At 42.2% G+C, this 115,343-nt stretch carries 100 protein-coding genes, 2 tRNA genes, 1 other RNA gene, 27 pseudogenes and 2 riboswitches (1 of these 132 running past the window's edge); of the genes and pseudogenes, 106 read left to right on the forward strand and 24 right to left on the reverse strand.

Annotated features, from left to right (window positions below; genetic code table 11):
- Positions 1 to 43: 43 nt before the first annotated feature.
- The 4 genes from MFLO_RS04205 to MFLO_RS04220 all read right to left on the reverse strand — a co-directional run bounded on the left by MFLO_RS04205 (position 44) and on the right by MFLO_RS04220 (position 3,314).
- Positions 44 to 1,012 (reverse strand): glycosyltransferase, encoded by a 969-nt coding sequence (locus MFLO_RS04205; protein WP_036096618.1) that lies wholly within the window; start codon positions 1,010 to 1,012, stop codon positions 44 to 46.
- Positions 990 to 1,187, reverse strand: a complete 198-nt coding sequence (locus MFLO_RS04210; protein WP_036096620.1) for a hypothetical protein — start codon at positions 1,185 to 1,187, stop codon at positions 990 to 992. Before MFLO_RS04210 ends, MFLO_RS04205 begins: the two co-directional genes overlap by 23 nt.
- Positions 1,188 to 1,498: 311 nt before the next feature.
- Entirely contained in the window at positions 1,499 to 2,494 is a 996-nt protein-coding gene (locus tag MFLO_RS04215; RefSeq protein WP_036096622.1) for an NAD(P)/FAD-dependent oxidoreductase, read from the reverse strand.
- Positions 2,472 to 3,314, reverse strand: coding sequence for an ABC transporter ATP-binding protein (locus MFLO_RS04220; protein WP_036096624.1), 843 nt, complete (start codon positions 3,312 to 3,314; stop codon positions 2,472 to 2,474). The genes MFLO_RS04215 and MFLO_RS04220 overlap by 23 nt, the downstream gene beginning before the upstream one ends.
- Positions 3,315 to 3,632: 318 nt before the next feature.
- On the opposite strand from MFLO_RS04220, the gene fur reads away from it, so the two are divergent.
- From fur to MFLO_RS04280, 12 genes and pseudogenes are all read left to right on the forward strand, one after another.
- A complete protein-coding gene (fur, locus tag MFLO_RS04225) occupies positions 3,633 to 4,085 on the forward strand; it encodes a ferric iron uptake transcriptional regulator (RefSeq protein WP_036096625.1) in 453 nt (150 codons plus the stop codon).
- Positions 4,086 to 4,267: 182 nt separating this feature from the next.
- Positions 4,268 to 5,158 carry a site-specific tyrosine recombinase XerD gene (gene xerD / locus MFLO_RS04230; RefSeq protein ID WP_036096627.1) on the forward strand — a complete coding sequence of 297 codons (891 nt, stop codon included), beginning with the start codon at positions 4,268 to 4,270 and terminating at the stop codon, positions 5,156 to 5,158.
- A gap of 28 nt (positions 5,159 to 5,186) precedes the next feature.
- Positions 5,187 to 6,371: a phosphopentomutase gene (deoB, locus tag MFLO_RS04235; RefSeq protein ID WP_036096629.1), complete on the forward strand. Its 1,185-nt coding sequence runs from the start codon at positions 5,187 to 5,189 to the stop codon at positions 6,369 to 6,371.
- Positions 6,372 to 6,390: 19 nt separating this feature from the next.
- Positions 6,391 to 7,209, forward strand: coding sequence for a purine-nucleoside phosphorylase (locus MFLO_RS04240; RefSeq protein ID WP_036096630.1), 819 nt, complete (start codon positions 6,391 to 6,393; stop codon positions 7,207 to 7,209).
- A gap of 212 nt (positions 7,210 to 7,421) precedes the next feature.
- A complete protein-coding gene (gene lysA / locus MFLO_RS04245) occupies positions 7,422 to 8,735 on the forward strand; it encodes a diaminopimelate decarboxylase (protein WP_036096631.1) in 1,314 nt (437 codons plus the stop codon).
- A gap of 15 nt (positions 8,736 to 8,750) precedes the next feature.
- Complete coding sequence (locus MFLO_RS04250) at positions 8,751 to 9,500, forward strand: segregation/condensation protein A (protein WP_036096633.1); 750 nt, start codon at positions 8,751 to 8,753, stop codon at positions 9,498 to 9,500.
- Positions 9,487 to 10,071: an SMC-Scp complex subunit ScpB gene (gene scpB / locus MFLO_RS04255; protein ID WP_036096636.1), complete on the forward strand. Its 585-nt coding sequence runs from the start codon at positions 9,487 to 9,489 to the stop codon at positions 10,069 to 10,071. The genes MFLO_RS04250 and scpB overlap by 14 nt, the downstream gene beginning before the upstream one ends.
- Positions 10,071 to 10,808 carry a pseudouridine synthase gene (locus tag MFLO_RS04260; protein WP_036096637.1) on the forward strand — a complete coding sequence of 246 codons (738 nt, stop codon included), beginning with the start codon at positions 10,071 to 10,073 and terminating at the stop codon, positions 10,806 to 10,808. Before scpB ends, MFLO_RS04260 begins: the two co-directional genes overlap by 1 nt.
- A gap of 211 nt (positions 10,809 to 11,019) precedes the next feature.
- Positions 11,020 to 11,737: pseudogene (locus tag MFLO_RS04265) on the forward strand (response regulator transcription factor).
- A 99-nt stretch (positions 11,738 to 11,836) separates the two neighbouring features.
- Positions 11,837 to 13,623: pseudogene (locus MFLO_RS04270) on the forward strand (ATP-binding protein).
- 17 nt (positions 13,624 to 13,640) lie between these two features.
- Positions 13,641 to 14,165, forward strand: a complete 525-nt coding sequence (locus tag MFLO_RS04275) for an acyl-CoA thioesterase (RefSeq protein ID WP_036096639.1) — start codon at positions 13,641 to 13,643, stop codon at positions 14,163 to 14,165.
- Positions 14,166 to 14,253: 88 nt separating this feature from the next.
- Positions 14,254 to 14,374: riboswitch (FMN riboswitch) on the forward strand.
- 180 nt (positions 14,375 to 14,554) lie between these two features.
- Positions 14,555 to 15,154, forward strand: a complete 600-nt coding sequence (locus MFLO_RS04280; RefSeq protein WP_149022967.1) for an ECF transporter S component — start codon at positions 14,555 to 14,557, stop codon at positions 15,152 to 15,154.
- Positions 15,155 to 15,178: 24 nt separating this feature from the next.
- Here MFLO_RS04280 and MFLO_RS04285 read toward each other — a convergent pair whose 3' ends face one another.
- Positions 15,179 to 15,427 (reverse strand): ferredoxin, encoded by a 249-nt coding sequence (locus tag MFLO_RS04285; protein WP_036096640.1) that lies wholly within the window; start codon positions 15,425 to 15,427, stop codon positions 15,179 to 15,181.
- A 128-nt stretch (positions 15,428 to 15,555) separates the two neighbouring features.
- On the opposite strand from MFLO_RS04285, the gene MFLO_RS15675 reads away from it, so the two are divergent.
- The 26 genes and pseudogenes from MFLO_RS15675 to MFLO_RS04415 all read left to right on the forward strand — a co-directional run bounded on the left by MFLO_RS15675 (position 15,556) and on the right by MFLO_RS04415 (position 37,814).
- On the forward strand, positions 15,556 to 15,921 hold the full coding sequence (locus MFLO_RS15675; protein ID WP_051993512.1) for a YpbB family protein: 366 nt from the start codon (positions 15,556 to 15,558) through the stop codon (positions 15,919 to 15,921).
- Positions 15,922 to 15,991: 70 nt separating this feature from the next.
- Complete coding sequence (locus tag MFLO_RS14575; RefSeq protein ID WP_206538311.1) at positions 15,992 to 16,552, forward strand: helix-turn-helix domain-containing protein; 561 nt, start codon at positions 15,992 to 15,994, stop codon at positions 16,550 to 16,552.
- On the forward strand, positions 16,549 to 17,961 hold the full coding sequence (locus tag MFLO_RS04295) for a RecQ family ATP-dependent DNA helicase (RefSeq protein ID WP_036096641.1): 1,413 nt from the start codon (positions 16,549 to 16,551) through the stop codon (positions 17,959 to 17,961). The genes MFLO_RS14575 and MFLO_RS04295 overlap by 4 nt, the downstream gene beginning before the upstream one ends.
- Positions 17,962 to 18,094: 133 nt before the next feature.
- Positions 18,095 to 18,865: a LysM peptidoglycan-binding domain-containing protein gene (locus MFLO_RS04300; protein ID WP_036096643.1), complete on the forward strand. Its 771-nt coding sequence runs from the start codon at positions 18,095 to 18,097 to the stop codon at positions 18,863 to 18,865.
- Positions 18,866 to 18,942: 77 nt separating this feature from the next.
- Positions 18,943 to 19,908 (forward strand): asparaginase, encoded by a 966-nt coding sequence (locus MFLO_RS04305; RefSeq protein ID WP_036096644.1) that lies wholly within the window; start codon positions 18,943 to 18,945, stop codon positions 19,906 to 19,908.
- 23 nt (positions 19,909 to 19,931) lie between these two features.
- Positions 19,932 to 20,621 (forward strand): (d)CMP kinase, encoded by a 690-nt coding sequence (gene cmk, locus MFLO_RS04310; protein ID WP_036096646.1) that lies wholly within the window; start codon positions 19,932 to 19,934, stop codon positions 20,619 to 20,621.
- A gap of 274 nt (positions 20,622 to 20,895) precedes the next feature.
- Positions 20,896 to 22,047: a 30S ribosomal protein S1 gene (gene rpsA / locus MFLO_RS04315; RefSeq protein WP_036096648.1), complete on the forward strand. Its 1,152-nt coding sequence runs from the start codon at positions 20,896 to 20,898 to the stop codon at positions 22,045 to 22,047.
- Positions 22,048 to 22,208: 161 nt separating this feature from the next.
- Positions 22,209 to 22,280 (forward strand) — tRNA-Glu (locus tag MFLO_RS04320).
- A gap of 4 nt (positions 22,281 to 22,284) precedes the next feature.
- Positions 22,285 to 22,357, forward strand: a tRNA-Asp gene (locus MFLO_RS04325).
- 135 nt (positions 22,358 to 22,492) lie between these two features.
- Positions 22,493 to 23,059, forward strand: coding sequence for a GTP cyclohydrolase I FolE (gene folE / locus MFLO_RS04330; RefSeq protein WP_036096651.1), 567 nt, complete (start codon positions 22,493 to 22,495; stop codon positions 23,057 to 23,059).
- Between the two features lie 84 nt (positions 23,060 to 23,143).
- Positions 23,144 to 23,912, forward strand: a pseudogene (locus MFLO_RS04335) (heptaprenyl diphosphate synthase component 1).
- A gap of 25 nt (positions 23,913 to 23,937) precedes the next feature.
- A complete protein-coding gene (locus MFLO_RS04340) occupies positions 23,938 to 24,660 on the forward strand; it encodes a demethylmenaquinone methyltransferase (RefSeq protein WP_036096653.1) in 723 nt (240 codons plus the stop codon).
- Positions 24,650 to 25,618, forward strand: coding sequence for a heptaprenyl diphosphate synthase component II (gene hepT / locus MFLO_RS04345; RefSeq protein WP_036096655.1), 969 nt, complete (start codon positions 24,650 to 24,652; stop codon positions 25,616 to 25,618). The genes MFLO_RS04340 and hepT overlap by 11 nt, the downstream gene beginning before the upstream one ends.
- A gap of 12 nt (positions 25,619 to 25,630) precedes the next feature.
- The gene (gene ndk, locus MFLO_RS04350) at positions 25,631 to 26,074 is read left to right on the forward strand and encodes a nucleoside-diphosphate kinase (protein WP_036096657.1); all 444 of its coding nucleotides are present in this window, start codon (positions 25,631 to 25,633) and stop codon (positions 26,072 to 26,074) included.
- Positions 26,075 to 26,205: 131 nt separating this feature from the next.
- The gene (aroC, locus tag MFLO_RS04355) at positions 26,206 to 27,372 is read left to right on the forward strand and encodes a chorismate synthase (RefSeq protein ID WP_036096659.1); all 1,167 of its coding nucleotides are present in this window, start codon (positions 26,206 to 26,208) and stop codon (positions 27,370 to 27,372) included.
- A gap of 2 nt (positions 27,373 to 27,374) precedes the next feature.
- Positions 27,375 to 28,472: pseudogene (gene aroB / locus MFLO_RS04365) on the forward strand (3-dehydroquinate synthase).
- Entirely contained in the window at positions 28,469 to 28,849 is a 381-nt protein-coding gene (gene aroH, locus MFLO_RS04370) for a chorismate mutase (protein WP_036096663.1), read from the forward strand. The pseudogene aroB and the gene aroH overlap by 4 nt, the downstream one beginning before the upstream one ends.
- Positions 28,846 to 29,930 (forward strand): annotated as a pseudogene (hisC, locus tag MFLO_RS04375) (histidinol-phosphate transaminase). The gene aroH and the pseudogene hisC overlap by 4 nt, the downstream one beginning before the upstream one ends.
- 14 nt (positions 29,931 to 29,944) lie before the next feature.
- Positions 29,945 to 31,048, forward strand: a complete 1,104-nt coding sequence (locus MFLO_RS04380; protein ID WP_036096665.1) for a prephenate dehydrogenase — start codon at positions 29,945 to 29,947, stop codon at positions 31,046 to 31,048.
- Between the two features lie 12 nt (positions 31,049 to 31,060).
- Complete coding sequence (gene aroA / locus MFLO_RS04385) at positions 31,061 to 32,347, forward strand: 3-phosphoshikimate 1-carboxyvinyltransferase (protein WP_036096666.1); 1,287 nt, start codon at positions 31,061 to 31,063, stop codon at positions 32,345 to 32,347.
- Between the two features lie 74 nt (positions 32,348 to 32,421).
- Positions 32,422 to 33,677, forward strand: a pseudogene (locus tag MFLO_RS04390) (tetratricopeptide repeat protein).
- A 27-nt stretch (positions 33,678 to 33,704) separates the two neighbouring features.
- Positions 33,705 to 34,298: a ReoY family proteolytic degradation factor gene (locus tag MFLO_RS04395; RefSeq protein WP_077913161.1), complete on the forward strand. Its 594-nt coding sequence runs from the start codon at positions 33,705 to 33,707 to the stop codon at positions 34,296 to 34,298.
- Between the two features lie 11 nt (positions 34,299 to 34,309).
- A pseudogene (gene lhaT, locus MFLO_RS04400) lies at positions 34,310 to 34,914 on the forward strand (lipoprotein heptaprenylglyceryl N-acetyltransferase LhaT).
- Positions 34,915 to 35,035: 121 nt separating this feature from the next.
- Positions 35,036 to 35,719, forward strand: coding sequence for a zinc metallopeptidase (locus tag MFLO_RS04405; RefSeq protein ID WP_036096668.1), 684 nt, complete (start codon positions 35,036 to 35,038; stop codon positions 35,717 to 35,719).
- Positions 35,720 to 35,784: 65 nt separating this feature from the next.
- Positions 35,785 to 37,057, forward strand: a pseudogene (locus tag MFLO_RS04410) (BaiN/RdsA family NAD(P)/FAD-dependent oxidoreductase).
- 22 nt (positions 37,058 to 37,079) lie between these two features.
- Positions 37,080 to 37,814, forward strand: a complete 735-nt coding sequence (locus MFLO_RS04415; protein ID WP_036096669.1) for a class I SAM-dependent methyltransferase — start codon at positions 37,080 to 37,082, stop codon at positions 37,812 to 37,814.
- Positions 37,815 to 37,831: 17 nt separating this feature from the next.
- On the opposite strand, the gene MFLO_RS04420 is transcribed toward MFLO_RS04415, so the two are convergent.
- The 6 genes from MFLO_RS04420 to MFLO_RS04440 all read right to left on the reverse strand — a co-directional run bounded on the left by MFLO_RS04420 (position 37,832) and on the right by MFLO_RS04440 (position 42,864).
- On the reverse strand, positions 37,832 to 38,842 hold the full coding sequence (locus MFLO_RS04420; protein ID WP_036096671.1) for a serine hydrolase domain-containing protein: 1,011 nt from the start codon (positions 38,840 to 38,842) through the stop codon (positions 37,832 to 37,834).
- A 62-nt stretch (positions 38,843 to 38,904) separates the two neighbouring features.
- Positions 38,905 to 39,552 carry an EAL domain-containing protein gene (locus tag MFLO_RS04425; protein ID WP_051993514.1) on the reverse strand — a complete coding sequence of 216 codons (648 nt, stop codon included), beginning with the start codon at positions 39,550 to 39,552 and terminating at the stop codon, positions 38,905 to 38,907.
- On the reverse strand, positions 39,553 to 39,741 hold the full coding sequence (locus tag MFLO_RS14580) for a hypothetical protein (RefSeq protein ID WP_051993515.1): 189 nt from the start codon (positions 39,739 to 39,741) through the stop codon (positions 39,553 to 39,555).
- Between the two features lie 19 nt (positions 39,742 to 39,760).
- Complete coding sequence (locus MFLO_RS04430; protein WP_051993516.1) at positions 39,761 to 40,564, reverse strand: hypothetical protein; 804 nt, start codon at positions 40,562 to 40,564, stop codon at positions 39,761 to 39,763.
- Positions 40,557 to 41,714, reverse strand: a complete 1,158-nt coding sequence (locus MFLO_RS04435; protein WP_036096674.1) for a GGDEF domain-containing protein — start codon at positions 41,712 to 41,714, stop codon at positions 40,557 to 40,559. The genes MFLO_RS04430 and MFLO_RS04435 overlap by 8 nt, the downstream gene beginning before the upstream one ends.
- A gap of 22 nt (positions 41,715 to 41,736) precedes the next feature.
- A complete protein-coding gene (locus MFLO_RS04440; protein WP_036096676.1) occupies positions 41,737 to 42,864 on the reverse strand; it encodes a GGDEF domain-containing protein in 1,128 nt (375 codons plus the stop codon).
- 158 nt (positions 42,865 to 43,022) lie between these two features.
- Here MFLO_RS04440 and MFLO_RS04445 point away from each other — a divergent pair, with 158 nt between their 5' ends.
- Together MFLO_RS04445 and MFLO_RS04450 are read left to right on the forward strand one after the other, a co-directional pair.
- Entirely contained in the window at positions 43,023 to 43,691 is a 669-nt protein-coding gene (locus MFLO_RS04445) for a uracil-DNA glycosylase (protein ID WP_036096678.1), read from the forward strand.
- Positions 43,688 to 44,791 carry an NAD(P)/FAD-dependent oxidoreductase gene (locus MFLO_RS04450; protein WP_036096680.1) on the forward strand — a complete coding sequence of 368 codons (1,104 nt, stop codon included), beginning with the start codon at positions 43,688 to 43,690 and terminating at the stop codon, positions 44,789 to 44,791. Before MFLO_RS04445 ends, MFLO_RS04450 begins: the two co-directional genes overlap by 4 nt.
- Here the strand turns inward: MFLO_RS04450 and MFLO_RS04455 are convergent.
- Positions 44,784 to 45,650 carry a YitT family protein gene (locus MFLO_RS04455; RefSeq protein ID WP_036096681.1) on the reverse strand — a complete coding sequence of 289 codons (867 nt, stop codon included), beginning with the start codon at positions 45,648 to 45,650 and terminating at the stop codon, positions 44,784 to 44,786. The genes MFLO_RS04450 and MFLO_RS04455 overlap by 8 nt on opposite strands.
- A gap of 109 nt (positions 45,651 to 45,759) precedes the next feature.
- Here MFLO_RS04455 and MFLO_RS04460 point away from each other — a divergent pair, with 109 nt between their 5' ends.
- From MFLO_RS04460 to MFLO_RS04485, 6 genes are all read left to right on the forward strand, one after another.
- On the forward strand, positions 45,760 to 46,095 hold the full coding sequence (locus tag MFLO_RS04460; RefSeq protein ID WP_036096684.1) for a nucleotide pyrophosphohydrolase: 336 nt from the start codon (positions 45,760 to 45,762) through the stop codon (positions 46,093 to 46,095).
- A complete protein-coding gene (gene dapB, locus MFLO_RS04465; protein ID WP_149022971.1) occupies positions 46,095 to 46,883 on the forward strand; it encodes a 4-hydroxy-tetrahydrodipicolinate reductase in 789 nt (262 codons plus the stop codon). Before MFLO_RS04460 ends, dapB begins: the two co-directional genes overlap by 1 nt.
- A 10-nt stretch (positions 46,884 to 46,893) precedes the next feature.
- Complete coding sequence (locus tag MFLO_RS04470; RefSeq protein WP_036096686.1) at positions 46,894 to 48,072, forward strand: CCA tRNA nucleotidyltransferase; 1,179 nt, start codon at positions 46,894 to 46,896, stop codon at positions 48,070 to 48,072.
- Positions 48,059 to 49,036 carry a biotin--[acetyl-CoA-carboxylase] ligase gene (locus MFLO_RS04475; RefSeq protein WP_036096687.1) on the forward strand — a complete coding sequence of 326 codons (978 nt, stop codon included), beginning with the start codon at positions 48,059 to 48,061 and terminating at the stop codon, positions 49,034 to 49,036. Before MFLO_RS04470 ends, MFLO_RS04475 begins: the two co-directional genes overlap by 14 nt.
- 138 nt (positions 49,037 to 49,174) lie before the next feature.
- Positions 49,175 to 49,648: a thioredoxin family protein gene (locus tag MFLO_RS04480; protein WP_036096688.1), complete on the forward strand. Its 474-nt coding sequence runs from the start codon at positions 49,175 to 49,177 to the stop codon at positions 49,646 to 49,648.
- 129 nt (positions 49,649 to 49,777) lie between these two features.
- Positions 49,778 to 50,032, forward strand: a complete 255-nt coding sequence (locus MFLO_RS04485; protein WP_036096689.1) for a hypothetical protein — start codon at positions 49,778 to 49,780, stop codon at positions 50,030 to 50,032.
- A gap of 459 nt (positions 50,033 to 50,491) precedes the next feature.
- Here MFLO_RS04485 and MFLO_RS04490 read toward each other — a convergent pair whose 3' ends face one another.
- Complete coding sequence (locus MFLO_RS04490) at positions 50,492 to 50,941, reverse strand: hypothetical protein (RefSeq protein ID WP_036096690.1); 450 nt, start codon at positions 50,939 to 50,941, stop codon at positions 50,492 to 50,494.
- Between the two features lie 82 nt (positions 50,942 to 51,023).
- On the opposite strand from MFLO_RS04490, the gene MFLO_RS04495 reads away from it, so the two are divergent.
- From MFLO_RS04495 to MFLO_RS04545, 12 genes and pseudogenes are all read left to right on the forward strand, one after another.
- Positions 51,024 to 51,455, forward strand: a complete 432-nt coding sequence (locus tag MFLO_RS04495) for an HTH domain-containing protein (protein WP_036096691.1) — start codon at positions 51,024 to 51,026, stop codon at positions 51,453 to 51,455.
- A 136-nt stretch (positions 51,456 to 51,591) separates the two neighbouring features.
- Entirely contained in the window at positions 51,592 to 51,756 is a 165-nt protein-coding gene (locus MFLO_RS15020; protein ID WP_277619762.1) for a lipase family protein, read from the forward strand.
- Positions 51,757 to 52,374: 618 nt separating this feature from the next.
- A complete protein-coding gene (panB, locus tag MFLO_RS04500; protein WP_036096692.1) occupies positions 52,375 to 53,211 on the forward strand; it encodes a 3-methyl-2-oxobutanoate hydroxymethyltransferase in 837 nt (278 codons plus the stop codon).
- 2 nt (positions 53,212 to 53,213) lie between these two features.
- A pseudogene (panC, locus tag MFLO_RS04505) lies at positions 53,214 to 54,070 on the forward strand (pantoate--beta-alanine ligase).
- Positions 54,063 to 54,449, forward strand: a complete 387-nt coding sequence (gene panD / locus MFLO_RS04510; RefSeq protein WP_036096693.1) for an aspartate 1-decarboxylase — start codon at positions 54,063 to 54,065, stop codon at positions 54,447 to 54,449. The pseudogene panC and the gene panD overlap by 8 nt, the downstream one beginning before the upstream one ends.
- A 38-nt stretch (positions 54,450 to 54,487) precedes the next feature.
- A complete protein-coding gene (gene dinG, locus MFLO_RS04515; protein WP_036096694.1) occupies positions 54,488 to 57,277 on the forward strand; it encodes an ATP-dependent DNA helicase DinG in 2,790 nt (929 codons plus the stop codon).
- A gap of 108 nt (positions 57,278 to 57,385) precedes the next feature.
- Positions 57,386 to 57,889 carry a cell wall elongation regulator TseB-like domain-containing protein gene (locus tag MFLO_RS04520; RefSeq protein ID WP_036096695.1) on the forward strand — a complete coding sequence of 168 codons (504 nt, stop codon included), beginning with the start codon at positions 57,386 to 57,388 and terminating at the stop codon, positions 57,887 to 57,889.
- A gap of 27 nt (positions 57,890 to 57,916) precedes the next feature.
- Positions 57,917 to 59,102, forward strand: a pseudogene (locus tag MFLO_RS04525) (pyridoxal phosphate-dependent aminotransferase).
- Positions 59,103 to 59,114: 12 nt separating this feature from the next.
- A complete protein-coding gene (asnS, locus tag MFLO_RS04530; protein ID WP_036096696.1) occupies positions 59,115 to 60,407 on the forward strand; it encodes an asparagine--tRNA ligase in 1,293 nt (430 codons plus the stop codon).
- A gap of 121 nt (positions 60,408 to 60,528) precedes the next feature.
- A pseudogene (locus MFLO_RS04535) lies at positions 60,529 to 61,246 on the forward strand (DnaD domain protein).
- A gap of 9 nt (positions 61,247 to 61,255) precedes the next feature.
- Positions 61,256 to 61,916, forward strand: a pseudogene (gene nth / locus MFLO_RS04540) (endonuclease III).
- Positions 61,909 to 62,407, forward strand: a pseudogene (locus MFLO_RS04545) (YpoC family protein). The pseudogenes nth and MFLO_RS04545 overlap by 8 nt, the downstream one beginning before the upstream one ends.
- Positions 62,408 to 62,445: 38 nt before the next feature.
- Here the strand turns inward: MFLO_RS04545 and MFLO_RS04550 are convergent.
- A pseudogene (locus MFLO_RS04550) lies at positions 62,446 to 65,066 on the reverse strand (transglycosylase domain-containing protein).
- Between the two features lie 27 nt (positions 65,067 to 65,093).
- Positions 65,094 to 65,697, reverse strand: a pseudogene (gene recU, locus MFLO_RS04555) (Holliday junction resolvase RecU).
- A gap of 237 nt (positions 65,698 to 65,934) precedes the next feature.
- Between recU and MFLO_RS04560 the strand changes: the two are divergent.
- The 10 genes and pseudogenes from MFLO_RS04560 (at position 65,935) to MFLO_RS04600 (ending at position 74,099) form a co-directional block, all read left to right on the forward strand.
- Positions 65,935 to 66,295 (forward strand): annotated as a pseudogene (locus MFLO_RS04560) (YppE family protein).
- Positions 66,292 to 66,840 (forward strand): SLOG family protein, encoded by a 549-nt coding sequence (locus tag MFLO_RS04565; RefSeq protein WP_036096698.1) that lies wholly within the window; start codon positions 66,292 to 66,294, stop codon positions 66,838 to 66,840. The pseudogene MFLO_RS04560 and the gene MFLO_RS04565 overlap by 4 nt, the downstream one beginning before the upstream one ends.
- 110 nt (positions 66,841 to 66,950) lie before the next feature.
- Positions 66,951 to 67,292 carry a cell division regulator GpsB gene (gene gpsB, locus MFLO_RS04570; RefSeq protein ID WP_036096699.1) on the forward strand — a complete coding sequence of 114 codons (342 nt, stop codon included), beginning with the start codon at positions 66,951 to 66,953 and terminating at the stop codon, positions 67,290 to 67,292.
- 54 nt (positions 67,293 to 67,346) lie between these two features.
- An RNA gene (rnpB, locus tag MFLO_RS15025) (RNase P RNA component class B) lies at positions 67,347 to 67,720 on the forward strand.
- A 122-nt stretch (positions 67,721 to 67,842) separates the two neighbouring features.
- A pseudogene (locus MFLO_RS04575) lies at positions 67,843 to 68,977 on the forward strand (THUMP domain-containing class I SAM-dependent RNA methyltransferase).
- Between the two features lie 14 nt (positions 68,978 to 68,991).
- A complete protein-coding gene (locus MFLO_RS04580) occupies positions 68,992 to 70,503 on the forward strand; it encodes a carboxypeptidase M32 (RefSeq protein WP_036096700.1) in 1,512 nt (503 codons plus the stop codon).
- A gap of 49 nt (positions 70,504 to 70,552) precedes the next feature.
- Positions 70,553 to 70,654: riboswitch (purine riboswitch) on the forward strand.
- Between the two features lie 86 nt (positions 70,655 to 70,740).
- On the forward strand, positions 70,741 to 71,319 hold the full coding sequence (locus MFLO_RS04585; RefSeq protein ID WP_036096701.1) for a xanthine phosphoribosyltransferase: 579 nt from the start codon (positions 70,741 to 70,743) through the stop codon (positions 71,317 to 71,319).
- A 3-nt stretch (positions 71,320 to 71,322) separates the two neighbouring features.
- A complete protein-coding gene (locus MFLO_RS04590; protein ID WP_036096702.1) occupies positions 71,323 to 72,633 on the forward strand; it encodes a nucleobase:cation symporter-2 family protein in 1,311 nt (436 codons plus the stop codon).
- Between the two features lie 147 nt (positions 72,634 to 72,780).
- Positions 72,781 to 73,050 (forward strand): 30S ribosomal protein S14, encoded by a 270-nt coding sequence (rpsN, locus tag MFLO_RS04595; RefSeq protein ID WP_036096703.1) that lies wholly within the window; start codon positions 72,781 to 72,783, stop codon positions 73,048 to 73,050.
- A 173-nt stretch (positions 73,051 to 73,223) separates the two neighbouring features.
- The gene (locus tag MFLO_RS04600; protein ID WP_036096704.1) at positions 73,224 to 74,099 is read left to right on the forward strand and encodes a 5'-3' exonuclease; all 876 of its coding nucleotides are present in this window, start codon (positions 73,224 to 73,226) and stop codon (positions 74,097 to 74,099) included.
- Between the two features lie 199 nt (positions 74,100 to 74,298).
- Here the strand turns inward: MFLO_RS04600 and MFLO_RS04605 are convergent, their stop codons facing one another.
- Both MFLO_RS04605 and cspD read right to left on the reverse strand, forming a co-directional pair.
- Positions 74,299 to 74,703 carry a ribonuclease HI family protein gene (locus tag MFLO_RS04605; RefSeq protein ID WP_036096705.1) on the reverse strand — a complete coding sequence of 135 codons (405 nt, stop codon included), beginning with the start codon at positions 74,701 to 74,703 and terminating at the stop codon, positions 74,299 to 74,301.
- An 84-nt stretch (positions 74,704 to 74,787) separates the two neighbouring features.
- Positions 74,788 to 74,988 carry a cold-shock protein CspD gene (gene cspD / locus MFLO_RS04610; RefSeq protein WP_036096707.1) on the reverse strand — a complete coding sequence of 67 codons (201 nt, stop codon included), beginning with the start codon at positions 74,986 to 74,988 and terminating at the stop codon, positions 74,788 to 74,790.
- A gap of 364 nt (positions 74,989 to 75,352) precedes the next feature.
- Here cspD and mntR point away from each other — a divergent pair, with 364 nt between their 5' ends.
- The 10 genes and pseudogenes from mntR (at position 75,353) to MFLO_RS04655 (ending at position 85,288) form a co-directional block, all read left to right on the forward strand.
- Positions 75,353 to 75,784 (forward strand): transcriptional regulator MntR, encoded by a 432-nt coding sequence (mntR, locus tag MFLO_RS04615; protein WP_036096808.1) that lies wholly within the window; start codon positions 75,353 to 75,355, stop codon positions 75,782 to 75,784.
- 169 nt (positions 75,785 to 75,953) lie between these two features.
- The gene (locus tag MFLO_RS04620; RefSeq protein WP_036096810.1) at positions 75,954 to 77,636 is read left to right on the forward strand and encodes a formate--tetrahydrofolate ligase; all 1,683 of its coding nucleotides are present in this window, start codon (positions 75,954 to 75,956) and stop codon (positions 77,634 to 77,636) included.
- Positions 77,637 to 77,756: 120 nt separating this feature from the next.
- Positions 77,757 to 79,640 (forward strand): ABC-F family ATP-binding cassette domain-containing protein, encoded by a 1,884-nt coding sequence (locus tag MFLO_RS04625; RefSeq protein ID WP_036096708.1) that lies wholly within the window; start codon positions 77,757 to 77,759, stop codon positions 79,638 to 79,640.
- Positions 79,641 to 79,655: 15 nt separating this feature from the next.
- A complete protein-coding gene (locus MFLO_RS04630; protein ID WP_036096709.1) occupies positions 79,656 to 80,600 on the forward strand; it encodes a thymidylate synthase in 945 nt (314 codons plus the stop codon).
- 14 nt (positions 80,601 to 80,614) lie between these two features.
- Complete coding sequence (locus MFLO_RS04635) at positions 80,615 to 81,103, forward strand: dihydrofolate reductase (RefSeq protein WP_036096711.1); 489 nt, start codon at positions 80,615 to 80,617, stop codon at positions 81,101 to 81,103.
- Between the two features lie 14 nt (positions 81,104 to 81,117).
- On the forward strand, positions 81,118 to 81,360 hold the full coding sequence (locus MFLO_RS16280; RefSeq protein WP_241433542.1) for a putative RNA methyltransferase: 243 nt from the start codon (positions 81,118 to 81,120) through the stop codon (positions 81,358 to 81,360).
- Positions 81,320 to 81,988, forward strand: a complete 669-nt coding sequence (locus MFLO_RS04640) for a methyltransferase domain-containing protein (protein WP_241433543.1) — start codon at positions 81,320 to 81,322, stop codon at positions 81,986 to 81,988. The genes MFLO_RS16280 and MFLO_RS04640 overlap by 41 nt, the downstream gene beginning before the upstream one ends.
- Before the next feature lie 44 nt (positions 81,989 to 82,032).
- Complete coding sequence (locus MFLO_RS04645; RefSeq protein WP_036096713.1) at positions 82,033 to 83,523, forward strand: phosphohexomutase domain-containing protein; 1,491 nt, start codon at positions 82,033 to 82,035, stop codon at positions 83,521 to 83,523.
- Between the two features lie 113 nt (positions 83,524 to 83,636).
- Positions 83,637 to 84,254 (forward strand): DedA family protein, encoded by a 618-nt coding sequence (locus MFLO_RS04650; RefSeq protein ID WP_036096714.1) that lies wholly within the window; start codon positions 83,637 to 83,639, stop codon positions 84,252 to 84,254.
- A 64-nt stretch (positions 84,255 to 84,318) separates the two neighbouring features.
- Positions 84,319 to 85,288 (forward strand): annotated as a pseudogene (locus MFLO_RS04655) (aromatic acid exporter family protein).
- A 32-nt stretch (positions 85,289 to 85,320) separates the two neighbouring features.
- On the opposite strand, the gene MFLO_RS04660 reads toward MFLO_RS04655, so the two are convergent.
- From MFLO_RS04660 to trhA, 5 genes and pseudogenes are all read right to left on the reverse strand, one after another.
- A complete protein-coding gene (locus tag MFLO_RS04660) occupies positions 85,321 to 86,694 on the reverse strand; it encodes an L-cystine transporter (protein WP_036096716.1) in 1,374 nt (457 codons plus the stop codon).
- Positions 86,695 to 86,866: 172 nt separating this feature from the next.
- Positions 86,867 to 89,505, reverse strand: a pseudogene (ppdK, locus tag MFLO_RS04665) (pyruvate, phosphate dikinase).
- Between the two features lie 24 nt (positions 89,506 to 89,529).
- Positions 89,530 to 90,339, reverse strand: coding sequence for a pyruvate, water dikinase regulatory protein (locus MFLO_RS04670; RefSeq protein ID WP_036096717.1), 810 nt, complete (start codon positions 90,337 to 90,339; stop codon positions 89,530 to 89,532).
- A gap of 13 nt (positions 90,340 to 90,352) precedes the next feature.
- A pseudogene (ccpN, locus tag MFLO_RS04675) lies at positions 90,353 to 90,974 on the reverse strand (transcriptional regulator CcpN).
- Between the two features lie 510 nt (positions 90,975 to 91,484).
- A complete protein-coding gene (trhA, locus tag MFLO_RS04685; protein ID WP_036096723.1) occupies positions 91,485 to 92,117 on the reverse strand; it encodes a PAQR family membrane homeostasis protein TrhA in 633 nt (210 codons plus the stop codon).
- A 126-nt stretch (positions 92,118 to 92,243) separates the two neighbouring features.
- Between trhA and MFLO_RS04690 the strand changes: the two are divergent.
- From MFLO_RS04690 to MFLO_RS04775, 19 genes and pseudogenes are all read left to right on the forward strand, one after another.
- A pseudogene (locus MFLO_RS04690) lies at positions 92,244 to 93,105 on the forward strand (DegV family protein).
- A gap of 40 nt (positions 93,106 to 93,145) precedes the next feature.
- A pseudogene (locus MFLO_RS04695) lies at positions 93,146 to 93,917 on the forward strand (SGNH/GDSL hydrolase family protein).
- A 15-nt stretch (positions 93,918 to 93,932) separates the two neighbouring features.
- Positions 93,933 to 94,571 (forward strand): YpmS family protein, encoded by a 639-nt coding sequence (locus tag MFLO_RS04700; protein WP_036096725.1) that lies wholly within the window; start codon positions 93,933 to 93,935, stop codon positions 94,569 to 94,571.
- A gap of 31 nt (positions 94,572 to 94,602) precedes the next feature.
- Positions 94,603 to 95,136 (forward strand): peptide-methionine (S)-S-oxide reductase MsrA, encoded by a 534-nt coding sequence (gene msrA / locus MFLO_RS04705; RefSeq protein ID WP_036096727.1) that lies wholly within the window; start codon positions 94,603 to 94,605, stop codon positions 95,134 to 95,136.
- A 6-nt stretch (positions 95,137 to 95,142) separates the two neighbouring features.
- Positions 95,143 to 95,580, forward strand: coding sequence for a peptide-methionine (R)-S-oxide reductase MsrB (msrB, locus tag MFLO_RS04710; protein ID WP_036096729.1), 438 nt, complete (start codon positions 95,143 to 95,145; stop codon positions 95,578 to 95,580).
- Positions 95,581 to 95,641: 61 nt separating this feature from the next.
- Positions 95,642 to 96,544, forward strand: coding sequence for a Gfo/Idh/MocA family protein (locus MFLO_RS04715; protein WP_036096730.1), 903 nt, complete (start codon positions 95,642 to 95,644; stop codon positions 96,542 to 96,544).
- Between the two features lie 71 nt (positions 96,545 to 96,615).
- The gene (locus MFLO_RS04720; RefSeq protein WP_036096731.1) at positions 96,616 to 96,846 is read left to right on the forward strand and encodes a YozE family protein; all 231 of its coding nucleotides are present in this window, start codon (positions 96,616 to 96,618) and stop codon (positions 96,844 to 96,846) included.
- A gap of 20 nt (positions 96,847 to 96,866) precedes the next feature.
- Positions 96,867 to 97,565, forward strand: a complete 699-nt coding sequence (deoD, locus tag MFLO_RS04725) for a purine-nucleoside phosphorylase (RefSeq protein WP_036096732.1) — start codon at positions 96,867 to 96,869, stop codon at positions 97,563 to 97,565.
- Positions 97,566 to 97,600: 35 nt separating this feature from the next.
- The gene (locus tag MFLO_RS04730) at positions 97,601 to 98,419 is read left to right on the forward strand and encodes a M15 family metallopeptidase (protein ID WP_036096733.1); all 819 of its coding nucleotides are present in this window, start codon (positions 97,601 to 97,603) and stop codon (positions 98,417 to 98,419) included.
- 494 nt (positions 98,420 to 98,913) lie between these two features.
- On the forward strand, positions 98,914 to 99,204 hold the full coding sequence (locus MFLO_RS04735; RefSeq protein ID WP_036096734.1) for a TIGR04197 family type VII secretion effector: 291 nt from the start codon (positions 98,914 to 98,916) through the stop codon (positions 99,202 to 99,204).
- Positions 99,201 to 99,554 (forward strand): DUF3958 family protein, encoded by a 354-nt coding sequence (locus tag MFLO_RS04740; protein ID WP_036096735.1) that lies wholly within the window; start codon positions 99,201 to 99,203, stop codon positions 99,552 to 99,554. Before MFLO_RS04735 ends, MFLO_RS04740 begins: the two co-directional genes overlap by 4 nt.
- Positions 99,551 to 100,846: a T7SS effector LXG polymorphic toxin gene (locus tag MFLO_RS14585; protein WP_051993517.1), complete on the forward strand. Its 1,296-nt coding sequence runs from the start codon at positions 99,551 to 99,553 to the stop codon at positions 100,844 to 100,846. Before MFLO_RS04740 ends, MFLO_RS14585 begins: the two co-directional genes overlap by 4 nt.
- The gene (locus MFLO_RS04750) at positions 100,847 to 101,518 is read left to right on the forward strand and encodes a hypothetical protein (protein ID WP_051993518.1); all 672 of its coding nucleotides are present in this window, start codon (positions 100,847 to 100,849) and stop codon (positions 101,516 to 101,518) included. It begins immediately after the preceding gene.
- A 63-nt stretch (positions 101,519 to 101,581) separates the two neighbouring features.
- Complete coding sequence (locus tag MFLO_RS04755) at positions 101,582 to 101,905, forward strand: DUF4176 domain-containing protein (protein ID WP_036096737.1); 324 nt, start codon at positions 101,582 to 101,584, stop codon at positions 101,903 to 101,905.
- A 291-nt stretch (positions 101,906 to 102,196) separates the two neighbouring features.
- A complete protein-coding gene (locus MFLO_RS04760) occupies positions 102,197 to 102,442 on the forward strand; it encodes a metal-sensitive transcriptional regulator (RefSeq protein ID WP_036096739.1) in 246 nt (81 codons plus the stop codon).
- A 149-nt stretch (positions 102,443 to 102,591) separates the two neighbouring features.
- Positions 102,592 to 104,083 (forward strand): annotated as a pseudogene (locus tag MFLO_RS04765) (lmo1851 family serine protease).
- A gap of 22 nt (positions 104,084 to 104,105) precedes the next feature.
- Positions 104,106 to 104,516, forward strand: a complete 411-nt coding sequence (locus tag MFLO_RS04770) for a MarR family winged helix-turn-helix transcriptional regulator (RefSeq protein WP_036096741.1) — start codon at positions 104,106 to 104,108, stop codon at positions 104,514 to 104,516.
- A 225-nt stretch (positions 104,517 to 104,741) separates the two neighbouring features.
- Complete coding sequence (locus tag MFLO_RS15550; protein WP_156065829.1) at positions 104,742 to 104,894, forward strand: hypothetical protein; 153 nt, start codon at positions 104,742 to 104,744, stop codon at positions 104,892 to 104,894.
- A gap of 152 nt (positions 104,895 to 105,046) precedes the next feature.
- A complete protein-coding gene (locus tag MFLO_RS04775) occupies positions 105,047 to 105,556 on the forward strand; it encodes a dihydrofolate reductase family protein (protein ID WP_036096813.1) in 510 nt (169 codons plus the stop codon).
- 39 nt (positions 105,557 to 105,595) lie between these two features.
- On the opposite strand, the pseudogene MFLO_RS04780 reads toward MFLO_RS04775, so the two are convergent.
- Positions 105,596 to 106,946, reverse strand: a pseudogene (locus tag MFLO_RS04780) (MATE family efflux transporter).
- A gap of 152 nt (positions 106,947 to 107,098) precedes the next feature.
- On the opposite strand from MFLO_RS04780, the pseudogene MFLO_RS04785 reads away from it, so the two are divergent.
- From MFLO_RS04785 to MFLO_RS04795, 3 genes and pseudogenes are all read left to right on the forward strand, one after another.
- Positions 107,099 to 108,390, forward strand: a pseudogene (locus MFLO_RS04785) (NCS2 family permease).
- 61 nt (positions 108,391 to 108,451) lie between these two features.
- Complete coding sequence (gene lspA / locus MFLO_RS04790) at positions 108,452 to 108,922, forward strand: signal peptidase II (protein WP_036096742.1); 471 nt, start codon at positions 108,452 to 108,454, stop codon at positions 108,920 to 108,922.
- Positions 108,919 to 109,829 (forward strand): annotated as a pseudogene (locus MFLO_RS04795) (RluA family pseudouridine synthase). Before lspA ends, MFLO_RS04795 begins: the two are co-directional and overlap by 4 nt.
- On the opposite strand, the gene MFLO_RS16290 reads toward MFLO_RS04795, so the two are convergent.
- On the reverse strand, positions 109,813 to 110,040 hold the full coding sequence (locus tag MFLO_RS16290; protein WP_036096815.1) for a hypothetical protein: 228 nt from the start codon (positions 110,038 to 110,040) through the stop codon (positions 109,813 to 109,815). The pseudogene MFLO_RS04795 and the gene MFLO_RS16290 overlap by 17 nt on opposite strands.
- A gap of 214 nt (positions 110,041 to 110,254) precedes the next feature.
- Here MFLO_RS16290 and MFLO_RS04805 point away from each other — a divergent pair, with 214 nt between their 5' ends.
- The 6 genes and pseudogenes from MFLO_RS04805 to MFLO_RS04830 form a co-directional block, all read left to right on the forward strand.
- Entirely contained in the window at positions 110,255 to 111,190 is a 936-nt protein-coding gene (locus MFLO_RS04805) for an ABC transporter ATP-binding protein (RefSeq protein ID WP_036096743.1), read from the forward strand.
- Positions 111,183 to 111,953 (forward strand): ABC transporter permease, encoded by a 771-nt coding sequence (locus MFLO_RS04810; RefSeq protein WP_036096744.1) that lies wholly within the window; start codon positions 111,183 to 111,185, stop codon positions 111,951 to 111,953. The genes MFLO_RS04805 and MFLO_RS04810 overlap by 8 nt, the downstream gene beginning before the upstream one ends.
- A 316-nt stretch (positions 111,954 to 112,269) precedes the next feature.
- Positions 112,270 to 112,818, forward strand: a complete 549-nt coding sequence (gene pyrR, locus MFLO_RS04815; RefSeq protein ID WP_036096746.1) for a bifunctional pyr operon transcriptional regulator/uracil phosphoribosyltransferase PyrR — start codon at positions 112,270 to 112,272, stop codon at positions 112,816 to 112,818.
- 148 nt (positions 112,819 to 112,966) lie between these two features.
- A complete protein-coding gene (locus tag MFLO_RS04820) occupies positions 112,967 to 114,241 on the forward strand; it encodes a solute carrier family 23 protein (protein WP_036096747.1) in 1,275 nt (424 codons plus the stop codon).
- Positions 114,242 to 114,325: 84 nt separating this feature from the next.
- A complete protein-coding gene (locus MFLO_RS04825) occupies positions 114,326 to 115,243 on the forward strand; it encodes an aspartate carbamoyltransferase catalytic subunit (RefSeq protein WP_036096748.1) in 918 nt (305 codons plus the stop codon).
- A pseudogene (locus tag MFLO_RS04830) lies at positions 115,230 to 115,343 on the forward strand (dihydroorotase); it runs 1,162 nt beyond the window's last position. The gene MFLO_RS04825 and the pseudogene MFLO_RS04830 overlap by 14 nt, the downstream one beginning before the upstream one ends.

Here is a 115,343-nt window from a genome sequence, read left to right on the forward strand (position 1 = left end):
TTAAATAAACCCCCGGCGTGTATATGTAAGCGGGGGGTGTTTTTTATTCTGCATTAATTGCCGCAAGTTCTTCTTTACTAATAATTTGCCAATCAAAGTTTTTAGCTTCTTGGACAAGTTTTTCGTAGTTGATCGGCTGGTTTGGAAAAGCTAGAATTTTTTCAGCGATGGAACTGCTGATGGCTTCGTCTGTATCATTATCGACAAGACCATCATCACTCAAGTTTGCTTCAATGATACCTGGGAGTTTTGTTCCGATTACATAGGCACCGGAAACTTTAGCTTCATTTACAACGCAAGGGAAGCCTTCTGATTTACTTGGTAAAAGAAGGATATCCGATTTGCCTAGTTCACTTGATACTTGTTCAGGAGAGACGCGACCAAGTAGTTTAGCCTGAGGGATTCCTTCAAGGTTTGCTGCGATTTCGCCACGGAGTTTTCCGTCTCCCATGATGATAAATTCAAAATCTGGATTTTTTGAAATAACTTTCTTGATAATATCTGGCAACAAGTAAGCGCGCTTAATATCAATCAAGTTGCCGACGAAGGCAATGCGCTTCTTTTTCTTTTCAGCAGGGTCAAAATGGAAATTTTTAGCGGTAATTCCATTTGAGAAAACTCGAATATTTTCGGCATTCGGAGCTAATTTTTGAACGGCTTTCTTTAAGTCTTGACTGACACAGATAATTTCATCAGCAAGTTCGATTCCGTGTAAAATGTCACTGCGGTAGGTCTCGTTATTTTTTGTCATCACATAAATATCTGAACCGTGAAAAATTTGCACATATTTCAGCTCGGGTCTTTTCATTTTCAAGCGTGCTGCAATTGGAAGGTTAGCCCCCCAGTGGCAAATCACCCGCTTCATATCTGGTGTCTCTGCCGAAATTTCCTTGGCAATTCTATCGTACTTCTTTTCTGATCCGGCCAAGTGATCAAGCGGACCTCGCTTTAAATAAATGTCTTTTACTGGTGCGCCGTTAATACTTTTTTCAGCGAGCGGTTTTTTTTTCATTTCTGCTTTTACGCATCATTTTTTTTAGAAACTTAAAGAAATCAGAATCAACATATTTAATATTATAAATGACATCATCGTGATCGACTTGATATTGTAAACGATTGTAAACGGACATTGAAACACCGCCGGTACTTGGATCAGCAATATTGACAATGAAAATATTTTGAGCCATCTTTTTTCACCTTTCTTTTTGTATATTAGATAGGCGGGTAAGAAAAATTGGTTTATCCAGTTGCGAAATGTTAATTTAATCACAAATAAGAATGAAAAACCATTCTTTTTCCATTGTTTAACCTGTGGGTAAGCAGTGAAAATACCCTTCCTAATTCCACTATATAAAAAAACAGAAAGACTGTCAATTCCACTTAAATTGGCATTTAAACACACTTTTTACCACTTTTATACATTGCGGAAAGGGAAGGGGAACTAATTTGACAAGGTAAAAAAAAACAGCCTCAAGCGAGACTGTTTTTTAGTGAAATTTTACATAAAATGTTCATGGTGCGTACTGACCATCGCTTCGGGAGCAGCTCCGGGTTCTAAATGCTGTTTCGCACTGTTTACAGCAATCGCCGCTTCATGTAATCCAGCAGCGATAATGCGAATCTTGCGCGGATAACAAGCGGTATCGCCGCATGCATAAACGCCAGGAATGTTTGTCTGCATCAGTTCATCAACTGCGATACCCCATTCTTCGGTTTGAAGTCCCCAATTTGTGGCAAAGCTAAAATCAACTTCTACGCCGTGACTAATAAAGAGTGCTTCACAGTCCAGTTGTTTCTGCTGGTTAGAAGTTTTGCAGCAAACTGTGATTTTTTCCAAGTCATTTTCTTCATTTAAAGCCGTAATTTCATGATGGAGGTGTACAGTGATTTCTGAATCCATCAGTTCTTTCGCGCGCTCTTCATATCCCTTGAAACTTTCGCCGCGGTAGATTAAATCCACTTGTGCGGCCGTTTGGTTGAGTGTAAAAGCCGCATCAATCGCCGCATCGCCGCCGCCTGAAACGACCACTTTTTTGCCTCGAAATTTTTCGATATCGCTCAAATGATAGTGAATCGCAGGTTTATGCTTTTCAGCGTGGTCTGCTTCGAGCGGGGCAACTTTATAGGTTCCATTCCCACAAGCAATTACAACCGTTTTTGAAAAATGCTGTTCACCGTTTTCGGTTGTTAAAACAAAAGTTCCGTCGTGCAAATTTGTAAGTCCAACCACACGGTTCCCAAGTACAAATTTAGGTTGAAAGGTTTCGGCTTGACGTTTGAAGTTTTGTACAAGTTCGGCACCGCTGATTTCGGCAATACCCCCAATATCATGAATCAGCTTTTCCGGGTAGAAATAACGAATTTTTCCGCCAACGCCCGGTTCGGCATCAATCACTTTTGTTTTCATTGAACGCAGTCCGCTGTAAAAGGCTGTATAAAGACCGATAGGACCAGCACCGATAATTGTCATATCATATAGAGAGGACGTTTGCATAATCAAGCCCCCTGACAACATCTTTAATCTCACAACCGCTACATGTTTCGTACGGGATGCAAATCGGAACTCCAGAACGCGGATCAATCAAGATATCCGCTTTTACATTAAAGACTTCTTCGAGCATTGGTGCTGTCATCACATCTTGCGGTACTCCGCTTGCTGCGACTTTACCGTCTTTAATCGCAATCATATGAGAAGCGTAGCGCGAGGCGTGGTTAAGATCATGAACGACCATGACGATGGTTTTTTGTTCGGTTTGATTGAGTTCTTTTAAAATGTTCATCACATCAAGCTGATGGGTCATATCAAGAAAAGTTGTAGGTTCGTCAAGAAAAAGAATTTCAGTGTCTTGCGCGAGTGCCATGGCAATCCAAGCACGTTGTCTTTGGCCGCCAGATAGATGATCAAGCGGACGCTCTTTTAGATCGGTCAAACTTGTCATTTTTAATGCCCAATCAATGATTTCTGTATCTTGTGCAGAAACGGTCTTAAAGCCAGTTTGATGTGGACTTCGTCCGTATCGGATGAGTTCAGCGACTGTTAATCCTTCTGGGGCTTCTGGATTTTGCGGTAAAATCGCAAGTTCTTTTGCAATTTGTTTGGTCGGCTCTTGATGGATTTTTTTACCATCTAAAATGACGGCTCCTTGTTTAGGCTTGATCAGGCGAGCCATTGTTTTTAAAATGGTTGACTTGCCGGAACCATTAGCTCCAACAAGGGCAGTGATTTCTCCTTTAGGGATTTCTATATTGAGCGAATCAACAATGATTCGTTTGTCATAAGCAATTTGTAAATTTTCAGTATAAAGTCGTTCCATTTACATCACTCCAACTTTTAAATAGTGATAATCATTCTCAACACTTTAAGTATAGACATTTTATCAAGAAGATTCAAGAAAATTTTTATGAGAATTGCGAAAGAAATGAGAATAATTATAAACTAGGAAAGAAAGATGAGTAATTGATAATCACTATAGACAGCTAAGGGAATTTATGGTATCTTTTTAAACATAGTAATCAGAACGAAGTAAGCTGTTTTTTAGCGATTGAAATAAAGATTTAGTATGATTTCTTAATTAGAATGATTTTAAAATGGAAAAGTTGAAATGAGAATAAAGAGCAAGGAGGTTCAGGAGATGGAAGGAAGAATCAGCCGGATCAAGGCTCAGTTACATGATGCAAGCTATAAATTAACTCCTCAACGAGAAGCGACCGTTCGCGTTCTCCTCGAAAATGAGAAGGATCATTTGAGTGCGGAAGAAGTGTTTATGCGTGTAAAAGAAATTGCACCGGATACAGGTCTTGCGACGGTTTACCGAACACTTGAACTTTTAACGGAATTACGGGTTGTCGATAAAATCAGTTTTGGCGATGGAGTTTCGCGTTTTGATTTACGCAAGGAAGGAGCGAAACATTTTCATCATCACTTGGTTTGCCTTGAATGTGGCTCTGTTGAAGAAATTCAAGAAGATCTTTTGGAAGATGTGGAGAAAATTGTGGAAGCCAAATGGCATTTTCTCGTGAAAGATCATCGCTTGACGTTTCAGGGGATTTGTTCAAACTGCCGTACAAACGGCAAGAAAAACTAGAATGGGGACAGCACCGGCGGAACCGCCGGTGCTTTTTTGCTGCGCTGATTTACAAGGGGAAATAGGGTGGAAGGAAGCGAGCTTCGGCTGTTTCTTTTTTTACAAAAAAATGTGGCTTTAGTTAAAAGTTCAATACGTTTCGGTTTCGTGTTAAAATGGAAAAGCAGGAGGCGAGGACATGGATGAATGGATTGAAGATTTTTTTGCATTTTTTAACGGTTGAGCGCGGTTTAGCATCGAATACTCTTACTGCCTATAAGCGTGATCTTCACTTCTTTATGTTGTATTTAAAGGAAGAAGAAGGTATAGACGATCCGGCAAAGGTGACGCGTCAGGAAATTGTTTCGTTCATGAATTACGCGCGTGAAGCTGGAAAATCGCCGCGAACGATTGCCCGCTACATCGCTTCACTCCGTTCCTTTTTTCACTTTTTGCTGCATGATGGCAAAGTGGCAAAAGATCCGATGATTCAAATTGAAACGCCGAAACAGCGTCAAAGCTTGCCGAAGGTGTTAAACTATCAGGACGTTGAAAAACTGCTTGATGCGCCGGATCTTGGGACGATGTTTGGTGTGCGCGATAAAGCAATGCTTGAAGTGCTTTATGCGACTGGGCTGCGTGTTTCGGAGCTCGTCCATTTAAAGCTTGATGACTTGCATCTCAACATGGGATTTATTCAAACGATCGGAAAGGGAAATAAAGAACGTATTATTCCTCTTGGTAAAACGGCAGTAGCCGCTCTAGAAGGGTACTTAGAATCTGCCCGACCTAAGTTTGCAAATCAGAAAGCACGGACTGATTTTGTGTTTTTGAATCATCACGGCAAGGGGCTTACGCGCCAAGGGTTTTGGAAAAATTTAAAACAACTGACGATGAAAGCGGGAATTACAAAACCGATTACACCTCATACGCTGAGGCATTCGTTTGCCACACATTTACTTGAAAATGGTGCAGATTTGCGTTCAGTTCAAGAACTTCTGGGACATGCTGATATTTCAACCACCCAAATATATACACATGTGACAAAGGCACGGCTTAAGGATGTTTATAAGCAGTATCATCCGCGTGCGTAATAAAAAGTGAAGAAAGGCGATGGGATTAATGGCAGAACAATTTAAGCGAATCCACGTTGTAGTTATGGATTCAGTTGGGATCGGGGAAGCTCCCGATGCAGCGGAATTTGGCGATTTTAATGTTGATACTTTTGGACATATCGCTGAAAAAATGAATGGTCTTAAAATGCCGGAAATGGGCAAGCTAGGTCTTTCAAATATTGAACCGGTTTTAGGTGTCGAAAAAGCAGAGCATCCGAAAGCGTATTATACAAAAATGCAGGAAGCTTCTCGCGGCAAAGATACGATGACGGGTCACTGGGAAATTATGGGGCTTTATATTGACACGCCATTCCGTGTTTTTCCAGATGGTTTTCCGGATGAACTCATTCAGCAAATTGAAGAGAAGACTGGGCGGAAAGTGATTGGAAATAAACCGGCGAGTGGAACAGAGATTATGGATGAACTCGGCGAAGAACAAATGAAAACGGGGGCATTAATTGTCTATACGTCAGCAGATTCTGTGCTGCAAATTGCAGCACATGAAGATATTATTCCGCTCGAGGAACTCTATGAAATTTGCGAATTTTGCCGTGAGATTACACTCGATGATCCTTATATGCTCGGACGCATTATTGCACGGCCTTTTGTTGGCGAACCGGGTGCATTTAAGCGCACGCCTAACCGACATGATTATGCGCTTAAACCGTTTCATCCAACGGTGATGAATGCACTTCAAGATGGCGACAGAGATGTGATTGCAATTGGTAAAATTTCTGATATTTTTGATGGCGAAGGTGTGACGGAATCGATTCGGACAACGTCGAATATGGACGGGATGGACCAGCTTGTGAATGTACTGAAAAAAGAGTTTCACGGGATGAGTTTTCTTAATTTAGTGGATTTTGATGCGCTTTATGGGCATAGAAGAGATCCGGAAGGCTACGGCCGGGCGCTTGAAGAATTTGATGCGCGTTTGCCGGAAGTGTATCAAAATATGAATGAAGATGATTTACTCATTATCACGGCTGATCATGGTAATGATCCAACATATAGTGGGACAGACCATACGCGCGAATATGTTCCGCTTTTAGTCTATTCGAAGAAATTTGCAGATGGCGGAAAAGAACTTCCACTAAGAAAAACTTTTGCTGATTTAGGAGCTACGGTGGCGGAAAACTTTGGTGTGAAGATGCCTGAATACGGTACAAGCTTTTTAAACGATTTAAAATGAGAGATGGGAGTTTTTTCGAATGAGCATGGAGAAAGTAAATCAAGCAGTTGCTAAGATTAAAGAAAGTTATGGGGGTATGCCAAAGATTGGATTGATTCTTGGTTCGGGACTTGGCGTTTTGGCGGATGAAATTAAAAATCCAATCAAACTCTCTTATGAAGACGTACCACATTTTCCGGTTTCTACGGTTTCGGGGCATGCCGGTCAATTTGTTTTCGGCGAATTAGAACAAAAAGAAGTTGTCGCCATGCAAGGTCGCTTTCATTTTTATGAAGGCTATTCGATGCAAGATGTGACCTTCCCTATTCGTGTGATGAAACAGCTTGGAGTAGAAACACTGATTGTGACAAATGCAGCAGGCGGCGTGAATGAACTGTTTCACGCTGGTGATTTAATGCTAATTTCAGACCATATCAATTTTACGGGAAACAATCCGTTGATCGGCAAGAACGAAGATACATTCGGACCACGCTTTCCTGATATGTCAGAAGCTTATAATCTGGAACTTAGGGAAATGGCGCGTAAAATTGCGCAAGACTTGGAGATTGAAATCTGTGAAGGGGTTTACGCCGGCTTTAGTGGTCCAACGTACGAAACGCCGGCTGAAATTCGGATGATGCGGACGCTCGGCGCAGATGCTGTTGGAATGTCGACAGTGCCTGAGGTGATTGTTGCAAATCATGCAGGCATGCGCGTACTTGGAATTTCTTGTATTACAAATATGGCGGCGGGAATTCTTGATCAGCCGCTTTCGCATGATGAAGTGATTGAAACAACAGATCGTGTTCAGCAAACTTTCCTTACCTATGTGCGTGACATCATTCGAAAAATAAAATAAATGTTTGGAGCCGTCTTTTTAATCTTTGGATTGAAGGGACGGTTTTTTTCTTTTTTGATAGCCTGTAAAACGAGACTTTTGCCACTTCTTTTGCTTAGGTTTTTGGCTTTTCGCTCAGATAGTTATTGTTTCGCGATAGTGCTTTATGCTACTATAGTAAAGAAACTTTAAGCGCGAGTAGCGTAATTTAATGGACAAAGGTGGGGACAAGGTTGGCATTTGAACAATTTGGAACAATGAATGTAAATGAAGTTGGACATCTCGAAATCGGAGGGGTGGACACGCTTAAACTTGTCGAGCAGTATGGCACTCCCCTTTATGTGTATGATGTGGCATTGATACGCGAACGAGCTCGCGGCTTTAAAGAGACGTTTGCTGAACTTGGTGTAGCGGCGCAAGTTGCCTATGCAAGTAAAGCTTTCTCAGCGCTTGCGATTTATCAGTTGATGGCAGAGGAAGGTCTCTCACTTGATGTGGTATCCGGAGGCGAGCTGTATACGGCGATTCAAGCTGGCTTCCCGGCTGAGCGAATTCATTTTCACGGGAACAATAAAACGGCTGATGAAATTGAGCTTGCCCTTGATTATAAGATTGGCTGTATTGTGCTCGATAATTTTCATGAAATCGCGCTTTTGAAAGAGATGCTTCATGAAAAGAAAATGAAAACAGCGGTGCTTGTTCGGGTTACGCCCGGAATCGAAGCGCATACGCACGACTATATTTTGACGGGGCAGGATGACTCGAAATTTGGATTTGGGCTGACAAATGGGCAAGCTGAGGCGGCAATTCGAGAAGTACTTGCGGCAGACGATGTGTTTGATTTGATTGGGCTACATTGTCATATTGGATCGCAAATTTTTGAAACAACGGGTTTCATCATGGCTGCTCACCGGATTATGGAACAGCTTGTCTTGTTCCGCGATTTGTTCGGTTTTGAATCGAAGGTGCTTAATCTTGGTGGCGGTTTTGGTGTCAGATATACGGCAGAGGATGAGCCGCTTGCACCGGAAGAGTACGTGAAAGAAATTGTTGCAGAAGTGAAAAATATGGCACAAGCAAACGGGCTTGATGTTCCGGAAATTTGGATTGAACCAGGGCGTTCGCTTGTCGGCGAAGCAGGTACTACGCTATATCGGATCGGGTCGCGCAAAGAGGTTCCAGGCGTGCGCGATTATGTAGCGGTCGATGGAGGTATGAGCGACAATATTCGGCCGGCACTTTACGAAGCACATTATGACGCGGTTCTTGCTAGTGAACCAAACGGAGAAGCTGAGGAGACGGTTGCGATTGCAGGGAAATGCTGTGAATCAGGCGATATGCTGATTTGGGATTTGCCGCTACCGAAATCAGAGAGCGGTGATGTGTTGGCGGTTTTCTGTACGGGAGCATATGGTTATGCGATGGCGAGCAATTACAATCGAATTCCAAGACCGCCTGTTGTCTTTGTTGAAAATGGAGAAAGCAAGCTTGTTGTCGCGCGAGAATCGTATGCGGATTTGATTCGCAATGATTTGCCGCTCTGGTAAGGTGGATGAATGACGATGGAAATGAAATTAAAGGTAGAAGCTTTTGAAGGGCCGCTCGATTTGCTGCTTCATTTGATCGGTAAGCTCGAAGTCGATATTTATGATATTCCGGTTGCGGAAATTACGGAACAATATATGGAATACATTCATAAAATGCAGATTTTAGAACTGGATGTGGCGAGCGAATATTTGGTGATGGCTGCTACTCTGCTTGCGATTAAAAGCAAAATGTTGCTTCCAAAGCAAGAACTTGAAGAGGATTTCGATGAATTTGATCCAGATCTTGATCCGCGCGATGAGCTTGTTATTAGGCTGATGGAATATAAGCGATATAAGGAAGCGGCGCGCGAGTTGAAGGATAAGGAAAATGAGCGCGGGTTTTATTTCAGCAAAGCCCCAATGGATCTTTCGGAATATGAGGAAGATGCGCCTCGCGGGGAACTTGATGTCAGTTTGAATGATATGCTCGGAGCTTTTAATAAGCTTTTACGACGCAAAAAGCTGAACAAGCCGCTACATACGCGAATTACGACGCAGGAAATTTCGATTGATGCGCGGATGGATGAAGTGATGGCACGTCTTGAAAGGGCTGAAACGAAAATAAAATTCGACGAGCTATTTGAGGAGCATACCAAAGAAGAACTCGTTGTTACTTTTCTCGCGCTTTTAGAACTTATGAAACGGGAACTTGTTGCGGTTGAGCAGGAATCGAGCTTTGCGGAGCTTTATGTGAAAGGTAGAGGGAAGAAACGTGAACAAAAATGAACAGCTCGGCGTGCTTGAAAGTCTACTTTTTGCAGCCGGAGATGAAGGTCTTTCAACGAAACAGCTGACCGAAGTTATGGAAATTACATATATTGAAGCACTGAACTTGCTAGAGTCGCTAAGTGAGGAATATGAGCAAAATCAAGCACGCGGTTTGGTTCTGCTTGAACTGGCTGGTGCTTTTCAGCTCGCGACAAAAAAAGAACACGCAGCTTATCTGAGAAAATTGGTGGAATCGCCGCGAATTACGTCGCTTTCGCAGGCCTCGCTTGAAACGCTTGCGATCATTGCGTATAAGCAGCCAATCACCCGAATGGAAGTAGATGAAGTTCGCGGTGTTCAAACGGACGGCCCAATCAGGACGCTTGTTGCAAGAGGGCTCGTGGCTGATCAAGGTCGGGCAGAGGGTGCAGGTCGAGCCAAGCTCTATGTGACGACGAATGAGTTTTTGGATGCGTTTGGGCTGAAAAGTTTGGATGATCTTCCAAAGCTTCAAGAGCCGGGTGAAGATGAGGTACAAGATGAACTGGACTTGTTTTTTGATAAGTTCAATCGAATGGAGGAAGAATAATGGAGAGACTCCAAAAAGTAATAGCGAATGCTGGCATTGCTTCAAGGCGAAAAGCAGAACAAATGATACTTGACGGTAAAGTAAAGGTAAATGGTGAGCTTGTCACAGAACTTGGGGTTAAAGTCAGTGATTCTGATCACGTAGAAGTAGAAGGCGTGGAGCTGACAAAGGAAATTAAGCGCTACTTTTTGTTTTATAAGCCGCGCGGTGTTGTTTCGGCGGTAACAGATGATAAAGGACGGCGCGTTGTAACTGATTTCTTCGTCGATATTCCGGAACGATTATATCCGGTAGGGCGCTTAGATTATGAAACATCTGGGCTTTTGCTTATGACAAATGATGGGGAATTTGCCAATTTATTGATGCACCCGCGCCATAATATCGAAAAGCGCTACATTGCACGCGTGAAGGGTATCCCAGAAAAAGATAAACTGCAAAAACTTGCATATGGTGTTGTGATTGATGGAAGAAAAACAGCAAAAGCTAAAGTGAAAATGCGCTCGTTTGACAAGGTGAAGCAAAAAGCCATCGTCGAAGTTGTCATTCATGAAGGTCGCAATCGTCAAGTGAGGAAAATGTTTGAGAGTATTGGACATCCAGTTCAAAAACTGTCACGCGAAGCTTATGCGTTTCTTGATTTGCGCGGTCTTAATGCCGGTGAAAGACGTGAACTTAGTCATCATGAAGTCAGACAACTGAAATCGCTTGCGAAGTTCGGTCAAAATCCGCATGTGTGATAAAAGTTTAACAAACAGCAAAGTTTCTGATAGCTTGTTTTAATAAAAACATGTATAATTTAGGTTAGAAGTATTTTATTGACTGAAAATCAACTGTCCGAAAGTATGTGGGTGCTTTGGATGAAATTATGATGTTGGCGTTTTTTGAGCTTTTTTCAAATATTCGCCGTTCAGTATAAAATGAAAAAGAGAATTTGGGGGATGAGTACTTATGAGTGAGCAGATAAAAGTGCTTGTTGTTGATGATGAGGACCGAATTCGCCGCCTGTTAAAGATGTACCTCGAACGGGAGAATTTCCGTATTGATGAGGCGAGCGACGGTGATGAAGCTCTTCAAATGGCACTGAACAACAATTATGAAGTCATTCTTCTTGATCTGATGATGCCTGGAAAAGATGGAATTGAAGTATGCCGCGAATTACGCGAATATAAATCAACTCCGGTTGTCATGCTGACTGCTAAAGGAGAAGAAGCCAATCGGGTTCAAGGATTTGAAGTTGGAGCAGATGACTATATCGTAAAGCCGTTTAGTCCGCGTGAAGTTGTGTTGCGTGTGAAGGCGGTGCTTCGACGTGCCAAAAAAAACTGACCCTGGTGTTGTTACATCGGTGCCAGGAGATATTATTAATTTCCCTCATTTAAGTATCGATAATGAAGCGCATCGTGTTATTGTTGATGGTACTGAGGTGAATTTAACACCAAAAGAATATGATTTGCTGTATTATTTAGCTAAATCACCGGATAAGGTTTTTGACCGCGAGTCGCTGTTAAAAGAAGTGTGGCGTTATGAGTTCTTTGGAGATTTGCGTACGATTGATACGCATGTGAAGCGGTTAAGAGAAAAGCTTTTGGATATCTCAGAAGATGCTGCTAAAATGATCGTAACCGTTTGGGGTTTAGGCTATAAATTTGAAATTCCAGAAGACTGAAGCTAAATAAAAAATGAGCAGGTTGTAAAGATTGCGTTTTGTCAATTTCTACAAAAAACCTGTTCATTTTTAGGTTGGAGAAAAGGGAGGCGTATAGTGATGAAAATCTGGAACAGCATTGTTGGGAAAATTTGGAGTACAACCATCCTGCTTCTCATTGGCGTGCTTGTCATTTGCGGTTTCCTTGTGGCAGTTATATATGAAAAGAACAACTTGACTGAAATTGAAAATGAGTTAAAGGAAAATACTAATAAAATCATTGATATCATGAAAGAAAATGATGAGCTGATCAAGGAAGGAAGTGCGAGTCAAGATTCACTTGCTCTTCTTGATAATACAATGGGTGTTATTATTGCTCAAAATGGTGTCAGTATTTATGCGAAAGAATCACGTGATCGTGTTTCTAAAAGTTCAATTGATCGTCTTACTAAAAATAAAAAATTGAATGAAGCACTTGAACAATCACCGGATTTGCTGATGAAATATGATTTTGAAGAAAATCCCGAAAGCCTGCCAATCGAACTTTATGCGAAAACATTCAAGCTTGACAATGGTGAAACGGGTGTAGTTTATCTATATAAATCTTTTCATGATATTTTGAATATCACAAAAAAAGCAACACGAACCCTTGTCTTTGCTGGAATTGGAGCAATTTTAGTGACTTCGCTCTTGTCTTTCATTTTTTCTTCACGCATGGCGTTTCCGCTACGTGAGATGAAAAAAAATTGCGGTAGCTGTTTCGCGAGGAAATTTTGATAATCGTGTTCCAAGCTATACGCATGATGAGATCGGAGATTTAGGTCTTGCCTTTAATGATATGGCTCAGCAGCTCAAATATAACATCAGTGCATTAAGGCAAGAAAAAGAACAGCTCTCAAATATCCTTGTCGGGATGGCTGACGGGGTTGTAAAATTTAATATTGATAAAACGATTATTCTCAGCAATCCGCCAGCCGAAGAATTTTTACATAACTGGTTCTTTTCGCAGGAAAATGAAGAAAAAGTATTAATTCCGGAGAAACTAAATGACATGCTGGATGAAATACTTAAAACACGCGAGGAGACGGTCGGTGAAATTACGTTTGGCGGACAAACGTATGTTGCGATTTTAACGCTACTATACAATGGTGATAATATTCGTAGTATTGTAACGGTTATTCGCGATATGACTGAGGAAAAACGTCTTGAAAAGATGAAGAGTGATTTTGTCAGCAATATTTCGCACGAACTTCGTACGCCGATTTCAATGCTTCAGGGCTATAGTGAAGCCATTATTGACGGTGTGGCTCAAACCGAAGACGAGATACGAGAATTTGCACAAATCATTTATGAAGAATCTTTGAGAATTGGGCGTCTTGTGAATGACATGCTTGATCTCGCTCGAATGGAAGCAGGGTTCACGCAACTCGATAAGAAAGAAACGGAAGTCTTGCCGTTTATCAGCAAAGTTGTGTCTAATTTCGAGGTGCTTGCGAAAGAGAACAATGTTGAATTGCGTGTTGAAGCCGATGATCCAGAGATCACGTATGTCTTTGATACAGATCGGATGGAGCAAGTATTGATCAACTTGATCATGAATGCAATTCGCCATACTGGAAAAGTTGGCTTTGATGGTGTTGTTACTGTTAGAGAACATGCTGATTTTGCCAATAATCAGCTTTTGATTGTTGTTAGCGACAACGGGAGTGGTATTCCAGAAGAAGATATTCCATATTTGTTCGAACGGTTCTATAAAGCAGATAAGGCGCGAACACGTGGTAAAGCTGGAACTGGGATTGGGCTTGCGATCGTTTAAAAATATTGTAGATGCCCATAACGGAAAAATTACGGTAGAAAGCACGGTAGGGAAAGGTTCATCTTTCATCATCAGCCTGCCATTATTTTAAACTAGGGGGAGTTAGGATTGACAGAACGGACACAAAAATTTTGCAAAGAATCACTTGTGATTAAAACAAGCCGGGTTTTCCCGCAAGATACAAATAATCATAATACACTTTTTGGTGGAAAATTGATGACTTATATTGATGATACGGCTTCGATCAGCGCATCGCGTCATTGCCGCGTTGGAATTGTTACAGCTTCAACGGATTCAGTAGACTTTTTACAGCCGATAAAAAACGATCATTCAGTTTGCCTTGAGTCGTATGTGGCAGCGGTTGGTCGGACGTCGATGGAGATTTTCGTAAAAGTAATTTCGGAAAACTTGATGACAGGCGAGCGCTATCTTGCGGCGACTTCATTTCTTACGTTTGTTGCGATTGGGGAAGACGGTCGGCCGGTGGAGGTGCCGGAAGTTGTGCCGGAAAGTGAGGAAGAAAAGATGATTCATGCAGGGGCAGTAAGTCGAGCTGCTGCGCGGAAAGAACGGCTGAAGGCAAGTCGTGACCTCGCGGGTTCCTTGAAAACAGAGATTCCTTGGTTATTTTAAAGAAAAAATTCTTGATTAATCCCGTTTTCATGTTAAAATTAATATTGTGTTCATGCTTATTGTGAGTGGGAACACAAAAAATCATATTGTTCATCTTCGGGGCAGGGTGTAATTCCCGACCGGTGGTATAGTCCACGATCTGCTTTTTAGCAGTTGACTCTGGTGCAATTCCAGGACCGACAGTATAGTCTGGATGGGAGAGGATGTTGACGGCTTTTTTTAGCTTGTCTGCTTTAGTGTGTCATGTACGCTGTAGCTTTTTTGCTCAGCTTGTATAGAGATTCACAAACCTCTCTAATAGTTTTTAATTAGAGAGGTTTTTTCATATGGCAGATTGCTTTTGAGGTTGTCGAACTTTCTTTTTAGATGAACCAAAAGGAGAGTTAAAAGTGAAGAGTTATTCTTTAAAGGCGTTTGTAAGTATTGCGGTATTTGGAACAGTGGCATTTATTATTATGCTTCTTCAATTTCCGCTACTTCCGAGTGCACCGTTTCTAAAGCTGGATTTTAGTGATATCCCAGCACTTATCGGTGGTTTAATGTTTGGACCACTTGCGATTATTTTGATTGAATTGATCAAAAATATTTTGGAGTTTATTGTATCAGGCAGTCCAGTTGGTATTCCAGTTGGTGAAATAACCAATTTCCTATCGGGACTCTGCTATACACTTCCGATTTATTATTTATTCCGCTTTGTTCGCGGCACAAAAGGTTTTTTGGCTTCAGCGGCTCTCGGCACTCTGTTGATGACAATCGCGATGTCGCTTTTCAATTATTTTATACTCTTGCCGTTTTATGTAAAGCTTGGCGGACTTCCTGCTGAAACTGATATTCTTGCACTCGTTACGGCGGCAATTATTCCGTTTAACTTATTAAAAGGTGTGGTTGTTAGTGCTGGTTTTATGTTGCTCTATGCACCGATGAAAAATTTTATTGCAAAAAATCGTTCGAAAAAGGAACAAGCAAAATATGAAAAAAAAGCACCGTGAGGTACACAGTGCTTAAATCTCGATTTAAGAATGTTGATGCGGATCGCCATTGAATGGTCGGTCCGCTATTTTTATGGAAAGTGAAGGGCAATTCCATTCTGCTTCAAGCGCATTTTCTTCTTCTGAATCTGGAATCGCTTTGTTTCCTTGGTTGTCATCAAGCAGTGTGTAGGCAACACCTTCTGTATTGTAATCGTAAAGGTTTGGAGCATGAAGTGCGCAAGCCCCGCAAGCAATACAAGTTTCTTGATCAACGATCGTAAATTTCGCCAAGCTCATCCTTCCTTTCCAATTTCGCTACTTAGGAGTATATCACTTTTTTGAAAAATACGGAACCGTATGAAATAGGTGTAGAACGGGTGTTTCTATGATATGATAGCTCTAGGACTGAGGTGAAGCGGATGGATTTGCTAGATCAATACATACTCGCGCTGGTAAAGGGATTTAGCCGCCCGCGCAAACCGGCTTTCTTATATACTGTGATGACTGGAAAACGGATCGGACAAGCAGTAACAGATATCCATTTGGCTCGACTTGATGAGTTATTTGGCTTGACTCCTTTTTTAAAGCAAGATATCTTCTTTGCGCGAATGAAACAATTGGTTGATGAAGGCGCGATCGAACTTCGAGACGGAGAAATATATACATTACGACAAATTGAAACGGAATTCTTTGAGCAGGGCGGCTGGAATGGCTTCATGCTACAAGATCGTCCGCTTATTTTTTTTTCAAAATCTGTTACTTGCTGTTCAAGTAGTAAGCAATAAGCATCATCAAAAAAAGCATTACTTGCCAGTTGTGCGGGATAAGAAAGCGCAATTTTGGATTAAAAAGTGGTTGTTAGCATGCAAAGGGCAGCCGAACCTGAACGAACAGTTGTATTTAGAGCTTGAAAGATGGCTTTCTAGTCACGCGATTATGAAGCCAGAACTCTATACGGATCGGTTTTCCGGCGGCAAGCTGATCGGAGAAACAAGCGAACAAATTGCTGAGCGGCTTGAACTGAGGCGAATGGATGCATATTTTGAATCGTTATATGGCTTGCACTTACTGTTTGCCGAGATGGAACATTATCCGGTAATGAAGCTTTTGATGCCAAAATTAGAAGCGCTATTGACTCTTTCTGGCAAGAAAACTTTTCGGCTCTTTAAAAACGGTTATTCTTTTGAGGAAGTGCAAAAGCTAAGGCGTTTGAAAAAAAGCACGATCGAGGATCATTTTGTGGAAATTAAAGCGACATTTGGAAATGAACGGGTGCCAGGACTCCCAAGTGCGAAAGTGATTGCGCATATATCTGAAGGGAATTACACGAGTTTGAAGGAGATTAAAGATGCGTTTCCAGAACTAAGTTACTATCAAATTCGACTTGCCGTTGTTTCAGGAGGTGATGCGGATTGAATTTGGAAGCAGAATTGAAACGCTATCTCGGCTTTGAAACATTTCGAAGCGGTCAAAAAGAAGTGATTGAAACAGTACTTTCCGGTGAAGATGTTTTTGCAATGCTACCGACTGGAATGGGGAAAACAGTTTGCTACCAGCTTTCAGGATACTTGCTTGATGGGCTGGTTGTCATCGTTTCGCCGCTACTCAGTTTGATGCAGGATCAAGTGGAACGAATGCGGGCACAAGGTGAAAAAAGAGTTGCTGCACTCAATAGCTTTCTTTCTGTAGAAGAAAAAAATACGATATTAGCTAATCTTGGGTCTTACAAATTTATTTTTCTTTCACCTGAAATGCTTGCAAGTGAGGCTGTTCGAGCGACTTTTTTACGTGAAAAAATTGGACTTTTTGTAATTGATGAAGCTCATTGTATCTCACAGTGGGGGCACGATTTCCGACCGGATTATTTGTTTTTGGGTGAATTTCGCGCACTTGCTCGTTATCCACGGACAATGGTTCTTACGGCGACAGCGACAAAGCGGGTTCGAGCGGATATTTTGAAGCAGCTCGAACTTCAAGAAATTAAGGAAATTATTTACTCGGTAAACCGTCCTAATATCGAGTTTTTTGTTAAAAAATTTGCTTCTAGATGCGAAAAAGAAGCGGGACTAGATCGATTGGTTGAACAGCTTGAAGCGCCGGGAATTATTTATTTTTCCAGCAAGCGGCTTGCAGAAGAAACAGCTGGACGGCTTCGCCGCGAAGGAAAACGAAAAGCGGCGCATTATCACGGTGATATGGAACCACTCGACCGGATACTCATTCAAGAGCAGTTTGTTGCTGGACAGCTTGATTTAATTTGTGCAACAAGTGCGTTTGGGATGGGAATTGATAAGGCAAATATCCGTTTTGTCATTCATTATCACATGCCGGCGGATCTTGAAGCGTATATGCAGGAAATCGGTCGAGCGGGTAGAGATGGAGAAAAAAGTGCGGCTATTCTGCTCTATGCAACGGGTGATGAGATGCTACAGCGTCAATTGGCTGACCGAGATCTTCCAGATCCTAAGCTGCTCAAACTCCCTGAAGAATTGCGTGATACGCTTCCAGACAGCGAAAAGCGTTTTCTTAGTTATTTTTTACGATCTAGGCTTACGGAAGCGGAAATCGAAAAGAAAATCGAGGAACGTTCGCTTATTAAAAAAGAGAATTTAACAGCTTTTGAAGGCTTTATTCATGCTTCTGATTGTAGGAGAAGCTATGTCATGCGCTATTTTGGCGAAGAAGATTTTTCAGAAACGGGCGGAGAATGCTGCTGTGATAATGACGGCGCAAAGCTTGTACACTTTGAAAGAAAGCCTGATACGGAAGCGGTTCAGGAGACATTTAACTATTTGGAGCGGCTTCGTTATTTGCTTTTAGAATGATTTTTTTTTAGTAATCTTGTGCTTATTGTTGTTCTGGGCAGGGTTTGCGGTTATAATTATTGCAGGGATATTTCAATTGTATGTTAATATCAAGATATTGGTGAAAGAGTTTTGTTTTAAGGAGGATTTATGCATGGCTAGGAAAAAGCGCAATAATAAAGAAGATTTCACGTCGTCTGATGAATACGATCACGACTTTTATAATTCTGAAGATGAATTTAATGATGAACCGCCGATGCTCTCGCGGTCAGATAGCAGAAAAGCAAAGAAAACAGGTATTTTCAGATATCCGCTTTTGAATATATTGATTATTTTCTTTTTGCTTATTCCGATTATCAGTGTCATTGTTTTTGTAGCGGTTCAGAATTCAGCTGAGCCAGCAAACCAAGTCAAAGAGGAAGAAAATGTGTCTGTTGACAGCAATTCAAAGGCAAAACAAGCTGCGAAGGAAAAAGAGGAAGAAGAAAAGGCTGCAAAAGAGAAAGCGGCTAAAGAAAAAGAAGAAGCGGAAAAAGCTGCTGCAGAAAAAGCAAAGGCCGAGGAAGAGCAAAAAGCGAAAGATGCGGAAGCTGCTAAGCAAGCTGAAGCAGAAAAAGCTGCTGCAGAAAAAGCTGCTGCAGAAAAAGCCGAACAAGAACGAGTTGCTGCTGAAAAGGCCGCTCAAGAGAAGGCTGCTGCAGAAAAAGCTGCACAAGAAAAACAAGCAGCTGAAGCGGCGAAAAAGCAGGCTGAGGCGGCTCAAGCTTCAAGCCATACTGTACAATCAGGTGAAACGCTTTACCGAATTGCTGCTAATGCTTATGGCGAATCGAATGCTACGGCTGGTGTACAAAAAATCAAGCAGGCAAATGGGCTTTCGTCGGACAGTGTTCCGGTAGGTACAGTACTTAAAATTCCTAAATAAAACTAAAAAGAATGAGCGAACCGAGGAAAAATTTTCCCCAAAGTGTTCGTTCTTTTTATGGAAAAGGGGAGAGAATCATGGCAAAAAAAGTAGCCCTTGTAACAACGGGTGGAACGATTGCTAGTAGAAAAACTGCTTCTGGAAAACTTGCTTCCGGCGAACTGACAGGCGAGGAGCTTGTGGAAATTTGTGGACTTCCGCCGGAAATTGAAGTGGATATTTTTTCGACGTTTCAGCTTCCCTCCATGCATATTACAAGGGAGCATTTAATCGACTTGCAGCAGCTGATCATGAAAATTTTTGAAGATGCTTCTTATGACGGTGTTGTGGTCACGCATGGTACAGATTCGCTTGAAGAGACTTCCTACTTTCTTGATCTTGCGGTGACTGATGAACGTCCTGTTGTTTTAACTGGTTCACAGCGCGGCCCTGAGGAAATGGGGACGGATGCTTATATTAACATCCGTCATGCCATTCATACGGCTTCGGCGCCGCTTCTTCGAAATGCTGGAACGGTAGTTGTATTTAATGAACGGATATTTGCAGCACGTTATGTAAAAAAAGTGCATGCATCGAACATTCAAGGTTTTAGTGCATTTGGATTCGGCTATTTGGGTATCATTGATAATGATCAAGTTTTTATTTATCAGCGGCCAGTTGAACATGATTGTTTTGAGGTCAAGCATCCGCTCCCTGATGTTGCAATTATCAAGTGTTATCTTGATGCAGATGGCTATTTAATTGATACGCTCATTGAACGAGGTGTTGGCGGGATAATTTTGGAAGGCGTTGGTCGCGGTCAAGTTGCTCCAAAGATGATGCCTGCCATTTCGCGTGCATTAGAGCAGAGTATTCCGGTTGTGATTACGACTAGTGCAGAAGAGGGCAATGTTTATACGACATATGATTATTTAGGTAGTACGTATGACTTATATAACCGTGGTGTTATTTTAGGAAAAGATTATGATAGTAAAAAAGCAAGAATTCGTTTAATGGTTTTACTTGCAGCCGGTGTTGATGCAACACAGGCTAATTTTGACTGATAGAGAAGGGAAACTGAAAATTCATGAGGAAAAAAATTTCAATTGCGATTGATGGTCCGGCTGCGGCTGGGAAAAGTACGGTAGCAAAAATTGTAGCGAGTAAATTGCATTTTATTTATATTGATACGGGGGCAATGTATCGTGCGGCAACATACTTGGCGTATCAAGCTGGCATTTCGTATGAAAATGAAGCTGCTATTCTAGAGATTTTAAAATCAAAAACGATTCGGTTTGAACCAGGGGAAACTCAACAAGTATTGATAGATGATGAAAATGTAACAGAAATCATTCGGACAAGCGAAATTACGAATCATGTTTCGGTGGTTTCGGCGCATCCAGCAATTCGTGAAGAGCTGCAAAAACGGCAACAGAATTTTGCGGCTTCAGGCGGTATCGTAATGGATGGTCGTGATATTGGAACGGCAGTGTTACCGCAAGCAGAACTCAAAATTTTTCTACTTGCAAGTGTCAGCGAACGGGCGGAACGTCGCTACAAGGAAAATAAAGCAAAAGGCTATGATGTCAATCTTGAACAGCTGAAAAAAGAAATTGAAGAACGAGACCATCTAGATTATACGCGCGAACATTCACCACTGAAAAAGGCTGATGATGCGATTACGGTCGATACAACAAGTATGACAATTCAAGAAGTGGCTACAAAAATTCTTGATTTGGCAAATGAAACAATTGAGCAAAATGAAAAGGGCTTGTAAACTAATTTACAGCCTCTTTTCTTTTGGCGAAAAAACTTGACAAATCTGCTGTTTTGTAGGATGTTAGAAGAGAGATTTTTTCTGATTCAGAGGAATAATCTTTTAGGATTTTCTTGCAAAAATTCAATCTGACGAACGTTTTTTTTATAGGGATTGCTAGACTCCAGAATGTCGAGATGCTAAATCTATTGTCATGAAGATTGTTAGAAGCGTAAACTTCGTTTGCGGTTACAGAAAGTCCTAAATTCGAGAAACGAATTGAGGAGGGCTACGCATGTCTGATGAATTAAACAATGTGGAAGTTAGAAATTTTGAAGAAGGAGACAAAGTCACTGGTACGGTTACAAGCGTAGAAGATAAACAAGTCTACGTCGGAATTCCTGACAGCAAACTTGATGGAGTTGTTCCGATCAGCGAACTGTCCAATGTCCATGTGGAAAAAGCTTCTGATGTAGTGAGCGTTGGCGATACACTTGATCTTGTCGTTACAAAAGTGGAAGACGATGTTCTTGTGCTTTCGAAGCGTAAAGTAGATGCACTAAAAGCGACAGACGATATCAAAGCGAAATTCGATTCGGGTGAAGTTTTTGATGCGGTTGTAAGCGACGTAGTTAAAGGTGGTCTTGTAGTAGACCTTGGGGTTCGAGCATTTGTTCCGGCGTCACTTGTAGAAGATCACTTTGTTGAGGATTTCTCTGATTACAAAGGAAAAACGCTAGCATTTAAAGTAGTGGAATTTGAACCAGAGAAAAATCGGGTAATCTTAAGTCACCGTGCAATTGTTGAAGCAGAAAAAGAAGGCAAGAAAAAAGAAATTTTGGCAAATATTAAAGAAGGCGATGTACTGGAAGGCACAGTAGAACGTCTTGCAAGTTTTGGTGCATTCGTTGATCTTGGCGGTGTAGACGGACTTGTTCATATTTCGCAAATTTCTTATGAACATATTGCAACACCAGGAGATGTTCTTTCGGAAGGCGATAAAGTCAATGTTAAAGTAATTGGTGTTGATCCTGAAAACGAACGGATCTCGCTTTCTATTAAGGAAACTCAACCAGGGCCTTGGGACAATATTTCTGAGAAAGCACAAGTTGGAGCAGTTCTTAAAGGTAAAGTTATGAGACTAGTGACGTTTGGTGCATTCGTTGAAGTTTTCCCAGGTGTTGAAGGACTTGTTCACATTTCGCAAATTTCGCATCAACATATCGGCACACCGAATGAAGTTCTAAAAGAAGGACAAGAAGTTGAAGTGAAAGTACTTGATGTGAATGAAGATGAAAAACGCTTGTCTTTAAGTATCAAAGCTCTCCAAGAAGAGCCAGCTACAGAAGTTGATTATGAGTTACCAGAAGAAAGCACAGGTTTCCAAATGGGTGATCTAATCGGTGACAAGTTAAAAAATATTCAAAATGATAACGATGATAAATAAAGATTGTAAATGAGAGTCTCTTTTAATGAGAGACTCTTTTTTATGCAAAAAATAAACAGTAAAGAAAACCGTTGACACGGCTAAAGATTATGTTATAATAATAAAAGTAAACGAAAATCTTGTGAAAAAATATACTTTTTTTTTGAATTTTTATACACCATGGCCCGTTGGTCAAGCGGTTAAGACACCGCCCTTTCACGGCGGTAACACGGGTTCGAATCCCGTACGGGTCACTTAGGTTCCGTGGTGTAGGGGTTAACATGCCTGCCTGTCACGCAGGAGATCGCGGGTTCAAATCCCGTCGGAACCGTTTTAATCTCGTCATTTATGACGGGATTTTTTTGTTGACAAAATTGTGAGGAGTCAAGACGGTAACCGTTTACCTAAGCTGGTCAACTATGATAAGATAAACAAATAGAAATAAAGCATAAAAAGGGGTAGGACAATGACTGAAATGAATAAAGAAAAAATTGCAGATGCCGTAAGAATGATCCTTGAAGCAGTTGGCGAAGATCCTGATAGAGAGGGATTGCTTGATACGCCGATGCGCGTTGCACGGATGTATGAAGAAATTTTCGCTGGTTTAAAAAAAGATCCGTCCGTTCATTTTAACAAAGTGTTTGAAGAACAGCATGATGAGCTAGTTCTTGTAAAAGATATCCGCTTTTCATCGGTTTGCGAGCATCATCTTGTTCCGTTTTTTGGTGTAGCTCATGTGGCTTATTTACCGCAAAATGGTCGTGTTGCCGGACTCAGCAAACTGGCTCGTGTAGTGGATGACGTTAGTAAGCGTCCCCAACTGCAAGAAAGAATTACGACAACAGTTGCTGAGATTATGATGGATAAGCTTGATCCGCTTGGTGTGATGGTTATTCTTGAAGCAGAACATATGTGCATGACAATCCGTGGAGTAAATAAACCTGGAACGAAAACGGTCACAAGTGCTGTACGCGGGGCATTTCGAAAAGACGATAAATTGAGAAGCGAAGTTCTCTCATTGATCAAACATTAATAAAAGGCGTATCTGCTGTAGTTTCCAAGTGAATTTATGCTATAATGTTAGTTATGGATTATTGTTTTTAAAGGGGAAATTAAAATGACTTATCAAGGGAGCCTCACACAACTGAAGGAAGTGGAAAGATTGGTTCATGACCGGACAGCCTATCAATTTTTAAAAGAAAATTTTTATGGTCCAGAAACTGACAAAGACCAAATGCTCTGGCTGCATGAATCGATTCGCGGCTCGCAACTTGCTGAGACAGATAAGTATCGGATTATTACTGCGACATTGTATGTGATTCTTGCACATGATACTCATGAGCAAATTGATGAGTTGGGCGATACTAGACAGCTTTCGTTAAAAGAAAGAGAGCTGACAGTTCTAGCCGGGGATTATTACAGTGCCCTTTACTACCGAACGATGGCTGAGCTTGGGATGATCGATTTACTTGGAGCCTTACAGCGTGGTGTGCAAAAAATGAACACGGCTAAAACGAATATATATCAACTGCATGTCTTAACTGATGCAGAATATCTCTCTGAACTGACGGCTGCTTCTTCTGCGATTTTTGCAGAGTTTGCTCGTTATTTTGGAAAAGAAGAATCATTTCTTGTACTTGCAGAAAAAACATTACTGCTTAAACGGTTGCAAGAAGAACAAGCATTTTATGAATCTTATCATTTATCTACCTTGAAACGCGCTTACGAGCATGGCTTTTTTGCGAAGGAAAGTGCTGCTGCGTTTGAAGATTGGTTAACGAATATTATCGACACAGTAAAACATGAAATAAAAGATTTAAAAAACGACTTGTGAATCTCTATCGTCTGTGCTTGATTTACGTTTACAAGAAATGCTTGCGCGCTGATTTCGGAAAGGGGCTTTTTGAACAGATGGAAACAGAAAAAGAAGAAAAAGTACATAAGGTCTTCGAAAAGATCTCGCCTGAGTATGATCGAATGAACAGCTTGATCAGTTTTAAACTGCATGTACACTGGCGAAAACAAACGATGGACTTGATGCGTGTCAAACAGGGAGCAAAAGTATTAGATGTCTGTTGTGGAACGGCAGATTGGACGATTCTGTCGGCACAAGAAGTCGGTTCAGATGGGCACGTGACGGGTCTTGATTTTAGTCATAACATGCTTCAAATTGGAGCAGATAAGGTTGAAAAATCTGGTCTCACTAATATTGAACTGCTTCAAGGCAACGCTATGGAGTTGCCTTTTCCAGATAATAGTTTTGATTATGTGACAATCGGATTCGGACTTCGAAATGTTCCTGATTACTTGCAGGTTTTATCAGAAATGCACCGAGTTTTGAAGCCTGGCGGACAAGCAGTTTGCTTGGATACAAGCCAACCGAATGTTCCTGTTTGGCGGCCTTTTTTCAACACCTATTTTCGTTATATAATGCCGCTATTCGGTAAAATTTTTGCGAAAAGTTATGATGAATATAGCTGGTTGCAAGAGTCGACGCGTCATTTCCCAGGAATGGGAGCCCTTTCCGACTTGTTCTACGAAGCTGGATTTTCTTATGTGCGCTATATTTCACACAGTGGCGGAGCAAGCGCTACGCATTTTGGCTATAAAAAGGTGGCAGAAGATGAAATTTAATTTTTTGTATCCTTCGGTTCAAAAGGATATTGATAAAATCGAAAATGAACTTAAAATAGCTGTTTCAGAAGCTGATGCTGAGACGACTTCTGAATCTGCATTGCACTTACTTACGGCTGGTGGAAAACGGATTAGACCGATGTTTGTCTGCTTAACAGCAAGACTCGGAAATACTCCTAATTTTTCGGCTGCTCAAGATGCTGCTGTAGCGATCGAATTGATTCATATGGCTTCGATTGTGCACGATGATGTAGTAGATGATGCAGAGCTTCGTCGTGGCAGACCGACTATTAAAGCAATTTGGGGAAACCATATTGCCATGTATACTGGTGATTTCTTATTTGCGAAATCACTTGAGTATATGACAAGGATAAAAAATGAAAAAGCACATTTGCTGCTTTCACGGGTAACGGTGGAGCTTGCAGTCGGAGAGATTGAGCAAATTAAGGATAAATATGACTTTGATCAAAGTGTCCGCGCCTACTTGCGGCGAATCAAGCGAAAAACAGCACTGCTGATTGCAGCAAGCTGTGGACTTGGTGGAATCATTGCTGAACTTCCAGAAAAGCTTGATGATAAACTTTATTTGTTCGGGTATTATGTTGGGATGGCTTTTCAAATTACGGATGATATTCTCGATTTTTCCAAGGATGAAAAAAAAATCGGAAAACCGGCAGGAGAAGATTTAAGTCAAGGAAATGTGACATTACCCGTGTTTTTTGCAATGCAAGACCCGCTGCTTCGTAAGCGAATCAGACGAGTCACTGAGGAAACGCCAAAAGAAGAAATGAATCACCTTGTAGAAGCAATTCGAACCAGCGGAGCAATTGAGAAATCAGAGCAAGTTGCGACGAATTACTTAAATAAAGCAGCAAGTATTTTAGATGAATTTGGCAACCAAAAAGAAGTAAAGCCGCTTCGACAAATCATCAAAATGCTTGATAAGCGAGATTACTAAGGGGGAAGAAAGATGGAAAGAACTTATGTCATGGTGAAACCCGATGGAGTAGCGCGGGGATTGACCGGAAAAATTGTAACGCGTTTTGAAGAAAAAGGGTTGAATCTAGTTGCAGCTAAGCTGCTTCAAATTGATTTGGCACTTGCAGAAGAACATTACAAAGAACATGCTTCTAAACCATTTTTTAAAGACTTAATCAGCTTTATTACTTCGGGACCTGTTTTTGCAATGGTTCTCGAGGGCGACGATGCAATTTCGATCGCACGCAAGATGATGGGAGCAACCAATCCGCTTGAAGCCGTACCGGGTACTATTCGAGCAGATTTTGGGATGCACACAAATCACAATATTATTCATGGTTCAGATAGCCCTGCTGCTGCTGAACGGGAAATTGGTCTGTTTTTTAAATCCGATGAGCTTCTGACTTCTAAACGAGCAGATGCAGATTGGCTGTAAACTGTCTTCGCATAGAAGACAGTTTTTTTTATAGCGTAAAAAGAAAAGGTTGTTTCGGCTAGGGGCTTATGTTAAGATAGTACACATACACTTTAAAGCGCTAAATTAGATAGATAAAGGAGTCGAAAAAAATGAGATACTTAACTGCCGGAGAATCACACGGACCGGGACTTACACTGATTGTTGAAGGACTTCCAGCGGGAATGCCGCTTTTAGCAGAAGATATTAACGTAGAATTGAAGCGTCGGCAAGGCGGGTATGGGCGAGGCGCGCGAATGAAAATTGAAAAGGACCGGGCGCTATTTACGGCTGGAGTAAGGCACGGAAAGACACTTGGATCGCCGCTTGCCCTTTTTGTTGAAAACAAAGATTATAAACACTGGGAAACAGTTATGAGTGCAGAGCCTGTTCCTGAAAAAAATGAAGCCTCACGACGGGTTTCTCGGCCAAGGCCTGGTCATGCCGATCTTGTTGGCGGAATGAAATACGGCCATCGGGATATGCGCAATGTGTTGGAGCGTTCCAGCGCACGTGAGACAACGGTTCGTGTGGCAGCGGGGGCAATTGCGAAAAAGCTGCTCGCTGAACTCGGCATTGAAGTAGCGGGTCATGTTCTTGAAATCGGTGGTGTTCGTGCTGATATTAAACGGGACTATACGGTCGCAGAAATTCAGAAGATCGCAAATGAATCACCAGTTCGGGCATTAGATGCTGATGTGGAGCAAGCAATGATGGATAAAATTGATGATACGAAAAAGAAAGGCGACACGATTGGCGGAGTGGTTGAAGTCGTTGTCGGCGGCGTGCCGGCAGGTCTTGGCAGCTATGTGCAGTGGGATAAGAAGCTGGATGCGAAGATTGCCCGTGCGATTGTGAGTATCAATGCGTTTAAGGGCGCCGAGTTTGGCGTCGGTTTTGAGGCGGCACGGAAATACGGTAGCGAAGTGATGGATGAGATACTATATTCAAAAGAGGAAGGCTATACGCGTCGGACGAATAATCTCGGCGGTTTTGAAGGTGGAATGACAAACGGAATGCCGATTGTGGTTCGCGGTGTAATGAAGCCGATTCCGACGCTTTATAAGCCACTTCAAAGTGTCGATATTGATACGAAAGAAGCCTTTAATGCAAGCGTGGAACGGTCAGACAGTTCAGCGGTTCCTGCTGCAAGTGTGGTAGCTGAGAATGTGGTGGCTTGGGAAGTGGCAACGGCGATTTTGGAAAAATACCAAAGTGACCGGTTTGATCTTTTGAAGGAGTTTGTCGAAGCAGACCGAGAACGAATGAAGGAGTTTTAAGTATGCATGAAATGACCATCCAAACGGCAAGTAAAACTTATCCGGTTTTTATCGGGACTGATTTGTTAGTCGAAATGAAGCAACAGCTTACGTCAAAACTGAATCGTTATTCAAAGCTCTTTATTATAACCGATCAACATGTGGCATCGCTTTATCAAAGCCACATTGAAGCGCTTTTAAGCAAGTTTTCCAATCTTTCTTTTTTTTGTTGCGCCAAATGGGGAAGATGCCAAAACATTTGCGGTTTACGAAGATGCAATGACGAAAGCGATCGAAGCGAATCTTGACCGAAAATCTGCATTGCTTGCTTTTGGCGGCGGTGTGATCGGGGATCTTGGTGGATTTATTGCGGCGACTTACATGCGTGGCATCGCTTTTTATCAGTTTCCGACGACTGTGCTTGCTCATGATAGCGCGGTTGGCGGGAAAGTGGCGATCAATCATCCGCTTGGAAAAAATATGGTCGGATGCTTTTATCAGCCGGAAGCGGTCATTTATGATACTTCTTTTTTTTAAAACGCTACCTGAGCGGGAAATGCGCTCTGGGTTTGCTGAACTGATCAAACATGGCTTAATCAGTGATGGAGGGCTGTTCGATTTGTTACGGGAGAATTTTTCGAAGCAAGCAGCACTTTCCGGTGAAGCGTTACCTGAGTTTCTTGCAAAAGGAATTAAGGTAAAAGCCGATATTGTGGCGCAAGATGAAACGGAGCAGGGGGTTCGCGCTTTTCTCAACTTCGGCCATACTTTTGGTCATGCTCTCGAAGCTTTTGGCGGGTTTAAACGATTTTTACACGGGGAAGCGATTATTTTTGGAATGATTTATGCCTTGATTTTAAGTGAACGTGAAATGGGCTTGAAATTTGATCTTGCTTCATTTTCGGCTTGGCTTTCTGATCTTGGCTACGAAACCACGCTCCCGGATGATGTCACTTTTGAAGAAATCTATTCGCGGATGTTACACGATAAAAAAAACGACTTTCGGCGAAGTAAAATTCGTTCTTCTCAGTGAAATCGGAGTGTGCGAACTTCGGCCGGTAAGTCGTGAAAAACTTGAGCAAGCGTTTCACATTTTTCGAAAAGGAGAGGAAGCGGTTTGAGAGCAATTCGCGGAGCTACAACGGTAGAAACCAATCGTGCTGCTGAAATTTATGCGGCAACTAAGGAAGTATTTGAAACGATTTTACAGGAAAATAATCTGAGCGATCCGGAAAATCTGGTTTCGGTCATTATAACGGTAACCGAGGATTTGACGGCGGCTTTCCCGGCGCGTGCGATTCGCGAAATGGACGGTTTTGAGCTTGTTCCAGTGATGGGAATGCAGGAAATCAATGTGCCCGGTGCACCGGAAAAATGTATTCGTTTGATGGTGCAGACGAATCTTGAGAGTGCACTTAAAGACATTCGGCATGTGTATTTGAATGGCGCAAAACGACTGCGTCCAGATCTTGCGGTTAAAGGAGAGGACACACCATGAAGTGGAAAAAGAATCTGGATGGTCTTATGTCGTATCAGCCGGAAAGCGCGAAGAACAAGTGAAGCGGGAACTTGGTCTCGAAAAAATTACGAAATTATCTTCCAATGAAAATCCATATGGCGCTTCACCGCGCGTTAAAAAACAGGCTGAAGCGTTTCGCGTTCAAATGGAACTTTATCCAGACGGCTATGCAACAGAGCTGAGAAGCAAAGTAGCGGCGTTTTATCAGCTACGCGAGGAAGAACTGATTTTTACGTCCGGGGTTGATGAGTTGATCGGTTTGGTTGCAAGAGCGATTCTTGGGCCGGAGGTAAATACGGTCATGGCGACGCCGAGTTTTGTCCAGTATCGCCACAACGCTCGTATTGAAGGGGCAGAGGTTCGCGAGGTCGCGCTACTTGAAAACGGAGACCATGATCTTTCGGAAATGCTTGCTGCGGTTGATGAAAATACGGCAGTGGTTTGGCTTTGCAGTCCCAATAATCCGACTGGAAATTTGCTTACACTTGAAGCTGTTGAAGCGTTTGTGAAACAAATTCCAAGTGAATGTCTGGTTGTTTTAGATGAGGCGTATATCGAATATGTTGATCCGGTCCCTGAACCGCATGAAAACTGGATTCGGACGTATCCGAATGTGATGATCACACGAACGTTCAGCAAAATTTATGGGCTTGCAGGAGCGAGGGTAGGCTACGGAATGGCCGATCCTTCGATTATCAAACAGCTTGAGATTGTACGTTCGCCGTTTAATACGTCGGTTTTCGGACAACTATTGGCAGGTGCAGCGCTTTCGGATCAAGCGTTTGTTGCGGAATGCCGCAAGCTGAACCGGGCAGGCATTGCGCAGTATGCCGAGTTTGCGGACAAGTTTCCTCAAGTGAAACTTTATCCCTCACAAGGCAACTTTGTGCTGCTAGATCTTGCTAAACCTTCTGCTGAAACTTTTGAGTTTTTGGAGAAAAACGGCTATATTGTACGTCCTGGAGCCGGTCTCGGTTTTCCGGAAGCTGTGCGTATCACAGTGGGGCGCAAAGAAGAAAATCAAGAGGTAATCCGTCTGCTTGAGGCGTTCTTACAGTAAGGAGTGAATCAGGATTGAAAGGAAATGTCATTATTGTCGGGCTTGGCTTGATCGGCGGGTCGATTGCGCTTTCGATTAAGGAGCAGCATCCTGATGCGCATATTATTGGAATTGATGTCTCTTATCGGACGCTTGAAGTTGGGCTTTCGCGCGGAATTATTGATGAAATTGGTGAAAGTCTATTGATTGAAGCGAAACGCGCGGATTTGCTGATTTTTTGCTGTCCTGTGAAGGAAACGGAAGAATTGATTGGGCATTTGGCAAAATTGAAGTTAAAACCAGAATTGATTGTGACGGATACAGGAAGTACCAAAGCAGAAATTATGCAGTGTGCCAAGGTGCTTTCAGATCGAGGGATTACCTTTATTGGCGGTCATCCGATGGCCGGATCGCATAAAAGCGGTGTTGAAGCTGCGAAGCGTCTTTTGTTTGAAAATGCCTATTATTTGTTTACTCCGCAAAAAACAGAACGTAAAGCGCGCGTAGAGAAACTGAAGCAGTGGCTTCTCGGAACAAATGCGAAATTTTTAGTGCTGTCGCCGGAAGAACATGATGAAATAACCGGAATGCTTAGTCATTTGCCGCATGTTGTGGCAGCAGCTCTTGTTCGGCAGACGGAAGATTTTACGAAAGTGCATCCGGCTGCTTTTCAGCTTGCTGCTGGAGGATTTCGCGATATTACACGGATTGCTTCATCAGACCCGCGGATGTGGACGGATATTTCAATCAGTAATAAAGCGGTGCTCGCAGATCAGCTTAGAAACTGGCGTGCCGCAATGGATGAGGCACTTACGCTGATTGAAATGGGTGAAAAAGAAGCGCTCTATTCGTTTTTCGATGAAGCAAAGGAATTTCGCGATACGCTTCCAGTGCATCGCGGAGCTATTCCGGCATTTTATGATTTATTTGTGGATGTACCGGATTACTCGGGGGTAATCTCGGAAGTAACGGGATATCTTGCGAAATGGGAGATCAGCTTGACCAATTTGAAAATCCTTGAAACACGTGAAGATATTTTTGGGGTGCTGCAAATTTCGTTTCAAACTGCTGATGACAGAAAGCGTGCTAAAACATGTATTGAGGAACAAAGCGGCTATTTATGCTATTACGAGGAATAGGAGACTGGCGATATGAAACTTTTAACTGCTCAAACGGGCTTATTAGGTACGATTGAAGTGCCCGGAGATAAATCAATCTCGCATCGTAGTATTATGTTCGGGGCACTGGCGGAAGGAACGACGACGATCCGCCATTTTTTGCGTGCAGAGGATTGTCTGAGTACGATTGCGGTTTTTCGAAAGCTTGGTGTAGAGATTGAAGAAACGACTGAAAAAATTATTGTTCACGGAACTGGATTCGCTGGATTGAAGCAACCGGATACGGTTCTTGATGTGGGCAATTCTGGGACGACCATTCGTCTTTTGATGGGGATTCTTGCTGGAGCTGATTTTGATGCTACGTTAACGGGAGATGCTTCGATTGTTAAACGTCCGATGAACCGAGTGATTATGCCGCTAAGGGAAATGGGGGCTGTTTATGATACGGCTCGTGATGCCGGATTTGCACCGATTAAGCTCACGGGAGGAAATAAAATTCAACCGGTGGAATATGTGATGCCTGTTGCAAGTGCTCAAGTAAAAAGTGCGATTTTATTTGCGGCACTACAGGCGGAAGGTGAAACGGTGATTCATGAAAAGGAAAAAACTCGCAATCATACAGAGGAAATGATCCGAATGTTTGGCGGTGAAATTAGCGAGGATGGGCTTGTGGTCCGTGTCAGCGGTAAGCAGAAGTTTCACGGACAGGATGTTATTGTGCCTGGAGATATTTCTTCGGCTGCCTTTTTCATGGTGGCGGGACTCATTGTACCAGATTCGGAAGTTGAGCTCGTGAATGTAGGGCTGAATGAGACGCGGACGGGGATATTAGATGTGATCGCAGCGATGAACGGGGCTGTTGAGGTTGATATGGCGCAGTTTTCCGGAACCGTTCGTGTGAAAACTTCGGAGCTTACGGGAACAGTGATCGAGGGGGATATTATTCCGCGGCTGATTGATGAACTACCGATTATTGCGTTGCTCGCGACGCAAGCGGAGGGAACGACGGTTATTCGCAATGCGGAAGAGCTGAAGGTGAAGGAAACGAACCGGATTGATGCGGTTGCTTTTGAACTGAGCAAGATGGGTGCAGATATTACGCCAACTGAAGACGGGCTTATCATTCGCGGAAAAACGCCGCTTCACGGAGCGAAAGTGACAAGTTACGGGGACCACCGTATCGGCATGATGCTACAAATTGCGGCTTTGCTTGTTGAAGAAGGTGAAGTGGAACTCGATCAAGCGGAAGCGGTTGCTGTTTCTTACCCGCATTTTTTTGAAGATTTAACTAAGCTTCTACCAAAAAATAAACAGGCTTAAAGTTTCTTTTATTTGCTTACGGCTTGATTTTTGTTATAATGGTTGTCATTATGTGACGAATGAGGGATGACTCTTTGGAAAATGCAGAACAAATGCTGCATGCGCTCGAACATGAGGACATGGAGCAAGCAAGAAATTTTTTTGATGCAGTGGTTGCAGGGGATTCCCCTGAAGAACAATTTTTCTTAGCGGAACAATTATTCAGTTTAGGATTTTTAGATGAAGCAGAAGATTTATATGAGCTCCTACTTGCGGCATTCCCAAATGAAGGGGAGCTACTTGTTCGGATTGCAGAAGTGGTCATTGAAAAAGATGATCTCGATAGTGCATCTGATTATTTGGAGAAGGTACGTAAAACCGATGAAGCTTATCTTGAAAGTTTAATGGTTTTAGCAGATCTTTATCAAATGCAGGGATTATTTGAAGTGACGGAACAAAAACTCTTAGAAGCAAAAGAGCTTGCTCCAAACGAGCCGATTGTTGACTTTGCTCTTGGGGAATATTATTTGTCACAAGCTCGTTTTGCATCTGCCGTCCAGAGCTATCAAGCTGTGCTTGATGCTGGTGTAAACAACCTCCAAGAAGGTACCATTTCAGTCTACGAACGAATTGCAGAAGCTCTAAGTGCTAGTGGTGCTTTTGAAAACGCGATTCCCTACTATGAAAAAGCACTCGAGCAAAATGAGTCGCTTGATACATTGTTTGGCCTCGGTTTAACTGCCTTTCAAGCAAAGGAATATACAACATCCATTCACGCATTTAACCACTTGAAAGAACACGACCCAAGTTATACAACACTTTATCCTTATTTGGCAAACAGCTATGAAGAAAATGGGCAAGAAGAAGAAGCACTTAAAGTACTTGAAGAGGGACTTAAGCAAGATGAATTTAATAAGGAACTCTTTTTCAGCGCCGGTAAGCTTGCGAAGCAGCTAGGTCGAACGGCCGATGCCGAAAATTTCTTCAGACAAGCGCTAGTGCTTGACCCAGAATATATTGATGCTGTTCTTGAACTGAATAAACTCTTGCTTCAAAAAGAAGATTATGAGGGACTAATTGAGATTTTTGAAGCGCTCAGCGAGGATTTAGTCACAGAGCCGCAAATTTTTTGGGACTTAAGTGTTGCATATCAGGAAACAGAACAATATAATAAAGCAAAAGAAAATTTTGAAACGGCCTATCCTCATTTTTAAAAAACAACCCGACTTTTTTACGTGAATACGGTTTGTTTTTACGTGAAGAAGGGGATGTTCAGGCTATCACGATTTTGAAAGACTACCTTTCTTTCGAACCAGGGGATGACGACATTCGAAGTTTACTTGATTTTTAATGAAATTTCGGAAGGAGTGATTTTGTTATGAAAGCGCCTATTTCAGTAGATGAAAAGAAAGAATTTATTCGTTGGTTGTTGAATACACATCAAATGAAAATGCGGGAAGCTATGTGGGTCCTGAATTATATTGCCGGGCATGATCAAATCATGAAATATGTACATTTTGTGGATGATCTAGAAGGTCGCTCGCGCGGACTCGTTCTTTCTGCACACGGAGTCGATAACGAACCATTCCGATTTTTTAAAGGTAACATTACAACGTCAGATCCAGAAAAAGCTTTCCATGATATCCGTTTGAACTGGGACGATAACCTCTATATAGAATTACATTTTAAAGAAGCCATTAGTTCTCCAGAATACGCGCTCGTGCGAGAAGAAAGTTTATCACAAGACCTTAAAATCGGCGATGAAGAAATGCTATTAGCTGAAAAGTTTTTAGATCAAATGATAAGCGATTTTGAACTTGAGGTATTGAAACGTGAAATCGATGAAGTACTCGATAACAGAGATCCAAAAAACCTTTTTAAAATTGTCTGCTTTGCTTCAAGACAAGACAGTTCAATAATGAAGTTTAAGCTGGGAGATGCCAAAGTGCGCTTCCAGCTTAAAAATGTTTAGGGGGGAAAAGGGTGTATCAATTACTTTCAAACCGCAGCTTTCTGCGGTTGCTTTTTGTTGTCAATCTTTTAGGTGCAATTTATGGTTATATCTGGTACATACCGCAACTGCAAATTACGGAGGCTCGATTTTGGTTGTTTGTACCAGATAGTCCGACTGCCATTTTTGTTTTTTCGTATTTGTACTTGCTGCTTTTTTAGCGCGAAAGCATTGGCCGCTAATGGAAGCACTGGCTTTTGTCTGTCTCGTTAAATACGGGATTTGGGCAGTAGGGATGAATATTTTTTTGATGATTGATCAAGGAAGCATTATGCTTACGAGCTTGATGCTACTTACAAGCCATGGTTTAATGGCTGTTGAGGCAATACTATATGCGCCGTTTTATCGTTTTCAGATGCGGCACTTTATGATTGCTGCTGTTTGGATATTACATAATGATATGATTGATTATTTATTCGGTCAGATGCCAATTTACATGGGGCTTGAGCGATTCTTGCCTGTTATCGGTTATGTCACGTTTTGGCTCTCGATTGCGGTACTAGCACTCGTCTATCAAAAAGTTTTGAAGAAAGATCGGTTAAAGCTTGATTTGTTTGAGCCGTACAGCCGGAAATAAGTTTACATTAGAATTTTCTCATCTTAGGCTTTTCCGATTGAGAGTTTGTGCAACATCCTTTATAATTAAAACTAATTACAGTTAGGAAAATTGATTCGTTAATAGGAGGAAGTTGATAAGAATGTCTTTAGGCATGTATATTCTTTATTTTGTGATTGTAGCAGCCATTCCGCTCTGGGCGCAGTTCCGTGTTAAAGCAACGTATTCGCAGTATTCGAAAGTTGCTGTTAGAAGTGGCATGACGGGCGCTGAAGTGGCAAGAATGATTTTGGATCGCAACGGTCTTTCAAATGTGCCAGTTAATCCAACATCTGGTGTGCTGAGCGATCACTATGACCCAAGTAAAAAAGCCGTATTTCTATCGGAAGCAAACTTCCATGAAGCTTCGATTGCAGCAGCAGCCGTAGCCGCGCATGAAGTTGGCCATGCGATTCAAGATAAGGAAGACTATGCGTTTATGCGTTTTCGTTCTGCCCTTGTACCGGTCACGATGTTCAGCTCAAACATTTCGTGGATTTTTCTCATCATCGGAATGATTGCTACAATTCCAAGTTTGATGCTTGTTGGGATTGTATTAATGGCAGTCGGAGTACTTTTCCAGATTATTACGCTACCGGTCGAATTTGATGCGAGTAAGCGTGCAATGGTGCAGCTTGAAAATGGCGGATTTCTTGCTTCAACAGAAGTTCCGCAAGCGAAAAAAGTGCTAAGTGCAGCTGCGATGACTTATGTGGCAGCGATGGCAGTAGCCGTACTTGAACTTTTACGTCTCTTGTTGATTTTTACCAACATGAACCGAAACTAATTTTAAAAACCTGAGAGGCAATCTCAGGTTTTTTCTTGAGAAAAATGATAAAAAGGGGTTAAATAATGAACTTTGATGTAATTGTAATTGGTGGAGGGCCGTCTGGACTGATGGCTGCAATTTCTGCTGCCGAAGGGAATAAGACGGTATTACTGGTCGAAAAGGGACCAAAGCTTGGACGTAAATTAATTCTATCTGGCGGCGGGAGATGCAACGTAACCAATCGCCGTCCTGTTGATGAAATCATTCAGCATATCCCTGGCAATGGACGTTTTTTATACAGCGCTTTTCATCAATTTGACAATGAAGATATTATTTCGTTTTTTGAAAAGCTTGGCGTGGCACTAAAAGAAGAAGATCATGGTCGGATGTTTCCCGTTTCAAATAGTGCGCGTTCAGTTGCAGATGCGATGATTACACGGATGGAGAAGCTTGGTGTGACGGTTTATATGAAAACGGCGGTGAAACAGGTTCGTTATCAGAATGGGGCGGTTGCGGGAATTACCTTGTCGGATGGGCAGGAAATTGCTGCGAAAGCAGTCATTGTGGCTGTGGGCGGGAAATCGGTACCGCGGACGGGGTCAACTGGAGATGGTTATGCTTGGGCTGAAAAGGCTGGGCATACGATTACGGAATTATATCCTACTGAAGTGCCGCTCACTTCTGCAGAGCCTTTTATTCGCGACAAGCGACTCCAAGGAACATCGCTTCGAAACATAGCGCTCTCAGTGCTGAATCAAAAGAAAAAAGTGATTATTACGCATCAAATGGATATGATTTTTACGCATTTTGGAGTTTCAGGTCCGGCGGCACTCAGGTGCAGTATGTTTGTCGGACGCGAATTAAAAAAAGCAAATGAAGTGACGATGCAGCTTGATTTATTCCCTGAGGAAACAAATGCGAGTATAAGAGAACAGGTCGCAAATTTACTCAAGGAAAATCCAAAGAAGGCGCTGAAAAATGCACTTAGCGTTCTTTTACAAGAAAAAATGCTAGTGTTTTTATTAGAACAAGCAGAACTTTCGCCGGATGATAGTTGTAATCAAGTCAGTCCGAAAAAAAATCGAACAGTTTTGTGAGTTGCTGAAAAATTTCACGTTTATGGTTAATGGTACGCTAGACTTTGAAAAGGCATTTGTGACTGGCGGCGGCGTTTCAATCAAGGAAATTATGCCAAAAGAGATGCAGTCAAAACTGATGCCGGGGTTATTTTTCTGCGGAGAAATTCTTGACATTAACGGCTATACGGGCGGCTATAATATTACCTGTGCGCTTGTAACTGGACATACGGCGGGTGAGAATGCTGCACAATATGCGAAAATGATAAATCAAGCGTAAAAGCGGAATGGAGATGAAAAATATGGTTGAAAACCGATATGATGATGCGGATTTTTTTGAGAAGTACAGTCAAATGGATCGTAGTGTGAAGGGACTTGACGGGGCCGGTGAATGGCAAACACTGCAAACGATGCTGCCTGATTTTAGCGGAAAAGAAGTGCTTGACCTTGGATGCGGGTTCGGCTGGCATTGTATCTATGCGGCTGAACATGGTGCAAAGTCTGTGGTAGGTGTAGATATTTCAGAAAAAATGCTCGAACAAGCTCGCGCAAAGACAGAGTTTGACAATATTCATTATGTGAAGTCGAGCATTGAAGCGGCCGAGTTTAACGACAATCAGTTTGATAGCGTCATTAGTTCGCTGGCACTGCATTATGTGGAGTCTTTTGAACAAATAACCAAAAAGGTTCGCCGGATGCTTAAGCCGGGTGGAAAATTTGTGTTTTCGGTCGAGCACCCAGTTTTTACTGCGGAAGGAAGTGGGGACTGGATTTATGATGCGCGTCATGAGATTGATCACTTTCCAGTCGATCATTACTTTTTTGAAGGCAAACGGACGCCGCATTTTCTTGGCGAGGAAGTCGTGAAGTATCATAAGACGCTTACAACCTATTTGAACGGGCTTTTGCAAAATGGATTCCGGATTGACAGTTTAGCGGAGCCGATTCCCCCGGAAAATATGATGGAGATTCCTGGCATGAAAGATGAACTGCGCCGCCCGATGATGCTGATTATTGCGGCGACAAATGAAAAATAACTGGCGCACCGCGCCAGTTATTTTTTGTAGATTTCGGCTATAAATGTATCAACAATGTGTTCGCGAGCCTCAAGAAATGGCTGATTGTTCCGCGTCGGATGAATTCGGTTTGTAAGGACAATTAAGCCGGCTTTTTTTTCTGTATCAAGAACGATAAAAGTACCAGTAAAGCCGGTATGATAGAGCGCATAATGGTCACTCGATTTCCTAAGATCAAAACCAATGCCACGATCGCGATTTAAATTTTTCGTGTAATTGTGGCTTAAAGCTGCTAAACTATGCGACTGAAATAAAGGTGCACCATCTTGAAATAATAAGGCATGTGCGTATTTCATTAAATCAGAAAGTGGTGCAAACAAACCGGCATGCCCCGTATTTCCAAGTGCAATATAGGCCTTATGATCATGAACAATTCCGTTAATAAGACCGCGCTTTTCGGTCAGTTCTATCGGAATCGTATATGCTGGGTTAGCCGCATAAAAAGAGCTGCTGTTCATTTCAAGCGGTAACAAAATATTGGCACGGATTTGTGTTTCAAATGGCTGATCTTCTAATTCTTCGATGATGTAACCCAGCAAAAGAAAGTTGATATCCGAATACTCAACTACTTCGTTTCGCGGGCAAACAGGTTCTGCTGAAAAAACATAACGTCTTACGTCTTCCGGCTGTTCAATCGGAAATCCGGGAATGTTTTTTTGTAAACCGGAGCTGTGCGTCACAAGATCCAATAGTGTAATTTCCGGATAGTTAAAGTCGGGCAAATAGCGAGCTACAGGATCAGACCACTCAAACAAATTTTGTTCATGAAGTTGAACAAGACGCGTCGCTGTTCCGATCACTTTTGTCAGTGAGGCAATATCGTAAATATGTGAATCAGACTTTACAAGCGGTGTTTCTTCCGGTTGCCAAGTTTTCAAACCGAAACTGTCACTTTCTTGTTGTTCTTCCGTCAAAATAGCGTAGCTTACGCCGGGAACATGCTGCTGTTCCACCAAACGATGCAGAAGTTTTTTTGTGTCTTGAAACATCTTTCCAGCTCCATTCTTCCTAATTTTTAAAGTAATAGCCTTGTGCGTAGCGAACCCCTAGTTTAATTAAGTAGTCGAGCTGTTTTTTTTTCTTCAACCCCTTCGACGATTAATGTCTTGTTTTTATGGCGCACGAAGTGGAATAAATTGATAAGAACAAGTTGTTTGCCTTTCAACCTAGTAATATCTTCTAGAAATGCCGCATCCGTTTTGACGAAATCAGCCGGCTGGGTGAGGATACGCGAAACATCGGCGTACCCGCTACCAAAATCGTCAATAGCAAATTGTGTATCAAGCTCGGCACTCAGTTGTGCCGTTTTCGGTCTCAGCTCCGTGAGGATTTCCGGATTTAGTTCGGACGTTTCTAGAAATTCGAAGACGACTTTTCGTTTTGTTGTCCGAATTAAATCAGCAATTTTAGAAAAACTGTCTAGGAATGTGCGGTAAGAAAGGTTGACGAATAAATAAGTGTCTGGATCGAATGAGAACGCTTGAAAAGCGTTCTTTAAAGTTTGAATTTCAAAGTCCGCTGTCAGTTCATAATCACTGCACTCAGCGATGAAGGAACCAATAGAAGGCTGATTCTTTCCACTAAGTCGTGTGAGCGATTCATAACCGTAAATGGTTCTATTTTGGATATCGACAATTGGCTCAAATATAGTATGAAATTGGTTGGAAAAAATAATTTCTTCAATTTCCTGTTTTTTCATTTATTCCATCTTCTTTCTTGCCAACACGAGCTCCTTGTGGATATAGTCGAAGAAATGTGTGGTTGTGGCATCATCGGTCCGCATGGTATTTAATAATTCTAAGGCAGCTGCTTCTTTTTTGGGATTCTCAGTCAAACGGTAATAGTCGACTAGAAGCGCATAAACCGCAGTAGATTCTGTCTCATTCATCTTCTGTCTTGTTTCCCGATTATACCGAGCGTAAACATGTCCCGATTGCTCCCATTGTTCGGATAGAAACTGATCGAATTTCGGATTTTTCCCCCCCCGTTAATAGAAAAAATTGATTTGCAATCAGCATCTGATCAATCATATTCACTTCTGTTCCCGTTGTTTCATAGTGTTTGTTTTGGTAAATCTCTGCAAAAAAAGGCGCGGCTGGAACATTTTTTAGCGGGTCGAAATCAGTCTTGGCAAATCCGGCTTGCTTCATTGCCTTTACTTTATAATAGCTTAAATGCAAGGTTTTTGCTTGTTGTTTCGTATCAAAATCGAAAAAGTCTACCGGTCCATTTCTATTTGTACCGTATTTTTTTTCGGCAGCAATCAAACGATCGGCAAAGTCAGCGTAGTCTGGATATGAAAAATTACGGCTTGCTTCAACTAAAGCTTGATAAATCCTAAGGTCGTCAATAAATGCTCCCACATGGACGTTAGCCCCTTTTTCCCACTTAATAAAAATTTTGCTACCATCCTCAACAGCAAGCTCACGTTCAAGGGCTTGATATAGTTTGTGGAAGCGAGCACTATCATTTACGAGCACTAGGTATTCCATGTAAAGACCCACACTTTCTGAAAGATAGTGCGGATTCTTTACACCTTGATAATCAATGATCAGACCATCTTTTGCAAGATAATGCTTGTCAATATAAGCTGAGACAGCGGTTTCGCGCGGTTGCTTTTTTTCAGGTGCCGCCTCGTTTTCTTTAGCGCAAGCGGCTATTCCGAAAAAAATCATCAAAGCGGTAAAGCACAAACCCATCTTCTTAATCATCAAAATTCCCCTTTTCTAAGAGCTGTCCTGCTGAAACTTGATTTCTCCCTTTTTCTTTTGATTGATAAAGCAGCAAGTCAGCCGTTTCATAAAGATTTTCTTTTGTTGCAAAAAGCTGTTTTCTAGCGTGATACAAACTTGAAACGCCAATGGATACGGAGACGCTATGCTTTTTCGGTTGATGAGGAAAAACAGACTGATAGACTTCGCGGCAAAGGCTTTCGGCAATTTGTTCGGCTTTTTTGTCAGAAACTCCTGGCAATAGGACAGCAAATTCTTCACCGCCAACTCGGGCAATAACCGCTCCGCTTGGCAAGGTGTGGTTTCTGAGCAACATACCAAATTCAGCGAGCACCAAGTTACCGGCTTGATGACCATATTCATCATTGATCGTTTTGAAATGATCAATATCTAACAACAGCAAGCTGAGATTTTCCTTAAGTAAAACAGCGCGATCAAAAGCGCGTGCATAACGATTATCAAAGTAGCGAGCGTTTTTCAACCGCGTGAGCTGATCATTTGTAGCGGTGTCTTTTAATTCAACCAATGCTTCATTACTTTGGCGAATGTAACTTGCGGCAAAGAAAATAACCACGCTTGAGAAAAAGAATGTCCACGCATAGAAGATACCTTCTTTAGCTGAGAGAACTCTATGGGTATTAAAATTGGTAAAGTAGTACAAGGAGAGAGCTGGAAGCGCACAAATAATGATGAAAAAGTATTTTTTTAAAGCGCTGATTTTAAAATGCGCGACAATCATACAAATGGTATAAAAGGCGGCAAGAATCATAATGTAGCGAATGTCAGATAAGTAGGAATTCCCGATAATAAGCCGACCGATCACAATCACGATGAAAGAAGTGGAGACGGCGATTCTCCCGAAGAAGACGGAGGTGACGAGCAAAATGTTCATCCGCAAATTAATGTAAATCACTGCATTATGGGTAATTTCACCGCGATAAATGAAAAATACGCCCCAAAGTCCGTAATATAAGCCGACGCAAAGAGCAAGAATATGACGTTTGCGGGGAATTTCGATCCAATTTGGCTTGCGTTCGCGAATTAAACGAAAAAGCAGGCCATGAATAAAGAGTACGGCTAAAAAGCTCGCAACACTGTCTACATAGGGATCGGCATGGCTGAAGTTCATCTTCAATACTCCTTTAACTGAATTAGTAAAGCGGTTTTTTCATAACGCGATTGCGTCCGGCATTTTTGGCTGCATAAAGGGCTTGATCGGCAAAACTTTGCATCTGATCGCTGTTTTGGATGTGCTCCTGATCAATCGATGCAATTCCAGCGGAGATGGTAATTGTAAGTTCTTTTTGACCAAAATGAAATACATGTTGCTCGACTTGGATACGAAATGCTTCTGCAAATTCGATAGCCTCATATTCGGACGTTTTTGGAAGTAAAATCGCAAATTCTTCGCCACCGATTCGAGCGAGAAAAGTATTCTTCGGAAAAGCATGTTCGCGAAGCATGCTGCCAAGGGTGCTTAAAACGTGATTGCCGGCTTGGTGTCCGAATGAATCATTGATTTGTTTGAACCAATCGATGTCGAACAAGATTAAACTTAGCGGTTGTTCTTTATGCTTCGCTTTTTTAACGAGCTGGGTGAAGCGTGTTTCAAAATAACGGTAGTTTGCTAGATCGGTCAAAGGGTCATGCAAGCTGAAATACCTAAGCTCTTGGATTTGTTTGTTCGCAGCCGTGACAAAACGAGCAGCTTGGTAAAGAATAAAACTCGATAAAAAGGAAACGGCAAAAATAATGATCCATTGTAAGCCGGAACGCCAATCCAGCGGAATCATCATTTTATGAGGCAAATAATAAAGCATAAATGGTACAATACTTAAGTTACAAAGAATAAATTTTTGAAACTCGCGAATTTTCAGTGCAGCGAGTTCTGTTACAACGAAATAAAAAGCGATCAAGAAAAATGCGTAAATCAGTTGTTCGGAATAGTTTTGGGTAATTAAAATCTTTCCGGATGCGATGATCAATGTCGCAATCAATGTTGCTCCTCTACCACCGAATAGAGCTGTAATTAATAGAATATTGATGATCATATCCGTATAAATACCAAAATCATATCCGCGTAAACCGCGAATAATGAAATACACCCCTAAAAGTCCGTAATAACTGCCTAAAGCATAATGTACGAGCCTCTGCTTGTTTGGTTGAGTAAACCAAGTCGGCCTTTTTTCGCGAAGAAAGCGCAGCGCGATCCCATGCAGAAATAAGGCGTATAAAAAAATCGCCAAGCTCGACCAAAGTGAATCAATAATATTCCACATCGTTAAGCTTCCTTTTGTCATTTGGTTCAAAATTACGGTAAAATGGGAATTGGATTTCTGGATGTGGAATCAAGTTAAACCGTAATTTAGTTAACATATTCCCCCTCATTATCACAAATGGTGGGTGGATTGTCAACAACAGAAAAGAGTGATAACGCTTGACCGAACACGAATATTTACAAACACCGAAACCGCTGATTAAACTTGTAGAAAAGCGAAGTGAAGGCTTTAAGCTGGAAGGGTTTGTTCCGGGACAAGGGAAGAAACAATCTCAAATTATGTTTGTCGGAGAAGCCCCAGGCGAAACAGAGATTCATAATTTCATTCCGTTCAGCGGCCGAGCAGGAGATGAACTGATGAAGTTTATGGCGATTGCCGGACTAACACGCGAAGATGTGTATATAACGAGTTCAGTACGAAGCAGACCTTACCGCTGGGGTGAGAAAAAGGATCGTAAAACCGGCGAGCTGATCAAACGGCGCTATAATCGCGCGCCGAATCAAGCGGAGATTTATGCACAAGCTCCGATTTTAGATTTTGAAATGAAGGCGATTCAGCCCAAATTAATCGTCACGCTAGGTAATATTGGACTAAGACGTTTGCTTGGAAAAAATTTTACGGTATCTGAGATTCATGGTGAATTGCTGCAGCAACCAATCCAGCAGCTTGCTTCGCTTGATGAAAACCGTTTTGTGCTATCGGAGAAAAACTATACGATTATCCCGACTTTTCATCCGGCAAGTATTTTCTATAATCGTAAATTGTTGCCGCTGATTGAAGCAGATTTCAAGGCAGTCGGAGCTTATAAAAAGGAGTATTTAACATGAGATACGTAGTAGTAGGAACTGGAATCGTCGGAGCGAGTGCTGCTTATCATTTGGCGAAAGCCGGCCATCATGTCACGATGATTGATCGAAAGGATGCGGGCCAAGCAACCGAACATGCCGCAGGAATTATTTGCCCGTGGATATCGAAGCGACGCAACAAAGTTTGGTATGAGCTTGCAAAGGAAAGTGCAAAATTTTACCCAGAGATTGATAAAGAGCTTGCCGCGTTGGGATTTTCATCCGGTTACGAGCAAGTGGGTACACTTTGCCTCAGAAAGCCCGGTAAAAGCCTTGACAGTTTGTATGATCTCGCGGTTGAAAGAAGCATCGAGGCACCTGAAATAGGAAAAATCGAAAAGCTTTCGCCGCATGAAGTGAAAGAACGGTTCCCGTTTGCAAGTCCTGATTACGGAGCCGTATTTTTAAGCGGCGGGGGAAAGAGCAAAGGTGCGCTAATCCGCGATGCACTACTTCAAGGAGCCGCATTTTACGGAGGCAAATTTGTTCATGCAAGTGCATCACTCGATTCAGCAGGCCGTCTGTTTGCAGACGGCAAAGAAGTAGCGTATGACAAACTTGTATTAGCCGCTGGAGCGTGGCTTCGCGAGTTGCTTTCCGGTTATGGGTATGAGGCTGATTTGCTGGCACAAAAAGGACAGCTACTCACACTCGAGTTTGACGGTTTAGAAATGAACGACTGGCCGGTTGTATTGCCTCCAGCATCAAAAGCGATCGTTCCATTTGCCGAAGGACGCTTGCTTCTCGGTGCTACTCATGAGAAAGAAGCTGAGTTTGATCTTGTTCCGACAGAGGCCGCGCGCCGAGAAATCTTGGATGAGCTTGGCGAATTTATCCAACTTGACCGCGCGCCAAAGCGAGAAAAACTTTCGGTTGGAACGAGACCTTATACGCCAGATTTCACTCCATTTATCGGAACTTTACCGTCTGGAAACATCTTTCTTGCAAACGGACTTGGTGCCTCAGGTCTCACTACAGGTCCATTTGTCGGCAAGCTGCTCGCAGAACTCGCAGCAGGAGATGTGCTTTCGTTTGATATTAGCGGTTATGATCCAGCTCTTTATTTGAAAAAACTTAACTGAGCGGGTTTTTGTTTTCATCAAGCGTAAATCCTTCTCCCATGACATCATGGACAACGCTGACAGATACAAAAGCATGTGGATCAATCGCTTCAATAATCTGTTTCAGTTGAATAATTTCATTTTTAGCCACAACAATGTAAAGCACATCTTGATCGAGCTTTGAAAAGCCGCCGCGACCTTCCAAGATGGTTACACCGCGGTTCATTGCAAGCATAACTTGACTGGCAATTTTATCATTTTCAGCTGAAATAATCATCGCGCCTCTTGCAGCATAAGCACCTTCTTGAACGAAATCAATCACACGAGCTGCGATAAACACAGCAACGAGCGTGTACATGACTTGACGAATATCAAGATAGGAAATCGATGCAGTGAGGACGAGGGCATCAAAGACAAACAGCGTACGCCCCATGCTGATTCCCTTTTTATAGTGCAGCAGTTTGGCGATAATGTCGCTGCCGCCGGTTGTCCCACCAAAACGGAAAACAATCCCTAGTCCGATTCCAGTAAAGCATCCGGCAAAAAGTGTGACAAGCAACAAATCGGAATGTAGATCTAGCCCAAACGGAATTCGCTGGAAAATCCAGAGAAAAAGCGATAAGCTTAGTGTGCCGATTCCGGTATAAATGAAAGCTCGACTTCCAAGCACACGCCAACCAATCAAAAACAGCGGAGCATTCAGTAAAATATTGGAGTAAGCAGGGTCGAATTGGAAGAAGTGCAGCAAAATCAATGTAACTCCTGTTAGTCCTCCTTCTCCAAGTCCGTTTTGAATATTAAAATTAACAAGCCCAAACGCATAAATTGCAGTTCCAAGCATGATGAAAAAAATATTTTTAAATCGAAGGGTTGTTCGCATTGTCATTCTCCTTTCAAATTTTAAAATAGACGTTTTTCATCGGAATTATGTATAATAAGTGAAGAACATCATTACGAAGCTAGTGTATCATAAAATAGGAGGAGATAGCGTGGCAAAGACAATTCAAGAGATGCAAAAAGAAGTTGACGACCACATCAGCCAGTTTAAAGAGGGATATTTTTCACCGCTTGCGATGATGGCACGGGTAACAGAAGAAACCGGCGAGCTTGCACGCGAAATTAACCACTATTACGGTGAAAAACCGAAAAAAACAAGTGAAGGCGAGAAATCGCTTGAAGAGGAGCTTGGCGATTGTCTGTTCGTGCTCACTTGTATGGCGAATTCATTACATATTGATATGGAACAAGCGCATGACCGCGTGATGGAAAAATTTAAAACACGAGACAAAGATCGCTGGACTAAAAAGGAGGAAGAAACAAAATGATAAAAGTAGCCGTTTCAGGATTTAAAGGCAAGATGGGGCATGAAGTCGTTCGAACCGTTCTGCGCGAGGAAGATATGGAGCTTGTGTCCGTACTTGATCATCAGCCAAGCGAAAAGAATATCAACGAACTTCCTGAATTTACCGAACTTGATGTGCCGGTATACAGCGATTTACAAGCACTTTTAGTAGAAACTACGCCGGATGCAGTGGTTGATTTCACAGTACCCGCTTCAGCTTATTCAAATACCAAGACGATTATTGAAAATGGAGCCCGAGCGATTGTTGGCACGACCGGGTTTACGGCGGAACAAATTCGTGAGCTGACGGCTCTTTCTGAGGAAAAACAAGTCGGCAGCTTAATTGCTCCGAATTTTGCAGTAGGTGCCGTTTTGATGATGCAATTTGCAGAAAAGGCAGCGGCATACTTTCCAAATGTTGAAATCATTGAACTGCATCATGATCAAAAGCTGGATGCGCCAAGTGGAACGGCAGTAAAAACTGCTGAAATGATTTCGCATACTCGTCAAAAAATCAAACAGGGTCGCGAAGATGAAACAGAATCAATCAAAGGAGCTCGCGGAGCTGACTTTGAAGGGATGCGCATCCACAGCGTACGCCTTCCAGGCTTAATTGCCCATCAAGAAGTTTTGTTTGGAGCAGAAGGTCAAGGGCTTACGATTCGCCATGATTCATACGATCGAATCTCCTTCATGTCCGGTGTTGCGCTTGCGATCCGAAAAACAGCAGAAGTAGACAAACTTATTTATGGACTTGAAAACATATTGTAGGAGATAACGAATGGAATTAATTTTTAAAGAAGCGCTTCCGGTACTTGAAACATTAGAGAGCGGCGGATTTGAAGCGTACTTTGTCGGTGGTGCTGTACGTGATCATTTGCTTGGTCGTCCAGTGAATGATGTGGATATCGCAACAAGCGCTTTTCCAGAAGAAGTAAAGGGGTTGTTTCACAAAACCTATGATACCGGTATTAAGCACGGCACGGTAACGGTTAGAAACGGCGAAGAAATGTATGAAGTAACAACCTTTCGAACAGAAGGCAAATACGAAGACTTTAGACGTCCGAGTGAAGTTACCTTTGTCAGATCGCTTGATGAAGACTTGCTACGACGTGACTTTACGATGAATGCAATCGCAATGGATCGTCTCGGCAAGCTGCATGATCCCTTTCACGGCGAAGCATCCATCCATGCGCGTGAAATTAAAGCAGTTGGAGATGCGAGAGAACGGTTCCATGAGGATGCGCTTAGAATGATGCGAGCCGTTCGCTTCCTCAGCCAGCTTGAATTTACGCTTGAAGCGGAAACAAAGGCAGCATTAGCCTCTGAAATTGAGCTTTTGCGTCATACGGCCGTCGAACGCATTGCCGTCGAATGGGTCAAGATTTTGCGCGGCAGGGGCCGCGCAAAAGCGCTTGATCTGGCGCTTGAAGTCAAAATGGAGCGCTATTTGCCAGGACTTTCAGATGAAGCGAGTGCTTTGGAAAAATTGAAGCAGTATTCATTCTCGGCAGATCCTAGTGATGCTGAGGTTTGGCTTGGACTGCTTCTTGCGGTTCAACCGGATTCGGTGCGCAAGTTTTTACGTGGATTCAAACAATCGAATCAGCTGATCAAAGAGCTCGAAGGAGCTTATCAACTGATTGAGACAAAAACAAAATGGACGCCGTGGACGCTTTATATGGCCGGGGAGACGGGAATTCGACTTACGGAAATTGGGCGAAAACTGCTTTACGGGTCAAATGGTTTGGATGAAGCACTTTGCGCGTATCGCAAGCTTCCGATTCACAGCCGGTCGGAACTTGCGGTTGACGGTAGCTTTTTGATGACTTATTACAACAAAGCGGGTGGTTCGTGGCTGCGCGATTTGCTACTTGAAATTGAACAGCTGGTCGTTTCGGGCGAGCTTGAAAATAAGCAGGATACGATCAGGGGGTGGCTGCAAAATGGCAAACGATAATCGGGCGAAGCTGCTTGAGCTTTTCTCGGCATATCCAGGAGACTTCGTTTCGGGGCAGAAAATTGCAGATACATTAGGGCTTTCACGTGCAGCGGTTTGGAAACATATGGACAGCTTGCGCAAAGAGGGCTTTCAAATTGATGCGGTTAGAAACAAAGGCTACAGATTAGGGGGACGTGGCGCGCCTTATTCAAAAGACAGTTTGTTACTTGGTCTTGACACGAAGTTTGTCGGGAAATCGCTTTACTTCTATGATGAGGTCGAATCGACGCAAACGACGGCTTTTCAAAAAGCAAATGATGGTGCGGCAGACGGGACGGTCATTGTAGCAGACGCGCAAAGTATGGGAAAAGCGAGACTAAGACGTGTTTGGACATCAACCCGAGGCGAAGGGATTTTTTCGAGCACGATCTTAAAACCGCAAATTCCGATTATCGATGTTCCTCAGTTTACGTTTATTGCCTCGGTGGCGGTGGCGGAATCTGTTCGGAAGATAACGGGGCTCGAGCCGCGAATTAAATGGCCGAATGATGTTTATATCGGAACGCGCAAAATTTGCGGAATTTTAACGGAAATGCAAGCTGAGGCCGAGACGATTCACGCTGTGATCATCGGAATTGGTATTAATGTGAATCAAGCTTCGTTCGAGGAGGAGCTAGAGGATAAGGCAACGTCGCTTCGGATTGAAGCAGGACGGGAATTTTCCCGGACGGAATTGCTTCAAGAACTGCTTCGGCAAATTGAGCGTTTTTATTTGATCTATAATGAAGAAGGGTTTACGCCTATTAAGCTTCTTTGGGAGGCACAGGCGATTCCGTTTTCACAACGGATTACGGTTCGGACGCTTCAAGGTACGATTCATGGGCGTGCAGAAGGAATTTCAGATAGCGGCGTGCTTTTTGTTCGAGATGAAGCGGGTGAACTTCATTCGGTTTATTCAGCGGATATCGAATTTGAAAATTAGCCGAGTAAAATTGTCTTTTAGCAAGAAATCGGGTGTAAAACGCGCGGAATGATGCTTGGAATGGTGTGGAAAATTTAAAAATCGCCATTTTCAATCATAACGGTTTTTAGGTATAATCGAGAAACGAGGAGGATGACGATGAAAAAAAGAACGGCAATTTTGATTTTCACTTGTTTGATGCTAGGTTTGCTTGCGGCGTGCGGAGCGGGAAATAGCAAAACGACAGGTGATTCAGATACAAAAGAAGAAAAGACGAAACAAGAGGCAAAAAGCTTTCTACGGACGATCAGTACAGATGATTTTAAGTCTAAACTTGCGGACGGGAAGACAGAAATTATTTATGTTGGGCGCCCAAGTTGTGTGGATTGTCAGGAATTTCAACCGCTTTTAAAGCAGGTTTTGCAGGAAGAAAAAATTACGAAGTTGGATTATTACAACACGGATGAAGCAAGTAAAAAGAATCGAAAAGCGATGATTGCAATGCTTAAAAAAATGAAAGTCGATTCAGTGCCGACGCTTGTGGCGCTAAAGGCGGGCAAGGTTGAGTCGGTCTTTCTCGGAAATGATAAAAAAACAGATCTGAAAAATTGGCTTTCACAACAAATGAATTAAAACAAGGATGTTTTCGAGTCAAATTTGCTTCTTTGTTAATAAAATTCGATATTTCGTCACATTTTGGCACGAAATGAAGTGATAAAATGAAGGGGAGATGGATTTTTATTATTAAGGGAGATGAATTGAATGATGGAGCCGTATATGCGAAAAAAAGACCGCATGGCGCTCGCTCGTAAAACGTTAGAAGAACTTTTAAAGCAAGACCCCAACGAAGCCAAAGCGTTTTGGGCGATTGTCAAGCAAAGCGAGAGGTTAGTGGATGATCTAGCTTCGGAAATGTTGCACGCTACTGGAAGAAAGAAAAAGAAATTAAAGAAAGCAAGTGAAGAATTGATCACGGATCAGCAAGTCATCCCGTTCCCTCAGAAAAAAATGCACTGATGCTGATATTGCACCAGTGCTAGACTCTTGCAAAACGACAATCCCTGAATGGAAAATAACGGGATTGTCGTTTTTAATTGTCATAATAAAAGTATCGAAAGGGAAAGACATTTTAAAAAACAGCAAAAGAAGATTGTATTGCTTGGCAAACCGCTTGAAACAAAAAACTAGCATCTAATTCAATGGAGTCCTAGTTTTATATTTAAAAATAGACTGTTAAAATAATAAATAGCATCATAGCTCATAAAAAAAGCATGCCTATTCAAAGCATGCTTTTGGAAAAGTGTTTTCTTCTATTGTATTCTAGTTAACATTTAGTAGTAACTACCTGTCTAACTTGTTCTATCCACTTATCAATGTAATATGCGATAACGTTATAGTATAGATATAATGGACTCTACAAATAGATAAGAAGGAAAAGACTCGAGCACAAAAAATGAAATGAATTTTTCTTGGTTTTTAATTTCTCCATTGAATTCTGGAAAGTCCTAAGGATCTTCCGATTGGCAAAGCTTTCCCATCTAAGGTAGCTGCATAAAGATTTTTAAGCATTGGCGATTTAATACTTCCTCGGAGTCCTTTTACAAATACTCTTTGCATAGACCCATGCCATAAATCGGTAATCGTAATAGAACCTGAGAAGCCGGTTACTCGATATGGAGGAATAGGGGCTATTTTCCAAGAAATTGTTTGAGTTTTATTTGTAACAGATAAAGTTTGATTTGCAACTTTGACGGCACGAGCCGTTGCTGCTCGTGTATTTTTTTGCTGGTTCCCGTTTTCAATACCAATATAACTTGTAGACGAGTTTACATCACCATCACCTGCCGCTGAAGCATTTTCATAAAGTCCGAAATTACCCAGTGAAACAAGCAACGCCACTACTAACATCAACAAATTTTTTTTCATTTGATCTCCACCTTTATGTATGTTATTTTTGAATAGATCATAGTGAGTGTAGCATGAAAAGAAATAGGTAGGAAGTGATTTTTTGGATTACATAGAAATTTCAGATCAAAATCTGACAGACTTTATTGAAATTTTGGAAAAAATTTTTTCTTTTTCAGATCAAGACTTTCACTCATTATTTGGTATGAAAACAGAAAGCTTGAAAACTTTATCTCTAGGAAGTGATGACTATGCTCCCATTTATAATAGACTAGCGTCACTTGTGTTACCATTTACAAATGATATATCTGCGGATGAGAGACTAGAGGGACTGATTGATCGTTTACATACAGGTTTGAAGGTCCCATATAATATTATTGCAAAGTTTGCTGATGTTAAAGAATCCGAATTACAAAAATTTATAAATGGTCAATTTGGTGTTTTGTTGGATAGTAAAAAATTTGAAGTATATTCTAGGCTAAATACTCTTTATAACATTTTAACCGACCCTAATAATTTTAACTTAAAAGTATAAGGTCTGATTTTAAAACGGTGTGGCGCTAAAACGTGGGGAAACTATATCGTTTTAAAAAATAATAAAAGTCTAGAATTTATAATTTCTAGACTTTTTTAGTGCCAACGGAAGAATACAGATTTTTAGAAAGGACTATATTTTTACTGGTCATAGCCTGGGCGGCGCGCTTGCACTTTTTGTGGCGGTGCAGCTGAAGAAAAAAGCCGTGACCTACGCTACAGCGAATCCGTATCGATTACTTTCAAAAGCACAACAAGCAGATATGAAAAACGGCGAGTTTGCAGGAGTTAACACCAAGTGAACGAATTCGTTTAAGACATGCAGAACGAGACCTGATCAAGCAGGCACAAAAAGTCGAGTTAAAATCTGCGGTCAATCAAGGAGCGAATCATATAGAAGCTCACTTGACAAACAAAATGAGAAACATTTAGAAGAAATATGCCGAAGTACAAGAAAAATTACATACCCTACAAAGACAATTAAAGGATGTCTTTGACTCTGTGACAGGTGATGCGGTGCAAGAGAAGGTAGCGACCACACATGCGCGGGATATCAAGCAGAGGCAAGAGGATTTATATGTTGTGGTATGGTGAGCGATGATGGGCTTTAAAACGGATAGATGAAGGAAAGCATTTTTTCCTCTTCTTTATATTCGAATTGTTCTTTCTATTTGCGAGGAAATCAAGCGTAACCAGAAAATTATGCTCGATTTTTCCACTTTTTTGTTACATGCTAACATCGGTATTTTATCGGTGTTTTTCTTTTGGCTAGAAAACTTTATAGCACGGCGGATATATGATAAACTTACAATCAGAGCCGAATAAATGATCGTATTCGCTTGCGAAACGATACGTTTCGGCTGGGAAAAATTATTTTTTGCCGTGATTCAGTTAGGAACATGGACGAAAGGATGACAAACATGAAAAAACCAGTTGATTTTTTTGAAATGAAAGCAAATGGTGAGAAGATTACGATGATTACTGCTTATGATTATCCTTCTGCTAAAAATGTGGAAAATGCGGGTGCCGACATGATTCTGGTAGGGGATTCGCTTGGAATGGTTGTACTTGGCTATGATTCTACAGTGCCCGTTACGCTTGGCGATATGATCCATCATACGAAAGCGGTAAAACGTGGCGCACCGGATACTTTTATAGTGGCGGATATGCCTTTTATGACTTACCACGGCGAGCTTGATGAAACGATCCAAAATGCACGCGAGCTGATTCAAGCAAGCGGCGCACATGCGGTTAAACTGGAAGGTGCTGGTGATGTGGCTAAAAAGATTGCAGCGCTATCTAAAGCAGGCGCACCGGTTGTCGCTCATCTTGGGCTTACCCCCCAAAGTATTGGTTTGACTGGCAGTTACAAAGTACGGGCAAAATCAAATGAAGAAGCGAAGCAGTTAATCGAAGATGCGAAGGCTGTTGAGGAAGCCGGCGCAATTGCGCTTGTACTTGAAGCGATTCCAAAACAGCTTGCTGAGGAAGTAACAAAGCAGTTATCTATTCCGACAATTGGAATCGGCGCAGGTGCAAAAACGGACGGACAGGTACTTGTTTATCACGATATTATCGGTTATGGAATCACGCGCCGTGCGAAGTTTGTTAAAGCTTACGCGGATGTCGATCCTATCATTGTTCCAGCGCTTTCTGAGTATGTTTCCGAAGTGAAATCAGCGACTTTTCCAGACGATGCCCATTCGTTCACGATGAAAGAAGAAGAGCTGCGAGGTCTTTACGGAGGTGAAAACTGAGTATGCAAGTCGTTCGAACGAAAAAAGCATTAAAAGAAGCGTTAAAAAGCGCAAAAAACGGCTCGGTTGGTTTTGTGCCGACGATGGGATTTCTGCATGATGGCCATTTTGCATTGATGAAAGAAGCACGTTCTGAAAATGATTTTCTGGTGACAAGTATTTTTGTCAATCCGACACAGTTTGGTCCTGGCGAAGACTTTGATGCTATCCACGCGATGAAGCAAGCGATATTCGTTTAAGCGAACAAGCGGGCGTTGATTTGCTATTCATGCCGGATGCCGCTGAAATTTACCCTGCGAAGCCGAGTGTTTCGTTGCATGTTGAAAAAGCAGTCGATCGTTTGGATGGGAAGGCGCGGCCAGGACATTTTGACGGAGTCGTAACGGTGCTACTCAAATTATTTTCACTTGTCGAACCTGACCGGGCATACTTTGGACAAAAAGATGCTCAGCAAGTGGCGGTTGTTCAAAATTTCGTATCCGATTTTTTTCTGCCGCTTGAAATTCGAGTAGTTGAAACCGTTCGAGAAAGAGACGGCCTTGCAAAGAGCAGCCGCAATGTCAATCTCAGTCCGACAGAGCGCGAAATCGCACCACGAATTCATCAAGCCTTGCTTAACGGCCGAAGAGCGATCGAAACTGGCACTGCCGCAAATGAAGCAGAAGTGCTTGTGATTGTTCAGGAGACGCTACGCGATACTGCTCAGCAAATCGACTATTTAGAACTGCTCAGCTATCCAAATTTTGAGCCGGTTGTGGATTTTACGAAACCGATGATACTTGCTATCGCCGTTCAGTTTGAAAAAGCACGCTTGATTGATAATGAAATTATCGAAGGGAGTGCTAAACGAGATGCTTAGAACGATGATGCATGCGAAAATTCACCGAGCAACTGTGACGGAAGCCAATTTAAATTATGTCGGCAGCATTACGATAGATACTTTGCTGCTGGAGGCAACTGGACTGCTTGCCAATGAACGCGTACAAATTGTGAATAATAACAACGGTGCGCGATTTGAGACCTATATCATCGAAGGAAAGCGCGGTAGCGGCATGATTTGTGTGAATGGGGCAGCGGCAAGACTAGCTGCACCTGGTGATATAGTAATTATTATGGGGTACGCGTTGATGGATTCAAAGGAAGCGGCAGCGCTTGTTCCAAAGGTTATCGTGCTTGGCGCCGAAAATGAAATTGAAGAACGGCTCTATATAGAGAAGCCGCAGACGAAGTTAGATTAAGCGCTTAGGCGGATTGGATTTTTAGGAAGGTGAATGTAGTGAAAAGAAAACCAAAAAGATATTTGATTGTTGATCTTGAAACAACGGGAAACCAAGCGGCACGCGATGATCGGATTATTCAATTTGCAGCCGTGCTCGTTGAGGATAAACAAATCGTGCAACGTTTTTCTACATTCATCAATCCACTGAAAGCCATTCCGCCTTTTATTCGGGAACTTACGGGAATTGAAGCGAAAGATGTGGCAGATGCACCACTATTTGAAGATGTCGCAGATACGATTTATGCGCTTCTTGAAGGAACCATTTTTGTGGCGCACAATGTCCAGTTCGATTGGACTTTTCTGCAAAAAGAAATGCGTCGGGTCGGACTGACGCCGCCTCGTATCCCGTTACTTGATACAGTTGAACTGGCGCGGATTTTATACCCAGAGGTTGATAGTTATAAGCTTCAAGATTTGGGTGATGAGTTCGAGCTTCAACACGATAATCCACACCAAGCTGACAGCGACGCAGAAGTGACGGCGCTGCTTTTTATTCAGTTGCTTGAGAAGATTGAACGTTTGCCGCTTGCGCTGATCGAGAAGCTAGTCGCAGTTTCTGCACCGCTTAAAAATCATTTACCGACGCTTTTCTTTGAAATGGAAATGAAAAAAACACAGCTTAAAGAAGCGCTTTCGGATGATCTGATATTGCACCGTGGACTCGTTATTCGGAAGAAAGTTTTGCCTCCGCATCGCAGTCAATCAAATGAAAAGACAGCTGGATTTCCTAAGGAAGAAAGCGGTAAGCTCGCTTTGTTTGAGCGCGCAGGTGCACCGCTAAGGGCGCGTAGCGGTCAATTTGAGATGATGAACGTGGTTAATCAAGCGATGCATGAGAAAAAGCATGCCTTGATTGAGGCCGGGACAGGGATCGGCAAATCGCTCGGGTATTTTTTACCGGCGGTTTATTTTGCTAAAGAAAGTTCGGGTCCGGTTGTCATTAGTACATATACCAATGTGCTTCAAACGCAGCTTTTTGAAAAGGATGTGCCACTAGCAAGGATTCTTTCCGGCTTTGATGTTAAAGCTGAGCTGCTAAAGGGGCGCGATCATTACTTAAATCTTTTTAAATTTGAACAGTTGCTTTCTGAAACAGATACGCAATACGATGTTGTTGTGACGAAGCTGAAACTGCTTGTTTGGCTCTCTGAAACGGAGACAGGCGATATTGACGAAGTGAATCTTTCAAGCGGCGGGGCGCTGTTTTGGAATCGGCTGAAGCATACGGGCTGGTATCTTTCGGAAGAACAAGATCCTTGGCTGGAACACGATTTTTATCGTTTCAGTCTTCTGAAAGCGAAGCGAGCTGATTTATTAATTGTTAATCATGCACTGCTTTTAGCGGATCATTTTAATGAGCGCAAGATTTTACCGGATTACTCTGTTGCGGTGATTGATGAAGCCCATCATTTTGCGGAAAGTGCACGTGAAAAGAAAAGCTTTATTTTATCGTATCGCAAGGTAAAATACTTTTTAAATCAACTGGGTTCGCTGGATAAATATTCGCTTTTAAGCCGGCTTGCTTTTGTCTTTCCAAATGAGGATAATGTATTCGATTTAAGTATTGCACAAGTCAATTTAAGTGAAGCGGTGGAAAACTTTTTTGCTGAACTGCACAGTTTGTTAAGCAAAACACGGAAGGCGGATACGAAACTGATTTTGATTCAAAACCGTGAACAGGTGCATTTTACTGAATCGCTCAGTTATGCGGCTGATAATGTCGCCATTTTATTCCGCGAAGTGGAGCGGCACTTGACGAAGCTACTCGAAAAAGCCAAACATGAAGCCCCGCTTAAGGAAGCGGAATCAGCGTTTATCGAAGAAGTATATTCGTTTTTACTCGATTGGAAGAAAATGACCCGAGAATTTGATTTGCTGCAGGATGAATCAGATGAGATGATGACGATTACGCTTGAATCGGATAAAAATCACCATGTGGCAAGTCTCAAATTGATCGGCTCCTATATGACGCCGGAAGAAGTCCTTCGGAACCAGTTTTTTTCCAAAAAGGAAAGTGTTATTCTTACGTCAGCTACGCTCACTGTAAACGGCAGTTTTGCTTATTTGAAAAATGAGCTTGGTCTTACGGACGAGGACTTGATTGAAGCGCAAATTCCGTCGCCATTTCACTACAATGATCAAGCACGGATCTTAATTCCGAACGATATGCCGCAGATAAAAGGGACACCAGTGCAGGAATACACGAAAGTACTGGCGGATTATTTAACGGATATGCTGCAAATAACTGCTGGGAAAATGTTGATTTTGTTTACATCAAATGAAATGCTGCGTCTTACGAACAGCTATTTGAAAGGGCGAGACGAGCTGGCTGAGTTCATGATTCTCGCTCAGGGGATATCAAGCGGAAGTGTGAACCGGTTGACAAAGCAGTTTCGTCAGTTTGACAAAGCAGTTTTACTTGGAACGACTAGTTTTTGGGAAGGAATTGATATTCCAGGCGAAGCGCTGAGCTGTCTTGTGATTGTTCGCCTTCCGTTTGCTCCACCGGATGACCCGTATACGAAAGCACAGATCGAACTCCATAAAATGCGTGGTGAAAATGCGTTTCAAGCTTTTTCATTGCCGCAAGCAGTTCTGCGATTTAAACAAGGATTTGGTCGTTTAATTCGCCGAGAAACGGATCGGGGACTTGTCGTTGTGTTCGATAACCGTGTGGATACAACGGTTTTCGGGCAAACTTTTTTGAACTCGATTCCGCCTGTTCCAGAGATCAAAGGAAACAAACCGCTTCTGCTCGAAGAAATGCAAGATTTTTTTTGGCAGTGATCAGGAATAATGCTTCAAAAAAGCTGGACAAATTGCTATAATAAGAACATGTTTAGCATTCTTCAGCCGAATGTTCGGTAATTTGAAGAGAGAAATGAGAGGAATAACGTGCGAAAAAAGAGAAGACTAAGGATTTTTCCGATCATCTTAATCGTAGTTGTCTTACTCTTGATCGTTTTTGGTTCGGGACTTATGTTTCTAAATAGTGCCGAAAAGCCGCTTAAGACAACAGAAGAGACAGCACTTGCCCGCATTAAAGGTAACGTTGATTTAAAGAAGAAAGACCAGTTTTATCTCTATAACGGTGTAAAGGAAACGTATTACGTCCTAACTGGAGAAAACAGCAGTGGGAAAAAAATCATCGTTTGGGTACCAAAGAAAAAATCAGGCGAGGTGCTCGTTAAATACGCTTCTGATGGTATTTCTGAGCAAAAGGCGCGTTCAATTGTTCAAGCGGATAAAAAACCGGCTAAGATTTTAAATGCGACGCTTGGAATGGAAGATGGCATTCCGCTTTGGGAAGTCAGCTACTTGGATAAAAACGACAAACTGGGTTACTATGACATGTCATTTGGCGAAGGTGAATGGCTGCGCCAAATCGAGAATCTATAAGAGTTAGAAAAACTGGAGGAGAGAAAAATGAACAGGCCTGTATCAAAGCGCGTGAATGAAGTAGCGCCGTCGCCAACTCTATTTATCACTGCAAAGGCAAAAAAAAATGAAGCAGGAAGGCATTGACGTCATTGGCCTTGGTGCTGGAGAGCCGGATTTTAATACGCCGGAAAACATTATTCAAGCTGCGTACCGTTCGATGGAAGAAGGATTTACGAAGTATACTCCGTCAAGTGGGATTATAGAGTTGAAGGATGCCATTACGGACAAGCTTAAACGGGATCAGGCGCTCGATTATTCCGCCGATCAAATTTTTGTTGGAACCGGGGCTAAGCATGTTCTTTATTCGATTTTCCAAACGATTATTGACCCAGGTGACGAAGTCATCATCCCCGTTCCTTACTGGGTAACGTATCCTGAACAAGTTAAACTTGCAGAAGGACAACCTGTTTTTGTTGATACGAGTTTCGAACAGGATTTTAAACTTTTACCGGCAGATCTTGAAAAAGCGATTACAGAAAAAACGAAAGCCATTGTACTTAACTCACCGAATAACCCAACAGGGATTAGCTATTCGGCTCTGGAATTAAAGGCACTCGGCGAAGTGGCGATCAAACATGATTTGTGGATTGTTTCTGATGAAATCTATGAAAAGCTCTATTACGGCGATAAAGCAGACCTTGTTTCTGTTGCAAGTTTTGGACCGGAATTCTATGAACGAACGATTGTCGTAAATGGAGTTTCGAAAGCATATTCAATGACGGGATGGCGAATCGGATACGCCGCTGGGCCGAAAGATGTAATTGCCGGGATGGGAAAACTAGCGGATCATATGACAAGCAATCCTACTGCTAATGCGCAGTATGCTGCGCTTGAGGCTTATACAGGAAGTCAAGCGATTCCTGAAAGTATGTATCAAGCCTTTGCTGAACGGATGAATCGTTTTTATCCACAGCTCGAACAAATTCCGGGCTTCAAACCGAAAAAGCCGGACGGCGCCTTTTATTTTTTCATCGAAGCAAAGGAAGCTGCGGCTTTAAAAGGTTACGCATCAGTTGACGATTTTGTCGCCGCGCTATTAAATGAAGCGCTCGTCGCTGTTATTCCAGGTTCAGGCTTTGGGATGCCTGATTACATTCGGCTGTCTTATGCGACGGATCCGGAATTGTTCCAAACTGCATTAAATCGAATTCAAGCTTTTATGACGAAGTAGGGAGTGTAGACGTTGAAAATTACGATTAACCAAGCAAAAGATTATGTAAATCAAGAAGTCACGATTGGGGTGTGGCTTGCGAATAAACGCTCAAGCGGAAAGATTGCTTTCCTGCAAATGCGTGACGGTACAGCATTCATGCAAGGCGTTGTTGTGAAAGCTGAAGTAGAAGAAGAAATTTTCCAACTGGCTAAAGGCTTGACACAAGAAACAAGTTTTTATGTAACCGGCACGATCCATGAAGATGCACGTTCACCATTTGGCTATGAAATGGCCGTCAAATCAATTGAAGTCATCTCCGAGGCTCATGATTATCCGATTACACCAAAAGAACATGGAACGGAATTCCTGATGGATCACCGTCACCTGTGGTTGCGTTCAAACCGCCAACATGCGATTATCAAAGTGCGGAATGAAATTATTCGCGCGACTTATGAATTCTTTAACCGTGAAGGGTTCATCAAAGTTGACCCGCCGATTTTGACAGGCAGTGCGCCAGAAGGAACGACTGAACTGTTCCATACAAAATATTTTGATGAAGATGCGTACCTTTCGCAAAGTGGTCAGTTGTATATGGAAGCGGCTGCGATGGCATTTGGAAAAGTCTTTTCATTTGGACCGACTTTCCGTGCCGAAAAGTCGAAAACGCGCCGTCACTTGATCGAGTTTTGGATGATCGAGCCGGAAATGGCTTTTTACAAGTTAAATGACAGCCTTGAAGTCCAAGAAAATTATGTAGCGTTCCTTGTGAAATCTGTTTTGGACAATTGTGCGCTAGAACTTGAACGCCTTGGCCGCGATACAACGGTACTTGAACGAATGACAGCACCATTTCCGCGAATCACCTACACAGATGCTATCGAACTGTTGAAAGAAAAAGGGTTTGATGATATTGAATGGGGCGAAGACTTTGGTGCTCCGCATGAAACTGCGATTGCGGACAGTTTTGATAAACCGGTTTTCATTACACATTATCCAAAAGGAATTAAACCATTCTATATGCCGGAAGATCCCGAAAATAAAGATGTTGTTTTATGTGCCGATTTAATCGCACCAGAAGGTTACGGCGAAATTATCGGCGGTTCGGAACGTATCCATGATCTTGCCGTACTTTTAGAGCGGATTAAAGAGTTTGGACTAGATGAAGAAGCTTATAGCTGGTATATTGATCTTGCTCGTTACGGATCAGTACCGCATTCTGGATTCGGACTTGGCCTTGAACGTACAGTTGCTTGGCTTACAGGAGCAGAACATGTGCGCGAAACCATTCCGTTCCCACGTCTTTTAAACCGTCTTTACCCTTAAAATAAAAAAAGCGGGTGTCAATTTAAGACATCCGCTTTTTTTGTTGCCAAAATTTCATTTTCAGCTTCATTTTCTTATTATTCCTTCCTCTCTATGCTATAATTTGAAAGAGGTGTTTAGGATGAATCAAAATTTACTGAGTGAATGGCTGACTGAGGGGACAGTGTCGTTACCGCAAGTAGTCGTAAAAAATTATGCGGCGCTTCAAATGAATGAACAAGAGCTTGTCTTAGTTCTTCAAATTGAATCGTTTCGTGTTTCGGGTAATCGTTTTCCGAGTATTGCCGAACTAGCAGAACGAATGAACTTTGAGCAAACGGCTGTGATGCGTCTAATCGAGTCTTTAACACAAAAAGGGATTTTAGCGATTGAACAGCATCAAGAAAATCGGGTTTTGACAGAGCGATTCTCGCTCGCTCCGCTATACCACAAACTTCAAGCCTACTTTGAAAATCAAACACTGACAGAAAAAGTCCGTCAAGGTGAAGAAGAAGGCATTCATATTTATCGTTTATTTGAGTCTGAATTTGGCCGCCCGCTTTCACCACTTGAAGCAGAAATGATATCCGGCTGGCTTGATCACGATCATTTTCCTCCTGAACTTGTCCGTGAAGCCTTAAAAGAGGCTGTAATTGCACAAAAAAAAGAATTTCCGCTATATAGATCGAATTTTGCTCAACTGGAAAGACAAGCAAGTAAAAACGGTTGAAGATGCCAAACGGGTAGCATCCGACTTTCACCAAAATAGCCGAACGGGGCATTCCAGCACACCAAAAGAAATTAAAAAGAGTAAAAATTCAATTCCGCTATATGATTGGCTGGAAAACAGAAAAGGATGAAGAAAACAGATGCTGAGTAAAAAACAAACGATTTTCTGTATTCAAGAAATGAAAAAAAATGTTTCCAAATGCACACTGCGAGCTAGTGCATAAAAATACTTTTGAACTCTTGATTGCCGTCGTACTTTCTGCCCAGTGCACCGATGTGCTGGTTAATAAAGTCACAGCCTCGCTATTTGAAAAATATCATACACCAGAAGACTATCTGAGTGTTCCGCTGGCTGAACTGGAAGATGACATTCGTTCAATCGGACTTTACCGCAACAAAGCTAAAAATATCCAAGGCTTGTCTAAGCGGTTGATTGAAGAGTTTGATGGTCAAGTACCGCAAACACATGCAGAGCTTGAAAGTCTTCCGGGGGTCGGTCGAAAGACTGCTAACGTTGTGTTATCTGTTGGTTTCGGAGTGCCTGCCATTGCTGTTGATACACATGTCGAGCGTGTATCGAAACGTCTTGCGATATGCAGATGGAAAGATTCAGTTCAAGAAGTGGAAGAGACACTGAAACGCAAACTTCCAGAGGAGATGTGGTCGGAGGCGCACCATGACTTAATCTTTTTCGGCAGATATCACTGTAAGGCACGCAAACCGGAATGTGCCACATGTCCGCTACTTTTCCTTTGCCGAGAAGGGAAGAAACAAGCGAAAGCGAGAGGATTTGATGGTTAAATTTCAATATGTAAATCAGCTGGAACATCAAGCTTTTCCAGCACCACACGTGGAAATCAGCGAGTTAGATCGTGAATCAATTTTCGTGAGTGGACTACCATTTTGGCAGGAACAGCTTTTTTATAGTGAAAACGGGGGAGTTAAGCCTTGGGAAACGAATGCTGCTAAAGCCTGCCGCAAGCTGTCCAAACACATGACAGCAATACTTGAAAATTTGGATGCCGTGCTGAGAGCTCATGAGAAACCTAATCCTGCACTTGTAAAAGATGCGCTTGGAATCTTTCTTTCTGTACTGTTTTGGAGCAATGGACGTCCTGTTGAACTTAATCGGCTGGAAGAAGCAATCAATGAACTTGAAGCAAAACCGTTAAATTGCTATGATCGGTTGAGCTACGCGCTTAAGCGAGGTAACACTTTTTTTGGGATTTCGCGGGTTGAATGAGTTAATGCTCGAACAGCGTAAGCTTATTGCCAAAAATGGAACAGTATAAAAAAAACGACTGGGATTTGTTTCCCAGTCGTTTTTTTATTAAGGTTGATTTTGGCGGGTTGCTGATTGGTTAGCTGTGTTTGAATTCGTTCCTGAGCTTCCCTCATTTTGCTGTGTACCGCCGCCATTATTTCCATTGCTGTTATTATTTCCATCGTTGTTCTCACTACCAGAAGCGTTACCGTTACTTGTATCTTGCGGAATCCTTACGCTTGTTGAAACTGCTGAACTCGTTTTACCATCTTTTATAGCGGCAACTGAAATCGTCGTTACAGAACCAGGTGAACCGCCGGCAACAGTAATACTTGTCGATGTGACAGTTGAGGTTTGTCCATTGATTGTTACTTGATAGCCAGTTGCTCCACTAACAGCTCCCCAACTTGCATTAATTTGTTTCGAGTTCGGATCATAGTTGGCACTTAATCCACCAGGTGCAGTTAATTGATTTGCTTCTTCTTGTTTCTTTTTCTCTTCTTCTTGTTTTTTCTTTTCTTCTTCTAATCGTTTTTGTTCGGCAGCTTTTTCTTGATCAAGTTCCGCTTGTGTTTTTGTATCTGTTTCCGTGTCTTCGCTTGCAGAGCTACTGCTTGAACCACCAGTACGGCTTGGAACAGTTCCAGAAATGAAGAGTTCATTTGAAATCATTGAACCTGGTGTTCCAGATGCGGCCACTGTTGGAGGATTAGATCCTCTCAGAATAGGAACAGAAACTACATTACTTGGTTTTTTAAAGTCAGCCGTATCTTTACCTTCAGAAACATGAGCCATTAACTTGCTGAACATGCGCTGTGAAATTTTTTGTTCACTTGAAGAAAGGTAGTTCTTAATGCTGTCATAACCTGTCCAAACTGCAATCGTATAGTCTGTCGTATAGCCGGCAAACCATGCATCACGAGCCGCACCTTTGGGATAGTTGTATTTATTTTGTGCGTTTTCATCAAAGTTTGTTGTACCCGTTTTCCCAGCAGCTGGAACACCAGGAACAGCTGCACTTGTACCAGTACCCATTGAAAGAACATCTTTTAATACATCAGAAATCATGTAAGCTGTCGATTCTTTCATCGCTGTTTCACTTTCAGGCTCCATGTCCATCGTTGTATCGCCATCGGAAAGTACAATTTTGGTTACTGCATGCGGTTTGTTATAAACACCTTCGTTGCCAAAAGCTGCATACGCACCAGCCATTTGCAGCGGGTTAGATTCATTCGCCCCGATCGAGTAAGACTCATAAAATTCCTTGTAGTCAAATCCGAGCTTATTCGTAAAGGTCTTCGCTTTGTCAAGTCCAACAGATTGAAGTGTTTTCAGCGCTGGAATATTTCGCGACATGTATAGCGCTTGACGAACCGTGAGCGAGCCTTTATAGCTCAGATCCCAGTTATTGATTTCGTTACCGCCAGAATAGCTGTACGGCGCATCATTTAAGACTTGCGCAGTTGACCAGTTCAGATATTCGAAAGCAGGACCGTAATCAGCGATTGGTTTCATGGTTGATCCGACTTGACGTTTAAGCTGTGTCGCATAGTTATATCCGCGTGTGACATTTTCTTTTTGATTACGCGAACCGCCAATAGCTTCAATGCGACCATTTTTCGTATCTTGAAGTACGATACCCGCTTGCATTAAATCATCCGAAAACTGAACGATATCATTTGAACTCAGCATTTGTTCCGTGTATTTTTGTGCATCTTGATCAAGTGCTGTATAAATCGTAAGCCCATCACGATACACATCGTATTCTTTTGGAATCTCGCTTAATACTTGCGATACGTAGGCATCATATTTGTATGTCTTATCTTCGCGGTCAGCGGTTGAACGAAGTCCAGATGCAACTTTTACTGCTTTCGCTTCATTCATTTGGGATTGTGTGATTTTCCCGTTTTTATACATATTATTAAGCACGATATCACGGCGTTTTTTTTGCAAGATCTGGATGGTCATATGGATTGTAATTATTTGGACTTTGCGGCATTCCGGCAAGAAGAGCCGTTTCTGCCAAGTTCAAATCCTTAAGATTTTTGCCGAAATAATGTTCAGATGCGGTTTCCATGCCGTGAACGCGATCTGACATGTAGACTTTATTGACATAAATCTCAATGATGTCATGCTTGCTGTATTTTTCTTCAAGTTGCAAGGCTAAGTATGCTTCTTGAGCTTTTCTTCCAAGCGTCTTATTTTTGTAGTCGAGATACGACATTTTAATGATTTGCTGCGATAGCGTACTCGCTCCCTCAGCTCCAAAACCATCTTTCACGTTTGCAATTACTGCTCCACCAAGACGAATCGGATCGAGTCCGTCGTGTTCATAAAAACGTGCGTCTTCCGTTGAGAGAATAGCATCCTCAAGTGACTTTGGAATATCTTTGTATTCGATGTAGTCGCGTCTTTCTGTACCGATTTCTGCAAAGACTTTACCGTCTTTATCGAGTAGTTTAGACGAAAGCGGATCGCGTAGTTTCGCATCCGATAGGGTTGGTGCATCTTTTGCATAAGCATAAAAGACCGTTGCACCAGCAGCAATTCCAAAGAAAGCACAGAAGAGTGCGACAAAGAAAATAATTTTCAGCACTTTTTTTCCAGTTACTTTTCCTGGCTTTTTTGGGGGGAGTCCCAGATTTTTGGCTGCGGTATTCAGATCTTGTTTGCATTTGTTCTGCCATTAAAAATTCTCTCCTTTAAAAGTTCGATTAAAAACACTTTTGGTCGATAATCGCCAAAAAGTCTAATCGAGGATTTAGACCATAAGGAATCTGGTCAGAGTATTGTCTGATTTCGTCAACTGTAATGGATTTTCGTCCGCCTGAAAGCATCCGCTCCCAAAATGGAAGAAAAGCATCGAACATCGTTAAGTATACTTCACCGAGCACACTAAATGAAGTGATGATAAAAGCAACACCGTCTTGATTTCTGACTTGTTTCATGTGCTCTATTTGATGCGGATGAAAATTGCTAAGCGGAAAAGCCGTTTTGTTTTTGGTTTCCTTTGCTTCAAAATCCAAATACTTTCCCTTGTAAACTCCATTATAGTCAGTCGTTGAAGGCTTTTTAAAGTACGCTTCTTTAATGGTTGCATTGCTTCGTTTCGGATAATCGACACGAACAATTTGAACCGGCGTAGGTTTTTTATGAATAACAGCGAGTTCGCGAGCCAAATAGTAGGCATTTGTATCGTTAATGTCATCTTCAAGCGACATTCCGCGATTACCGAACTCGGGTTTTTGAGACGCTTTTTTCTGCGGCTTTTGCCCAGTTAAGTGATTTTTTTTTACCGTTTGGATAGCCGATTGCCATAAGCTCACCTCTTTTGCCTCTCAAATTTCAAATGAAACCATTATTCATTATAACAAAATTCCCTTAAAATGATAGTAAATTTTCCTTTTTCTTAAACATTCAGCCTTTAGAAACGAGAACATACTATCGGTTTATTTTATCATACTTTCGTGACAAATCGAGCAAAAGCATGTCAATATCGCTTTTTCGAGCAGTATGATATGCTTACTAAAGAGAAAATAAAGGGGAAGTCAAAAGATGAAAGATTTAAAAGCGAAAACTGAATTATTGATGGAACAAAACGAAAAAAAACTGGGAAAAATATTTAAAAAACCGTGAAGCGCAGCAAGAATTTGACTTCTATCGAGATATGAAACCATTTGTTGATCATGCGAAATCACTAGCAGATGATTTTTTGTTTTTAGCCGTTCCATGGGTTAAAGAAACAAGACCTCATTATTTGACAGAAATAGAGCTACGCCAAATGAGCGATAATATTCAAATGACCGCTGTGAATGCGTTTAACGGCAAATCCTTTTATAAACACTTTCATGATCACTACGAATCGTCAAAATACACACTCGAACGCGTGTTGCGCAGTTTGGAGGAAGCAAGATGAAATCGCTCGTTTTGACCGGATATAAAAGCTTTGAACTGGGCATTTTTAAGCGGGATGCTGAGGAAGCACGCTATATTAAGCTTGCACTCAAGAAGAAACTGCTTAGTTTTTTAGATCTCGGTCTTGAATGGGTCATTATCTCCGGGCAGCTTGGAACTGAGCTTTGGGCAGGTGAAACTGTAAATGAACTGAAGGCCGAGTCTTTTCCTATTAAATTAGCCGTGCTCGAACCGTTTCAAGGACAAGCACAAAATTGGAATGATACCAATAAACAGTGGCAGGAAGAAGTCATACTCAGTGCTGATTACCATGCCTTTATTACCGAGCGTCCGTATGAAAACCCCGGTCAGTTCGAGTTGCGCGACCGCTTTATGATTGATCATACGGATGGTGCTCTTTTGCTATACGACTTGGAGCGGGAAGGCTCGCCACGTTTTTTCTATGAGCGTGCGAAAGCTATGAACGAACAGAATCAGTACAGCTTGGAGCTGATTGATTTTTATGAGCTTCAAGAAATCGTTTACGAAGCCGAAACAGATTTTTAAAGGTTTCATAAAAAAAAGAAGGGTTTACATTGACAAATCCGCTAAGATTTGAAAAAATAAGGGTATATTGTCAGTAGTTGACGCAATGAAAAAATAGAGGTGGATTACTTATGGCTCAAGAGCAATTTGAATATAACTTAACAGCAAAAGAAATTTTAGAAAAAGAATTTAAAACTGGTCTCCGCGGCTATAACCCGGAAGATGTCGATGAATTTTTGGATCTGGTCATTAAAGATTATGGAACCTTTACACAAGAAATCGAAGCTCTTCAAGCAGAAAACATTCGCCTTGTGCAAGAGCTTGATCAAGAACCGGCAGTTGTGAAAAAAGAAGTATCAAGTGTACCTGAAACACCTGTTCAACCAGCAGGAACAACAAACTTTGACATCTTGAAACGACTTTCTAATTTGGAGAAACATGTTTTTGGAAATAAGCTGGACGACAAGGAATAATTATGGTAGTATCTTAATGTTGGCTTTGCAGATGTGAAGCTCAGTAATGGATTAACGTTCGGATAATCGCTGCTTTTTGCAGAGGAAAGTCCATGCTCGCACGAACTGAGATGTTCGTAGTGATCGTGCCTGGTCAAACAATAAGCCAGGGCATTCCGCATTTGCGGTTTGACGGCAGGTGACGAGCCTAAGTCTTTTGATATGGCTTTCGAACCTTGAAGGTGCCACAGTGACGAAGTCCTTTTAGAAATAAAAGGAGTGGAACGAGGTAAACCCCGCGAGCGAGAAACTCAAACTATGGTAGGGGCACTTTTCCCGAGGAACTTGAACGAGGGAAGAGGCAGAAGCTTTTTTAGCTTGTGCAGATAGATGATTATCCCTTTACGAGGACCCTGTAAGTCGTAAAGGACAGAACATGGCTTATAGAGCGTTAATCGCAGGATGAAATGAAAAATGAAGCTGTTTTAAAAGGTCATGCTGGCGAAATGCCAAGTTACGAACGCTCCTTTTAAAACAGCTTTTTTCTTTAAATGAAAAAGGAGGAACGGATGTGTCTGAATTTCAGCTTTTGGCAACTGCCGCTTCGGGACTTGAAGCCGTTGTCGGGAAAGAGGTAAAACGTCTCGGTTATGAACCGCGGGTGGAAAATGGGAAGGTTTATTTTAAAGGCGATAAAAGTGCAATCGCCCGTGCCAATTTATGGCTGCGGGTTGCTGACCGCGTCAAAATCGTCGTTGGTGAATTTAAAGCCAAAACATTTGATGAGCTATTCGAAAAAACAAAAGCACTACCGTGGGAAGATTTCTTACCGCTGGATGCTGTTTTTCCGGTTTCCGGGAAGTCTGTCAAATCAACGCTTTTCAGTGTTCCAGACTGTCAAGCGATCACAAAAAAAGCAATCGTCAGCCGGCTTCAAGCTAAATATCGCCGCAGCGGACGTCTGCTTGAAACAGGAGCGCTTTTCAAAATTGAAGTTTCCATCCTGAAAGACGTTGTAACGCTTACGATTGATACTAGTGGAGCCGGATTACATAAACGTGGCTATAGAACGGCACAAGGCGGGGCTCCGCTCAAGGAAACTATGGCAGCTGCGCTTGTACTTCTAACAAGCTGGCATCCCGATCGTCCGTTTTATGACCCCGTTTGCGGTTCAGGCACCATTGCGATCGAAGCGGCACTGATTGGTCAGAATATCGCACCAGGATTCGGACGCAGTTTCGTATCGGAAGATTGGGACTGGATGCCGAAACAAATTTACAAAGACGCTCGTACGGAAGCAGAAAATCTTGCGAATTACGATCAGCCGCTTGATATTCTTGGCGCAGACATCGATCATAAAATGGTTGAAATCGCAAAACAAAATGCCGCGGAAGCAGGCCTAAGCGATTTGATTTCTTTCAAACAAATGCAAGCAAGCGACTTTACAACCGAAAAAGAATACGGGGTGATTGTCGCCAATCCACCATACGGGGAACGACTTGAAGACGAAGCGAGCATCCGCGAGCTTTACCGTGAGATGGGAGAAACCTATGCGAAAATGCCAACATGGTCCGTTTACGTCTTGACAAGTTTTGAACAATTTGAAGAAGTTTACGGCAAGAAAGCAACAAAAAAAACGGAAGTTATATAATGGATATTTGCGTACTGATCTTTATCAATACTGGGGACCGCGCAAGCCGCGCTAGGAGGAGTGAGCGATATGAACACGGTAGAAGAAACCAAAACAGAATTTTTAGCCTTTCTTAAGAAAAAAGCTGCACTTGAAGAAGCTCTTAACCTCGTTTATTGGGATATTCGCACGAAGATTCCAAAGAAGGGGACAGAAGGCCGTGCGGAAGTGATTGGGGTTTTGTCGGAGCAGATCTTTGAAATGGAAGTTTCCGAGGAAATGGCAGCCTTTATCGCGACGCTAGCACCTCATAGGGCAGAACTTGACGAGATAACAGCAAAATCACTTGACGAGTCGAACCGGGTCTATGCGCTCAATAAGAAGATTCCAGCAAAAGAATTTCGGGCGTATTCGAAACTTGTAGCAGAAGCAGAGAATGTGTGGGGCGAAGCACGTGCCGAGAACGACTTTGCAAAATTTGCCCCCTACTTAGAAGAAATTGTTACAATGAAACGTAAATTTGTCGAGTATTGGGGCTACGAGCAGAATAAATATGATACGCTCCTTGATCAATACGAACCGGGCATGACGGTCGAAGTGCTTGATAGCGTCTTTTTGAAGCTGCGCGATGCGATAATGACATTACGCGGCAAAATGGCGCGGGAAGGCACCGCGCCGAATCCAGACTTGCTACGCGTCACAATGCCGCGCGAAAAGCAGCAGACATTCAGTGAACAAATTCTTACCAAGATGGGCTTTGATTTTGATGCTGGTCGCCTTGACGACACGATTCATCCTTTTGCGATCGGCCTCAACTTGCATGATGTTCGGATTACAACGCGCTACGATGAAGATAATTTCAAAATGGCCGTTTTCGGCATTATCCATGAAGGCGGGCATGCGATTTATGAGCAGAATTTCAATCCGAAACTTGCTGGAACACCGCTTAAAGAAGGGGCTTCGATGGGTATACATGAATCGCAATCGCTGTTCTATGAAATCATTTTAGGCTCGAGCTTTGCTTTTTGGAAAAGCAACTATAAAAATCTTACCAAGCTGGAACCGAAATTTGCGCAAGTTCCGCTTGAAGACTTTTACCGCGCCGCAAATCTATCCGAAAGTTCACTAGTTCGGATCGAAGCAGATATCTTAACTTATCCGCTTCACATTATGATTCGTTATGAGCTTGAAAAGGCGCTGATGAACGGTGAGCTTGAAGTGGCGGATTTAAAGGAAGCTTGGAATAATAAATACGAAGAATATCTCGGAATTCGGCCTGAAAAAGACAGCGAAGGCATTTTGCAGGATATTCACTGGGCTGGAGGCGATTTTGGTTACTTCCCTTCCTATGCGCTTGGACTGATTTATGCCGCACAGTTTTTCCACACGATGGAAAGAGAACTGCCTGAGCTTGATCAGATTATCGAGAGTGATGATTACACGCCGATTCGCGAGTGGCTAACAGAGCATATTCATCAATACGGCAAGCTCAAAAAGCCGCTTGAAATTTTGAAAGATACGACAGGTGAAGGGTTAAACCCTGATTACTTAATCGATTTATTAAATAAACGCTATGAATTCGTTTACAATCTAAAAAGCTGAAAAAAGTGGTTGACCCGACTAACTGCCGGCGTTATAATGAAAAGACTTCAAATGAATAAAAATACACACTTATATAATCTTTGTGATATGGACAATAAGTTTCTACCCGGACACCGTAAATGTCTGGACTATGAGTGATCAGTAAATAATCAGTTCAACTGGTTTATTTGACTTATCCCTCTTAAGCTTTTTTGGGGATAAGTCTTTTTTGTTTAGAACGTGAAAGGAGCACTGGTGTTGAAAGTACTAGAGGATTACATTTTAGAAAAGGGGACTGTTCTTCCTGGAAACGTCCTGAAAGTGGATGCATTTTTAAATCACCAAATCGACCCGAAACTCATGCAAGAAGTTGGGGCAGAATTTGCGGAGCATTACAAAGAAAAGGGAATTACTAAAATCGTGACGATCGAATCGTCTGGGATTGCTCCAGCTGTTTTTGCGGGGCTTGCGCTTAATGTGCCTGTTGTCTTTGCGAGAAAGAAAAAATCGGTCACGCTTCAGGATAATTTGTATTCAGCAAGTGTTTACTCCTACACGAAAAAAGAAACGAGCGAGATTTCAGTTTCAAAAGCTTTTTTAAATGATCAAGATACGATTCTTTTGATTGATGATTTTCTTGCAAACGGTCAAGCGGCACTTGGACTGCTTGAAATTGCAAAAGAAGCTCAGGCACAAGTTGCCGGCATTGGAATTGTGATCGAAAAATCATTTCAACAAGGCAGAAAACTACTAGAAGAAACTGGGATTGATATTTGCTCACTTGCACGAATTGCTTCACTTGAAAATGAAACGATTGAATTTGTTAGGGAGGATTAATAAATGCTTGGTAAAGGAAGATTAGCTGCTTTAGGTTTTCAACATGTGCTTGCAATGTACGCAGGTGCAGTCATTGTTCCACTTTTAATCGGGGGAGCACTCGGATTTAACGGTGAACAAATGACCTATCTTGTTTCGATCGATATTTTTATGTGCGGGATTGCAACGCTTTTACAACTTTCAATGAACCGCTTTTTCGGAATTGGTTTACCGGTCGTTTTAGGCTGCGCTGTTCAAGCGATTGCGCCGATTATTTTGATTGGACAGGACATGGGGATTGGAGCCATTTACGGCTCGATTATTGTTTCAGGACTTTTTGTATTATTAATTGCCCCGTTTTTCTCGAAAGTTGTTAAATTTTTCCCGCCAGTTGTGACTGGTTCTGTCGTAACAGTGATTGGACTTACGCTGATTCCAGTTGCGATTAATAACTTGGCGGGCGGCGAAGGTGCGAAAGATTTTGGTTCATTTTATAATATTGGACTCGGATTTTTCACACTTCTGCTGATTGTGCTCGTGTATCGTTTTGGAAGAGGATTTTCAAAAGCGATTGCCGTCTTAATCGGACTTGTTGGCGGTTCGCTAGCAGCAGTTATCTTACGAGGAATCAATGTGGCTCCGGTCGCACAGGCAGATTGGTTTCATATGCCGCAACCGTTTTATTTTGGAATGCCGACATTTGAATGGCCGGCAATTGTTACAATGATATTAATTTCACTTGTTAGTATGGTAGAATCAACCGGCGTTTATTTCGCTCTTTCTGATATTGTCGGACGTCCACTTAAGAAGCAGGATTTGACGAAAGGGTACCGAGCAGAAGGCTTAGCCATTATTCTTGGCGGGATTTTCAATACATTCCCTTATACAGGTTACTCACAAAATGTTGGGCTTGTTCAGCTTTCAGGTATTAAAACACGGAAAGTCATTTACGTTGCCGCAGGATTTTTGATTGTTCTTGGACTTGTGCCGAAAATCGGAGCTGTAACAACAATTATTCCAACACCGGTTCTTGGCGGTGCGATGGTTGCGATGTTCGGGATGGTTGTCGCACAAGGAATTAAAATGCTCGGCAAAGTCAACTTTACGTCTCAAGAAAATCTTTTGATTATTGCTTGTTCCGTTGGTGTCGGACTTGGCGTGACGGTAGTTCCTGACCTATTTAAAAACTTCCCATCATTCGTTCAGCTCTTTACAAGTAACGGAATTGTAGCCGGAAGTTTCACGGCGATTCTTTTGAACATCATCTTCAACATGATTCCACATCGAAAAGAAAAAAAGGAACAGCAAACTGAACTGAGCCACAGCACGAAATAAAACCAAAACCGATCTGAAAAGTTAGAGGTAGTACTCTAATTTTGCAGGTCGTTTTTTAAAAAAAACCGAATTCTTGACAATCCTGATAAAAAGCGTAAAATATAAAACGTAATCATTTCGATTTAAAAAGAAAGAAAGGAGATTGTTATGGCTAAAAAATCCAAAGTTGCAAAATATGAAAAACAAAAAGCAATGGTGGAACAGTATCGTGAAATTCGCGAACAGTTAAAACAAGAAGGCCGCTATGATGAGTTGCGTCGTTTACCGCGTGATTCTTCACCTTCTCGTCTTCATAACCGCTGTGAACTCACTGGACGTCCCCACGCTTACATGCGCAAATTCGGCATGAGTCGGATTCGTTTCCGTGAACTTGCCCACCAAGGACAAATACCCGGCGTGAAAAAAGCGAGCTGGTAATATAAATTTAAGCTGTTGTTTGCTTTATTTAGAAGTAAACAGCAGCTTTTTTGTGTTATGCAGGGAATAAGTTTGGATTCAAGCAGAAAATGAGCGTTTGAGGAGAAACTACCGACGCGAAGCGCGTTTTATGATAAAATAAGACAAAGTAGCACAAGAAAAGGAGTATATTTATGAAAAACAACCAGCCAGGACTGCTTGTCATTGACGGGATGGCTTTGCTATTTCGAGCATTTTATGCAACCGCAGTTTCGAATCAATTTATGTATAATGAAAAAGGGCTTCCGACAAACGGTGTCCAGGGGATGATGCGTCATATTTTTGCGGCGATCCGTCAAAATGAACCTAGCCATGCCGTGATTTGTTGGGATATGGGCGCTAAAACGTTCCGAAACGAGCTTTTTGACGGCTATAAAGCTGGGCGGAAGGCACCACCAGAGGAAATGATTCCGCAGTTTGACCTTGCAAAAGAAGTGGCTGGAGCATTCGGCTTTGTGAATATCGGAGTTCCGGGCTATGAAGCGGACGATTGCATCGGAACGATTACTATGAAATTAACGGGAGACCTTGCGACAACGGTCTTAAGCGGCGATAAAGACTTGCTGCAGCTGATTGAACCGCGTAACGATGTGTGGATTATGCAAAAAGGGTACGGCAATTACAAGCGCTATGATGAGGCGACTTTTTTTGCTGAAATGGGCATTACTCCTGCTCAGTTTGTTGATGTAAAAGCGCTTATGGGTGACCCGTCTGACGGCTATCCCGGCGTGCGCGGAATCGGAGAGAAGACTGCGCTTAAATTGATTCAAGAATTTGATTCAATCGAAGGCATAATGACTCATTTAGAGGAGCTTAAGCCAGGTCAGCAAAAGAAAATTCAAGAAGATGCGGAGATGCTCGCGCTTAGCCGTAAGCTTGCCAAGATTCATACAGATGTGCCTTTGTCGCTTGATTTTGATCAAATGCTTTATCGAGAAATGGGAAGCGAGACGGCCGATGTGATTCATCATTACGGGCTTAGGACGCTTGAGCGAGATTTTTTGCTGTGAAAAATAAAACTGAAATATAACGAAAAAACAGATGACTTTTTCGCAATAGACTTTTCTCATCTTTTTTGATGATGGAAAAAGGAATTCAGCTTTTTTGGACGAAAATAGGTTTGAGTTGGCTGTTTGAAATGAGTAAAAATCTAAAGCAACGGGAGTTTTAGTAAAGAAATCTATATTAAGAGACATCCGGTTAGCTCAGCTAACCTTGGATGCCTCTTTTTTTGGCTTGTTGAATCGCTTGGCGTGCCAGTTTATCTGCTTGTTTATTTTGACTAACATGAAGATAGTTTGTAAAAAACAGCGGGACTTTGCCTGCGAGCAGTAAGACTTCATCCAAATGTGGCTTGAACAGCGGATTTTTAACATATTCTTTTTCAATGCTTGCAACCACGATTTTTGAATCGGAGTAAAGTCGGATGAAGTCAGGTTTATAAGTAAGTGCAAGTTCAAGTCCGCGTTTTGCTGCCATAAATTCAGCTTCATGATTGGTCATTTCACCGAGAAACAGCGAAACTTGTTCGTGAATGCCTTCTGCAACAAGCACAATACCGGCTCCGCTTAAACCAGGATTCCCAGAGCTTGCTCCATCAACGTAAAGATCCATAAATTTCCTCCGTTTCTTTCTTTTTTTAATCATAACAAAAAAGCTGGCTAATTAGCCAGCTCGATTTTATGATTTTGTTCGACCTTATAGTTTTTCTACATTTGCTGCCTGAGGTCCGCGATTTCCTTCCACAACTTCAAAGGAAACTTCTTGTCCTTCTTCAAGGGATTTGTAACCGTCTCCTTGGATTGCTGTAAAGTGTACGAAGATGTCCTCGCCGCCGTCTGTTTCGATAAAACCATAACCCTTTTCGTTATTGAACCATTTTACTTTCCCATTTTGCATTGAAATGAATCCTCCTAAATCCCGGCCCCCAAAAGACCTTTCTGTCATACAAGATAGCCTTATACGATACTCCTAATATATAACAAAATGCCTACGTAGGTCAAGTGAATTGCGAGAAGATTATATAATTTTCCGACTTGTAAAGGTTTTCTTTAGATGTTTTTGAAAAAAATGAAATGAAATCTATGAGTCGCAGGGTTCTAAAGAACTAATTTGTAAGGATAATTAAGCAGGAGTTAGTATTTATCAGCGGTTTGAAGTTTAATCAGTTGATTTTCCAAAAAAAAAAAGTAAAAGCTTTGTGTAATGCGGCTAGTTATAGTACAATTTGATTGTGAGAGAAAAAAGTTGGAGGGTAAGAATGATGCCAACACCGAGTATGGAAGACTACATAGAGAAGATTTATTCTCTTATTTCAAGCAAAGGATATGCACGCGTATCAGATATTGCAGACGAACTCATGGTTCACCCGTCTTCCGTCACCAAGATGGTCCAAAAACTGGACAAAGACGAATATCTCGTTTATGAAAAGTATCGCGGACTGATTTTGACGCCGAAAGGTAATAAAGCAGGCAAACGCTTGCTGGAGCGTCATGCGCTTCTCGAAGAATTTCTCCGGACCATCGGAGTGAAAGAAGAGCATGTTTATGAAGACGTCGAAGGAATTGAACATCATCTCAGCTGGAATTCGATTGATCGGATCGGCGATTTGCTTCAATTCTTTAAAGACAATCCAGATACTCTGGAAAAGCTTCGCAGCATGGATTCGCATGATGATTCGCATGACGAAGCGTAATTAACTTAGTGACACAGTTTTGCAAAAACCGAGCACAGCGCAATCTGATTTTTCACGTACAGTAACACGTTACTGGCCGATTTTTTCGGTGCGAAAAAAAGAAAGTGTTTACATTTTGCAAACTTTGTACAATATCAATCAAAATGATACATATGGAGGGGAATTAGGAATGGCGAAAGAAGTAAAATCGGACATCGAGATCGCTCTAGCAGCGAAGATCAACCCTATCACAGAAATTGCAGAAAGCATTGGACTTAATGAAGACGGACTTGAGCTTTATGGAAAGAACAAAGCGAAAATCACGTATGAAACGATTCATTCGCTGCAAGATAGAGAGAATGGAAAACTTATTCTTGTAACCGCTATCAATCCAACACCGGCTGGTGAAGGGAAATCAACGGTTACGGTTGGGCTTGGCGATGCACTTTCAAGATCAGGCAAGAAAACGGTTATCGCTTTACGTGAACCTTCGCTTGGGCCGACAATGGGAATTAAAGGTGGCGCAACTGGCGGCGGTTATGCCCAAGTTGTTCCAATGGAAGATATCAATTTGCACTTCACTGGGGACTTCCATGCGATTACGACTGCCAATAATGCACTTTCTGCTTTTATCGACAATCATATGCAGCAAGGTAACGATCTGAAAATTGATCAACGCCGTATTGTTTGGAAACGTGTTGTGGACTTAAATGACCGCGCACTTCGTAAAGTGGTCGTTGGACTTGGCGGACCGATTCAAGGGATTCCACGCGAAGACGGGTTTGATATTACGGTTGCATCAGAAATCATGGCGATCATCTGTCTGGCTACGGATTTGAAAGATTTGAAACGCCGCTTGAGCGAAATTGTAGTTGGCTATAACTACGCACGCGAACCGATTACAGTTGGCGAGCTAGGCTATGAAGGTGCCCTTACTTTGCTTCTGAAAGATGCGCTTAAGCCGAACCTCGTTCAAACCTTAGAACATACTCCTGCAATCGTCCACGGCGGACCGTTTGCGAATATCGCGCACGGCTGTAACAGTATTCAAGCGACAAGCACGGCTCTTAAACTCGGCGATTATGTCGTAACAGAAGCAGGTTTCGGAGCGGATCTCGGGGCTGAAAAATTCCTTGATATCAAAGTTCCTGCTTTAGGTAAAGCGCCTGATTGCGTTGTTATTGTAGCAACTATTCGTGCGCTGAAAATGCACGGCGGTGTGGCAAAAACTGAGCTTGGTGCTGAAAACGTTGAAGCGCTTAAAGCTGGGTTTGCCAATTTGAAGAAACACACAGAATCCGTTCAGAAGTTTGGTCTTCCGTTCGTGATTGCGATTAATAAATTTATTACCGATACAGATGCAGAAGTTGCAGCGCTTGAAGAACTTTGCAATGCAGCAGGTATCCCGTTCTCGCTTACAGAAGTATGGGAAAAAGGCGGCGAAGGCGGTCTTGATCTTGCAGCGAAAGTAATCGGCGAAGTTGAAAAAGGCACAGCTTCATACAAGCGTCTTTATGATGATGCAAGTTCGATTGAAGAAAAACTAGAAACGATCGTAAAAGAAATTTACGGCGGAGATGGTGTTGAACTTTCACCAAAAGCACAAAAACAAATTACAGAATTCAAGAAATACGGTTGGGATCGTTATCCAATTTGTATGGCGAAAACACAATACTCACTTACAGATGAGCCGACAAAACTTGGTCGCCCAACTGGATTCACGATTCACATCCGCGAGTTCATTCCAAAACTTGGCGCAGGCTTCATTGTTGCCTTAACTGGAGACGTGATGACCATGCCTGGTCTTCCGAAAAAACCAGCAGCTCTGAACATGGATGTTGATGAATTCGGAAACGCACAAGGCTTATTCTAAGCTTGTTAGGAAGTGCAAAGAGATTTTCTCTTTGCACTTTTTTTATTTGGAGGATAAGCAATTGCGCCTTTCCCTTAATTCAGCTAAAATGGAAGAGATCAAAGATAAGGATGGTAAATGATGAAACAACTCCAAGTCATTCAAATGACGAAAACATATGGTGAGAAAACGCTTTTTGAGCATGCAGATTTGACGATTACAGAAGGCGAGCGGATCGGCTTAATTGGGGTAAACGGAACTGGTAAGTCCACGCTGCTCGAGATTATTTCCGGGGAAGAAACAAGCGATTCTGGCGAGCGGATTGTGCCAAAAGATTATACGATCGGTTTTTTGAAGCAAGATCCGGAAATTAATGGAGATTTGACGGTGCTTGAAGCGGTTTTTCAAGGCGAAACGCGGAGCTTAAAGGCGATCCGCAATTATGAAGCGGTTTTGCTAGAAATCGAACAGGAACCGGAAAACGAAATCTTGCATGAAAAGCTTTTTGCGGCGCAGAATGATATGGATGCGCTCGGGGCGTGGGATATGAATACGGAGGCAAAGACGATCCTTGAAAAGCTCGGGATTCAAGATTTGGGTCAGCGAATTAGTGCGCTTTCGGGCGGACAGAAAAAACGAGTTGGCTTAGCGCAAGTATTGATTGAAACGCCCGATCTGCTTATTTTGGACGAGCCGACCAACCACTTGGATTACAGCTCGATCCGCTGGCTTGAAGATTATCTGAACCGTTTTAAAGGTGCTATTTTGCTTGTAACGCATGATCGCTACTTTTTAGACCGGATCACGAATCATATTGTGGAACTGGCGAATGGAACCCTGTACCGTTATGTCGGCAACTATGAGAGTTTTATGGAAGCAAAGGCGATTCGACTTGAAAATGAAGCGCGCGAATCGGAGAAAAACCGCAACTTGTACCGCCGCGAGCTAGCTTGGATGCGGCGCGGCGCTCAAGCGCGTTCAACGAAACAAAAGGCACGTAAAGACCGGTTTAGCGAGCTTCAAGATGTGGTAACGGCGAAAAGCGACACAAATTCCCTGGAGCTCGATTTTAGTGCAAGCAGACTTGGGAAAGACGTTTTTATCCTCAAAAATGTTTCTAAAAACTACGCGGATAAAGTGATTTTGGCTGATTTCGACTTGATTGTGCAGCCGGGCGAACGGCTTGGGATTACGGGGAATAACGGCACCGGCAAATCGACGCTGCTTAATTTATTTGCGGGAACGGTGGAAGCTGACAGCGGAACGGTTACAGTTGGTCAAACGGTTGAAATCGGGTACTACACGCAGCATAATATCGATCTCGATGAAGATGCGCGGCTGATTACGTATTTACAAGAAGTCGGCAACGAAGTCGAAACGACGAGCGGCGAGCGAATCAGTGTGAGTGCAATGCTTGAGCGGTTTTTATTTAAACCGGAAACACACGGCAAGAAAGTCAGTGCCTTATCGGGCGGCGAAAAGCGGCGGCTGTTTCTTCTCAAGATTTTGATGGGGCGGCCGAATGTGCTTTTACTTGATGAGCCGACCAATGACCTAGATACTGAGACGCTTACAGTGCTTGAAGACTATTTGGAAAGCTTCCCAGGAACGGTAATTACAGTCAGCCATGATCGCTATTTCCTCGATAAAACAGCACAAAAGCTGTTGGTGTTTAAAGGGAACGGCCAAATTGAGACATATCTCGGTGACTACAGTGATTACTTGGCGAAACTGAACACCACGGCGGCGCCGAAAGCTGAACCGAAGAAAAAAGCTGTGCCGGAAGCGAAAACAGTGCCGCAAGAAAAAGTGAAGCTGACGTATCAAGAAAAAATCGAATGGCAGGGTATGGAAGATGCGATCACAAAAGCGGAAGAAGAAATCAGCGCATTACATGCTGAACTTGAAACGACCGGAAGCGACTTTACGAAGGCGGGAGAAATTAGCCGCACGATTGAAGAAAAGGAAGCAGAGTTGCTCGACTTAATGGAACGCTGGGAATATTTAGCGCAATATGCGGATTAAAAGGAGTGCTTGGGAATGAAGCAATATTTGGATTTGGAAAAATATGTTTTAGAACACGGGGTTGAAAAAGGCGACCGGACAGGGACAGGAACAAAAAGTGTATTTGGTTATCAAATGCGTTTTAATCTTGCGGAAGGGTTCCCGATATTGACGACAAAACGTGTCGCTTTCCGGCTTGTTGTCAGTGAACTGCTTTGGTTTTTACACGGGGACACGAATATTCGCTACTTGCTAAAGCACAACAACAATATTTGGAATGAATGGGCGTTTGAACGCTATGTGAAATCAGAGGCTTACACAGGTCCCGATATGACGGACTTCGGTTTGCGCGCAAGTTCTGATCCGGATTTTAATGAAATCTATCAAGCGGAGATGGCGAAGTTTAAAGCACAAATTTTGGAAGATGAAGCGTTTGCTGCTCGTTTCGGGGAACTTGGAAATATTTACGGCAAACAATGGCGCGAGTGGAAAACTTCAACGGGTGAAACGATTGATCAATTGGCAAATGTGATTGAAATGATTAAAACGAATCCGGATTCGCGCCGCTTGATTGTATCGGCTTGGAATCCTGAGGATGTTCCTTCAATGGCGCTTCCGCCTTGTCACACGCTGTTTCAATTTTTTGTAGCAGACGGAAAACTATCGTGTCAGCTTTATCAGCGTAGTGCGGATATTTTCCTCGGTGTGCCGTTTAATATTGCAAGCTATGCCTTGCTTACACACTTGATTGCTAGAGAAACGGGGCTTCAAGTTGGCGAATTCGTGCATACAATGGGCGATGCGCATCTGTATAATAATCATATTGCACAAGTAGAAGAGCAATTAAGCCGTTCGACGCGTCCACTGCCTCAGTTAGTTCTTTCAAATGAACCGGCTTCAATTTTTGATTTTGATGTAGCAGACATTTCACTTGAGGGCTACAACCCGCATAAAGCGATTAAAGCACCGATTTCAGTTTAAAGGGAGGAACGTAGATGCTTACATTTATTTGGGCGCAAGATGAATGCGGAAATATTGGAAAAGACAATACAATGCCGTGGTATTTGCCAGCAGATCTCGCTTATTTTAAAAAGCAAACAACAGGAAAGACCATTGTTGTCGGTCGAAAAACTTATGAATCATTTGGAAAAGCGCTACCGAATCGAACGAATCTTGTCTTGTCGCGCGATCTGAATTTGACTTTGCCGGATGCAGAGGTTGTACATGACAAGGAAGCAATTTTGAAGCGTGCAGAAACGGAATCGATTTTTATTTGCGGCGGCGCTGAAATTTATAAGCTCTTTCTTGATGAAGTGGACCGGTTGCTTGTCACGAAAATTGCGGCACGTTTTGATGCGGATACGGCGTTTCCTAAGCTCGACTGGGATCAGTTTAAGGAAGTAGGAAGAGTTGAAGGGACACAAGATGAAAAAAATCGTTATCCATTTACGTTTTACACATATGATCGCAAGAAAGCAAAGTAAGGAGTTGAAACACGTTGAAATCGAAGCTTGAACAAAATAGTGATTTGATTCGTTCGGCTGCCGATTTGTTTCGCTGCCCGATTTGCAAGGAAGATATAGTCTTTGAAGCGCCGCACTCGCTTCGCTGCCGGAGCGGGCACAGTTTCGACTTGGCGAAGCCGGGCTACTTGTTTTTGCTCCGGCACGCAGTGAAAACGAAATACGACAAGTCACTTTTTGAAGCAAGAAAACGACTGGTGCACACGGGTTTTTTTTAACGAAACCATCCACGTTATCCACGATGAAATAGCGCGGCTTCAAAAGGGAAAAGTGACGCTTGTTGATGCCGGGTCTGGCGAAGGAAGTCCGCTATTTCAACTGAAAACGGAACTTGGCGATAAAATTCAATTCGCATTCGGTTTGGATATTGCAAAAGAAGGTGTGCGTCAAGCGGCGCGTGACTATCCGGATATTATTTGGGTGACGGCAGACCTTGCGAATTGTCCGCTTCAATCAAGCAAAATTGATGTCATTCTCAACTTTTTATCACCGGCAAGCTACGACGAGTTTGCACGGCTACTGAATCAAGATGGCATTTTGATCAAGGTAGTTCCAGAAACGGATTATCTCAAGGAAGTACGGCAATTTTTCTATCAAGGTACGGAACGTTCGGCCTATTCGAATGAAAAGGTGACTGACCGGTTTCGCGAACATTTTGATGTCTTAAACGAGCAGCGCGTTACCGTGAAAAAACAGCTTTCTAAACAAGAATTGCTTGACTTGATTGAAATGACACCGCTTGGTTTTGATATTTCCGAACAAAAGAAACAAGCATTTTTAGAGGCTGAAATAACAGAAATTACAATCGACCACAGAGTGATTATCGGCAGGAAAAAGCCACAGTAAATTTCTTGAAGCACGACCAAACTTTTAAAAAAGGAGAGGTTTTAATGGAGGCACTTTTCGCTTTGCAAAACGGGTCTGACATTCGCGGAATTGGGATCGGAACAGAAGAACATCAAGTAACGCTGACGGACGAAGCACTGGGAAAAATCGGACACGGTTTGCTCGCTTTTTTGCGTGATAAAAAGAAGTTAACGGGGGAAATCACCGTCGCGGTGGGGCATGACAGCCGTTTATCTGCCGAACGAATTAAAGCGGCTCTTGTTTCCGTGTTAAAGGAAAACGGAATACATATTTTGGATGCAGGACTTGCAACAACTCCGGCGATGTTCATGGCGACGCAGTATGAAGCGTATTCGGCCGATGCCGGCATCATGATCACAGCTAGTCATCTACCGTATTTTTACAATGGCATCAAAGTGTTCACAAAAGAAGGCGGAGCGGAAAAAGCGGATATTCGCTATATTTTGGAGCAAGGAATGGCTGGGATTAAAGAAAATGAAAAATCGGGCAGTGTGAAAAAAATTGATTTGATGGATACTTATGCGGCTGATCTTGTCTCGAAAATTCGTTCTCAAGCTGGAGAGACAAATACGCCGCTTTCAGGCAGTAAAATTATCGTGGATGCCGGAAATGGTGCCGGCGGTTTCTTTGCTGAAAAAGTTCTTGTACCGCTTGGAGCGGATACAGCCGGCAGTCAGTTTCTGGAACCGGATGGTCATTTTCCGAATCATATTCCGAACCCGGATAATGATGAGGCGATGGCAAGTTTACGTTCGGCCGTTTTGAAAAATAAAGCGGATCTCGGTATTATCTTTGACACCGATGTCGACCGCGCAGCAATCGTAGATGCGGCTGGTGATAGTTTGAATCGTAATGCCCTTATCGCCGTAATCAGTGCAATCATTCTCGAAAGCCATCCAGGTACGACAATCGTTACAGATTCGACTACATCGAGTCACTTAGAACGCTTTATCCGCGATCATGGCGGCAAACAACACCGCTTCAAGCGTGGCTATCGCAATGTGATCAACGAAGCGATTCGTTTGAATGAAAGCGGGGAACCATCGGAGCTTGCCATCGAAGTCAGCGGTCATGCGGCGCTGAAGGAAAACTATTTCCTCGATGACGGAGCTTATCTGGTTGCGAAAATTCTCGTCAAGTATGCACAACTACGGCAATCAGGGGAGGACTTGAGCCATTTGATTCAAGACCTTGTCGAACCGGAAGAAAGCCGTGAAGTGCGTATCAAGATTGATACAAAAGATTTTAAAGCATACGGCGAACAAGTACTTGCTGATTTTCTTGTTTTTGCTAAAGAAACCGCAGATTTTGCTGTGGTACCAAACAATTATGAAGGCGTTCGTGTTAATTTATCCGGCGAATATGGAAGTGGCTGGTTACTTCTGCGGATGAGTTTGCATGAACCGGTTATGCCGCTTAATATTGAACTTGATCGGCTAGACGGTGCAGTCGCACTTGAAAAAACATTAGCTAGCTTCTTTAACCGCTATCAAGAATTGAATTACAGCTTGTAAGAGAAAAACCCCCTTGCGCACAAGGGGGTTTTTCGACTTGACAGTTGCGACTTCTTTATTTTTCCTGTATCATAAAAGTAAAGTAAGTACTTGATTATTTAAGGAGTGAATCAATGGAAGCTTGGATTACGAATGTCATGAACGAATTAGGCTATTTAGGTGTTTTTTTCCTAATCATGATTGAAAATCTATTTCCGCCGATCCCATCAGAATTAATTTTGACGTTTGGCGGTTTTATGACAACAATTTCCAAATTGAATGTAGTGTTTGTCATACTTGCGGCAACAATGGGTTCTGTCGTAGGCGCGATTATTCTCTATTCAATTTCGCTTTATTTTGGCAAAGAACGGATTAAGCGCTTTGTTGGGAAATACGGTAGAATTTTGCGTTTGAAAGAAGAAGATATTGACAAAGCAGAGCGTTTTTTCTTAAAATATGGTGGACGGGCAGTATTTTTCTGCCGAATGATTCCGCTTGTTAGAAGCTTAATTTCGATACCGGCTGGAATGGCGCGTATGCCGTTTCGTCAGTTCATTTGGCTGACGACACTTGGAAGTTTGATCTGGAATACAGTTTTAATCGGCATCGGTGCACTTCTCGGCGAATCTTTCGGGAAGGCAGCAGCGGCAGTTGATCAAGTAAGCACGGTGATCTATGTTATAATTGGTATTGTTTTTATCGCGTGTGCGGCATTATTTATCAAAAAACGCTTCCGCGGTGCCAAGGATTAAACGTTTTGAATCTTGAAGATTTTCTTCAAGATTTTTCTAATGAAAAAGGAGAGGGGGAAAGATTGTGAAAATTGGGTTGCGCACGCTTAAAACCGCTTTTGGAGCGGCCTTGGCTATTTTGATTGCCGAATGGCTCAAGCTTGACTACGCTGTTTCCGCCGGTGTTATTACGGTGTTAAGTATCCAAAATACAAAAAAAAGCATCACTCAAACTGGCGGTACAACGTGTCTATTCGACCGTGCTCGCGCTCTCAATTTCAGCGGTGCTTTTTCTTATCTTCGGCTACAATGCAATTAGTTTTGGCCTGTACTTGCTACTATTCATTCCGCTTGCTGTGAGACTTAAAGTTACAGATGGTATTGTAGTTAGTTCTGTCCTCGTGACGCATATTCTTGTGGAGCAGTCGCTCTCGCTGCACTGGTTTATGAATGAAATGCTCCTGATGGTTGTTGGAGCGGGCATCGCAATTCTACTTAACCTTTACATGCCTCGGCTTGATCTCGGAATCAAAGACGATCAGCATAAAATTGAGCAGTTGATGCGCCAAATCTTATTTGCGATGGCGCAGGGACTTCGAGGTGAAAGCCCGTATCTTGATCACGACCGCCGCTTCGATGAACTGAAAACTGCTTTAAAAAATCTTGAGCAAAAAGCCGGACAGAATCTCGATAATTCACTTCTGAAAAGTTCACCGTATTATCTGCAGTACACAGACATGCGCCTCGTTCAATATCGCGTCTTGACGCAGATGAAACGGCATTTGATTGAATTTGAAGGAACGAATGAGCAAAGCTTGGAGCTTTCGAAACTTGTTGAAAAAACGGCGCTTACTCTTGCAGAAGGAAATCCGGCGGAGCTTTTGGTACAAGAAATTACAGCCATGGTTCGTGCTTTCCGCAAAAGCGATCTGCCGAGTTCACGCGAAGAATTTGAAAATCGAGCGGTCTTATTCCAGTTTATGAATGATTTACGTTATTTCCTTGAAATTAAACGCGATTTTTATCAAGAATATGGAGAATTAAGTGTAAGCTAAAAAGGCGCCCGAACGGGCGCCTTTTTCATTAATTAAGCAGTTGCTTCACGTTGTTTCGTTTCTTTTTCAAGCGTTTTAGTCGCTTTGCTTGTCACAACTCCTGAAACCATGCTGTCACTAACATTAAGTGCAGTACGTCCCATGTCAATTAAAGGTTCAATTGAAATCAGCACGCCAGCAAGACCAACAGGCAGGTTAAGCGTTGAAAGGACAATGATTGCGGCAAATGTAGCTCCGCCGCCAACACCGGCAACACCAAAGGAACTGATCGCAACGACGCCGACTACTGTAAGAATAAAGCTGATAGAAGTCGGATCAATTCCAACGGTCGGCGCAATCATGATAGCAAGCATGGCTGGATAGATCGCGGCGCAGCCGTTTTGACCGATAGACAAACCGAATGAAGCAGCAAAGTTGGCGATACCGCTTGGGACGCCTAAGCGTTTTTGAGCTTCGATGTTCATTGGGAGTGAGCCTGCGCTTGTTCTTGAAGTGAAGGCAAATGTCAGAACCGGAAGTGCTTCACGCAGATAGGTTGCTGGGCTTACTCCTGTAAAGGCAACGATGAGGAGATGAATGATAAACATTGCAATTAATGCGGCGTATGAAGCAAGTACAAAATTGCCTAGCTTTAAAATGGCGCCTGCATCACTCGTGGCAACTGTATTTGTCATAATCGCAAAGACACCATATGGCGTAAGCCGCAAGATTAGCTTGACGATACGAAGTACGATCGCATAGATGGCATCAACGGCACGTGCAAAAAGTGCAGCTTCTTTTGGCTGTTTGCGTTTTACACCAAGAAAAGCAATTCCGATAAATGCTGAAAAGATAACAACGGCAATGGTTGATGTTGCACGAGCTCCCGTTAGATCAAGAAACGGGTTTGCTGGAAATAGTTCTAAAATTCGACTGGCAAAGGTAGCATCGCCCATTTCTTTCAGACCGCTTTGAAGTTCGCTTGCGCGGTTGAGTTCAAGTGTACCTTGTGAAATGTTATCCGCGTTTAAATGGAATAAGAGTGCGGAACCAATGCCGATAAATGCTGCGATCGTTGCTGTTACAAGTAGGGTACCAATAATCCAAATCCCGACTTTTGCAATGTTTGTTTTGAGTTCAAGTCGTGTAAAGGCTGCCACGATTGACACAAAAATCAGTGGCATAGCAATCATTTGAAGCAGTTTCACATAACCGCCGCCAATGATGCTGAGCCATTCTGTTGTTTGTTTTGTTACAGTGCTGTTTATGCCGAAGATCCACTGCAAAACAAACCCCGATAAAATACCGACAGCAAGTGCCAGTAAAACACGTTTCGAAAATGAAACATGACGTTTTTGTAAGAAAATAAAAAGACCGATAATAATAACTGCTACAACAAGATTAAGTATTACGAAGCTGGTATTCAACATTTTTCCCCCTTTTTAGGCAATCAATTCTTAAAGTACGATTAATCCGATAAGAATTGTTGGTTTTAAGGATACAACCTAAAATAAGGATTGTCAATCTTTTTATTTCATAAAAAAGACAAACGGTTTCGAGTGGAAACCGTTTGTCTAAAAATTTCACTTTATTTTTCACTTAAGCTTCTTGGAGGTTTTCTTGTTCTTCAAGTACTACTTGAGCCGCTGCTAGTCGTGCAATCGGTACACGGAACGGTGAGCAAGAAACGTATTTCAATCCCAGTTTGTGGAAGAAGTGGATCGAACGTGGGTCACCGCCATGTTCGCCGCAAACGCCCATTTTCATGTTTGGATTTGTCATTCTGCCGCGAGAAACAGCCATTTCAACCAGCGCCCCCACGCCAGCAGTATCTAAAGTTTGGAACGGATCGTTCGGCAGCAGGCCTTTTTCGCTGTAGCTTGGCAAGAATTTGCCTGCATCGTCACGCGAGAACCCGTAAGTGAGCTGGGTCAAATCATTTGTTCCAAAACTGAAGAATTGGGCTTCTTTTGCAATTTCATCAGCCGTAACACAAGCACGCGGAATTTCAATCATCGTTCCAATATCATATGGAAGTAGAGTGCGTTCACGGTCAAAGATTTCCTGAACAGATTGTTTGATTTCTTGTTTGACATAAGCCAGTTCTTCTTTTGATGCAACAAGAGGAATCATGATTTCGGGGAAGACTTTGATGCCCTCGTCTTGAATAGCAACCGCACTTTCGATAATCGCCTCAGCCTGCATCTTGTAAATTTCTGGGTAAGTAACAGCTAAACGACAACCGCGGTGACCAAGCATCGGATTCGACTCTGCCAGATCATTGACGCGTTTTTCAATCTCGGCGAGTGTTTTCCCCGTATCTTCTGCCAGTCGTTCCAAATCTTTTTTCGCTTTCGGTAAGATTCATGAAGCGGCGGATCAAGTAAGCGGATGTTAACCGGTCTGCCTTCTGCGATACGGAACAGTTGAATGAAATCTTCTTTTTGCATTTCTTTGATGTGCGCGAGTGCTTTTTCACGTTCTGCAAGCGTTTCGGCAACGATCATTTGACGAACGTAAGCGATTCTTTCTTCGTGGAAAAACATATGCTCTGTGCGGCAAAGGCCGATTCCTTCGGCGCCAAAGTGAATTGCCGTAGTCAAGTCATTCGGTGTGTCGGCATTTACGCGAATATCCAGTTTTTTCACATCGTTAACCCAGCTCATCAGTTCATCGAAATGTCCGCCGATTTCTGCTTCTGTCAGTTCAATTTCTCCGAGATAAACCTTTCCTGTAGAACCGTCAAGCGAAATTGAATCGCCTTCAGTCAGCGTAATTCCGCCTGCTGTCACAACGCGTTTTTCTTTCTCATTGATGTCGATTTCAGAACAGCCAGCAATACAGCACTTACCCATGCCGCGGGCAACAACCGCCGCGTGAGAAGTCATACCGCCGTGTGCTGTTAGGATGGCTTCGCTTTTTGCCATACCTTCGATGTCTTCTGGTGAAGTTTCATTGCGGACGAGAATGACTTTTTGACCAAGTTCAGCTGCTGCCACAGCTTCAGCGGCATCAAAGTATATTTTCCCAAAGGCAGCTCCCGGACTTGCTGGGAGGCCAGTTGCAAGAACTTCTCCTTTTTCAAGCGCAGTTTTTTCGAAAGCGGGGTGGAGCAGCTGATCAATTTGTTTAGTATCAATTCGCTTGATGGCGTCCTCTTTGCTGATCTTTCCTTCATGGACGAGGTCCACAGCGACTTCGATCGAAGCTTGTGCTGTCCGTTTCCCGTTTCGAGTTTGCAGAACATATAGTTTTTCTTTCTCGATTGTAAATTCGATGTCCTGCATGTCTAAGTAATGATTTTCAAGCAGTTCACAGGTCTCCATCAGTTCATAAAACGCATTCGGCATATGTTCTTTCAGTTTCGAAATATCTTCTGGTGTCCGAATTCCAGCCACAACGTCTTCACCTTGCGCGTTGATCAAGAATTCGCCGAATACAGCTTTTTCACCAGTGGAAGGGTTGCGCGTGAAGGCAATCCCTGTGCCACTTTTATTTCCGGTGTTACCGAATACCATGGCTTGGATATTGACAGCGGTTCCAAAATTAGGATCAATATCATTCAAGCGGCGGTAAACAACAGCACGCGGATTCATCCAAGAATCAAATACTGAATTAATCGCTAGGCGAAGCTGTGTAAGCGGGTCTTGCGGGAACGGCTTCGCTGCTTCATTCAAGTAAATGTCTTGGTAAGTGGTAACAAGTTTTTCAAGATCAGCCGGTGTCAGTTCAGTATCTTGTGAGTAGCCGCGCTGCTTTTTGATCAGCGAAAGCGCTTCCTCAAATTTGTAAGAAGGAATACCGAAAACGACATCACCGAACATTTGGATAAATCGACGGTAGGAGTCGAGCGATGAACGAGCATCGTTGGTCATGTTGATCATGCCTTTTACTGCTTCATCGTTTAAGCCAAGATTTAAAATCGTGTCCATCATACCTGGCATTGAAACAGGTGCTCCGGAACGAACGGAAACAAGTAGTGGATTGACGTTTGAGCCAAATTCTTTGCCGGTTTTTTCTTCAAGCTGCTTTAAATGTGTCAACACTTCATTAAAGATTTCCTCGGAAAGTGTTTGATCATTGTCATTGTAGTCTTTGCAGGCATCTGTTGAAATCGTGAATCCCGGCGGTACTGGCAACCCAATATTAGTCATTTCTGCAAGGTTTGCGCCTTTTCCTCCTAAAAGTACTTTCATTTCTTTCGATCCTTCATTAAACTGATATACAAATTTTCTCACAGTTTTCACCTCTTGATTGGATTTTTAATTCACTTGGATCATTTCTTGTACTAAAACAGCTGTTTCTTCAATAGCTTTATCTTCCACATGAATCACGCGACATCCTAGTGTCTTAAAGGTTTCATAGCCATATTCAAGCTCTTCCAAAATTCGTCTGTCGCTTGAATAGTTGCTCATTTCATCAAGTCCCATCGAACGAAGCCGAACTTTTCGAATTCTGCCGAGTTTTTCAGGCGTAGTTGTCAGCCCGATAATGCGTTTGGCAGGGATTTTGAAAAGTTCCTCCGGGAGTGGAATCTCAGGTACGAGCGGCACATTGGCGACTTTGAAATTCTGATTGGCAAGATAGCTGCTGAGCGGTGTTTTACTCGTTCGCGAAACCCCTACGAGCACGATATCTGCTTCAAGAAGTCCACGAGGATCCTTGCAGTCATCATATTTCACGGCAAATTCAATCGCAGCAATCCGGTCGAAGTAAGCGCTATCAAGTCGGCGCATATTACCCGGATCTTCTTTTGAACGGAGACCGGTGCGGGATTCAATTGCCAAGGTTAAATCCGTTGTGAGATCAATATTTGGAACTTTTTCTTTCTCACAATAGTTTTTTGCAAAAATAGCGAGCTTGGAACTGACAAGCGTTTGAACAACGATTCCGCCTGCCGCCTTTGCTTCTTCAAGTGTTTCGAGTAGAATTTCTTCGTCGCGAATAAAGGCGTGGCGGCGAATATCAGGCTGTTCCTCAAATTCAAATTGTGCGGTGACAGCCCGAATGGTGTGTTGCGCCGTTTCTCCAATCGCATCGGATATCACATAAATAACTACGGGTTGTTTCATGACTCTCCTCCTGCTATTTTTCTTTTAAAGTGTCGACGAAAAGTCGAACGATGAGTGATTTTGAAACTTTTCCGATCACTTGCATATCTTTATCAACAACGGGAAGCGAATCAACTTGATGAGCGACAAGAATATCAGCTGCATCTAAGACATCATCATTTTTTCGAAGTGTCAAAAGATTTGGCATGCGACTCATGATCGTTGCAATCGGTGTTTCTTTCGTATTTGACCCGGCAATCGCGCTTTTCAGCAAGTCTTTACGGCTTACAAGCCCGACCAGTCTGCCATCTTCTGCGACGTATAAACTGCCGACATCTTCAAGAAACAAGCGGACAATGGCGTCATAGATGCTCGTTTCTTTTGTCACAAGTATCGGATTTGACATAACAGAGCCGACCTTGAGTGAGCGGATATCTTCATAAAGTCCCGGGTTTTTTTCAAGTCCGGAATAGAAGTAGCCGACTTTCGGTCGTGCATCCAAGATTCCCGTCATCGTCAGAACCGATAAATCTGAACGGATTGTAGCACGCGTAAGTTTTAAGAAACGAGCAATTTGATCACCTGTTGCCGGTTCGTTTTTTTTTAACAAACGCCATAATCGCGTGTTGACGTTCTGAAAGCTGGATTGGAATCACATCCTTTAAAAAATAAGGTTACAATGAAATTATATAGTATGACACAATTAAAATCAACCCTTAATTATGTCATACTATATAAAATGGTCTATTTCTTTATTGTCTGAAAAATCAAGTTTTGTAAAGATTGGTCTATACATCGTTTTAAACACTAAAACTCGAATTCATGGTAATTTGGGTTTTTGATAATCGAACCGATGTTGATTAGAAGACCAATTCCTACATTACTAAGGAGGCGAGCGCTGGCTTGATTTTAAAATGTGCCGCTCCGGTATCATTTGCAAAAATAGAGCCGCAAAGAAGGAAGAGAATCCGTTTAATCGGGAACTTTTTATTTAATATCAATCCGCAGCGATGCTTGGCATGGTGCAATATTGGACGAAACGTCTGGAAAAAAACTCCGGAAGAAATTTGTGCGTTTCTTTATGTGATGAATCAAAAGGGAATTCTTGGGTTGATTGATGAAACGCAGCAATGAAAAAAGCAAGCTCGGATTCCAAGCTTGCTTTTTTAAACGTAGAATAGAATACAAAAATACATGAAGGTCGTTCCCATAATTACGAATAGATGCCAAATGGCGTGCATGTATGGGACTTTTGGAAAGCTGTACAAAACAGCTCCGATAGTGAACATGATGCCGCCTGCGGCAAGAAGCCAAAATCCGATAGGGCTTAGGCCGGCGTAGAGCGGTTTGATACCGAGTAGGACGAGCCAGCCCATAATCACGTAGACAATGGTAGATAAGATGCGCCATTTCTCCAAAAAGAAGATTTTGTAAAGAATTCCGAGAATCGCCATTCCCCAAATAACGCCAAAAAGTGTCCAGCCTAGTGCGCCGTTTAGTGTGATTAAAACGAACGGGGTATATGTGCCGGCGATTAAAAGATAGATCGAAGCGTGGTCAAGAATGTTGAAAAATTTACGTGCTCTCGTTGGTGTAAAGCTGTGAAGCAGTGTGGAGCAGAGGTAAAGCAACATTAAACTGATTCCGTAAATGATGAAACTTGTGAGATAAAGCGGATCATTTTTGCTTACTCCGTAAAGGATGAGCAGGACAAAGGCAGGGATACTAAGTAAAAAACCGATTCCATGTGTAATGGCATTTGCTAATTCTTCCTTGAAATTATATACAGCTTCGTTCATTGAATCACCTGTTTCGTTAAAAGATACTTTCATCATACGCTAAACAAGTACGAAAGAAAAGATTTTTTTCAACTTCTAGTGACTTCCTTCACAGTAAACTGCTATAATAGTGAGTATCAAGCAAAAATTGGATGTGAAGAAAATGACAAAAAAAAATTAAAAATTATTACCGATTCAACAGCTTGCCTGACAAGAGAGGAAGCAGAAAAATACGATATCGAGGTCATGCCGTTATCTGTTGAAGTGGAAGGCAAAATTTATGATCCGATTAAAGATTTAACGCCAAGTTCGTTTATGGAGCTGATGCAGCACTCCAAACAGCTTCCGAAATCTTCTCAGCCGCCACTTGGCAAATTTGTGGAACTTTATGAAAAATACTTGGATGAAGGCTACGAAGTGCTTTCGATCCATTTAACAGAAAAATTAAGCGGCACGGTAAACACGGCACGTCAAGCAGCTGAAATGGCGGGCGGAGCGGTTACGGTGATTGATACGGATTTCATTGCCCGCGGCCAAGCTTTCCAAGTACTGGAAGCAGCAAGAATGGCACAATCAGGCGAACACGAACTTGCTGATATTGTTGCGCGTCTTGCTGAAATCAAATCGAAAACAAAGCTCTATATTGTCGTTGTGACGCTTGAAAACCTTGTAAAAGGCGGACGAGTGGGACGTGTTCAAGGTCTTCTTGGCAGTTTGCTAAATATTAAGCTGATTGCTGAACTGAAAGAAGGGCAGCTTGAAGAGGAAGCAAAAGTGAGAAGCAATAAAAAGATTTTGAATTATTTACTAGATCTTATTCAAACAGAAAAACGTAAAATTGTTGAACTAGATGTGGAACATGCGAATGGCTTGCAGATGGCAGAAGCTTTTCAAGCGGGGGCTAAAAAAAATTCTTGGACTGGGTTCGATTCCGATTTTTGATGCTGACCCGGTTGTTGCAACACATGCTGGAAATGGCGCGTTTGCAGTGATGTACTATACGGAATAAAAGCGGGGAAAGACGATGAAGAAAAAAAACAAAGTGGCTAATTACGGCAGCTTTCATTGTGATCGCTTTACTAGTAGGCGGTCTTTTTCTTACAAACTATCTGGATGAAAAGAAAATTGAAGCAAAAACGCCGATCAACTTGCTTGCGATGGGAGATTCCTTGACGGAAGGAGTCGGCGATGAGGATAAAAATCAAGGCTATGTAGGGATTTTGAAAAAAAACTTTAGCCGAGAAAGAAGAAATCCGCAGTGTTTCAACGAGCAATTTTGGCGTGTCTGGTAATCGTAGCGACCAGTTATTAAAGCGGCTTAAGACGGATCAGACTTTTCGTAAGAAGCTTAAGGAGGCGAATGTCGTAACGATAACAATTGGTGGAAATGATGTCATGAAGGTACTCCGGTCACGGCTTTTAGAAGTGAAGGTGTCTGATTTCGACAAGGCAGAACAAAACTTCCAGAAAAATTTGGCGGAAATCTTTCAAGAAACACGTGCTCTTAATCAAGATGCACCGATTTTTCTGGTGGGGGTTTATAATCCGTATACGACGTATTTTAGTCAAATTAAAGAATTTGATGAAATTATCAGCAGTTGGAACGATGGTTCGGAAGCTTTTGTTAAGAAGCAAAAAAATGCCTATTTTGTTCCGGTTGCAAGTCAGCTTGAGAATCGGGATGAAAAAAATCGTGATAAACCGAATCCGCTTCTGGCGGATGATTATTTCCACCCGAATCATAAGGGCTATGAAAAAATGGCAGCTGCGGTTCAAACTGCAATTTTACGCGAGAATGCGGCTGGAAAGATTCCGAAATAGAAAGGTGTTAACGATGTGACAAAACGAACGACAAGAAGCGAAACCAAACAAAAACTTGTGCGCGAAATCAATTTTTGGAAATGGATTTGTATTGCGCTTCTGCTTGTTATTATCGGTTTTTTTGCTTGGATTTATCTTTCAATATTTGTATTAAGTCCAACTGAAGAGCCAACGCCTTCGCTGAAAAGTAATCATAAGCATGTGGAATTTACGACAAGTACTTCGAAGGCTGATTTAAATAAATTAATTGAAACATACATTGATGATTTTAGTAAGGAATTCAGCAATGATGAAGATATTGGTTATGATGTTTATGTTTCGAATAATGTTATTTTCAAGGCGGAAACAAAAATTTTCGATGAACCGATTGAAATGAAACTTATTTTCTCGCCGACAGTGAAGAAAAATGGTGATGTTGTGCTGACGCTGAAAGATTTGTCGGTTGGAGCGCTGCCACTTCCAGTTAATTCGGTTATGAGTTTTGTTAACAAGCAATATAAGTTTCCCGATTGGGTGACGGTGATTCCAAAACAAAAGAAAATCTATCTTAGTCTCGAAAAACTTAAGCTTGAAGGCGATACGAAAGTACGGGTCGATACGCTTGATTTGAAGAAAGACGATATTTCGTTTACACTCTTAGTACCCGTTAATTAATTGATTGACGAGGCAGATTGGGGGCTTTTAAATGACAGAGAAGAAATTAGAAAAAGCAACGTTTGCTGGAGGGTGTTTTTGGTGTATGGTGAAGCCGTTTGATACGCAACCGGGCATTGAACGTGTGGTTTCCGGATATACGGGCGGACATACTGAAAATCCGACTTATGAAGAAGTCTGCAGTGGAACAACTGGGCATGCTGAAGCGGTTGAAATCACATTTGATCCAGCAATTTTCCCCTATGATAAGCTTGTAGATGTTTATTTCATGCAAACAGACCCGACCGATGCGGAAGGTCAATTTGTAGATCGAGGCAGTTCTTATCGTCCGGCAATTTTTTATCATGATCGTGCTCAAAAAGAAACAGCTGAAAAGGCTGTTCGTGATCTTGAAGCAAGCGGACGCTTCAAAAAGCCGATCGTAACGGAGATTGTACCTGCAAGTACATTCTATCCGGCAGAGGACTACCATCAAGATTTTTATAAGAAAGACAGTGCTCACTATAAAGGGTATCGGAATGCTTCTGGGAGAGATCAGTTTATCCAAAGTCACTGGAAAGGATGAGGGAAAATGGATCAAAAGAAAAAAGAAGCACGTCTTAAGGAATTAACGGAAATCGAATACAAGGTGACACAAGAAAACGGGACAGAACGACCGTTTGAAAACGAGTATTTTAATAATAATCAGCCGGGGATTTATGTGGATATTGTATCGGGCAAACCGCTTTTTTCATCGACTGATCAATACGATGCAGGCTGCGGCTGGCCAAGTTTTACGCGTCCGATTGATGCGGCTGAAATTGAAGAAAACTTTGATACGAGTTTTGGTATGAGACGAACGGAAGTGCGCTCGAAGGAAGCTGATTCGCATCTTGGTCATGTTTTTACAGACGGACCTAAGGAAGCGGGCGGCTTGCGATACTGTATTAATTCGGCGGCGCTGCGTTTTATTCCGGTTGATGAACTGGAAGAAGCTGGGTACGGCAAATACCAGGCGCTGTTTAAATAACAAATCGATAAGGCTCTTTGGGAAAATCCGAAGAGCCTTTTTCAAGGGAGAGGAAAGACTCATGAAACTTAAAGTAGCTGTAATCGGTCTTGGAGGCATTGCGCAAAAAGCTTATTTGCCAGTCTTTGCAGAGCTTGAAAACGTAGAAGTTCATCTTTATACGCGAGACATGACAAAACTGAAAAATTTGAGTGAGAAATATCGTTTTCATTATTTGCATCAATCAATTGATTCTGTTATTAGCGCAGGGGTTCAAGCCGCATTTGTTCACAGCTCAACGGCAAGTCATGCGGAAATTGTGCGGCAACTGATCGAAAATCGGATTGCGGTTTATGTCGATAAGCCGATTTCGGATAAAATCGCTGAAGCGAGGGAGCTAACGGAGCTTGCAAAGGCAAAACAAGTGCCGCTTATGACAGGTTTTAATCGCCGCTTTGCACCCGTTTATCAGGAGTTAAAACAGCTTTCGGATGCGAATATGGTTGTGATGCAGAAAAATCGAGCGAATTCAGTTGGGGCCGCGGAAACGTTTATTTATGATGACTTTATTCATGTGGTCGATACGGTTCGGTTTTTACTCGATGGGAACATTGAACGGTTTGAAGTATATCCGCTTTTCCAAGGGGAAGAGCTTGCGAGCTTAACGGTGCAGTTTGTTTCGGATGGCAGGGTGGCAACTGCGATCATGAATCGCGATAGCGGCGTCGCAGAGGAAAAGCTGGAGGTATTCACGCCTGCTGGAAAATGGACGGCGCTTGATTTGCAAGAACTCGAAGTGAAAACGGGGACAAGCTTGCGCAAGGAGCGCTTTGGTGACTGGGAAAAAACACTCTATAAGCGGGGCTTTGTTCAAATTGTTACAGCATTTCTTGCCTCGGTAGCGGAAAACAGGGCAATGCCGATTTCAGCAGAAGATGCGCTTGAAACTCATGAACTATGCGAAAAAATCCTGCGAGCGCTTTAAGTTCTAACTTTACGTTTTCGGAAAAATCCTCTATAGTTAGAACATGAAAAAACAGTTGGAGGTAAAGCTTTGTGGGACGATCTTTTTATCACTTTTTAATGACGTATCGTGATCCGGAAAAGCGCGATGATAAGACAAACTTTGCGAATGCGGCTTACCGTGACCACAGTTTTCCAAAACAAGCGACGAATTATCAAATGCTTAGCAACTATTTGGAACTAAATGCACCGTATTTGAATGGTATGGCGCTTTTTGATGAGCTTTATGAAGAATATTTGCTGGATGAAGAAAAACATCGCTAAATGTGAATGGAGGAGAAAAAATGAGTGTACATATTTCGGCACAGCAAGGGGAAATTGCAGAAACGATTCTGCTTCCTGGGGACCCGCTTCGGGCAAAATATATTGCAGAAACGTTTCTTGAACATCCAGTTTTGTTTAATGAAGTGCGCGGCATGCTCGGCTATACGGGTGTTTACAAGGGCAAACGCGTTTCTGTAATGGGAACGGGGATGGGGATTCCGTCCATTTCGATTTATGTGAATGAACTGATTCAAAGTTACGATGTAAAAAACTTAATTCGTGTTGGAACAATGGGCGCGATTCAAAAAGATGTGAAGGTACGAGATGTTGTGATTGCACAAGCGGCTTCGACCGATTCAAAAATCAATCAAAATACTTTTCCAGGCGTGGATTTTGCGCCGGTTGCTGATTTTGGTTTATTAAAACGAGCCTATGATGCGGGTTCTGCTAAAGGCCTTTCGCTTCAAGTCGGCAATGTTTTTTCATCGGATCGTTTTTACAATGATGAGCTCGATAAGGAAAAGCTTGCGGCATACGGGGTTTTAGGTATCGAAATGGAAGCTGCGGCACTTTATACGCTGGCGCAAAAATACGGGCGCAAAGCACTTGCTATTTTAACGGTAAGTGATCATATTTTTACAGGCGAAGAAACATCAGCGCTTGAACGGCAAACGACATTCAATGACATGATTGAAGTAGCTCTTGAAGCAGCACTTTAAGTGTTAGATAGATAGAAAGGCATGATGGTCATAAAATGAAGACATTTATTTCACTCATGATTGCGATTATGATTGCGGTTATTCAAACGGTTTTTGGGACTGCAGATGATCAGTCAACCAAGTCCAATCAAACGAATACAACAAATGAAAAAGAAGAAGCAAAGCTTGAAAAACTCAAGAAAGATCCGCTTTATTCATTTATCAATAAGCAAAACAAATTGATGGATAAAGATGGAACGGAATATATTCAGAATGAGGATAATCTTTTGATTCTGGCTAATAAGGATTATTTGATGCAATCTAGTTATATTCCAAAAGATTTGGTACGCCCGAATGTCGAGTTTTCGTTTGGTGACCAGCAAATCGAAAAAGCTCAGATGAGAAAAGCAGCTGCTGATGGGCTTGCTGCAATGTTCAGCGGAGCGAAAACAGCAGGATATGATTTATATGCGGTTTCAGGTTATCGTTCGTATGCACGCCAGCAAGAAGTCTATCAAGCTGAGGTGAATGCGAAAGGTGTTGAAAAAGCGGGTGAAGCTGTTGCGGTTCCTGGAACAAGCGAGCATCAGACTGGGCTTGCGATGGATATTTCATCACGGAGCGCAAATTTTAATTTGTCAGCGGCTTTCGGCGAAACTCCGGAAGGGAAATGGGCAAAAGAGAACGCATATAAATATGGTTTCATTCTTCGCTATCCAAGCGGGAAAGAAGCAATTACGAAGTACGAATACGAAGCTTGGCATTTCCGCTATGTCGGCAAGGAAGCTGCTGAGATCATTTATAAGCATGACTGGACTCTCGAAGAATTTTTTGAGCAGGTCAAACTGTTAGACGATAAAGTGAAGAAAGCTTAATGTGAACTGTCTTTTCCTCAGGGAAAAGACAGTTTTTTTGTGGGTATACTGATATCACGGCACTCAGATGTTTATAGGAAACTTGTTTTTATTTGTTCTGCCGGCGAGAAACGGGAGAATCTCTCTTTTGTGACATTCAAAGGAAAACAAATCGAGCAAAGTGATTCAAATGTTCACAAAAAAAACACAGACAGGAGTATAAGAATATGATATTGTATACATGTAAAAAAAGAATAATCAGGAGATGAAATTGATGATGGATCAGTACAGAATGGGTCTGGAAGAACCACATTCGTTTGTGAAAACTTAAACATTGAACAATCAAGAAATGAAATCAATCTTTACAGCGCTAATCTTTTATTCAAAACAGTTCACACCGAAAATGGCTTTAAATGAACAATAATTTTCGGAAATGTGGTTATCAATGCGAACAAGAAAATAGACTCGTTATGAAGATTCATAGGAGCTTTTCTTTGTAGAAAGGAGTACTAGTTATGGCACCTATCACAAGTGATTTGGGACAAGCTTCAGAAAAGGCGACGGCACTGCAACAGGCAGTCTCATCTCTTCAAACGACCGCGACAGTTTCAAAAGATGAGCAAACGACAGTGGCTGGAAATAAAAATGCCCATGAAGCTATTCAAGCAGAAGCGGATGCTGTTATGCACATTGCACAAGCGTTAACTGCCGCCAGTGCAAATTTGCAAAGTGTTGCGCAAGAATTTGCTGCAAAAGACGAAGAGTTAGGGAGCGCTTTTCAGCTAATGGGGGAAGATGGTTTATGAAAACACCGGAATCATATCAACAGGAAGAGCAACTTTTACTAAGGAAGGAAGAAGAAAATCTTCAAAAGCGAAGAGAAATAGAACGGCTAAAAGAGTCTTACGAGACGCATTTTCGACAAGGGCTTCGCTTTATGGACGGGCTTCGTTACACTTTTCGGCAGAATGATCGAGCTTTTATTCACGAAAATATGCAAGATCGTGTTTTTGCATTTTCGCATTCTATTCGTGACGACTTGGAAGAAACGGCTGAATTGTATCAGCGAGAAAAAAGACAACTCGAAGACCAGTTGAATGAAATCGCTTATGAAAAACGAAAAGCACGCTTAGAGGAACGGGAGGGTCTGGGATGAGTATTGATATGTATGTGTCGAAGTCAAAAGCACAAGAAGCAAGTACGAGTAGCGTCTGTCAACATCATGTAGAAGGTTATGCCGCTATTCAACAAGCGATCAGTCAGTTTACACTAAGCAGTCCACTTCTCATGGGAAAAGCATATGAGTCTGCGAAGGCCTTTTATAGTGCAGTACTGTATCCGCTTGTTCAGGCGGGAATTCTATTGTCTGAAGCTACAGGAAAAGCAGTGAAGGAGTTTCCCGAGCGTTATCAAAGTGAAGTAGACAGCGGCGATTTGAAGCAATCGGAGCTGGAAGAAAAAATACGAGAAGTAGATCAACTTATTACGCAAACGAATGATATTCATCACATGCTAACCTCATCTAGCTTAACAGAATTAGATCGGCAAAATCAGATTCTGCTTAATCGAGGCCTGTTAGATACTTATCAAACTGAAAAGAAGGAATTGGAAGAGAAGCTTCAGAAGTTAGTAGCATTTAACGCCAGTTCTCCAACTCTATTTTCAGAAATTACCAGTTTGAAACAAGCTATTGATCAGGGCCTTGCACAAACGAGAACTGCATGGAATAGTCAAGCTGGTACATTTGTCATTCCTAGCAATGATGACTTAGAGTGGGTTAATCGGATACAGGAAATTCAAGCAAGAAAAAGTGAACAAGAAGGTGCAGATTCGCAATTGAAGGGAGTTAAAGATGTTGGGATATCTGTCATGTCTGGGACAGTTGTCGGCGTGGCTGGTAATGAAATTGAAAATAGTTTAACAGGCATCGGAGCGCGACGGGGAGCAAAGGAATCTCTTTCCATATGGCAAAATAGATATTCAATTGAAACTGCTGATGGGGCAATACTTGGCAAAGTACCAGGAGCGACGCAAGCCCTACGAGAATCTACTGAACAATCAGCGGTAAATCTTGCAGGATATTCTGGTAAAGCTCTATCTGAGGGTGCTGGATTATTAGTTGGTGTTGGTATTGATATGTGGAGTGGTGACAGTGCTGAAGAGGCTTGGGGTAAAGAGATAGTAACAGCTACTGCGGTGATTGGTACGACTGGATTGATCGAAGCTGGAAGCGCTGCTCTCGTAAGTGTCGGTGTATTAGCGAATCCAATTGGTGTTGGGGTTGTGGGAGCAGTAGCAATAGGAGTAGGAATAGGGCTAGCGAATGATTGGACTAGAGACCACTTCCAGGGTGTGAAAGATTTTGAAGATAATATTGGGGAAGCAGTGGTATCACGTTGGAATAATGTGAAGGAAGGAGCCCAAGGTTTATTTGGGAGTATATTTTAGATGAAAGACGAAGGATATATAGTGGAGGGTAAGATATATAATCTCTCTTTTGATGAGAAAAATATGGTGCGAGGATGGTTACTCTTAGTAATTGACAGTAATGAATACTTGATAAGACAAAATTCAACACTATTGGGTATTGGAATTTTTAAAATACGGAGGAAGATTTATCAGGCAGATATAGAATTGAAGAATCATAGGATTAATGGAAAGAAAGTAGCTAGACAAGAAAAAAATAGAGCCCAAAAAAAGAATATTGGAATAGGAATAGGGATCGCTTTAAGCGCACTGCTAGCATATTTAGTTCCAACAAATTGGTTGTGGGGAAGTATTAATTATCCAGTCAGTATTGTGAGTGGGCTAATAAATATAATAATTGTTTGGGCAGTGCTTCTGCTTTGTTTTAAGTGCTTGTCCATTTACCGAAAAGAAAAGTTTGTGAAACAAGTAGAAAAACTTAATGGTCAACTCTTATATAAAGGCAGCGGATGTTTACATTCTTTTGTGAATCAAAAGCAGACTGATCTAAAAATATCCAAGTTCTCAATATTTATAGGGTTTCTTATTTTTTTTTGTACTGCTAGGTTTCTTATTGTTTGTTTTACCTTTTATTGTTCAAGAAAGATTATTTGCTTTTATTACTGTATTCATTATTCTGCTTCTATTTTTTAATGGAAAGGTCTATGTGCAGGGTAATCCAGTAAAATATACTATAAGGGCTGGTGCAAGAAAATAATGGAGGAATCTAATTTATTACCGTTAGGAAGCATTGTTTACTTAAAAGAAGGGATACTACCTATTATGATTGTGACTAGGCAGCCTTTAATGGAAATTAACGATGACATTTATTTCTTTGATTATGCAGGGATAAATCATTTATCTGGGTTGAGTAATCTAAATGAAATTGTTTATTTTAATCAAGAAAATATAAGTACTATTCAGTTTCAAGGATACATAAGTGCTGATGAAGAAAGGGTACTGTCTGCACTTCAAGAGTGGCGGCAACAAAATAAGGAAATTCCTAAGGGAAAGATTATAAAAATGAATAAAACGAATTAAACTTTAAAAAAAGCTCTATAACTATATTTAATAAAGGAGCCCTGTAAAAGAACTAGGTGGATTAATTAAGCCTAGTTCTTTTTGTAAGTATAAAATGTAAACTGTGTCTACACTTTGCTTATGTTGATTTATTTTTGGGTAATAGTAATGGGGATATTAAAGGATAGAAAATAGATGTATCAAAGTATTTGGCATAAGAAAGATTCAATAGCTTGATTAAAAAAAGGCAACAGATTCGATGTCGTTCCATATCATTCTTTGGCTCTGATTTATCATAAAGGAGGAATAGAAATGACAGAAAAAACAAAGGGAAACAAAAATATCTTAAACCGTTTGAGACGTGTTGAAGGACAGGTACGGGGCATTCAGCAGATGATCGAAGCAGATCGGAAGACGACGGATATTTTAATACAGATTACTGCGGCAAGAAGTGCACTGAAAAATGTCGGGATAGCACTTGTAGAAGGTGAGGCGGATAAGGATGATGTTTCAGCGGAAATGCGTGAACTGATTCGAAAAATAGCGAATGGATTGTGAATGGAATTTTTATCTTTAGATTTGTTGTATTTTTCTTCGCAAAAAAGATACCATTCACACTGAAAAACTGGTAGAATAATAGAGTTAGAATTATTTTATACATAAAAAGGAGCCAGTTTCCTTATTTAGATAGAAAGCGGTGAATGTGGATGGAACAAGAACCACAAAATAAGCAGGAGCAAGAGGGCAAGGAAGAACCGAACAAAAAACAGCCCAAAGTAGGCTACGTTCGGATGCGGCTGTTTCCATTTATTATGCTCCTTTTCGCCTTTGTATTTGTAACGGCGCTTGTCACAACAATTGTGATGTCGCTCGGGGATGATAAGCAAGTGAAAGTCTCGATTCCAGAACGGAAAGAGTTTACAAAACTTTATAATGCGTATGATGAGATTAAAAAGAATTATTATGACAAAACGAATTCGTCGGATATGGTTGATGGAGCGATTAACGGCATGATTGGCTCGCTTGATGATCCGTATTCTACGTTTATGACGAAAAAGGAATCAAGCGATTTTAATGATACAATCAGTTCGAGTTTTGAAGGAATTGGTGCGGAAATCGGGGAAGAGGATGGACATATTATTGTCGTTTCGCCAATTAAAAATTCCCCTGCTGAAAAAGCAGGACTCAAATCACGCGACCAGATTCTTGAGGTAGACGGAAAATCAATCAAAGGAAATACAACAAGTGAAGCGATTAAAAAAAATTCGCGGCAAAAAAGGTACGGCTGTTACACTTACACTACAACGCGACGGTGTTGAAAAACCGTTTGAAATGAAAATCACTCGGGCAGAAATCCCGATTGAAACGGTTTATAAGGAAATGGGCAACGATAAGATTGCGCACGTGACGATTAGTACGTTCTCGGAAAATACGGCGGATGAATTTTTGAAGGCACTAAAAACGCTCGACAAAGAAGGAATGAAAGGGCTTGTTGTCGATTTACGAGGTAACCCTGGCGGCTTGCTCGACCAAGCAATTGCCATTTCGAATATCTTTGTTCCAGACGGTAAGGTTGTTGTTCAAGAGGAAGATAAAGACGGAAATAAATCCGCAGCAACAGCAGACAGTTCCGTAAATGACGATTATAAGGTGAAAGTTCCAACAACGATGCTGATTGACGGAGGCAGTGCAAGTGCTTCGGAAATTTTGGCGGCAGCAGCAAGCCAGTCCGGCGATGTGAAACTAGTTGGAACGAAATCCTTCGGTAAAGGAACGGTTCAAACAGCGAAAACAATGGATGATGGTTCGACGATTAAGCTCACGGTCGCTAAGTGGCTGACTCCTGACGGTACTTGGATAAATAAAAAAGGAATCACACCGGATAAAGTAATCAGCATGCCAGAATACGCATCGCTTACGGTTCCTTCAAGTAGCGAAAAGATGAAAGTCGGTGATTTCGGCGATCAAGTAAAAGTGGTTGAATCACTTTTAAAAGCACTTGACTATAATGTTGGTAAAGTAGACGGGCTATATGATGCAGATACGGCTTATGCGGTTGAGCGTTTCCAACTGGCAAATGACCTTAAAGCAACTGGAATTATGACTGGGAAAACAACTGAGAAATTGGTGGAAAAAATTCGTGAACAGTTGAAAGAAAATGACCCGCAACTTCATGCTGCAAAAGAAATGGTGAAATAATCCGGTCAAAGGGGGCGGCATTGTGGAAAATTATTTGGAAATTGAAACCGCAGTGAAACGTGTGCTCAGCAGTTTTAGGCACGATTTGGCAGGTGTTTTGGATGGCAGGCTGAGTGTTGGTGAATATCGCGTTCTCAGCCTAATTGAAAGCGGGATAACGAAGACAAGCGATTTGGCGAAAAAGCTGGATGTATCTGCAAGTCACATTACTTCGCTTACAGATGCGCTTGTTGCAATGAATTATATTACTCGCCAACGTTCGGAAACAGATCGCCGCATTATTCAGCTGTCGCTTACAAAAGAAGCTAAGCTGTTTGTTCAAAAAAGTAATAAAGAAAAACGCGAATTGATGATAAAACGCTTTTCGGTTTTTTCAGAAAGTGAGCAAGCTGAATTTAAGAGGCTACTGAAGAAATTATCAGATGATATTTAAAGAAACGTGACATAGAGACTAAAAAATTAGAGCGGCTTGCCGCTCTAATTTTTTCAGCTTAACAGCATGTGGATAATCTCAACAGAGAAGGAGATTGTCATGGGATTTAGAAAAGTATTTGTGACATTTTGGAAGAATTCTTTTCATTTTACTGGAAAAGCAACTCGGAGTGAGTTTTGATATACGTGACTTTGGATCTTACTTGTCTGTGTAGTATTCGCTTTTTTGCTTGATAGTCTGTTCGATATTTTTGAATGGATCACGATTATTCCAATGTTGGCGCAATTTGTGATGCTCGGATGCAGTTCACATAAAAGTATTGTGATCGTAATTGTCGGCAGCGATTTGTTTCGAACGCTCGTTTACATGCTTGTTTGAAAATAGAAGTGGCTTTATTTGGCGGGGCTGGCTCTTAATTATTGCTTCAATTGTCATCGGGCTAAATTAAAGGAAACCTCATTATCCATATAGGCAAGGTAAGCGAGAGCTGTTGAAGAATGAACATAGATTTTTTTGAAGGAGTGAATGAAATGACTATTTATTTTTACGGCTGTACCTCGATGGACGGCTATCTGGCGGATAAAAATCACCGAATCGACTGGTTGCACGAAACGGGGACGACCGAAGAAACAAGCTATGATGCGTTTTATGAGCAAATGGATATGATGGTAATGGGCAAGAAAACATTTGATGAAATTAAAGATATGGAAGGTTTGGCATCGTTTTATGCGAATACAGAGAATTATGTTTTTACACATGCTGATACACTTTCAGTTGAAAATTTTATCCCCATTTCTGGCGATGTAGTTGAATTTATTCAGTCGGTTCAAGCAGATAAAAATATTTGGGTTGTTGGTGGAAATGCTATTTTGGCTCCGCTATTAAATGCAGACATGGTGGATGTGCTTTATCTGCAAGTGGCTCCAGTGCTTCTTGGTGAAGGCATTCCGCTGTTTACACAAGAGGAAGGCTTGAAGCGGTTCAATCTGAAAAAAGTGAACCAGTACGGGCCATTTGCAGAAATGGTTTTTGAGAAATAAAAAAGTCCTAGCTGCGGCAAGCAGCTAGGACTTTTTGTTTTAATCAATTGGAACTGCCAATTTTTTCTCCGTACGACGTACACGGAAAGAGAGGACAATTGCGGCTGTGAAAAGCCCTGTACTAAGCCCAATCCAAAAGCCGTAAGCGCCAAGACTGCTAAGCGAAAGCACATAACCGACCGGAAGACCGATAATCCAATAAGAAATAAAAGCAACAACCGAAGTGACCGCAACATCCTTATAGCCGCGTAATGCGCCAAGAACAGGAGATAAGAGCGCATCGGCGAACTGGAATAAAATTGCGTACAACAGAAAAGTTGTAATCAGCCCCGCAAGTGATGCATCTTTTGTGTAAAGTTCGGCGACAGGTTGACGGAAGAAAAACAAGACGAACCCATTTAAAATCCCGATAGAAATCGCGGCGATCATGCCGATATGACGATAAACTTTTGCATTCTGAATCCGCTTAGCACCCGTCTCAAAGCCGACAAGGATCGTAAGCGAACTCGCAATGCTGAGCGGAAACGCGTAAAGAAGCGTACAAACACTATTGGCAGACTGATGGGCTGCGATCGTTTCGGTACCGAAATGACTCATCAAAATGGTGACGGCGGAGAAAATGCCCGTTTCAAACAAAATGGTTAATCCGTTTGGGACGCCAATAGCGATAATTTCACGAACTCTTTTACCCGAAAAAAAGGTTGGTTTTGAAAGGACATTAAACCGCTTGATTTTGCTGTGAATCGCGATTAAGAGAATCGAGACCGAGAGAACAAACCAGTAGGTAATGCCCGTCGCATAGCCGCTTCCCGCTCCGCCAAGTTCTGGGAAACCAAAGTTCCCGAAAATCAGCAAGTAGTTAAGTAAAATATTAATTGGCACTGTCGAAAGTGTCACAATCATGCTAATCCTTGTAAGACCAAGCGAATCAATGAACGATCTGAGAACCGCTGAAACAAAGAAAGCGGGTATCCCGATCGCTATCCCCGTTAAGAAATGTCGTGCTGTTTCTGCCACGCTTTTACTTAAACCCATATGATTCAAAATACTCGGCACTAAAAACAAATTGACAAGAATCAGTAAAAGAGCAAGCATGAGTGCCACATAGATACCATTATGTACAATTGTTTTGACATCACGTTCTTTTTTTTGCGCCGATCAACTGTGAAATAATCGGAGTGACAGCCATCAAAAGACCGGAAAAGCTGGCGTTGATCGGAGACCAAAGTGAGCTTCCGATTGCGACTCCGGCAAGCGCTTGATTCGAATAATGACCACTCATCGTCGTGTCGAAGAAAGCCATCGAAAAAAGTGCCAGCTGCGTAATGACAATCGGAGTAAAAATAATCAGAAATTGCTTCCATTTGTTGAAATAACTTGTTTGTTCAATCACACTGTTCACCCCTAACTTGAAAATTATAGCACAGAAAAAGGCTTTTTGGTTGATTTACTTTTTAGTCCTCTTCTGCTATAATTGGAAACCGTGACAAGGCGTATCCTTGTGGGTTGGGAGAGGGACAATTTCATATTGAGGTTGACTTCATGAAGAAAGGATTCGATCAATTTTTTCAGCTTGAAACAGAAGGAAGTTCTGTGAAACAAGAAGTTCTTGCGGGCATGATCGGTTTTTTTTACGGTCGTCTACATTATTGCAGTAAACAGCTCCATTCTTAAGGAAGCAGGAATGTCGTATCAAGGTGTAGTTCTTGCCACGATTTTGATTTCTGCATTCGGCTGTCTGCTCATGGGCTTTTGGGCCAATTTGCCGCTGATTTTAATGCCGGGAATGGGCATTAATGCACTCTTTACTTTTAGCCTTGTTCAAGGCATGGGATTATCCTTCGAGCAAGCTCTTGCCATCGTATGCGTATCCGGACTCATTTTCATTGTTCTTGCGTTTACGCCGCTTGCGCGGATGCTGAATGAAGCAATTCCGCTCGTTTTAAAGCAAGCGATTACGGTTGGACTTGGCTTGTTTTTGATTTTTCTCGGGCTTGAGAAAGGGCATGTTGTGGAACGCGGTGCGCATTCGATTTTAGCGCTTGGGCCGCTGAATGACAAATTTGTTCTTGCGACATTGCTTACGCTTCTTGTGACGATGATACTTTTGATACGGAAAGTTCCAGGAGCATTTTTAATCAGTATGCTACTTGGAACGGGAATCGGTTATCTATTTGGCGTTGCCGGTAAAGTAACGGATTCTTCGCTTAGCTTGGCACCGCTTAAAGATGTTTTTTTTTAAGATGGATTTCAGCGGCATTCTGGATGTGACATTTTGGACGGGCGTTTTCTCACTCACAATGGTTGTGGTATTTGAGACGGTCGGTCTTACTTACGGACAAGTTCGGCAGCTCAAGCACGAAGAACGACTAGGAAAAGTGCTACAAGTGAGTGCAATAACCGTGTTTTTCTCTGGAATGACAGGATCAAGTCCAACGGTTTCTGCGCTTGAAAGCAGCTCGATGTCTGCAAGCGGTGCACGAACTGGTCTTGCTTCGATCACAACGGGAATTCTATTTCTATGTGCCATTTTCTTGATGCCGTTTCTTAGTGTCATTCCAGGCAGTGCGGTCGCGCCGATTTTAATTGTGATCGGAATGTCAATGGTACAGGAAGTTAGGGAAATGAAGCTTCAAAATTCAGCTGATATTTTTTCAGCACTGCTGATTATTGTGCTAATTCCATTTACGTACAGTATTGCAGATGGTATCGCGGCAGGCTTTATCGCTTATCCGCTTTTAAATCTGTTCGTAAAGCAGAAAGAAAAAGTTTCCATTGCGATGTATATCATTGCTGCTTTATTTTTAGTTCAGTTTGTCATACAATGGATATAACCAACTTCGAAAGGCTGCCCCGGTCATATGGAGCAGCCTTTCTTTTGAAAAGAGGAAGTCTATGTATTATTATTATTTGATTACACTTGGCGTACTTATTGCTGATCAGTTTACAAAGTGGATTGTTGTTCAGCAAATGGAAATTGGCGAACGTATTACAGTAATCCCCGGATTTTTATACTGGTTCAGTTACCGAAATAACGGGGCAGCTTGGAGTATTTTAGAAGGAAAAATGTGGTTATTTTACATTATTACAGTTATCGTGGTGATTGCGATTATCTATATTATGGTAAAATATGCCAAAGGAAAACCACTTTTTTCAGTAAGCTTAGCACTGATTTTAGGCGGAGCGATCGGCAACTTTATTGACCGAATAATTCATAAAGAAGTGGTCGATTTTATTTCAACCGTTTGGGGCAGCTACCATTTTCCTATTTTCAACTTAGCAGACAGTGCGCTGTCGGTTGGAGTCGTCTTGATGCTACTGTACATTATTCTGGACGATCGTAAAACGAAAGGACAAGAGGAATGACTAAAAAAGTATTTCAAGTAGACGCGGACCTAAACGGAGAGCGTCTTGATAAAGCCTTAACCAATTTGAGTGGCGAGAGCCGGTCGCTTGTTCAGACACTTGTAAAAAAACAAGCCGTCTGGGTGAACGGGGAATTGCAAAAGGCTAATTATAAAGTAAAAACAGGTGATGAAATTGCTTATGAAGAACAAGAACCAGAAGAACTCACAATTGAACCTGAAAACATACCGCTCGATATTTATTTTGAAGATCACGACGTTCTCGTTGTAAATAAACCGCAAGGAATGGTTGTTCATCCCGCTGCCGGTCACACAAGCGGAACCCTTGTGAATGCACTGTTATATCATTGTAACGACTTATCAGGCATAAATGGAGTAGTTCGTCCCGGGATTGTCCACCGTATTGATAAAGACACATCCGGACTTCTGATGGTTGCTAAAAACGATGCAGCACATGAATCGCTTTCCGAACAGCTACGTGATAAAACAAGCGACAGAATCTATCTTGCACTTGTTCACGGTGACATCAAACATCAAAAAAGGAACTATAGAAGCTCCAATCGGACGTGCGAAAGAAGATCGGAAAAAAAATGGCGATCTCAGCTGACGGTAAAGAAGCACGAACTCATTTTGAAGTACTTGAGCGTTTCGGTGATTTCACATTGATCAAATGCAAACTGGATACAGGACGAACCCATCAAATTCGGGTGCACATGAAGTATATCGGACACCCGCTTGCGGGCGATCCGAAATACGGACCCAAAAATACAATTAAGGGAGAAGGGCAGTTTCTCCATGCAAGCGAACTCGGATTTACCCATCCAAAAACAGGAGAGCGGATGCATTTTGAAGCCCCACTTCCACAGATTTTCTCAGAAACACTCGATCAGCTCAGAAAAAACAGTTGACTAAAAAACCATTCTTTCGGTCACCGAAAGAATGGTTTTTGTGTTTCTGCTGATATAAGACATCTTTTTTCGTTTTGGTTTGGCGGGTTCTAAGATCAAGTTCATGAAATGGGCTTCTTTTTATTTCAGGATTTAAGAAACCTTCACGTACGCGCTTATCTCGCTGTTTTTTTTGCTTTAGATTTGGCCATAAGCCATTCCTCCTTTTCAAAGAAATCCCAGCTAGCTTAGCACGAGAAAAGTCGAAAGTCAACAAGACGAACCAAAATGATTGTGAATACGTAAAGTGAAACACCAATTCCAAATATTTCTTTTATCGCAGATTTTGTGCTAACATATATGAGGCTATTTGGATCAAGGAAATGCGAAAAGCAAAAAGAGCCACAACTTGATCGCAAAACGGACAGAAGAGGGAGGCATTATATATGACCTATGCACTTGAAATACAAGACTTAAAAAAAGTGTACGCAACAGGCGTTCAAGCCTTACGAGGAATTAACTTAAACGTCGAAGAAGGCGATTTTTATGCACTGCTCGGCCCAAACGGTGCTGGGAAATCGACAACCATTGGAATTATAACTTCACTTGTTAACAAAACATCTGGCAAAGTGAAAGTATTCGGATATGATCTTGACACCGACTTAGTGCGGGCGAAACAGCAAATCGGGCTAGTTCCGCAAGAATTCAATTTCAATCCGTTTGAAACTGTTCAGCAAATTGTGGTTAACCAAGCGGGTTATTACGGGGTTTCGCGCAAAGAAGCGATCAAACGCAGCGAAAAATATTTGAAGCAATCCGATTTATGGGAGAAGCGTCATGTGCGGGCACGCATGCTTTCCGGAGGGATGAAACGCCGCCTGATGATTGCCCGTGCACTCATGCATGAACCACGTCTTCTGATTCTTGACGAACCAACAGCTGGTGTTGACATTGAGCTGCGCCGCGAAATGTGGGAATTTCTTCGTGAGCTGAATGCAAACGGCACGACGATTATCCTTACAACCCATTACTTGGAAGAAGCAGAAATGCTTTGCCGCAATATCGGAATCATTCAATCAGGTGAACTGATCATCAATACAAGTATGAAATCGCTCCTATCAAAATTACAATTTGAAACCTTCATCTTTGATTTAGCCGATTCGAGCAAGACGCCGCAAATTGAAGGCTATAACAGTACACTTGAAGATGAACTGACGCTTGCCGTTGAAGTCGAGCGGGATCAAAATGTTAACCAAATCTTTGAGCAGCTAAGTGCACAAGGAATCAACGTACTTTCAATGCGTAATAAATCGAATCGTTTAGAAGAGCTGTTCCTAAAAATCACAGAAGAAAATCAGCGAGAGGAGGAGAAACATGTTTAACCTTTATTTCACAGCCTTAAAAAGCCTAGCCGTGAAAGAAACGAACCGTTATTTACGGATTTGGGTTCAAACCTTAGTACCGCCAGTGATTACGACTTCGCTTTATTTCGTGATCTTTGGAAATTTGATTGGCGGAAGAATCGGGGAAATGGCAGGTTTTTCCTACATGGAATTTATCGTGCCTGGGCTTATCATGATGTCTGTCATCACGAGTTCCTACGCAAACGTGTCGTCCTCGTTTTTCTCACAAAAGTTCCAGAAAAATATTGAAGAACTGCTGATTGCGCCGGTTCCGACTCACGTTATCATCTGGGGATTTGTCATCGGCGGCATGGGAAGAAGTATTCTCGTCGGAGCACTTGTAACTATCATTTCGCTCTTTTTCGTCCCGCTCCATGTTTTTTCTTGGTCGATGGTTATCCTAACACTCTTGATGACATCCATCTTATTCTCGCTTGCGGGCCTCTTAAATGGTATCTTCGCGCAGTCTTATGATGATGTATCCATCGTTCCAACATTTGTCTTGCAGCCATTAACCTATCTGGGCGGGGTTTTCTACGCCATTTCAATGCTACCGCCATTTTGGCAAATCGTTTCAAAAATCAATCCCATTGTTTATATGATTTCTGGATTCCGCTATGGCTTCCTAGGTGTAGCTGATCTGCCAGTAGTTGTATCCGTGTCAATTTTGGTTGGATTTATTGCTGTACTTTACATGGTCTGCTGGTATTTAATTGACCGCGGCCGCGGACTTAGAAGCTGATTAGAATATAAAAAAAAGAAACGAGCTGATAGTTCTCCTATCAGCTCGTTCTTTTTGCTTGCTGGAAAAAGCAAAATGATGTCTACACAAAGCCAATCATTTAACCCCCTAAATAAAAAAGAAAAACGATTGACAGCACACACTTTTTCAGGTAAGCTTATACCAGTTGAAAAAATCCTTTAAATGTAGTCCAGAGAGGCTAAGAAGGGAACGCTATTTGTACGGGGGCAAAACTGTCTTCATGCAAATCATTAGCTACGCGTATACCCTTTGCCGTCTCGGTAAAGGTTTTTTTGTGTGTAAAAGGAGGAGCTTTATGGGAGATCAGGTTGTCGTTATGGATGCCGCAGCCGTGAAGCGAGCGCTTACCCGCGTCAGTTATGAAATCGTTGAACGGAATAAAGGAACTGATAAGATAGCGATTGTTGGCATTAAAACCCGCGGTATTTACCTCGCGAAACGAATCAAAGAGCGGATTGATGCGCTTGAGGGAACAAACCTCCCGATTGGAAGCGTCGATATTACGCTTTACCGCGATGATCTAAGTTTCAAAGATGAAACAACAAAAGAGCCTTCTGTAAACGGCTCGGATATTCCTTTCTCACTCGAGGGGAAAAAAGTTATCTTGGTAGATGACGTATTATACACGGGGAGAACAGTGCGAGCAGCTATGGATGCGCTGATGGACATCGGCCGCCCTGACGAAATTAGTTTAGCAGTTCTTGCAGACCGAGGTCACCGTGAACTTCCAATTCGTGCTGATTTTGTCGGTAAAAATGTCCCAACTTCTAAAGGGGAACGCATCGAAGTCCACTTAGAAGAAGTAGACGGGGCAGAAGATGCCGTCTTTATCTTAAAAAAATAAACATACAACACTTTTTAAATGCAGTCCAGAGAGGCTTGCGAAGAGTGCCTTATAGATTTTCTTGGATTAGTATGTCTAACTCTAAGAAACCGTTAAGCAAACTCTTCGCAGACGCGAAGAGTTTTTTCGCGCAGAAGGGAGAAAAAAAATGGCAGAGCAAGCAAAACCAGTATTAGATATTCATGAAAAACCGACTTGGAACAAATGGATTATTTTAAGCATTCAGCACTTATTTACCATGTTCGGTTCTACTATTTTTGTACCAAGTGTGACGGGGATGAGTCCTGGTGTTGCGCTTGTTTCAAGCGGACTAGGTACACTCGCATACCTACTAATTACACGCGGGAAAATTCCTGCTTATCTCGGTTCATCCTTTGCTTTTATTCAACCGCTCAGCATGTTTATTCTTGAAGAACATTCGCCGGGTTCGGTTATGGTTGGAACGTTTTCCGTCGGGGTCGTTTATGCGATTGTTTCATTGATCGTTTATTATGCCGGAGTAGACTGGATTCAAAAAGTTCTTCCGCCAGTTGTTGTTGGACCCGTTATCATGGTTATTGGGCTCAGCCTTGCGCCAAGCGCTGCTAATATGGCGATGGGAACCAGTGCAAGTGCAGCAGATTACAACTGGCAATCGGTGGTTGTAGCACTGATTACACTTGCGGCAGCGATTATCGCAATGATGTTCTTCAAAGGCTTTCTCGGTCTGATTCCGATTCTCTTCGGTTTCTTCATCGGATACATTGCGGCGATTCCATTTGGACTTGTGGATTTTTCACTCGTAAAACAAGCAAGTTTCTTCCAAATTCCGGATTTTACCATTCCGTTTGTGACAGCTGATCCGGTTGTGACAGTGACGGTCATTGTTAGTATGGCGCCACTCGCGTTCGTTACAATGGCAGAACATATGGGTCATCAACTCGTACTAAATAAAATTACAAATAGCAACTTCTTTAAAGATCCTGGGTTGCACCGTTCGTTATTAGGTGATGGACTCGCATCGGTTGTCGCATCGCTTGTAGGCGGTCCTCCAGTGACTACTTATGGAGAAAATATAGGTGTGCTTGCTATTACACGGGTCTACAGCGTCTTTGTCATCGGCGGTGCCGCAGTCTTTGCCATTTTGTTCGGCTTTATCGGCTATATCAATGCAGTTATTACATCTGTTCCCCAAGCAGTTCTTGGCGGAATTTCGTTCCTCTTGTTCGGAGTTATCGCTTCAAGCGGGCTGCGAATGATGATCGACAATAAAATCGATTTAAATATCAATCGGAACCTCATCATTACATCTGTTGTTCTTGTGATTGGAATCGGCGGGTTCTTCGTGCAAATCAATTCAGTGAAGATTACCGGGATGGCAATGGCTGCTGTCGTAGGGATTCTTTTAAACTTAATTATTCCGGAGAAGAAAAAAGCCAGCTGATTGATTCTTGCCTCTTTTAGCTGCACTCTAAAAGAGGCATTTTTCTAGCCAAAATGAAATTTTAGAAAAAAGGATGGATGGATAATGAAACATTTAGTGTCAATGGAAGACTTGTCGTTAGAAGAAATCGAAGCACTGCTTGACCGAGCAGACGAGTTTAAGCGTGGCGCCAAATCCGATATGAGCGAGGAGCAGTTCATCGTCAATATGTTCTTTGAACCAAGTACGCGCACGCATTACAGCTTCGAAGTGGCGGAGCGGAAACTTGGCTTGCAAGTAGTCAGCTTCGATGCTGGGGAGTCAAGCGTAACAAAAGGCGAGACACTATATGATACTGTGCTGACCATGCAAGCACTTGGCGTACAGGCAGCCGTAATCAGACATCCTGATGAAAAATTCTATGAAAAACTGGCAGACCTTGAAATAGCCGTGATAAGCGGCGGTGACGGTTGCGGAGAGCATCCAAGCCAGTGCCTGCTTGATCTTTTCACAATTCGTGAACAGTTTGGGAGCTTCAAAGGCCTCAAAATAGCCATTGCTGGTGATATTCTCCACAGCCGAGTAGCGAATTCAAATATGAAAGTCTTGAAACGGCTTGGCGCAGAAATTTTCTTTGCCGGTCCAAAAGAATGGTTTGGTGAAGAAGCGCTTCTCTATGGACGTTACTTAACAACCGATGAAGCGGCTGAAATTGCAGATGTCATCATGCTTTTGCGCGTTCAGCATGAGCGGCATCAAAATGGATCAAACGGTTTTGAAAAGAAAGACTATCACGAGAAATACGGCTTGACAGAACAGCGTGCAGCAAAGATGAAGCAAGAAGCGATCATCATGCATCCAAGTCCAGTGAATCGTGATGTTGAAATTGCAAGTACGCTCGTTGAATCAGAAAAATCGCGGATTGTTGCACAAATGACAAATGGCGTTTTTGTTAGAATGGCAATTTTAGAAGCAGTAATGAATGAAAACAGAAAAGGGGCGGAAAAACATGTATCTAATTAAAGGTGGACAAATTGTGAACGAAATGGGAGATTTGGTCAAACAAGATGTGCTGATCGAAGACGACAAAATTATTAAAATCGCAGACGAAATCGAGAAAAGC

It is taken from the genome of Listeria floridensis FSL S10-1187, from assembly GCF_000525875.1.
GTDB lineage: Bacteria > Bacillota > Bacilli > Lactobacillales > Listeriaceae > Listeria > Listeria floridensis.

What these genes read in the sequence shown, in the direction of transcription:
- MFLO_RS04300 (WP_036096643.1), top strand. Translation starts at nt 18,095, where the DNA reads ATGGCTAGGAAAAAGCGCAATAATAAAGAAGATTTCACGTCGTCTGAT.
- MFLO_RS04650 (WP_036096714.1), top strand. Translation starts at nt 83,637, where the DNA reads ATGGAAGCTTGGATTACGAATGTCATGAACGAATTAGGCTATTTAGGT.
- gpsB (WP_036096699.1), top strand. Translation starts at nt 66,951, where the DNA reads ATGGCTCAAGAGCAATTTGAATATAACTTAACAGCAAAAGAAATTTTA.
- MFLO_RS04810 (WP_036096744.1), top strand. Translation starts at nt 111,183, where the DNA reads ATGTTTAACCTTTATTTCACAGCCTTAAAAAGCCTAGCCGTGAAAGAA.
- MFLO_RS04425 (WP_051993514.1), bottom strand. Translation starts at nt 39,552, where the DNA reads ATGAAAAAACAGGAAATTGAAGAAATTATTTTTTCCAACCAATTTCAT.
- MFLO_RS04485 (WP_036096689.1), top strand. Translation starts at nt 49,778, where the DNA reads ATGATGGAGCCGTATATGCGAAAAAAAGACCGCATGGCGCTCGCTCGT.
- deoB (WP_036096629.1), top strand. Translation starts at nt 5,187, where the DNA reads ATGGCAGAACAATTTAAGCGAATCCACGTTGTAGTTATGGATTCAGTT.
- MFLO_RS04240 (WP_036096630.1), top strand. Translation starts at nt 6,391, where the DNA reads ATGAGCATGGAGAAAGTAAATCAAGCAGTTGCTAAGATTAAAGAAAGT.
- MFLO_RS04760 (WP_036096739.1), top strand. Translation starts at nt 102,197, where the DNA reads ATGACAGAAAAAACAAAGGGAAACAAAAATATCTTAAACCGTTTGAGA.
- trhA (WP_036096723.1), bottom strand. Translation starts at nt 92,117, where the DNA reads ATGAACGAAGCTGTATATAATTTCAAGGAAGAATTAGCAAATGCCATT.
- MFLO_RS04750 (WP_051993518.1), top strand. Translation starts at nt 100,847, where the DNA reads ATGAAAGACGAAGGATATATAGTGGAGGGTAAGATATATAATCTCTCT.
- lspA (WP_036096742.1), top strand. Translation starts at nt 108,452, where the DNA reads ATGTATTATTATTATTTGATTACACTTGGCGTACTTATTGCTGATCAG.
- panB (WP_036096692.1), top strand. Translation starts at nt 52,375, where the DNA reads ATGAAAAAACCAGTTGATTTTTTTGAAATGAAAGCAAATGGTGAGAAG.
- MFLO_RS04580 (WP_036096700.1), top strand. Translation starts at nt 68,992, where the DNA reads ATGAACACGGTAGAAGAAACCAAAACAGAATTTTTAGCCTTTCTTAAG.
- MFLO_RS04405 (WP_036096668.1), top strand. Translation starts at nt 35,036, where the DNA reads ATGTCTTTAGGCATGTATATTCTTTATTTTGTGATTGTAGCAGCCATT.
- MFLO_RS04455 (WP_036096681.1), bottom strand. Translation starts at nt 45,650, where the DNA reads ATGCGAACAACCCTTCGATTTAAAAATATTTTTTTCATCATGCTTGGA.
- MFLO_RS04430 (WP_051993516.1), bottom strand. Translation starts at nt 40,564, where the DNA reads ATGATTAAGAAGATGGGTTTGTGCTTTACCGCTTTGATGATTTTTTTC.
- MFLO_RS04215 (WP_036096622.1), bottom strand. Translation starts at nt 2,494, where the DNA reads ATGCAAACGTCCTCTCTATATGATATGACAATTATCGGTGCTGGTCCT.
- panD (WP_036096693.1), top strand. Translation starts at nt 54,063, where the DNA reads ATGCTTAGAACGATGATGCATGCGAAAATTCACCGAGCAACTGTGACG.
- MFLO_RS04415 (WP_036096669.1), top strand. Translation starts at nt 37,080, where the DNA reads ATGGTTGAAAACCGATATGATGATGCGGATTTTTTTGAGAAGTACAGT.
- MFLO_RS04420 (WP_036096671.1), bottom strand. Translation starts at nt 38,842, where the DNA reads ATGTTTCAAGACACAAAAAAACTTCTGCATCGTTTGGTGGAACAGCAG.
- MFLO_RS04825 (WP_036096748.1), top strand. Translation starts at nt 114,326, where the DNA reads ATGAAACATTTAGTGTCAATGGAAGACTTGTCGTTAGAAGAAATCGAA.
- MFLO_RS04820 (WP_036096747.1), top strand. Translation starts at nt 112,967, where the DNA reads ATGGCAGAGCAAGCAAAACCAGTATTAGATATTCATGAAAAACCGACT.
- MFLO_RS04755 (WP_036096737.1), top strand. Translation starts at nt 101,582, where the DNA reads ATGGAGGAATCTAATTTATTACCGTTAGGAAGCATTGTTTACTTAAAA.
- MFLO_RS04490 (WP_036096690.1), bottom strand. Translation starts at nt 50,941, where the DNA reads ATGAAAAAAAATTTGTTGATGTTAGTAGTGGCGTTGCTTGTTTCACTG.
- deoD (WP_036096732.1), top strand. Translation starts at nt 96,867, where the DNA reads ATGAGTGTACATATTTCGGCACAGCAAGGGGAAATTGCAGAAACGATT.
- MFLO_RS04205 (WP_036096618.1), bottom strand. Translation starts at nt 1,012, where the DNA reads ATGAAAAAAAAACCGCTCGCTGAAAAAAGTATTAACGGCGCACCAGTA.
- MFLO_RS04395 (WP_077913161.1), top strand. Translation starts at nt 33,705, where the DNA reads ATGAAAGCGCCTATTTCAGTAGATGAAAAGAAAGAATTTATTCGTTGG.
- MFLO_RS04620 (WP_036096810.1), top strand. Translation starts at nt 75,954, where the DNA reads ATGGCGAAAGAAGTAAAATCGGACATCGAGATCGCTCTAGCAGCGAAG.
- MFLO_RS04470 (WP_036096686.1), top strand. Translation starts at nt 46,894, where the DNA reads ATGGAATTAATTTTTAAAGAAGCGCTTCCGGTACTTGAAACATTAGAG.
- rpsA (WP_036096648.1), top strand. Translation starts at nt 20,896, where the DNA reads ATGTCTGATGAATTAAACAATGTGGAAGTTAGAAATTTTGAAGAAGGA.
- MFLO_RS15675 (WP_051993512.1), top strand. Translation starts at nt 15,556, where the DNA reads ATGGATTTGCTAGATCAATACATACTCGCGCTGGTAAAGGGATTTAGC.
- msrB (WP_036096729.1), top strand. Translation starts at nt 95,143, where the DNA reads ATGGATCAAAAGAAAAAAGAAGCACGTCTTAAGGAATTAACGGAAATC.
- ndk (WP_036096657.1), top strand. Translation starts at nt 25,631, where the DNA reads ATGGAAAGAACTTATGTCATGGTGAAACCCGATGGAGTAGCGCGGGGA.
- MFLO_RS04625 (WP_036096708.1), top strand. Translation starts at nt 77,757, where the DNA reads ATGAAACAACTCCAAGTCATTCAAATGACGAAAACATATGGTGAGAAA.
- cmk (WP_036096646.1), top strand. Translation starts at nt 19,932, where the DNA reads ATGAGGAAAAAAATTTCAATTGCGATTGATGGTCCGGCTGCGGCTGGG.
- MFLO_RS04210 (WP_036096620.1), bottom strand. Translation starts at nt 1,187, where the DNA reads ATGGCTCAAAATATTTTCATTGTCAATATTGCTGATCCAAGTACCGGC.
- MFLO_RS04630 (WP_036096709.1), top strand. Translation starts at nt 79,656, where the DNA reads ATGAAGCAATATTTGGATTTGGAAAAATATGTTTTAGAACACGGGGTT.
- MFLO_RS04440 (WP_036096676.1), bottom strand. Translation starts at nt 42,864, where the DNA reads ATGTGGAATATTATTGATTCACTTTGGTCGAGCTTGGCGATTTTTTTA.
- MFLO_RS04590 (WP_036096702.1), top strand. Translation starts at nt 71,323, where the DNA reads ATGCTTGGTAAAGGAAGATTAGCTGCTTTAGGTTTTCAACATGTGCTT.
- aroA (WP_036096666.1), top strand. Translation starts at nt 31,061, where the DNA reads ATGAAACTTTTAACTGCTCAAACGGGCTTATTAGGTACGATTGAAGTG.
- MFLO_RS04805 (WP_036096743.1), top strand. Translation starts at nt 110,255, where the DNA reads ATGACCTATGCACTTGAAATACAAGACTTAAAAAAAGTGTACGCAACA.
- MFLO_RS04740 (WP_036096735.1), top strand. Translation starts at nt 99,201, where the DNA reads ATGAAAACACCGGAATCATATCAACAGGAAGAGCAACTTTTACTAAGG.
- folE (WP_036096651.1), top strand. Translation starts at nt 22,493, where the DNA reads ATGACTGAAATGAATAAAGAAAAAATTGCAGATGCCGTAAGAATGATC.
- MFLO_RS04600 (WP_036096704.1), top strand. Translation starts at nt 73,224, where the DNA reads ATGAAAAACAACCAGCCAGGACTGCTTGTCATTGACGGGATGGCTTTG.
- MFLO_RS04435 (WP_036096674.1), bottom strand. Translation starts at nt 41,714, where the DNA reads ATGAACTTCAGCCATGCCGATCCCTATGTAGACAGTGTTGCGAGCTTT.
- hepT (WP_036096655.1), top strand. Translation starts at nt 24,650, where the DNA reads ATGAAATTTAATTTTTTGTATCCTTCGGTTCAAAAGGATATTGATAAA.
- fur (WP_036096625.1), top strand. Translation starts at nt 3,633, where the DNA reads ATGGAAGGAAGAATCAGCCGGATCAAGGCTCAGTTACATGATGCAAGC.
- MFLO_RS04775 (WP_036096813.1), top strand. Translation starts at nt 105,047, where the DNA reads ATGACTATTTATTTTTACGGCTGTACCTCGATGGACGGCTATCTGGCG.
- MFLO_RS14580 (WP_051993515.1), bottom strand. Translation starts at nt 39,741, where the DNA reads ATGAATGAGACAGAATCTACTGCGGTTTATGCGCTTCTAGTCGACTAT.
- MFLO_RS04340 (WP_036096653.1), top strand. Translation starts at nt 23,938, where the DNA reads ATGGAAACAGAAAAAGAAGAAAAAGTACATAAGGTCTTCGAAAAGATC.
- mntR (WP_036096808.1), top strand. Translation starts at nt 75,353, where the DNA reads ATGCCAACACCGAGTATGGAAGACTACATAGAGAAGATTTATTCTCTT.
- MFLO_RS14585 (WP_051993517.1), top strand. Translation starts at nt 99,551, where the DNA reads ATGAGTATTGATATGTATGTGTCGAAGTCAAAAGCACAAGAAGCAAGT.
- MFLO_RS04645 (WP_036096713.1), top strand. Translation starts at nt 82,033, where the DNA reads ATGGAGGCACTTTTCGCTTTGCAAAACGGGTCTGACATTCGCGGAATT.
- MFLO_RS04480 (WP_036096688.1), top strand. Translation starts at nt 49,175, where the DNA reads ATGAAAAAAAGAACGGCAATTTTGATTTTCACTTGTTTGATGCTAGGT.
- MFLO_RS04565 (WP_036096698.1), top strand. Translation starts at nt 66,292, where the DNA reads ATGAAATCGCTCGTTTTGACCGGATATAAAAGCTTTGAACTGGGCATT.
- MFLO_RS04475 (WP_036096687.1), top strand. Translation starts at nt 48,059, where the DNA reads ATGGCAAACGATAATCGGGCGAAGCTGCTTGAGCTTTTCTCGGCATAT.
- MFLO_RS04715 (WP_036096730.1), top strand. Translation starts at nt 95,642, where the DNA reads ATGAAACTTAAAGTAGCTGTAATCGGTCTTGGAGGCATTGCGCAAAAA.
- MFLO_RS04220 (WP_036096624.1), bottom strand. Translation starts at nt 3,314, where the DNA reads ATGGAACGACTTTATACTGAAAATTTACAAATTGCTTATGACAAACGA.
- MFLO_RS04305 (WP_036096644.1), top strand. Translation starts at nt 18,943, where the DNA reads ATGGCAAAAAAAGTAGCCCTTGTAACAACGGGTGGAACGATTGCTAGT.
- aroC (WP_036096659.1), top strand. Translation starts at nt 26,206, where the DNA reads ATGAGATACTTAACTGCCGGAGAATCACACGGACCGGGACTTACACTG.
- MFLO_RS04250 (WP_036096633.1), top strand. Translation starts at nt 8,751, where the DNA reads ATGGAAATGAAATTAAAGGTAGAAGCTTTTGAAGGGCCGCTCGATTTG.
- MFLO_RS04260 (WP_036096637.1), top strand. Translation starts at nt 10,071, where the DNA reads ATGGAGAGACTCCAAAAAGTAATAGCGAATGCTGGCATTGCTTCAAGG.
- MFLO_RS04635 (WP_036096711.1), top strand. Translation starts at nt 80,615, where the DNA reads ATGCTTACATTTATTTGGGCGCAAGATGAATGCGGAAATATTGGAAAA.
- MFLO_RS04730 (WP_036096733.1), top strand. Translation starts at nt 97,601, where the DNA reads ATGAAGACATTTATTTCACTCATGATTGCGATTATGATTGCGGTTATT.
- cspD (WP_036096707.1), bottom strand. Translation starts at nt 74,988, where the DNA reads ATGCAAAATGGGAAAGTAAAATGGTTCAATAACGAAAAGGGTTATGGT.
- xerD (WP_036096627.1), top strand. Translation starts at nt 4,268, where the DNA reads ATGAATGGATTGAAGATTTTTTTGCATTTTTTAACGGTTGAGCGCGGT.
- MFLO_RS04450 (WP_036096680.1), top strand. Translation starts at nt 43,688, where the DNA reads ATGAGATACGTAGTAGTAGGAACTGGAATCGTCGGAGCGAGTGCTGCT.
- pyrR (WP_036096746.1), top strand. Translation starts at nt 112,270, where the DNA reads ATGGGAGATCAGGTTGTCGTTATGGATGCCGCAGCCGTGAAGCGAGCG.
- MFLO_RS04670 (WP_036096717.1), bottom strand. Translation starts at nt 90,339, where the DNA reads ATGAAACAACCCGTAGTTATTTATGTGATATCCGATGCGATTGGAGAA.
- rpsN (WP_036096703.1), top strand. Translation starts at nt 72,781, where the DNA reads ATGGCTAAAAAATCCAAAGTTGCAAAATATGAAAAACAAAAAGCAATG.
- msrA (WP_036096727.1), top strand. Translation starts at nt 94,603, where the DNA reads ATGACAGAGAAGAAATTAGAAAAAGCAACGTTTGCTGGAGGGTGTTTT.
- MFLO_RS04605 (WP_036096705.1), bottom strand. Translation starts at nt 74,703, where the DNA reads ATGGATCTTTACGTTGATGGAGCAAGCTCTGGGAATCCTGGTTTAAGC.
- MFLO_RS04735 (WP_036096734.1), top strand. Translation starts at nt 98,914, where the DNA reads ATGGCACCTATCACAAGTGATTTGGGACAAGCTTCAGAAAAGGCGACG.